Genomic DNA, 115,343 nt, shown 5'->3' with positions numbered 1-115,343 from the left:
GCGGAAGTTCCCCTTGACCGTAGGCGTGCCCGGAGCACCAACCGAGCAGGGATGGTCATAGAGCGGCTGCCACGCTCCCCCACGCCAATAGAAAGCCATGCAGTGAGGTGCAGCAGTGTCCACCGTCAGCAGGTAGTTGCTGGAGCTGTGCTGTGTGGCGGCGCGGTCCCAATCGCGTTGGGAACTGGCCCGAGAGGTCACCCAGAATCCGTCCCAGGGATCAAAGTAGCTGCGCTGCCCCTCCACGTTTCTCCAAGCCGTGACCATGGAGCCGCCTGCCGCCGGGTCTTAGGTAGTACCACCTGCCACTGGCCTCTTGGCGCCAACCAGTGGTCATAGCACCGGAGGCAGCCAGGTGGTACCACTTGCCCTTGTCAGCGATCCAGCCGCTGCGCATGGCCCCCGTGGCTGTGTCTAGGTAGTACCAATTGCCGCGGTCAAGCGCCCAACCGGTGGCCATCGCGCCAGTCGGGCCAAGCAGATACCACCTTCCGCCGGAAGCGATCCAACCGGTGCGCATGACACCGTCAGTATCCAGGTAGTACCAGCACCCTGCCACGGCCTGCCAGCCTTTGCGCACACCATTGTCAGTGGACTGGTACCAGCGCCCTGAGGCGTCCTGATACCAGCCGCGGGCCACATGCCCCGTGCGATCAAAGGCGTAGAGCACCCCTTTAACCATCCCGACGACGTCGGCGGCGAATGAGCCGTCTGCGCCGATCCAACGCCAACCCTGCCCATCGTGCAGCCAAGTGCCATTGGGAGAAACCGCCTGGGTGGCTTTGCTGCTTGGGGTCTGGCTAGGACGTGGAGTTGTCGGCGTCGGTGTTGGGGTGGGGTCAGTTGGGATAACCGCCCGATCGTGCATGCCACCACCCAAGTCCGAGACTGTGGAAAGCGAGCCCGGTGGTGGCGGCGTCGCACTGCGGACTGCAGTTGGCCTAGGCGAGGCCGGTTCAGAAGCTAGTGCGGGGCTCGGCTGTGGCCTGCCAGCTGTGGCGGTCGTTTGGGGCGACGGCGTAGCAGTAGCTGCGGCTGAGGGGGTGGAAGTCGCTGAAGGTACTTCAGCCGCCACAGCGGGCACCGTGGCGCCAGCTAGCAGAGCCAGCACCAGGAGCTTGCCGGAGAGCAGGCGAGCAAGGGAAGCGGAACTAGCACAGGACATGGGAAACCTCCAGTGCGATCCACCTTGGGGATAGTCCAGACTCTACCCGCTGGCAACGGCCTTCGCTCCCGCAAGCCCCTTAAGACCAGCCCCTTTATGGCATGATAAAGCGGCTTGTACACCCAGTCAGCAGATTCGGAGCGCTTAATGCACGTCCTCATCACGGGTGGCGCCGGCTTCATCGGCGCCAACTTTGTCCACCAGACCCTCAACCGCTACCCGGACGCCAAAGTGACGGTTCTGGACAAGCTCACCTACGCGGGCAACCAGGGCTCCCTGGCCGACGTCGCCGACCGCGTGAACCTGGTAGTAGGCGACATCGCGGACACGGACACGGTGGACCCGCTGGTGGCCGCCGCCGACGTCGTGGTCCACTTCGCGGCGGAGTCCCACAATGACAACTCTCTGCGCGACCCTTCGCCTTTCATCCGCACCAACCTGGTGGGCACCTTCACCCTGCTGGAGGCAGTGCGCCGTCACCAGGTCCGCTTCCACCACATCTCCACCGATGAGGTCTACGGCGACCTGGAGCTGGACGACCCCGCCAAGTTCATGCCCACCACCCCCTACAACCCCTCCTCCCCCTACTCCGCTTCCAAGGCGGGCAGCGACCTGCTGGTGCGCGCCTGGGTGCGCTCCTTCGGCGTGGAGGCCACCATCTCTAACTGTTCCAACAACTACGGCCCCTACCAGCACATCGAGAAGTTCATCCCTCGCCAGATCACCAATCTGATCGACGGCGTGAAGCCCAAGCTCTACGGCGCTGGGGAGAACGTGCGCGACTGGATCCACGTGCTGGACCACAACGACGCCGTCTGGGACATCATCGAGAAGGGTGCCATTGGCGAGACCTATTTGATCGGTGCCGACGGCGAGAAGAACAACAAGGAGGTCGTCGAGCTCATCCTGGAGCTGATGGGCTTCGACAAGGACGACTACGAGCACGTCAACGACCGCCCGGGCCACGACATGCGCTACGCCATCGACAACACCAAGCTAGTGCAGGAACTCGGCTGGGCCCCCAAGTTCACCGACTTCCGCTCCGGACTACAGGCCACCATCGACTGGTACCGCGAAAACGAGACCTGGTGGCGCCCCCTAAAGGCCGAGGTTGAGGCCAAATACGCCGCCCAGGGGCAGTGACCTACAGGCACTTGCCGCAACGGGCACACCGCCCGTCCAGCTGTAACTGAGGGGTGACCGGTTCATACCGGTAACCCCTCAGCGCTATCTGAGCTTTGTACCTCAGCCGCAGGCAGTGATGCGCCACAGCGCGGCAGTGCCCCCACCAGAATCTGCCGAATCGAGCAATTCGAGGTGCTCTCGGGGCACTTCCTCCAAATGCGGCCCCCACAAGGCTTGACGGCCGCCGCCAGTGGCGCCGTCGGCAGGGGCGTCGTCGGAGTAGTAGTAGGTCACGCCGCGCTGGCGCAGCACCTCACAGACCTTGGGGTTGCTGCCCAATTCGTGGAGGTGATCGCCTAACCAGGCCAGGTCCGCGGGCCAAGGCACCAGGCGCGTGGCATAAACCACCCGCACCCCGGCCACACTCCACAGGTAGGCGCTGCCATTAGAAGGATTTCCCACCACGACGGCGTCGGCAGGCAGTTTGGAGGGCGCCCGGCGGATCATCGCCAATTCCTCATCCGAGAGCATGGTGCCAAAGGAGATCTGCTGCGGGTCATGGACGGCAGCCATGATCTCCGTGCGCAGGCCCCAGCGCCAGGCCGGAGCTACCACCAGTGAGACTGCCAGCAGGGCCGCAGGCAGGCGCCAGGCCGGGCTGGTCAGGGTGCTGCGCCATCCAGGCGCGCCTTGCCAACGCCGGGCCAGTTCACGACCTCCTAGCGGAGCGAGTACCAGCAGCCCAATGGTCACCAGCACCATAATCCGGGCCCGTTGGGTATACCAAGGTCCTGCCAGCGCCCGCAGAGGCCAACGGGGGCCAGCGGAGAGCAGCAGCAGGGTGAGCCCCAGCGCGGTACTGATTGCCCAGGTCCGCACGGTGTGACTGCGTTTCCAGGCCCCTAGCGCAGCCGCTAGGGCTAGCAAGAAGACCAGGGCATTGCCGGGAATATAAGGCGTAAAGGTCGCCAGCAGGGGGTGGTCGGCCACCACTGCATAGAGGGTCTCCGGGATATTGCCGCGGGGCCGCTCGTAGCCAATAACTGAGGCCAGGGTGTCACGCATTGCCCAAGCTCCCGCAGCCACAAGGCCTAGGCCCAGCACACCGGCAGCACTGAGCAGCAGCCTGCCTAGCCCGCCAGCATGCCACCATGAGCGTATGGGGCCCACCAAGGCAGTCAGGACTAGCGGGCCACCCAGCACTGCCAAGTTGAAAACGGAAGCGCCATGTGCCCCCACCACACCGATGCAGGCGATCCCAGCCACCAGCACGGCCCGCGAGCGCCCCCGTAGCCCCAGTGCCCCTGGTAGGCAGGCACGTACCAATAGCGCCAAGCAACCCGGCAGCATGCAAATAGACAGCGAGTATGGCCAAACGCTGGTCAGCAGCAGCAGCACGGAAACCACCGAGCCCGACAGCCCCACTCCCAGCGCCAGCCAGTAACCGTCATCCGCTGCCTGGCTCTGGCCACTCGCCTCACGCCGGGCCAGCACTTCCCGCAGCAGGGCGGCCATACTCAGGGGCCAAATCACTGCAGCTAGCACCAGCACCAACACATTCCCACCAGCCACCACACTGCCTGGCAGCAAGGATGCGATAGCGTGCCAGAGGCTTGGATAGTAGAAGTGCGCGCCGTCGTACAGCGGGGCTGAGGCCCCAAAGGGGCTGGCATCTCCCGTGACTCGCACAAAAGCGGTCACAGATAGGTGGTAGACCGCGTCGGAAGCTTGCATCGGTGACTCCGGCGCAGGCGTGGCCAACAGCACCGGTATTGCGGTTAATACTCCGGCTAGCGCGAGCGCGCCGCCAAGCAGCCATCTGCCCAGCGAAGTCAAGCTAACCGTTTGGGCTATTTCCCTATCCCCCCGCCCCGGCAGCAACTGCGAGGCGATCCCCAGCAGGACCAGCAGGCCCCAGCACCATCCGAAGGGCCCCGGCAACAGCTGCGCCCGGTTCCAGGACCAGCCCCATGACGGCGCCACCAGGCTCCCTACGGCCACCAAGGCGCCAGTCAGCGCCGGAGCCGCCCCAACTGCGGTAATTCCTCGCAGGCCCCAAGCCTGGGCAACGGACCAGCCCGGAACCAGTAGCCCCAGCACCGCGGCCATAAAGATTGGCGTAGCTGTGAACCATGAGCCCTCCGCAGCAGCTCCTTTGCCCAGGACTGCCGCCAGCAGCATGACCCCGGCCAGTGGAGCCAGGATTGCCCGGGAGAACAGTGGCCCCAAGGCACTGATCGCCTCAGTGGGCCAGAGGCGATTAGCGCTCATAGATTTCAAGCTCCTTACAGAGTTCTCAGGGGTGCCTCGGGCTTCCAGCGGTGTATGAGCAGGTGGCGCTATCAGCGCTTGGAGACCCGTTTGACTTCAGCCCGTTCCCGCACATGCAAACCCGCGCCTACCAGCCAGCGGGCAGGTGCCTGCCAGGCCGCCGGGTGGGAGCGGTAGAAGTAGCGGCGGGCGGAGGCATGGTGCGCCCGGATCATCCGTTCCGGCCGCGCCTTCCAGCTGGCGCCCTGCTCATGGATGACGACGGCCTCGGGCACCTGCAGGTTTAGACGCCCGGAGGCGGTTATGCGCGCCCCCAGATCGGTGTCTTCAAAGAACATGAAGTAGCCCTCGTCAAAGCCCCCGAGTTCGCGCCAGACCTCAGCTGGCAGCAGCAGGCAGGCGCCAGAGAGCCAGCCGACGGCGTGAGTCTGCTCGGCATTGCCGCCGTGGTAGGCCTTGGAGAAAGGATTTGCGGGCCAGACCCGCCCCAGAACCGCGTGTCCCGCCCCTTTGAACAGGGAGGGCAACTCGCGGCCCGATGGGTAGATCGACCCATCGGTGCTGAGGATGCGGGGCCCGAAGCAGCCCCCCTCCGGATGGGCGATAGCGGCGTCGATGAGCAGGTCCAGGCTGCCTGGCCGCCACACCAAGTCCGGGTTCGCGATGACCACCCAGTCCTCCTGCAACCCGGCTGCACCACGGTTAGCCCCACCGCCATAGCCGTGGTTGCCGCCGTCCCGGATCACCTCAGCGCCGTGCAATTCCGCGAGTTTGTCCACCAGCGCGTGTTCTTGGCCGTTGTCTGCGATCACGATCCGCAGGGTCCGGCTGGTAGCGTTGTCTAAAGAGCTGAGGAAGTCAGCCAGCTCCCGGCCGGGGTTATAGGCAACCGTGACCACGCGGACCGAACCGGTTGTGCCATTCGTCCCATCGGCTGGCGTGTCGTCCTGCCCTCGCACTGCTTGACTCACGCGCACGAGCCTAGCCGAGGCGGAGCACACACGCGGCATTCAACAAGTCCTGGCTATCATCGGGCACGTGCCAGCAAGCAGGAACCGGATCTACCGGCACGCAGACCGTGACCCCCGCACTTCCCTTCCCCGGCGGGTCGGCTTAGTTGCGCTCGCTATCGCCCTGTTCCTGACCTCGGGCGCAGCCTTTGCACTGCGTGACCTGCAGTCCAAGGTGCACTCGGTTGACCTAGCCGCACTGTTGGGCTCTGACCGTCCGCAGAACGACGCCTCTGACTCCTACAAGGGCCGCGCCGTAAACATCCTGGTGTTGGGCTCTGACACGCGCTCCGGTAAGAACAACGTCGATAACTCGCAGGGCTCTGACGAAGTTGCTGTCGCCCGCTCCGACACTGCGATGGTGATGCACCTGTCCGCAGATCGCAGCCGCGTCGACGTCGTCTCTATTCCCCGTGACACCCTGGTGTCCATCCCCAGCTGCGTGCTGCCTGATGGCACCTCCTCAGCCCCGCTGGACGACACCATGTTCAACCAGGCCTTCGCCATCGGCGCGGGCACCGGATCGGACACGGCGGCGATCGCCCGTGGCGCTGCTTGCTCCATCAAGACTGTGGAAGCCATGACCGGCCTGTTCATCAATGAGTTCGTGGTGGTGGACTTCTCCGGCCTGGAGCGCATGGTTGATGCTCTCGGCGGCGTCGGCGTGTACGTGACTGAGGCGATCGACGACCCCGAATACACGGGCACCAAGCTTGAAGTCGGCTGCCATCACCTCTCTGGGGCTGAAGCCCTGCAGTACGCCCGAGTGCGCCACGGCGTCGGCAATGGCTCTGACACCGGCCGCATTGGCCGTCAACAAAACCTCATGAGCGCAATGATCCGCACGGCTCTATCCAAGAACCTGCTGACCAACCTCGATGACCTCTACTCCTTTGCCTCCGCAGGCCTGAGCACCCTGACAGTCTCCAAGGGCATCGGCACCCTCAGCACGCTGGGGGGCCTGGCCAAGAGTGTCTCGGACGTGGGCATGGACAAAATCAACTTCGTGGCTATGCCCACTACGGAGGCTGCTTGGGATCGGAACCGGCTAGTCCCCACCTCTGAGGCCACCCGCGTGTGGAAAGCCCTCAAGAAGGACGAGGCGGTGCCTGCCTCCACAGTGGCGGTTTCGGGCGACGGCACGGTCAACACCCCGACCACGCCAGACCCACAGGGCACTGGCACTCCGGAGGCAACCGCGAGCCCCACGCCAGAGGCACCAGCCCAGCCGCCCGCTGCCGAAGCCCCTGCCGCTCCCACCGCCGAAGCAAGCAAGTCGGCCAGTAACCCGGCCGCCCAATGCAAGTGAGTGCACCGCGTATATGAGCGGATTTAACGACGCCGAGTCCCAGCCGCCCCGCAGGCAGCCCCGGACACCGACGCCGGGCCCAGTCGGCCCTACTGCCCCTAGGCCAGTGCGCCGCCCCTTGCGGGCCCAGCAACCGGCAACACCAACAGCAGGCAGCCGTGAGCCAGTAAACCCACCGCTCCCCCCGGCTCAGCGCCCAACCAGCGGCGCCCCACGCCGCCCGGCGCCGTCAGCGCGCACCCCCCAGGAACCTGGTACGCGGGTGCTGCCAGCTAGCGCCGCTACTGGACCGGAACTACGCCAAGGATCCGGTATCAAAGCATTGGGCAGCGTCGACTGGGAGGCGGAGCTGTCTGGCGCCGATCCGCAACGCACCTCCGTGCTGCCAGCCTCCCCAGCTCAGCCGGGACAGCCTCGCCCGCTGCCAACCACCCGGATGTCGGCTGCGGGCAAGCAACCCGGCCCCGCTCCTGTGGGCGTCTTTCCTACCCGCACTCCGGTGAGGCCGCAGGCTCGCAGTGTCCCGCCACCGCCGCGTCCCGCCCCACCGCAGCCGCGTGCCCCTCAGCCAGCCTGGTCAGGTCCCCAGGGCCCGGCTCAGCCCCCCGCTGCTCCACGTGGCACTGCCGCGCGGGGACGACGCCGTCGCAAGCGCCGCCCGCTGCGTCTGCTAGCGCTGCTGCTCACCCTGCTGCTGGTGCTGCTTGGGGTGCGGGTGGCCGCCTTGTGGAATAAGGTCAATAGCTCGCTGCACCGGGTAGATGTGCTCTCTGGTGCCCCTAATACCCCTGGGGATACCTGGCTGATCGTCGGCTCAGATTCGCGGGCTGACGGTTCCCTGAACGACGGCACAGAAGGTGCCCGCGCTGACTCCATCATGGTGTTGCACAAGGCTGAAAACGGCACCGCAGCGCTGGTAACCCTGCCACGTGACACCTATGTGAACATTCCCGAAGGCGTCGGCGGCAACAAGATCAATGCCTCTTATGCCTTCGGTGGCGGCAAGCTGCTGGTAAAGACCGTGGAGAAGCTGACGGGGCTGACCATCGACCACTACACGGAGGTCGGCATGGGCGGCGTGAAGAATCTGGTAGATGCCGTCGGCGGGGTTGAGGTCTGCCTGGACTATGACGTCAACGACGCTGATTCCGGACTGGTGTGGGACACCGCTAAGGGCGAGTGCCAGCAAGTGGATGGCACCAAGGCGCTGGCCTACTCCCGCATGCGCAAATCAGACCCCACCGGGGATATTGGCCGAGGGACCCGGCAGCGCAACGTCATCTCCAAGCTGGTGAGCAAAGCTGCCTCCCCCTCCGCCCTGGCCTCTTTCAAACGGCAGGACGCCCTAGTTGAGGCCGGCACGGGTGCGCTGACGGTGGATGAGGACGCCGGTGTCATCTCCTTGACCCAGATGCTGTTGGCTTTCCGCTCCTCCTCCAGCAAGAGCCTCTCTGGCGCGCCTCCAATTGTGGACGTGGCCTATGAACCCGGCGGCATCGGCCAGGCGGTGCTGCTGCAGGACACCACAGCACCGGATTTCTTCGCCAAGCTGCGGGCCGGCACCCTCACCAAGAGCGACTTCCAACAGCAGCCCTAGGGACTTCGCACACGATGACGGCGTCCGCACCCCCGAGAAGGTGCGGACGCCGTCATCGTCGCTATGGCTTAGGCGAAGTGTTGGCGTTGGGGGTCAGCCTGCCAGGCGGAGAAGGAAGAGGCGACGATGTCATCCAAGTTGTACTCGGCCCGCCACCCCAGCACCTTGCCGATGCGCGTGGCGTCACCAATCAGCTGCGGCGGGTCTCCGGCGCGCCGCTCCAGTTCCTCCGGCTGCACCTCCAAACCGGTGGCAGCAATGACCTTGGAAACCACCTCACGCACAGAGGAGCCCTTGCCGGTCCCCACATTGAACACATGCTCAGCCATCTCCTGACCACCAGCCAGGTAGTCCAAGGCCGCAATATGGGCGGTAGCCAGGTCACGCACGTGGATGTAGTCACGGATACAGGTGCCATCCGGCGTGGGGTAATCCGTGCCGAAAATCTTGGGAGTATCCCCCTTGGCCAGGCGCTCCATAACCATCGGAATCAGGTTGAGGGTGGCCATATCTCCCAGGTCATCCCAGCCAGCACCAGCCACGTTGAAGTAGCGCAGACCGGCCCAGCGCAGACCCCAAGCCCGCTCACAGTCGGCCATCATCCACTCGCCGATCAGCTTGGTCTCACCATAAGGGTTGATGGGGTGACACTCGATATCCTCTTGGACCACCTCCACCGGCGGCATCCCATAGACAGCAGCCGAGGAGGAGAAGATCATCTGCTTGACCTCGGCGGCCTTCATGGCCAGCAACATATTCGCTAGGCCGCCCACATTCTGCTGGTAGTACCAGGCGGGGCGGGCCACCGACTCCCCCACCTGCTTGCGGGCAGCAAAGTGGATCACAGCCGTGACCTCACGGCGTTCCATCACATCGGTCAGAATCTGGATGGCATCCCCACTAGCCACATCCAGTTCCACCACGGTGGCGCCCTCTACGCGCTCCTCGGTGCCATAGGACAGGTCGTCAACAACGATGACGTCCTCGCCACGCTCAAGCAGCAGTCGGACCACATGCGCGCCAATATAACCGGCGCCTCCCGCAACAAGAATGCTCATGCCCGCAGTCTACGCAAAGTCCACCAGTTCCAATCAGGAACAAACTCCTGGTTTGTGGGCGTCCTGACTCTAGCACTGACCGCCTCTGCCCCAACCTGGGCTTTGCCCTGCAGGGCGAATAGTTCAGCCCTGAGCGCGCCGCTCCCGCAGAGCAGCCCCCTTAGCCTGCGCCACCCGGCCCAGCTCCATCTGGAAGGCGCGCATGGCCGCACGCAGCCGTTCAGCTTCTGCGCCTTCACCCGCCCCCAGGATGCGGGCCGCCAGCAGCCCAGCATTGCGGGCCCCACCAATAGATACCGTGGCCACGGGAACCCCTGCGGGCATCTGCACGATAGACAGCAGGGAGTCCATGCCGTCCAGGTGCTTGAGCGGCACGGGCACTCCGATCACTGGCAGCTCGGTTACGGCGGCAAGCATACCGGGCAGATGCGCTGCGCCACCGGCGCCAGCGATAATGACGCGCAGTCCACGCCCGGAGGCACTGCGCCCGTACTCGATCATCTCGGTGGGCATGCGGTGGGCGGAGACGACGTCGGCCTCATAGCTGATGCCCAGCTCCTCCAGCGCGGTGGCGGCGGCCTCCATGGTGGGCCAGTCCGAGTCGGAACCCATCACAATGCCGACGACGGGGTGCTTGCTCATTGCGGTTCCTCTCAACTTTTACCGGACTCAATGCTAAACGCGGCTGGCCTCGGGGCATTCTCGCCCAATTCTGGGGACTCCCCACGCAGGATAGCGACGACGGCGCAGGCACGCTCCAGCGTCTCCTGCACTGCCTGCGGCGTCGGCTCGCTGCCAGCAGGCCCCGGCACCCTCAGGTTCACATGACCGAGTTTGCGACCGGTGCGCCAGCCTTTGCCGTACAGGTGTACCTGTGCCTCAGGCTCCAGGGCGAGGGCCTGCCTCAATGCCTGCGGCCCGGGCTCCTGCACCCCGCCCAGCAGATTGACCATGACGGTGGCGGGGGCGACCGGCGCCGTCGACCCTAGGGGCAGATCGAGCACGGCGCGCAGGTGCTGGGCAAACTGACTGGTGACGGCTCCATCCTGGGTCCAGTGCCCGGAGTTGTGGGGCCGCATGGCTAGCTCATTGATATACAGCGCCACCGGCTCGCTCGCCCGCTCTACCGCGAAGATCTCCACGGCCAGCACTCCGGTAACCCCAAAGCTTTCCGCTACTTGGCGGCCCACTGCTTGTGCTCGCGCAACGGCTTGCGCGTCCAAGCCTGGGGCTGGGGCCACGACTTGCGCACATATGCCGTCCACCTGCCTCGTCTGGGCCACTGGCCAGGCGCGCAGTTCACCGCTCGGGCTGCGGGCCAGCAGCACCGCCAGCTCCCGAGTGAAGGGAATAGCTTCCTCCACCAACAGACTGCTAACGGCTCCCCCACCCAAGCTGCCACCGCCGCCGGCTGGCTGCTCAGCTCCCGCCCCACCGCTTGCCTGGCCGGCGCGGGCGGCCGCCGTCGCCTTTAGCCACTGGGCTGCCTCCCCTGCCTCTAGCTCGGCTGCCTCATGCACCAGCAGGACACCGTGGCCGTCGTAGCCGCCACGCGGGGTTTTGAGCACCACCGGCCAGCCGTGGTCTTGCGCAAAGGCCAGCACCGCGGCGCGCATCTGCTCAGCGCTGCCTGACAGTTCCGCCCAAGCAGGTTGAGGCAGTCCTGCCGCGCTCATGGCCCGACGCATAGCGAGCTTGTCCCGCGCCAGCTCCAGGGCCTGCGCGCTGGGCTGCACGGAGATGCCTTCGGCCTGTAGGCGCTCCAGCAGGGCGGCGTCCTGGTGCTCGTGTTCAAAGGTGAGAACCTGCGCTGCCCCCGCCCACAGGGGGTCAGCGCTGCCGGGGCGGCCAGCCAGAAGTGCGCGCACGGCGGCCTCGTCTCCCGCGGCTCCCACGGGGGCGTCCGGGATAACGGCGGCGGCAGAACCGTCAGGAGCCTCAACCAGGGCCCGCAGGTGCACCCCCAGGGCGCTGGCCTCCTCTTGCATCATGCGGGCCAGCTGCCCGCCTCCGACCACTGCCACCGTTGGTGCGCTCACGTGCTAAGGCTACCGGCCCTTAGGCTGAGCCCGTGACGAGCCCCGCGACCCTGCGCACCCCAGAGCACCAACCTGAGCGCTGGCGGCGCACACTGCAGGTGCTAGCCGTGTGGGTAGGTGCCACGGCCTTGAGCTTCCTGGTGCTGCGGCTAGGGGCCCAGGACACCCCCGCCACCCCCTGGGGGCAGGCTGCGCCCACCTGGCTGGAACATATGGCTTTCTGGGATGCGGGCTGGTACCAGCGGGTGTTGGAAGAGGGCTATCCCGCTACCTTGCCCACCGGGGCTGGCGGGGCGGTGGCCAACAACACCTGGGCTTTTATGCCGCTGCTGCCCTATCTGTGCCTGCCACTTATGGCCCTGGGCTTGAACTTCTATGCGGCGGGGGCGCTGCTGTCCCTGGCTGCCTCCGCCGGGGCCGCCGTGGTGCTGGACCGCTGGCTGGCGCCACGCACCGGGACCAGGACCTCCTTGTGGGCGGTGCTGCTCCTGTGGCTCTCCCCTTGTGCGCCGGTGTTGCAGGTGCCTTATGCCGAATCCTTGGCGCTGCTGCTGGTCTGCGCCGCCCTGCTGGCCGCGGAGCGGGGTCGCTTCCTGTGGGCCGCACCGCTGGCGCTACTGGCGGCCTTCTCTCGGCCAGTGGGGGTGCCGCTGTCCGCAGCCTTTGGCCTGTGGTGGGCTTGGAGCCTGCTTAGCAGCGACTCCGTCGCCTTGCCTGCCTGGCTGGCACGGTGGCGCGATCCTGCCGCCGCGTGGCTGCCCAGCACAAAGCAGCCTGAGGCCGAGCAGCCGGGCACGGCTGAGGCCTACGCCGTCGTGGTCCCTGCTGCCAAAGCCACCGCCACCCAGGTGACCGCTCCGGCAGCTAACCCCGGCCACCGCAAGCCTCACGGCCTGCTAGCCCTAAGTATCCTGACTGGCTGCGCGGCCCTGTCCTGGCCCGCAATAGCAGCCTTAGTAACGGGCCGACCGGATGCCTACACCGCCACAGAGACCGCCTGGCGTGGCACCCACCTAGTCCCCTTTATGCCGTGGTGGGACCGCTCCGGGTACTTCGTGGGGGCACACTTGGGGCCGCTGCTACTGCTAGCGCTGCTAGGGCTGGTGGCACTGGCGCTTAGCTGCCGGCCACTGCGTTGCCTAGGTCCAGCTGCCTGGTTCTGGTGCCTGGGATACACGCTGTACCTGCTGGCCTTTTTTGACCCGACGACCTCGCTGCTGCGCCTCTTGCTGCCGCTGGCCCCACTGGCCTGGGCGGCCATGTCCTGGCTGAGGAAGAAGCCAGCCCGGGTGGCCCTGCTGCTGGCAGCCTTTATAGGCCAGTTGTTCTGGGTCAGCTGGGTGTGGAACTTGGGCTCGGTCTCCATCCAGTGGGTGCCCTAGGTTGATCGCGCTGGGCTGAGCGCACACGGCCCATTGGTTTCGTCCCCATAGGATGCCGCCGTGACTACCACCGCCACCAAGCCCAAGTCCCAGGGCACCCTGATTGCGCGGCTGCGGGCCTGGGTCAAGGAGTTCCTCCAGTTCGGCATGGTTGGCGGGCTAGCCTTCATCATTGACGCCGGCCTGTTCAACCTGCTGCAGCACGGCCCGCTTGGGGTGCTGTCCGGGCACCCAAACACTGCAAATGTGGTCTCGGCTGCGATAGCCACGGCCTTCTCTTGGACCGCCAACCGCCTGTGGACCTACCGGGGCCGCACACAAGACAGTACGGTGCGTGAAGCCTGCCTTTTCGTGCTGGGAAACCTGGGTGGCCTGGTAATCACCCAGTTCTGTCTGCTGTTTACCCACCACGTCTTGGGGTTGAACGGAGCGCTGGCAGATAACGTGGCGGCCTACGTCGTCGGCTTTGCCCTGGGAACGGCTTTCCGTTTCCTCTTCTACCACTACGTCGTCTTCACCGGTAAAGCTGAGCAGCCCAAGCCCACCGTTTAGGTTCTCCCACCGGACCCGGGCAGTGCCCAAAGCCACAGGCTCACTGAGGGGCCACTCATGGCCCCACAGCCTTGCCTTGCCTAGCCTTGGGCCGTGACCCTAATGACCGCAGCCGTAACGGCAGGACTGACCACCGCCCTCCCCTATCCGAGCCAGATGCTCCCAGCCCTAGGCCCCAAGTGGCTCGACGCCGCCAATATCATCACCACCTTCGTGGGTTGGGTAGGCCCCTGGGCGATCTTGGGCGTCATGCTGGTGATCTTCGCCGAGACCGGCCTGCTGGTGGGATTCTTCCTGCCTGGCGACTCGCTGCTATTCACCCTGGGAATGTTCGTGGCCATTGGCGAGGCCGACCCGAGCCGGGGCGTGCCCGTACACATTTGGATCGCTGCGCCACTCATGTTCCTGGCAGCCGTAGTGGGTAACCAGTCCGGGTACCTGATTGGCCGCAAAGCCGGCCCCGCGATCTTCAACAAGCCGGACTCCCGCTTCTTCAAACAAGAGCATGTGGAGCGCACCGCTACCTTCTTTGAGAAGCACGGCGGCAAGGCCATCACCCTGGCACAGTTCGTGCCGATCGTGCGCACCTTCACCCCCGTTATGGCGGGGGTGGGGCGGATGCACTACCTGCACTTCCTGGCTTTCAACGCCTTGGGCGCCACCTTCTGGGCCTTCGGCATCACCTGGCTGGGCTACCTGCTGGGCAACTTCCAGTGGATCCAGAAGAACATTGACGTGATCATCCTGGCAATCGTGGCGATCTCTGTGCTGCCCATGATTATTTCTGGGCTGCGCTCCTGGCTGCTGGCCCGCAAGACTCCTGCGGCTGCCAAGGACGTCGCCGCCGCTGAGGTGGATGCCCAGTAAGGGCAGGGATCGCAGCACCCCTGGGCTGCTGCGCCCGGTTCAGAAGCGGCGCCAGCGACCCACGGAGACCAGCGCCCCCTGAGGCAGCACCTTGTGCGGGTCCAGGGACCGGGGCACAGCATTCAGGAAGATGGAGAAGACGGCGGGCCGGCGGCCACTGAGCTCAATGCGGCCCCCGTCGGCTTCCACTAAATCCCGGGCCAGGGCCAAGCCCACGCCGGTGGAGCCGTGCCCCGACACAGCCCGTTCAAAAATGTAGGGGGCCAGTTCATCGCTGACGCCTTCGCCTTCGTCAGTGATGTCAATAAAGACGCCGTGCCCGCCGTTGGCACTGCGCACGCTCACGCTGGTGTGCCCGGCCCCGTAGCGCAGGGAGTTCTCGATAACGGTGGCTAGCACTTGGGCGAGCGAACCGGGGCTGGCCAGAACCGGCATGCCCACCTCATCACTGAAGCTCAGGCTGCGGCCCGCCTGCCGGAAGGCGTTCTCCCACTCCTCGCCTTGTTGCTCGAAGACATCCTCTAGACGCAGGGCCTCAGTGCTGCCGCCACCGGCGCGGCGGGAGGCCTTCAACAGGTCCTCCACCACCCCGGTCAGGCGCTCTACCTGCTCCACACAGGCGTGCGCTTCCGCCCGGGTGGCTTCATCCGGAGCCGTTAGCTCAATTTCCTCCAGGCGCAGACTGAGGCTAGTCAGGGGTGTGCGCAGCTGGTGGGAGGCGTCTGAGGCGAATTGCCGCTCGGCGGCGATCCTCCCGGCCACACGTTCGGCGGAACGCACCAGTTCTGCCTGTACCAGGTCGATCTCCTCGATGCCGGAGGTACGCAGGCGGGGGCGGACCTGCCCGGAGCCGAGTTGTTCAGCTTCAGCGGCCAGATAGATCAGGGGTGCGGAGATGCGTCTGGAGCCGTGGGCGGCCACAAAGTAGGCGGCTGCAAAAGCCACCAGGGCCAAGCCCAGAATTGTCAGAATGACGCGGACGAGCACCTGCAAGCGGTAGTCGGAGTTCTCCACGGCCCGCCAGGCGAGCACCAGCCAGACGCTCCCCAGGGGCACACCGAGGACTGCCACGGCCACGGCCACGGAGGTCATCGCCATGACCATGCTGCGACGCCGCATGCGCCCTCCTTAGGGTCATGGCCCGGCAGTTAACAGGCGGGCAACTGCCGGGCGGAGCAGACGGCTCAGGCCGCTACCAGGCGGTAGCCACCTTCTTCAGTCAGGAGGATGGTGGGGGCATCGGCGTCGTCACCGAGCTTGCGGCGCAGCCAGGTCACATGCATCTCCAAGGCCTGCTCATTGCCGGTCGGGTCTTCACCCCAGACTTCTTTGAGCACGTCCTCAGTAGCCAGGACCTGGCCGGCGCCCCGCACCAGCACCCGCAACAGTTCAAACTCGCGGGTGGTCAGCTGCAGTTCGCGGCTACCCACGAAGGCGCGGCGGGCGGCAACATCCACCTTGATCTCACCGGCAGTGAGGGTCTCCTCAATGGTCTCTCCGGAGGCGCGGCGCACCTGGGCGCGGACGCGGGCTAGCAGCTCGGCCAGGCGGAAGGGCTTGGTGACGTAGTCATCCGCGCCAGCATCCAGACCGACGATCTGGTCGGTCTCCTCGCTGCGGGCGGTGAGCATCAAGATGGGGGTGGTCAGCCCCTGGGAGCGCACCTGCCGGGCCACATCTAGGCCGTCAATATCCGGCAGACCGAGGTCCAGCACAATGATGTCGGCCCGGGCAACCTCCGCCAGAGCGCCGTTGCCGGTTCCATGGGTGAGCACCTCGTAGCCCTCACGGCCAAAAGCCCGAGCAAGGGGCTCCGAGATAGCGGGATCGTCCTCAACGAGAAGCACAGTAGTCACGCTTTTGATACTAGGCGACGTTCCTAGGACCGTCATCCTTTCCGAGGAGGAGATCAGTAATCTCCCAGGGTTTCCAAAGGTATACCCCAGTGCCAGCCGGGGAATTGAGCAGCTCGCTTAGGCCCGTTCCAACTCCCACGGGACGATCTGCCCCAGCCCGCGCACCACCACCTCGTGGCAGGGCCGCACCCGGTAGCGAGCGCCCGCCGGGCCGTTCACCAGCGCCAACGCCGTCGCCTCATCCATGCGGATGCCACCGGGGGCCGCAGTATCCACCAGGCGGGAAGCCAAGTTAACCGTGGGCCCAAAGACGTCCCCGGAGCGGGAGACCACGCGCCCATTGACCAGGCTGGCGCGCACTAACAGCATGTCCGGGCCGGCCTGCAGTTCATCGACCAGCGCGGTTACGACGTCGGCGGCGGTAGGCAGGTCGTCGGCAATGTACATGACGGCGTCCCCAATGGTCTTAACCACCCGGGCGCCGCGAGAAGTGACCACATCCCGCGCCGTCGACTCAAAGTCATTGAGCATATTGGTCAGGTCAGAGACGTTCATGGACTGGGCCCGTTTGGTAAAGGAAACGATATCCACGAAGCCCAGGGAGCGGGTCAGTGGGTAAAGGTTCCGCCCGACCTCCTCCTGACTGCGGCGGGCCACCTCATCTGCCGTGCGACACAGCAGCGCCGCCAGGTGGCGTTTCCAGGCGTAGGTGACTTGTTGCAGCAGCGGCTCGATCGCTTCCTCAGCGTGCTCCAGGCACAGCAGGCGCGCAGTTGAGTCATCCAGTTGGAGCCGCCGGGAGACCTCGGAGACGAAGGCCTCCAACTGCCACAGCACCAGGCGGTCCATGGTGTAGGACTGGGCGCGCAGCAACTCGTTGAGAGTGGCGCTGGAGACCCGCCTGTCGTTAATCATCTGGGTTACGCCCTTGAGGGCCTGCACGTCCTGGTCAGTGAAGAGCACTTCACCGGGGTTGGTGTCCGCAAAGCCCATGGCCCGCCAGAAGCGTTCGGCACTGCTGAGTTCCACGCCAGCCTGCTGGGCAAAGGCCTCCAGGTCATAGATGGGTTTCCCACCGAGCAGGGCTTCCTGACTACAAGCAGTTGAGTTCTGCGCGGGGGCGGCGTGAGCGCCTCTGGGGGCGGCTTGCTCAGCGGCTCCGGCACTGTGTTTACCACCGGTGGATTCGGGCTCAGGGGCGACGTGAGCAGCGGCAGGGCTGAAGGCAGCGTCAGGGGTGACTGGGCCCGCTCCTATCCCCCCGAGCTCTTCGCTCGGTTCCTTACGCTCCATGCTCACCGCGCTAGGGTATCCCAGATCACATCCTGGTGTGGCACACTCAGGACGTCACCAGCCGCAATGACTTGCCTATTCCCGGAGGAATCGGTCAGCACCAGCCCAGGTTCCAAGTCAGTCACACGGCCGACAACCGCTTGACGCAGGCCGGGAATTGTTACGCGCACCTGCTGTCCCAAGGTGATGCAGGCCTCGCGTAACTGCGCCCCCAGGCTGGCGCCGCCGCGGCCTGGGTCTCCCCCAGCCGCCTCCCACTGGTCCAGGCGCGCAGTCAGCGCCTGCCCGATGCGGTCCAGGACGGCGTCGGCATCCCAAGTGCCCGCGGGCGGCTGGACGCCTAGGGTCCTTAGGGAGGCTGCCCAGGGCACCGGCAATTCGGCGGCGTTTTGGCCCAAGTTGACCCCAATTCCGACGACGACGGCGCCCGCCAACTCCCGGCGGGCAGGTGCCTCGCTGCTTAGCCCGCCGGCTGGGGCCACTAGTTCGGTGAGCACTCCCGCAACTTTGCGGGCGCTCCCCCAGCCCTCCACCTGGGCTACTTCTTGCCCGTCCGTAGGCAGGGCCACCAGGTCATTGGGCCATTTGGTGTGCAGGGTCCAAGCGGTGGTGCTCACCAGCGGCGCTAGGGCATCGCGCAGAGCCAGTCCGGTCAGCAAGGACAGCCAGGCCAGCTGCGCTGCGGGCACTAAAGGTCGCAGCACTATGGAGGCCAGCAGGGCACCGTGTGGGGGTGTCACCCACTGGTGGTCGGCGCGTCCCCGCCCGGCAGTCTGCGCTTGGGCGCGCAGAACGGATAGGTGCGGCCATAGGGCCAGGCTGGCCGGGTTGAGGGTGCCGTCTGGGCTGCTGAGTGCGACGCGCAGGTCGTCGTTGGTGGAGCCGGTGCGCTCCACCACGCTGCGACGCGACCATGGGGATGCTATATGAGCAGGGACGGAAGTCATGGGTTAAGCCTATCGCCGCCCCGGCTACTGCCCCGCAGTGAGCCTCGCTGCCACTGGCCAGCAGCGGGCGGGAGGGATAGCACCCGGACGCGGGCACCGACGCCGCCGCCTAGGTGGCTAGGCTCAGAGCGTGCTTGTGCTTGCCTCCCAGTCCCCTGGTCGTCTGTCCACCCTGCGCGCGGCGGGGGTGGAGCCGCTGGTACGGGTCTCACAGGTGGATGAGCCGACGGTCCTGGCGGAGCTGGCAGCGCAGCACCAACAGTCCGCCCGGCCCGCCCCCACCCCGGCCGAGCAGGTGCAAGCGCTTGCGGCGGCAAAGGCCCTAGATGTAGCTGCTCATTTGACGCCGCAGGAGGTGGCAGAGGCCGCTGGGGCGGGTGGCTGCGTCGTCGTCGGCTGTGACTCCATGTTGGAGCTAGACGGGCAGGTGCTGGGCAAGCCGGGCAGCCCGGAGAAGGTCCGCGAGCGCTGGTTGGCCATGCGGGGGCGCACCGCGGTGTTGCACTCCGGGCATTTTCTGGTGCGTGTGGCCGATGGGGCGACGGCGGCGGGCGTGAGCTCCGGGGTGGTGCACTTTGGGGAGCCGACGCTGGCGGAGATTGAGGCCTACGCGGCCTCCGGGGAACCGCAGTGGTGTGCGGGAGCCTTCACGATTGATGGCCTGGGCGGGGCCTTTATTGAGTCGATTGAAGGCGACCCGCATGGGGTGGTGGGCTTGTCCTTGCCTTTGTTGCGGCGTCTGCTGGCGCAGTTGGGCGTGACTTGGACGGAGCTGTGGACGCGCTCAGGTGGGGCGGCGTGAGGCGCCTGCTGATTGCTGGCCGGGGCCTGACGGCGGTGCGGGTCGCAGCTTCCGCGCGGCGCTGCGGCTGGGAGCCGGTGGGAGTGTTTACGGCAGCTGAGCGGGATGCGGGCTGGACTCGGGCCTTGGGCGATGCGGCGCTGGTGCCGGCTTATGAGGATGTTTCGGCGCTCCTGGCTGCGGCGCGGGAGTTCGGTGCCGCCGGGGTGCACCCGGGGGTGGGTTTTGCGGCGGAGAACGCGGAGTTGGCCCAGGGCTGTATGGAGGCCGGGTTGGTCTGGGCGGGGCCTGCCCCGGAGGTGCTGACGGCACTGACAGATAAGACTTTGCTGGCGGAGCTGGCGCTGCGCCTAGGCCTGCCAGTCCCGCGAGTGTGGGCGCCGCTGCCTGATCTGGCGGCGCTGCAGGCCGCGCTGGCGGAGCTCGGTGGCCCGGGAGTGCTCAAACCGGTGCACGGTGGAGGCGGGCGCGGGGTGGTGCCTGTATCCGGCGTGGTGCAGGCGCAGGAAGCTTGGGAGCGGGCCGCCGGGCTGGGGTCCTTGCTGTTGCAGGAAGCGGTGGTGCCAGCGCGGCATATTGAGGTGCAGGCGCTAGCTGACGGCCAGGGGCGCGTGGTGACTCTGGGTACGCGGGAGTGTTCGGTGCAGCGCCGCTCCCAGAAGCTGTTGGAGGAGGCACCGGCGCCAGGATTGTCGGCTGAGGTGGAGGCGGTCATGCTGCAGGCCACGCGCCGCCTGCTGGCCGCTGCAGCGCTGCGGGGCGTCGCCACCTGCGAGTTCCTGTTGCCTGCGTGCGGCGAACCATTGCTGCTGGAGGTGAATGCTCGCCTGCAGGTGGAGCATGCGGTCACTGAGGAGGTCACTGGGGTGGACCTAGTGGCGGCGCAGTTGGCATTGGCGGAGGGCGCCACCTTGGAGGAGGCCGTCTTGGGTGCTCAGCGCGCTATGGCACAGGCTGGTTGGCAGGCACCGGTTGGTGGGCAGATGGCGACGGCGATGCAGGCCGATGCGGAGCAGGCGGGCAAGTCCGGCAGGCTTGTTGCCGATTCTGCGTCGCTTGGTAACGCCTGGCTGGCTGCAGCGGGGTCCACTGATGGGGGGCTAGCGCCGCAGAAGCCGGTGGTGCCGGTGCGCGGACATGCCGTCGAGTTGCGCTTATATGCGGAAGACCCGGAGCGCCTGCTGCCACAGGCCGGGGTGCTGCGGCACGCCAACCTGCCCTTGTCTACCGCCTCACTGCGGGCCCAAGTGGCTGCGGGGAAGGTACCCGGTGCGCATTTGCGCGTGCAGCGGGGCACCTTCCCGGGGGACGCCTTGCAGCCGGCTTTTTCTGAGCCACTGGCCTTGCTGGCAGCTGCCGCGCCGACCCGTCAGGCGGCCCTGGAGCTGGCCCAGGAGGCGCTCGCGGAGGTTGAGGTTCGTGGCACGCAGACCTTGGCACCCCTGCTGCAGAAGGTACTGGCGGCGCCCGCTGTGCAGGCGGCTCAGCTCAGCACGCGCTGGCTGGAGGAGGAACTGCTGGGAGACTGCGTAGCTGCGGCCTCGGCCAGCGAAACAGCGGCCAATAGCGCACTGGCGCCGGCCCCGGCGTCGGTCAGCAAAGCAGCGTCGGCCCTGGCGTCGGTCAGCACACCCACACCGGCCAATGCACCGACGGCCAGCGCAGCACCGGCGACTAGCCAGCCAGCGCCCCCAGAAGCGGAGCAGCTGCTGGAGCTGCGCGCCCCACTGGCAGGCACCTGCGTGGCTGTGCGCCCGGTGACGAGTCAGGTGACTGCTGGGGAGCAGGTGGTGGTGCTGGAAGCCATGAAGATGCGCCTGCCGGTTCCCGCGAGCGCCGCCGCAATGGTCACGGAGGTCTTCGTGCAGGTGGGGCAGGCGGTGCCCGCTGGCAGCCTGTTGGCGGTGCTGCGCCCGCAGGCGCCTGTCCCGCAGAGCCCGGCGGCACCGGAGCCGTCTCCGGCGGGAAAGGCACGCAGTGCGCTGGCCCGCGCGCAGGCCCTGGCGGACCCGGGCTCGCTGGAAGTCTTGGCTGAGGCCGACGCCGTGCTGACGGCGCGGGCCCGGCTGGCTGGCCGAGCCGTGGCCTTGTGGGTGCAGGATCCGACTCTGTGTGGCGGCACTATTGGTCTGCTTGGGGCGCGGCGGGTGGCGGCGTTAATTGACCAGGCGGTGGCTGACGGTTTGCCGGTGGTCTCGGTGTTGGATGGGGGCGGAGCCCGCGTGCAGGAGGGCGTGGACGCTCTGGCGGGCGTCGGTCTGCTGCTTGCGGCGCAGCAGCGTGCGCACGGCCAGGTGTTACAGCTCGGCTTGGTGCTGGGGGCGGCTGCCGGGGGCGCCGCCTACTCCCCGGCCCTGTCCGATCTGCTGGTGATGGTTGCAGGCACTGCTCGCCTGTTCCTGACCGGCCCGGCAGTATTGGCGGCCTCCACAGGAGAGCGGATCGACGCCGAAGCCCTGGGCGGAGCCGAGTTGCACGCCACCCGGTCTGGCAGCGCGCATTTGCGGGTGCCTGATGAAGCGGCGGCTTTCCAGGCGGCTCGGCGGCTCGTGTCTTTCGCATCCTTGCGGCGTCAAGGCCAACGGGCTTTGCCGCTGCGGCGCGGCGGTGCTGGTCTGGCACCCACCCCGGGTGACCGTTACATCTGTCAGCTAGTGCCTGCTGACCAGGCCGAACCTTATGACGTGCTGGGACTGCTGGCAGCGCTGGTGGACCGCGGTGAGTTGGAGGTGTTGCGCCCGGATTGGGCGCCCAGTGTGGTAACTGCCCTGGCCCGGGTGGAGGGCGTGCCGGTGGGGCTGGTGGCCACTCAGCCTCAGGTGTTGGCGGGGGCGCTGACCCCTGAGGCGGCGCAGAAGGTCACGGAGCACTTGGGGTTGTGTGCGGATCTGGGGCTGCCGGTGCTCACTGTGGTGGACACTCCTGGTTTTCTGCCGGGTCCCGCCCAGGAGGCTGCCGGGGTGGTGCGGCACGGGGCGGCGCTGGTGCGCGCCTATGCGGGCTTGCGTGCCCGGGGTTGCCGCCTGGTAACTCTGGTGACGCGGCGCGCCTACGGTGGGGCCTATGTGGCTTTGGGTTCTAAGCCTTTGAGCGGTGCCCTGACCCTGGCCTGGCCCCAGGGGCGTATAGGCGTGATGGATGCGGGCAGTGCCGTAGCGCTGGTGCATCGCCGTCAGCTGGCCGCTGCCGCCCAGGTTGGGCCTGAGGCGGAGGCCAGGCTGCGGGCGCAGCTCTTGGCTGAGCAGGAGGACAGTGAGGCGGCGGCGCGGGCAGTGGAGCTTGGCTGGGTCGATGAGGTAATTGCGCCCGTGGAGACGCGAGCACGGATCGCGCAGGCACTGGTAGGTGCCGATCAGGCTGGCAGGAGTTGGTCGGGCAGGCAGTCGGAAGGTGTTGAGCCAGCAGACAGCTGCCAGACGGCCAAGGGCCGGGCAGGCAGCAACCCGGCAGGTAGCTCCCAGCTTGGGCAGAGTGTTCCCGTGGAGAAGCTGGGCTTGGCGCAAGTCGACGGCCTCGGTCACCCCGGTGACGGCTGGGTGGATTGTGCCTGCGGGGGCCGCCATTGGGGGCTAAACGGGGCTGCTGGAGTGCTGCTGTGGCGGCGCTCCTCGGCAGGTCTGGAGGTGCTGTTGCAGCGCCGTGCTGCCTGGACCCACCACGGCGGTACTTGGGGGCTGCCGGGTGGGGCCATTGCCGACGGCGAGGATGCGGCGCAGGCGGCGCTGCGGGAGCTGGAGGAGGAGGCTGGGGTGCCTGCCACCTGGCTGCGCTTGGGCAACTGCCAGGTGCAGCAGCACACTGACTGGAGTTACACGACTTTCGCGGCGCAGGCACCCCCTGATCCGGCCCTGGACCGGCTGTTGCCCGGTGATGGTGAGTCTTCTGAGCTGCGTTGGGTGCGGCTGCACCCCGGCGTCGGTGTGAGCTGGGAGGTGCCTGCCCCCGGAGGCGCCAGCACCCCGGAGTCACTGCTGCCGACCTTCGCGGCGGTATGGCCGCAACTGGCGGCACTGCTGCCAAGTATCTGAGCGACGGCGTCGCCAACCCTTGCGCAGCCGCGCTCCCAGTGCGCTTGGGACAGCGCAGCTCTTAGTCGGCCAGGGGTGCGAGCAGTTCGGCCAGCGCCATTAGCTTCCTGGCGGGGAGCTTGTCGATTACGTGGCGGCGCACGCCGTCGAGATGCAGCGGGGCGGTTTCAGTCAGGAACCGCGTCCCCGCCTCGGTGAGGTGGCAGTAGACGCCACGCCGGTCTGAGGAGCACAGGCTGCGCTCAACGTACCCCGTCTTCTCCAGGCGCACGACGGTGTGGGTCAGGCGGGAGCGGGACTGGGCGGTGTCTTGCGCTAGGGCGCTCATGCGCAGAGTGTGCTCCGGGGCCTCGGATAGGCGCACCAGGATTTCGTATTCGAGCAGGGAGATGCCGGCCCGGTCCACGAGTTCATGGTTCAAGGCGGCAGTGACGGTGGTGGAGGCCATGAGGAAGGCCCGCCAGGCGGCCATCTCCTGCGCGTTCAGGGGTTGGTGCCCAGATTTCTTGAGTCCGCAGGTGGATGCGGTGTCAGGGGCGGCGGCCTGCCCACAGCCCGTTGGCTCGGCGACCTGCCCGCAGCTCTGTGGCTCCGGTTCCTGGCCGCAGGCCTTGGAGCGCTGAGGGGTCTTCTGGCCGCATTCAGAGGCAAGCTCTGCGCTTTGCCCGCAGCCCGCTGCTTGCTGGGCCATGTGGCACCCCCAGATTCCCCGTTAACTGAACAATCAAGTATAAGCATGGGGGCATCGCCATATTTACCCACAGGTCCTAGTGGAGCGCCCCCGGCGAGGTTCAGAGTTCGCGGCGCTTTAACAGCATCAGGCCGCCACTGTGGAGTTCACCGCCAGGCCCCAGCTCCACGGGCGTACCCCCCTGGTCCACCGCCAGCGCATGGGTGAAGCGCAGCTGCAAGCTCGGCGAATGGGCTGGGGCGAAGGCCAGGGAGATGGCCGCTAGCAAGAGGCCATGGGCCACCACCTGCCCCTCCCCTGCCGCAAGCCCGAGTGCTTGAGCCCGGCCCGCTTGCAGATGGATGGCGTTGGAGTCTGCGGTGGCCTGAGCCCAGGCGGCGACGTCGGCGGCGGTGACTCGCAGCATATTGGCCGCATTGGCCGCCAAGGCAGCGCTGGCAGTCGCACTGCTCACTGCCCTGCCAGCTCGCCCAGCGCCCCCGGTCGCATGCGGCGAGAAGGCTGCGCCGTCCGCAGCAGCACCGGCTGCCCTGCCGACGGCGGGGCGGGTCTCCTGTGTGCGCTGGTCTGTGAGTGGGCGGGCCAGCTCATGCTCGACGAGCAACGGCGCGCCGCTCGGCGTCCTGTGCTGAGAGGTAGCGCGCAGTAGCTCCCATGCCCCACGCCGAGCCAGCACCTCCAAAGTGGCCTGCGCCGATTCCCCAGCACCTTCAGCTGGGTTTGCAGCGCTGCCCGCAGGCTGCGCAGCCGCGTCGACGGCAACCTCACGCAGTTGGCAGCGGCGGTGTACCAGGCCGTCCCAGAGGCCTGCGGGGAGTTGCTCGCGGTGCTGCCGCAGGCTCAGGGCAGCTGGCGTGAGAGTCTGCACGGCAACCTGAATCTGGGCGGGCGGCACCACCAGTCCGCTGCGGTCCAGCAGCCCCTCCAGCACCTGAGCCATGGCCTGGACCATGTCCTGCGGCGTGGCCGGCGCTATTGCTTGCGCCCTGGCCGGAGCCGGGGCTACGGCGTCGTCCCCCACTTTGGTAGCAGTGGTGCAGGCACCAGAAGACCCCGCCGACCTGGGGTCAACGGGGTCTTGCTTGCTCACACCCGGATGGTACCGGGCGTGCCGTCAGCGGGTCTCGCGGTGCTCGGTGTGCTTACCGCAGCGTGCGCAGAACTTGCTGACCGCTAGGCGGTCAGGGGTGTTGCGACGGTTCTTCTTGGTGATGTAGTTGCGCTCCTTGCACTCCGCGCAGGCCAGAGTGATCTTGGGGCGAACATCAGCGCTCTTGCTGGCCACGTTGTGCTCCTCATGGTTGGTCCCTGGGCGGTTAGGCCGTGCCCAAGATTGCGTAGCGGGGGAGGGACTCGAACCCTCGACCTCACGATTATGAGTCGTGCGCTCTAACCAGCTGAGCTACCTCGCCTTATCAACACAACGGGGGCCTAATTGGCCCCCTTAGTGTCAGAGCCCCGAAAGGGAATCGAACCCTTGACCTTCTCCTTACCATGGAGACGCTCTGCCGACTGAGCTATCGGGGCAACGAGCGGAACTCTAAGGGGCCCGTTTTTGCTCTCGCAACTCCGGCCCCCGTGAGAACCCTCACTGCGGGGTTGCCCTCCGAAAAGGGCCTGATCACCGAGGCGATCATGGTGGCGGGTGAGGGATTCGAACCCCCGTAGCTTGCGCGGCTGATTTACAGTCAGCTCCCATTGGCCGCTCGGGCAACCCGCCTTGCTCCACACTCGACCATATCGGCCGCGTCCGGTGCCGTGGAAGAATAACAAGTGGACGGAGGCGGGCGCCAATCGCGTCCGTGGGACGCTGCTCACACGGCCCGCCGCGCACTCACACCAGGTCGCCTCTAAAGGGGGTGGCTAACACAGAAAGGCAGATCATGGCTGCAGATTCCTCCTTCGACGTCGTCTCCAAGTTGGACCGCCAGGAGGTGGACAACGCCGTCAACCAGACCGCCAAGGAGATCTCTCAGCGCTACGACTTCCGGGGCGTGGATGCCGCCATTTCTCTGGCCGGAGACACCATCACCATGGAAGCCAACTCTGCGGAGCGCGTCTTGGCGATTCTGGATGTGCTGCAGTCCAAGCTTTTCCGCCGGGGTGTGTCTCTGAAGGCGCTGGACCTGGGTGACAAGGAGCCCAAGCTCTCCGGCAAGATCTACAAGCTGGCTTGCCCACTCAAGGAGGGGCTGACGCAGGAGGTCGCCAAGAAGATCACCAAGGCGATCCGCGATGAGGGACCTAAGGGCGTCAAGGCGCTGATTCAGGGCGATGAGGTGCGCGTTTCTTCTAAGTCCCGCGATGACCTGCAGGCTGTTATTGCCTTACTTAAGGGGCTTGACGTCGACGCCGCGCTGCAGTTCGTGAACTACCGGTAGAACTGGGGCTGGCCAGCCGGGCTGGCTGGTGCCCGCCGGAAGGTATGACTTGGGTAGACCCAGTCGCTAAGGTTCATCTGATTAGGAGTTTGACGGTCCCCCTGCCGGTGGAGGCGTGATCGTCTTGGCCGGCAAGGAAGAAGTTCAGATGGCAGCACGCGGCACTAAGACCACGGCCCTTGGCCTGGAGGATGCTCTCTGGGAAGCCGCGAATAGGCTGCGGTCCTCCATGGACGCTGCCGAGTACAAGCATGTGGTGCTCGGCCTGCTGTTCTTGAAGTACGTCTCGGACAAGTTTGAGGCCCGGCACGCTCACCTGTCCGAGCTGGTCAGGGATGAGCGCAGTGACTACTTCATGCCCACCGAGGAGGCGCGGCAGGCGGTGCTGGAGGACCGCGACGAGTACACCTCTGAGGGCGTGTTCTGGGTCCCGGCGGGCCACCGTTGGACGGACCTGCGCAAGGCGGCTAAACAGGCCGATATTGGCCAGCGCATCGATGCGGCAATGGAGGCTATCGAGCGTGAGAATCCCTCGCTGAAGGGGGTGTTGCCAAAGAATTACGCCCGCCGGGAGCTGACTCCGGCGACGCTTGGCGGGCTGATCGACACCTTCTCGCGCGATGATCTTGCCGCAGCCGAACACGAGGGCATGGATGTGCTGGGGCGGGTTTATGAGTACTTCCTCGCGCAGTTCGCCTCCAATGAGGGTAAGAACGGTGGCGAGTTTTACACCCCACGCTCCGTGGTCTCGCTGCTGGTGGAGATGCTGCGGCCCTACAACGGTCGAGTCTTTGACCCCTGTTGTGGTTCCGGTGGAATGTTTGTGCAGGCTGAGCATTTTGTGGAGGCGAGCGGCGGTTCTCGCAATGACCTGTCTGTTTTCGGGCAGGAGCGGAACCCCACCACCTGGCGGCTAGCCAAGATGAACCTTGCTATTCGGGGTATTGAGGCGCAGCTCGGGCCGGAGTGGGGCGATTCCTTCCACAATGATCTGCACCCGGATTTGCGGGCGGACTTCATTATGGCCAATCCGCCCTTCAATATTTCGGATTGGGGCGGGGAGCGTCTGGCTGATGATCCGCGTTGGAAATTTGGGACGCCGCCACCGGGCAACGCGAATTACGCTTGGCTGCAGCACATGCTTCACCACCTGTCCCCCACCGGGACGATGGGGGTGGTGTTGGCCAATGGGTCGCTGACGGTGAACTCGTCGGGCCAGGGTGATATCCGCCAGCGGATGGTTGACGACGACGTGGTGGAGTGCGTTGTGGCCTTGCCGTCTCAGTTGTTCTATTCGGTGCAGATTCCGGTGTCACTGTGGTTCTGCACCAAGGACAAGACGGCGCGCAGGGTTAGGTCGGAGCGGCCTCAGCGTGAGCGCCGGGGCGAGGTGTTGTTTATTGACGCCCGCGAGAGCGGCTATATGGAGAACCGCACGCACCGCAATCTCTCCCCTGAGGACGTGGCCCGGATCGCGGACACCTACAATGCCTGGCGCGGAGACCCCGATCTGCCGGGCTATGCGGATGTGCCCGGCTTCTGCGCCTCGGTGACCACGCAGCAGGTAGCTGAGGCGGGTTATGCGCTGAGCCCCGGCCGCTACGTCGGCACCCAGGAGGCGGAGGACGACGGCGAACCCGTTGAGCAGAAGATCGCCAGGCTCGCGAACGAGATTCGGAAGGGGTTTGCTGCACGCGCACGCCTTCAGGGACAGATAGACGATGCATTGTGTGCCTTGGTGTCAGATCATGAGTAAGCGGAGGGTTGTTCGTCTGAAAGACCTCGCTGATCTGAAATCGGGCGGAACTCCACCGAAATCACGGCGAGATTACTGGAACGGCTCGATTCCTTGGATCAGCGCTAAGACTCTACATAGTCTCAACCTAACTGACTCCAACCTGTGCATAACCGAGACAGGTCTAACCGCAGGCAGCAATCTCGCTCCAGTCGGCGCATCGCTGATTCTGGTTCGCGGCATGAGCCTCTTGCAAGAGATTCGTATAGGGTTTGCTGCTCGGCCTGTGGCTTTCAACCAGGATGTGAAAGCAATAGTCGCTCGTTCCGACATACTCCCTAGGTACCTCAACCTTGCCTTGCGCGCGGCTCGCCCCACGCTACTGGCACAAGTCCATCAGGCTGGCCACGGGACCGGAGTACTGGCGACAGATCGGTTAACTAATCTGCCAATCTGGCTCCCACCGCTGGAGGAGCAGGAGCGGATCGCGGGTGTGCTCGGCGCCTTCGATGACCTTATCGAGACGAGTCGCCGTTTGGCCCTGCGGATGGAAGATGCCGCGCGAACCATGACGAAACGAATCACGACCACCGTGCCACTGCATGTGATTGCGGCGACACCCCACCTCCGGCAGCGTAAACCGGAAGGAACGGTTGACCATTTTTCGATCCCAGCTTTCGACAGCAGTCTCCTTCCATCATTGGAGTCTGGCGCGACTATCTTGTCAGGGAAGCAGATACTTGAAGTTGACTCGGTGTTGGTATCCCGGTTAAACCCGAAAACTGAGCGAACGTGGATGGCGTACACGCGCTCATCCGCTCCTGCTGTTTGCTCACCTGAGTTCGTCGTACTTCAAGGATCTGAAGGCATCCCTTCCGAAATGATCTGGACACTGGCCAGCACTAGATCTTTCTGGGAGCAAATGCGAGGAGCCGTGAGCGGCACAACAAACAGTCGGCAGCGGGTCGACAAGGCTGCTATCCCCAACTTTGAGGTGCCCGACCCACGGGAGCTCGATGCCACGGTACGACATGCTGTCGCATCCCTGGTTCGAGGAGCGGTGGAGTTGAGGATCGAGGCGGCCCACCTAACCCGCCAGCGCGATGAGCTTCTCCCCCTGCTGATGTCTGGCAAGGTGCGGGTGCGTGATGTAGAGGCGGTGTCGTAATGCTGGACGTGGCGGAAGCACAGTTCGAGGAGTGGGTGTTGGAGCTGCTGGCCGAGCAGGGCTGGCAGACGGTCCACGGGCCAGAGATTGCCCCCGGCATGCCTGTGGCGGAGCGTGCGGACTACCGCGAGGTCGTGCTCGTCGGCCGCCTCCGCGAGGCGATCAGTCGGCTCAACCCAACACTCCCTCCAGCGGCCATAGACGAGGCCGTCAAAACTGCGCTGCGGCCCGAATCCGCCGTCGTGCAGTCCGAGAATTGGCGGGCCTACCAGCTGCTAACCCAGGGCGTGCCGGTGGAGTATCGCGAGGCTGCGGGCAGGCTGCGCAACGTCCGGGCGCGGTTAATCGACTGGGACAACCCACACGCCAACGACCTCCTGGCCGTCAACCAGTTCACCATCCAGGGCGCCAAGAAGGAACGCCGCCCGGACGTGGTTCTGTTCGTCAACGGGCTGCCCTTAGGGCTGCTGGAGTTGAAGAAGCCCGGGGCAGAGAAAGCCACCATTGCCAGCGCCTACGCGCAAATCCAAACCTACAAGGCGCAGATACCTGAGCTGTTCACCTGGAACCAGGGCGTCGTACTCTCCGATGGCTTCCTGGCGCGAATGGGCACCCTGACCGCGCAGGCGAACCACTTCCAAGCTTGGAAAACCGTCGACGGTCGAAACCTGGAGACGAAGTATCGCCCCGAGATCGAGGTCATGGTGGCAGGCTTCCTGCGGCCCGAGGTGTTCTTGGACTGGTCGCGTAACTTCCTCGCCTTCACCGGGGACGGCCAGAAGACCGCCAAAATCGGCGCCAAGTACCACCAATACTGGGCGGTAAGCAAAGCCGTCACCAAGACCATTGAGGCGGTGGAAAACGATGGCCGCGCCGGGATCGTCTGGCACACCCAAGGCTCAGGCAAGTCCTTCGAGATGGCCTGGTGCGCCGGGGTACTGATGCGACACCAGGCAATGGACAATCCCACGCTCCTAGTGCTCACCGACCGCAACGACCTAGACAACCAACTATTTGAGGACACCTTCGCCGCCACCAAGATCGGGGCCCCACTGCCCGAAGCGCCCATGCAGGCGGAATCACGGGCAGAGTTGAAGCAACTGCTCACCGGGCGGCAATCCGGCGGCATCATCTTCACCACTATCCAAAAGTTCGGGCTCTCCAAAGACGAACGCGAAGCGGGAATCAGCTTCCCCACCCTGTCAGAACGGCTCAACATCGTGGTGATGGTGGACGAGGCCCACCGCTCCAACTACGACTTCATCGACGGCTTCGCCCGCCACCTGCGCGACGGACTCCCCAACGCCACCTTCATCGGCTTCACCGGCACCCCCATCGAAGCGAAAGACCGCTCCACCACCGCGGTCTTCGGCGAGGTGATCGACACCTACGACCTCACGCAGGCCGTCGAGGACGGCGCCACCGTCAAGGTGCTCTACGAAGCCCGCCTAGCGAAGGTGCGACTACCCGACGACGCCCTCAAAGACATTGACGACGCCTTCGCAGACGCCGTATCCGGGAGCGAGGAGGACGCCCAAGAACGGCTGAAGACCCGCTGGTCGCGGGTGGAGGCCGTCGTCGGGGCAAACGAGCGCCTAGACGAGTTAGCGCGCGACATCGTGGCGCACTGGGAAAAACGCAAAGAGGTCATGCCCGACGCCAAGTGCATGATCGTTGCCATGTCGCGGCGGATCGCCGTCGATCTATACGACAAGATCAAGGCCCTGCGCCCCGACTGGCACGCCGATGACGACGAGCGCGGACGAATGAAAGTCGTCATGACCGGCTCCGCCACCGACCCCGAGCCTTGGCAGGAGCACATCCGCAACAAAGCACAAATGCGCGCGCTCAAGGCCCGCGCCTCAGACCCTGACGATCCGCTGGACCTGGTGATCGTCCGCGACATGTGGCTAACCGGCTTCGACTCCCCAGCCATGACCACCATGTACGTGGACAAACCCATGCGCGGGGTCTCACTCATGCAGGCGATCACCCGTGTCAACCGCACTTTCCGGGACAAGCCCGCCGGGCTGATCGTGGACTACATCGGCATCGCCGAAGACCTCAAGACCGCACTCGGTGACTACACCCAGCGCGACCGCGACAACGCGCAGGTCGGGGCCGATATTGAGGCAACTGCGATCCCCGAGATGCGCAATGAGCACGACATCGTCTGCTCGATCCTCGCCCCATTCCCCTGGCGGCCACTCGTCGCTGAGAAGACCCCCAGGGCATATATCAACGCCGTCATGGCCACCGTCGAATGGCTGCTCGAACAAGACCACACAGCGGACGCCTTCGATGGCGTCGAAGACCGCGCCGAGGCCGAAAAACCCAAGGAACTCACCGTCAAGCAGCGCTTCGTCGCGCACGTTCAGCGGCTCCGCTCCTTCTTCTCGCTCGTCCCAGCCAGCGACGCTGCCAGCGCCATCAGAGACGACGTCGCCTTCTTCGACGCGGTGCGCACCGCCATCGCCAAAACCGAGAACGCCGGACGTGGCGCAACCGATGCCGGAGTCGAACTGGACACCGCGATCCGCCAGATCGTCTCAGAAAACATGACCGGCACCGGCGTGATCGACATCTACGCCGAAGCCGGAATCGCCAACCCTGACATCTCACTCATCGACGAGGCCTTCGTCAGGCAGGTCACCGAATCCGACCGGCCCAATATCCAGATGGAAGCCCTGAAACGCCTGCTGAGCTCGGAGATCAAGGCCATCGCCAAGCGCAACCTCGTTAAGGGCAAAGAGTTCTCCGAGATGCTCAACGCCTCCCTACTGCGCTACCAAAACCGCAGCCTCGACACCGCCGCCGTGGTAGCTGAACTGGTCCAACTGGCCCAGGCCCTCCGGGCCGAACATGAGCGTGGCAAAGCGACCGGCCTCACCGACAACGAACTCGCCTTCTACGACGCGCTGCGCACCAATGAGTCGGCCCGCGAAGCCATGCAGGACGACGTGATGAAGCAGATCGCCCACGAACTCACCGATATTGTGCGCCGTGACGCCAAAACCGACTGGAATATCAAGGAGCAAGTCCGCGCCAAACTGCGGACCACCATCAAGCGCCTGCTGCTCAAGCACGGCTACCCGCCAGACAAGGCACCCGAGGCCACCGAACTGATCCTGAAGCAAGCCGAAACTATCGGGGAGATGAACAATTCCGAATCCGCACTGAGGTAGTTGGGCGTCGGCTGCCAGGAAACCCACGCAGGGACACAGCTAGCCCCGGCGTCGGCTCATAATCCAGCGGAGCTGTGCGACATCCCATAACTAACACGGATGAGAATCACTTAAACTTTAGTCCATGCTGACTAAATTACGTAGTTTTATCCGTGCCCACCGCAAGGCCACCGCCGCTGTTGCTACCGTCACCCTGGTGGTGTTGGTAGCTGCCATGGCTGTGTTCAAACCCTGGCTGCTGTTTGTGGACACCACGGTCAACGATGCTCTGCCCGTTCCGGTTGCCCCGGCGCCGAGCACGCCACAAAGCCAGGCGAGTGCCTCAGCTGAGCCTGCCCCCAACAGCACGGAATCAGCCACCACCGCCCCAACCACTCCTGCCGGGCCGCAGCTGGTGTCCAGCGGTACCTTCACCTCCCACGAGCACACCACCACCGGCACCGCCAGCATCTACCGGCAGCCGGACGGGACCCTCCAGCTGGCCCTAGCCAACCTGTCCACTTCCAACGGCCCCGATGTGCGCGTATGGCTCAGCGCCGGGCCGGTGATCGAGGGCACCGCAGGCTGGTTCACCGCCAAAGACCACGCGCACCTGGACGTAGCTCCAATCAAAGGCAACCTAGGCAACCAGCTCTACAACCTGCCGGCGGGCACCGATTTGAGCCAGTGGCAATCCGTGGTCCTGTGGTGTGAGGACTTCAGTGTGTCCTTCGGTGCCGCGGCCCTGAGCACACCCGCCTGAGCGTCGGCCTCTCAGTACCCGGCCATCTCCTCCAGGCGAGCGATGCGTTGATCCATAGGCGGGTGCGTGGCAAAAAGGTTGCGCACCCGCCCGAAGGGATTGGCAATCATCATGGCGGACAACGGTTCCACTCGTGGGTCTTGAGCCAAGGGCGCCCGCGCCACTCCCCCATCTAGCTTGCGCAGAGCGGAAGCCAAGGCCAGGGGGTCGTTGGTGAGCACGGCGCCGTCGTGGTCGGCGTCGAACTCACGGGTGCGAGACACTGCCATCTGGGTGATCATGGCTGCCAAGGGCGCCAGCATGGCCACCAACACCAGCACGATTGTGTTGCCAGCCTCCCGGCGGTCCCGCCCGCCCCCGAACCACAGCACCATGGAACATACGGAGGAGATCACCCCGGCAATCCCAGCGGCGATGGAGCCGGTGAGGATGTCTCGGTTGTAGACGTGGGAGAGTTCATGACCCAGCACTCCGCGCAGCTCACGGTCGTTGAGGAGCTGCAGGATGCCCTGGGTACAGCACACGGCAGCATGCTGCGGGTCACGGCCAGTAGCAAAAGCATTAGGGCTAATGGTGGGGGCCACATACAGGCGCGGCATGGGCTGTCCGGCAGTCTGGGAAAGCTCACGCACCACCGCATACATGACTGGCTCTTCCTCCTCAGTGACCTCCACCGCTCCCATGGAGCGCACGGCCAGCTTGTCGGAGTTCCAGTAAGAGTAGGCGGTCTGGGCCAGGCCGATAATTGGCGCAATAAACAGCCAGATCGACGATCCAGTGCCTTGAGCCAGCAGGTACCCCAGGAGCACGAGCAGGCCCCACATGCCGCCCAGCAGGGCTGCTGTCTTCAATCCGTTGTGGTGCTTTGTCACGCCACCAGGGTAAGCCTTCGGGCTGTGCGAGAGCTGAGAGAGCGTCGCCTGGTGACCGCACCCGCAGGGCAGCACTGCGGGCGGGCAGCAGACGGAGGTGGGCCCACCCCAGCGTTGCGAAGGGCGCGGCGGCGGGTCCACCTAAAGCCAGTTAACTTGCGGGCTCAGGCCAACAGGGCGGCAGGGTCCGCGACCGACAAATCGAGGGCCTGCCCCACACCGGCAGTAAAAAGCTCACCGGCATGGGTGGACAGTCCCCGGGCCAGGTCGGCGCGCAGCTGACAGGCCCTGCGCCAACCACGCTCCGCAATCTCGACGGCGTAGGGCAAGGTGGCGTTAGTCAGGGCATAAGTGGAGGTATAGGGCACCGCCCCTGGCATATTGCCGACGCAGTAGAAGAGCTTGCCGTCGACGTCGTAGGTCGGTTGGGAATGCGTGGTCACATGCGAGTCTTCAAAGCAGCCACCCTGGTCGATAGCAATATCCACCAGGACGCTGCCTGGCCGCATGGATTCAAGCATTTCGTGGGTGACCAATTTGGGGGTGCGGGCCCCGGGCACCAGGACTGCGCCGACCACCAAATCCGCCTGCGCGCAGGCCTCAGCTACGTCTAAACCAGTGGAGAAGCGGGTGCGGATGCTCCCGCCGCTGAGCTCGTCAATTTGGCGCATCCGCACGGGATTGATGTCCATGACGGTGACTTCCGCACCCATCCCAGCGGCGACGCGGGCGGCACTAAAGCCTGCGGTCCCACCTCCGAGCACAATCACGTTCCCACGCCGCACCCCGGCAGCCCCGCCCAGCAGCACACCGGCACCACCGTGCGGACGCAGCAGGCAGTCGGCGCCGATCTGGGTGGCCAAGCGGCCCGCAATCTCCGACATGGGGGCCAGCAGCGGCAGCACACCGGCGTCGGTGGACACAGTCTCGTAGGCGATGGAGGTTACTTGCGCCTCTAGGAGCCGCTCCGTGAGGGCACGGTCCGCAGCCAGGTGCAGATAAGTGAAGAGGACCAGGCCGGGCCGCAGCAGCGGAAACTCGCTAGGAACGGGTTCTTTAACCTTGAGGATCAGCTCGGCCTGGGCCCATAGCGCGGCGACGTCGTCGGTGGTGGTGGCGCCGGCGGACTGATACTCGGCGTCTGAAATCCCTGCGCCCAGACCTGCACCCTTTTGGATGGTGACCTCGTGGCCGCGTTGACTGAGGGCGTAGGCCCCTGCGGGGGTCAGCGCCACTCGGGCCTCATTGTCTTTTACCTCTGTGGGTACACCAATACGCATGGTTCTGCTTTCCTCGAAGTCTCCGTCCTCAGGGGAGGACGCTGGCATCCTTCGAACATAGGCCCCTGGAGCTCGCGGCGCATCCGCCCGAAGGCCCATCCGCGGGCAAGAAGATGCAGGTTGAGTACGGGAAGCGCCGCCCGCATCAAGCGATACGCGCCTGAAAACCTTGGTCTAGGGTCCAGATTTTCACGTCCTCCGCCGCAAGAGCGGTGCGCTCGCAGTACTGGTCTCTTTCCACCACTATAGTGAGATCGCCTCCGCCTAGGCCGCTCTTTCCGGCAGTGGCCAACTCCACCCAGGTGGTCCCAGTGCTTCCGCCTTCGAGGAACTGTCTGAGGAAGCGTTCATCCCACTGCGCCTCGTCCAGCACCCAAGGAGATTCTTGCTGAATAACCATATTCAGCAGTTCAGCAAAACGCTCAGCAGCTTGCCGTCTCAACCGACCATCACTTAGCTGACAGATATGGTTACCGGTCTCGACGACAGCGGTGATCGGCAGAATCATCTCATTGCCGTTCTCAACACGCTCTTTTAGCCCGAGCTTCACGCTTTTCTGCGCTGCAGAATCGGTTTTAGACTTCCCTGGAACCGGGAGTACATGGTCCAGTACTGAGGTATCAATGAACCAGACCCGCGTCATGCACCCACTCCTAGAAGCGCATAAAACTTCGAGAAATCGCGATCCTGTTCGCCCTCATCGGAGAGCAGCCGACCTTGTGTGACAACCCGCCCCAGCGTGCCTTGGGCCATAGCAGCCGCATAGTCAGGCATCTCGACCAATGGGGTGATGGTGCTGTCATGGCACACATATACGCTTCGCAAACCTTCTCCGCGCAGTGCGTCGAGGAGTGCGGGACTATGGGTGGTGATAAGTACCGAGACATCAGGTTGCTTAGCCGCCTGCCTAATCAGCCCAAGGAGCCTGTCCGCGTGTGAAGGATGTAGACCATTTTCAATTTCCTCAATCGTGACGAGCCGACAATAGACGGTCCCCTCGTCAAGTCCTGGGCGCTGCCCCGCCGCTCCAGCTGCCGTCTTGAGGGCCGTCGCCACGGTCATGAAACGCAACAAGCCGTCGCTCATCAGCGAAGCCGTAGTCCGCCCTCTCTTACCGCCTTCCAAGGCAATCATGACCTCGTCGTTATCCGTCATCGAGAAGCCCAACGAGTCCACCGGGCAACCAGCGATCTCCTTGACCAGGTTCTCCAGTTCCTTGAACCCCTGGGGATCCTCCTGCCGATACCCGAAAAGCACGGCAGACAGATTGTCCCCATTGCGCCTCAGCGGCTCCGCCCGCTTCGGAACGTAGTGGCGCATCTGCTGGGGCACGGGGTCCACGTAGAATGACGCCGAGAGGACGCCTATAACCGCCTCTGTGTGCAGGATAAGCTCTTGCAGCGTCTCGTTGCTGGTAATGAGCCTACTCTTCAGCTGTCCTAGCACAGTCCGGTCATCACGAACCTTAATGTGGGGTTTCTTTTCCTGAGCACCATTTCTGTACTCAACATCGAGGCTCCCGCCCTCGCCACCGCAAACTTTGAACCAGACCTTATCGTTGCCTTTGCTACCAGACCCAGGAGCTTCATGAAGCGACTCTGATTTAATGCGAAGCACCGGATTAACCGCCACCTCAACCTCATAGATCAGATAAAAACCCTTCGCCTCATCCTCAATTACGCAACCGAGACTAAAGGAGTCCTCGCCAGAGGGGGCGCAGCCCTTAGCTCCTCCACGAACCGGAGCCAGACGGCCAACAGTCCCCTCGAGAGCATCACTCAAAGAACCCGAAGTAACCAGGCAGGACAGAACAGCTATAGCATCTATAGCATTGGACTTGCCGCTGGAGTTTCTCCCGGTCAGGATCGTTAACGGACCAAGCGGAAGAATCGCGTCACGGAAGGACTTGAAACTATTCAACTGAATCTGTGCCAGTCTCATTCCTGCCATCTGCACAGCACCTCCCAGTATCGTTGACCTAGTCCGTATGCCTAAACGCACCCCGAATTTATCCCTGAACAGCCGCCTGAATAACTTTACCACGGCGCTTTCAGCACTGATCGGAAGAAAAATAGGACTGGAACCCGCATAGGCCCCGGCCCGGAGACATCCTCAGTCAGCTAGGCGGTGGGCGACGCGCGCGGGGACCCGATCGGCGTCGGGCTGGCCAATCAAATCTGCAGGCGCACCCAGCCCCCGAGAGATGGAAGTCATGGCACTGCGGGAAACCACCTTGACGCGCTCGCGCGGCTTCATGGCCCCACCGGTCACCTCAACCTCCCCGTACTCCTCCCCGAGCTCGCGCTCGTAGGCGTCCAGCAGCTCCCAGCCCTCCCAAGTGGTGAAGGGGACCTTCCGCTGGGTCAGCAGCGCCAGCATGGCGTCGTGACCCACCTGGGCAGCATCGTCGGTGCTGGCGTGCAGCAGGCCAGCTTGGGCATCAGCCACCAGGTTGCCGATGGTCTCCTGGGCATCAGACTTGGTGGAGCCGATCAGGCCCACGGGGCCACGACGCACCCAACCGGTGGCGTAGACGCCGGTGATAGGGGTGCCGTCCTCCCCCAGCACCCGGCCCCCCTCATTGGGCAGCACGTGGCGCTCCGCGTCAAAGGGCAGTCCTTCAATGGGGCTGGAGGCATAGCCGACCGCACGGTAGACAGCCTGGCAGGGCCAGTCGGTGAAGACGCCGGTGCCATGCACGCTGCCGTCACCGCTCAGGGAGGTGCGTTCGGTGCGCAGGCCGGTGACGTGCCCCGCCGCGTCAGTGAGGACCTCTACCGGCGCCTGGAACAGGTGAATGTGGATGGTGTGGGAGGCGGTGAGGTCCTCCGGATCCTGCATGGCGTAGCCCTCCAGGGCCTTAACCACTTGGCGCTGCTGGTTGGAGGCGGCCAGGGCGGCCTGGGAGCCCTCGTCGTATTCGAAGTCCTCCTCGTCCACCGTCACGTCCACGTCAGGCTGCTTGCCGAGCTCACGCAGCTCCAAAGGGGTGAACTTGACCTGGGCGGGGCCACGGCGACCGAAGACGTGCACGTCAGTGACCGGGGAGGCGGCCAACTGCTCCGCCACGTTCTGCGGCACCTCGGTGACCAGGAGATCTTTGGCGTGCTTAGCCAGCACACGGGCAATGTCTAGGCCCACATTGCCCACACCGATCACCGCCACCTCTTTGGCCTCCAGGGGCCAGGTGCGCGGATGGTCGGGGTGACCGTCGTACCAGGAGACAAAGTCAGCACCGCCGTAGCATTCGGGAGCCTCCACACCGGGGATATCCAGGGGGGCGTCCGTGTCCGCACCGGTGGACAGCACGATGGCGTCGTAGTGCTCACGCAGCTCAGCGATGCTCACGTCACGGCCCACCTCAACGTTGCCGATCAGGCGGATGTCACCGCGCTGCAGGATTTTGTAGAGGGCCACAATAATCTGCTTAATGCGCGGGTGATCGGGGGCGACGCCGTAGCGCACCAACCCATAGGGGGCAGGCAGCTGCTCGAACAAGTCAATACTCACGTCGAGCCCAGACTTAGACAGGATGTCGGAGGCGTAGATACCGGCGGGCCCGGCTCCGATGACGGCGACGGAAAGCGGACGCGTGCTCACTGTTCTCAAAGTTCCTGACTCGAAGTGCGGTTGGGTAAGGCTAGGCAGCCTGGCGCCAGTCTACGGAGGAAAAGCGCCCGGCTGTTGACCGGCTGCCCCCTGGCGCCGCTGAGCTTTTAGGCGGTGCGGTCCACCAACAGGCAGGCCAGTTTCTCCAGCCCCTCCCTCACGACGGCGGTGCGGGCTGCGGCGTCCTCCAGCGCCGACTGCCGCGAAGCCTCGTCCAGCACCCCGGTAGCGTCCAAACGCTCTGTGGTCCCGGCGGCCACCGCCTCCTCCAGCCCTTCCAGCGCATCCACGGCCTCCCGCGCCCAAGCGAAGGCCATCTCTCGGGTGCGCTCCAGCACCGGGTGCTCACGGAGCCGCGAGACCACCGTGGCCAGCACGGCGTCGTCACTAAGATCCTCAGTAGAAATCGTTGAGAGAATCGACTGGCCTGCCGAGTCCAGGGTGCCAGCGGCCAGAGCTCGCCGCAGCAGCAGCACCGGCATGGTGTCCACGCCCTCGCGCAGGTCCGTGCCCGGGGTCTTGCCGGTGGTGGCTGAATCCGAGGTGAGGTCGATTACGTCGTCGGCCAGTTGGAAGGCCACGCCGATCCGCTCCCCGAACTCCTCCACAATCGCTTCGGTCTGCGCGCCCGCATTGGTCAGCATGGCGCCGTAGCGGGCCGCTACCGCGATCAGGGAACCGGTCTTGTCAGCCAGCACCTGGAGGTAATGCTCCACCGGGTCGGTGCCCGCGGGTCGCGGCAGGGTCTCGTGGAGCTGGCCCGTGCACAGGCGTTCAAAGGTGCGGGCGTGGGCCAGCACGGCCTGCTGCCCCAGGGCGGCCACCATCTGGGAGGCGCGGGACAGCAGCAGGTCCCCGGTGAGAATCGCTGCGGAGTTCCCCCACACGGTCTGCGCGCTGGGCGCCCCGCGCCGCAGTGGGGCATCGTCCATCACGTCGTCGTGGTAGAGGGTGGCGATATGCGTCAGCTCCACCGTGACGCCCGCGTCACGCACCGCCGCACCGGTTGCCAGCTCGGGGTCGCCCAGCTGGGCTGTGAGCAGCGCCAAGGCGGGACGCAGACGCTTACCTCCGGCTGCGGCCAGGTGGGAGGTGGGGGCGTTGATCACCTCGTCCGCACGGGAGACGACCTCCATCAACCGGGCCTCAACGGCCTCGAGGGCCGGAGCGATCCGACCCTCGAGATCAGGGACTTCAAGCGGTAATGATCCGATCACGGGATGAGCATAGCGGCCCTGGTGAGGACCTCTAGCAGCGGCCCCGGCAGCACACCAAGCACCAGGGTGACGCACACGGCAATCAGGATTGCTGCCGCAGCCGTGCCATCAGAAGTGACGACGACGCCGGACTCCTCCTGCGGCTCGCGGAAGAACATCAGCACCATCAGGCGGATGTAGAAGAAGGCCGTGGCGGCGGAGGAGAGCACGGCGGCAACCACCAGGAGGATCGCACCGCCCTGAGCGCCAGCCACAAAGACCTGGAACTTGGCGACGAAACCGGCAGTCAGCGGGATACCAGCAAAGGACAGCAGGAACACACCCATCGCGGCGGCCAGCAGCGGGCTGCGGCGGCCCAGGCCCTGCCAGGCGGCCAGCTCGGTCGCTTCTGCTCCGGGGGTGCCCGCGTGACTTACACGCACCAGGGAGACAATGCCAAAAGCCCCGACCGTAGCTACGCCGTAGACCAGTGAGTAAAACAGAATGGAAAGCACACCCAGCCGGTTGAAGCCAATCAGGCCAATCAGCATGAAGCCAGCGTGGGCGATGGCGGAGTAGGCCAGCATGCGCTTGATGTCCATCTGCACGATGCCGACCACCGTGCCCACAACCATCGTCAACAGGATTACGGTCCACAGGAAGGGTGCCAGATCCCAGCCGAAACTACCGGCCACCAGGTAGTAGAAGCGCACCAGGGCCAAGAAGGCCGCAGCTTTAACTCCTGCCGCCATGAAACCGGTGATGGGCGTGGGAGCGCCCTGGTAGACGTCTGGGCTCCAAGCGTGGAAGGGGGCAGCCGCCACCTTGAACAGCAGGCCGACGGTCACCAAAACCACCCCCGCCAGCACCAGCCAGTCGCCGCCAGCAGACTGGGAGGAGTTGATGGCGGTGGCCACACCGGCATAGGTGATCCGTCCGGAGAAGCCGTACAGAAGTGCGGCACCCATGAGCAGGAAGGCGGAGGCGAAGGACCCCAGCACGAAGTACTTGAGTGCAGCCTCCTGGGACAGGAGCCGCCGGTGGCGGGCGGTAGCGGCCAGCACATACAGCGGCAAAGACACCAGTTCCAGGGTGACGAACAGGGAGATGAAGTCGTTCGCCATGGGGAACAGCATCATGCCGGCCAGGGAGAACAGGGTCAGCGGGTAGACCTCGGAGGTGGTCCAGCCTGCGTGCAGAGACTCGGTCTCCTCGGCAGAACCTGGGCGGTCTGCAGCCTGGGCGGCGAAAGCGCCGTCGTTGGCGCTGGTGCGATCCCCCATCACCAGCAGGGACAGGAAGCCGATGACCAGGATGATTGCCTGCGCGCCCACCGCAAAGGTGTCCTCAGACAGCCCACCGGTAATGGTGCCGACTGAGCCGGAGTTGACCTGGACCCAGCGACTGCCGAGGGCGACGGCGGCCCCCAGCACAGCCAGCACGGAGAGCACCAGCTGAGTGACAGGCCGGATTGAGCGCGGGGCCAGGGCCTCGACGAGCACGCCGAGCAGCGCGGCGCCAGCCACGATCAGGACTGGAATCAGCGCGGACCAGGCGATTGACGGAGCGGTGAAGGTGCTCACTTGTTGCTCCCTTCAGAGGCGGTGAGCGGGCTGGCGGGAACGGCTGCGGCCTGGGTCGGCACGGTGGTAGCAACCGTCACCTGCTCAGAGACCTGCTCAGAGACGGGGGTTAAGCCATCGGTCAACAGGAAGGGGGCCAGGCCAAGGACGAACATGGCGGCGATCACCGGGGTAAGCACCACTTTCTCGCGCAAATCCAGATCAGACAGGCCTGCGTGTACGGCTGCCGGGGCACCGGTGAAGACCCGTTGATAGGGCAGGAGGATGTAGACGGCGGCGAGCACCACACCAGCCAGTCCAGCCACCCCCAGGGCGATGGAGCGGGAGAAGGTGCCGGTTAAGACCATCCACTCGGGCACAAAGCCGGACAGGCCCGGCAGGGCGATAGAGGCCAAACCAGAGATCAAGAAAGTGCCAGCAAGCACAGGCGCCACCCGCGCCAGGCCACCAAGCTCGCTGATCCGAATGGTGCCAGTGCGGCGGCCCAGGAAGCCGACCGCCAGGTATAGGCCCGCGATAGATAGGCCGTGGGCCACCATGTAGAGCATGGCGCCGGTGGCAGCCACCTGGGAACCAATGAAGATCCCCATGACGATGAAGCCAAAGTGGCTGATCGAGGTGAAAGAGATCATCCGATACAGGTCGTCCTGGCCGATAGCCAGCAGCGCACCCCAAACAATCGAGATTGCCGCCAGCAGCAGCACCACCGGAGCCGCCCAGCGCGCAGCCTCCGGGAACAGGGGCAGGCACAGGGTAATCATGCCGTAGGTGCCGATCTTATCCAGCACCCCAATCAGCAGCACGGAGGTGCCGGGGGTGGCCTGCTCAGCAGTGTCAGGCAGCCAGGTATGCACCGGGAACATAGGAGCTTTGATGGCGAAGGCCACCATGAAGCTGATGAACATCCAGCGCGCCGCCCCCGTGGAGGCGGTCACATTGCCAGCCAGGGCATCCACCACGTAGGTGAAGGAACCGTTGGTGCCGAACACCGGCAGCGCCACCACACCCACCAGCATGACCAGACCGCCAGCCAGGGAGTACAGCAGGAACTTCAAGGCGGCACGTTGGCGCAACGGCCCCCCGAAGTGCCCGATGAGGAAGTACACCGGGATCAGCATCGCCTCAAAGCAGATGTAGAACAGGAAGATATCCCGGGCGGTGAAGATGACGACCATAAAGGCCTCAAGTGAGAGCACGAGCGCCGTGAAACTGCCCTGGCGCTCAGCCGGAATCTCCCCCCAGGAAGCCAGCAGGACTAGAGGCACCAAGAACACGGCCAGCAGCAGCATGGCCAAGCCCAGCGCATTGACGCCCAAGGTCCAGGTGACGCCCAAGCGCGGGATCCACTGGTAGGACTCCAGCAGCTGAACCTTGCCTCCCTGGCTCATATCAAAGGCGACCAGCGCCCAGATGCCCAGGGACAGGATCACCAGAGAGAAGGCCAGGCCGGTTTCCCGCGCAAAGCTGCGCAACCACGGGACCACTGCGGCCCCGATCAGAGGGATAACCGCCATGATGGTCAGAATGTGTGCATTCATCGACTGCATACCTCTCAGAGCCTGGTGGCCAGGACGGCGACAAGGGCCAGGACAGTGCCACCGAGCATGTAGCCAGCGTAGGAGCGGACGTATCCGGACTCAGTGCGCCGCACGAGCTGCCCCAGGGCGGCGGTCCCGGACCCCAATCCCTCGACGGTGGTATCAATGCCCAGCTCGTCAGCGGCCGTGGTGGCCCAAACAATCCCGGCACCCGGGTGCATGACCAGGCCCTCGTTGATGGTGTCCTGGTAGAGGTCCTTACGGGCCGCCTTGACCAGGGCATTGGCGGGCTGAAGAACGGTGGGAACTGGGCGGCGCACGTACATGACGTAGGCCGCCAGCACGCCGACGACGACCAGCCCCAAAGTGGCGGCCATCAGCACCGGCACCGGCAGAACCGGCTCGCCGTGCTCGGCGTGCCCGGTGACCGGTTCAAGCCAGTGGGCAAAGCCATTGCCGATGGACAGCAGGCCACCCAGGGCCACGGAGAAAACGGACAGGACCACTAGCGGCGCCGTCATCATCCAACCGGATTCGTGGGGGTGGACCTCGCCTTCGACGTCGTCCTTAGTGGTCCAGCGGGACTCACCATGGAAGATCATGAAGAACAGGCGAGACATGTAGAAAGCAGTCAGACCCGCACCAAACAGGGCAATCGAACCCAAGATCCAAGGCTTAGCGCCCTCACCAACGAAGGCCGCCTCAATGATCTTGTCTTTGGACCAGAAGCCGGAGAAGGGCGGGATGCCCAGGATCGCCAGCCAGCCAATGCCCATGGTGATCCAGGTGGTTTTCATAACCTTGGACAGGCCACCGAAGCGGCGCATATCCACCTGGTCGCTCATGGCGTGCATGACGGAGCCCGCACCCAGGAACAGTTGGGCTTTGAAGAAACCGTGGGTCAGCAGGTGGAAGATCGCGAAGGCGTAGCCGATGGGGCCTAGGCCGGCGCCTAGCATCATGTAGCCGATCTGGCTCATGGTGGAGGCCGCCAGGACCTTCTTCATATCGTCTTTGGCGGCACCAATGATGGCCCCGAACAGCAGGGTGATGGCACCAATGATGGCGACGGCGAGCTGGGCGGAAGGCGCAGCTTGGAAAATCGCGCCGGAGCGGACCATCAGGTAGACGCCGGCGGTGACCATGGTGGCTGCGTGAATCAGGGCGGACACGGGGGTTGGACCGGCCATGGCGTCACCCAGCCAGGCCTGCAGCGGGAACTGGGCGGATTTACCGCAGGCAGCCAGCAGCAGGCAGAAGCCGATGGCGGTAGCCCAGGCGGGACTGAGCACACCGGTGGTGGCGGAGGGCAGCACGCTGGTGAAGGCCACCGAGTGTACCTGGGAGACCATGGCCATCATGGCGGCTAGCAGGCCCAGGTCTCCCACGCGGTTCATTAGGAAGGCCTTCTTGGCGGCGGCCGCATTCTCCCGACTGGTTACCTGCTCGCGTTGTGGGGCGTCGGCGTCGGCGGTGTTCCAGAAGCCAATGAGCAGGTAGGAGGCCAGACCCACGCCCTCCCAGCCAACAAAAACTGCAATGTAGGAGGAGCCCAGCACCAAGGTGAGCATCGCGGCTACGAAGAGGTTTAGGTAGGCGAAGAAGCGACGGCGGTCCCGGTCGTGGGACATGTAGGCCACGGAGTAGAGGTGGATCAAGGAGCCCACGAAGGTCACCAGGCCCACGAAGGTCAGTGACAGCGGGTCTAGGCGTAGGCCGAGGTCAACCTTCAGGTCACCGGCGGAGAACCAGCGCCATAGGCCGAGTTCCATTACCCGCTGGTCTGCGGGCAGGCTCAGGGCTTGGCCGATGATGACCAGGCCAAGCCCGGCGGAGAAGACGGCGGCGGCCAGACCAAGCCAGTGTCCCCAGGCGTCGCTGCGGCGTCCGGCCAGGAGCAGGATGGCGGCGGAGAGTGCCGGGACAGCGATCAGCAGCCAGGCCAAAGCGGCAGGCCCGTGGGCAGCGGTTACGCCTGCACCGCCCACGGCGGTGTGCGTGAGAGCTGCGAGGGTGGATGGGAGCATCACGTGGCCTCTCAGTTCTTGAGCAGGTTCTCGTCGTCAACCGACGTGGACCTGCGGGTACGGAAGATGGACACGATGATCGACAAGCCGACGACGACCTCCGCCGCAGCCACCACCATCACGAAGAAGGCAAAAACCTGACCGGTCAGGTTGCCGTGGATGCGGGAGAAAGTCACCAAGACCAGGTTCACGGCGTTGAGCATCATCTCCACGCCCATCAGCTCAATGACCGCGTTGCGCCGCAGGAGCACGGTGAGGGCGCCCAGGGCAAAGAGCACCCCGGCCAGGACGATGTACGCGCTTACTGGGACGCTCACTTCGGGTCCTCCTTGTTGGTGTCAGCCGGGGTGGCCTGCACGCGAGCGCGGCGCGGTGCCACGGGCTGAATGACTCCGGGGGCGGCGGCACCTGGCATGGAGGCCATACCGGACTGCTTGACCGGAGCTTCCAGCGCCGCCTGCCCGGCGCGCTGCGCAGCGGCCAGTTCTGGGGCGACGTCGCCCAGTTCCAGCTCCTGCCCCCGGGCCACCAGGGGCCGGGGCACAGAGTCGACCAGAGCTTCACCGCTGGCGGCCAGGGCGGGCGCGGCGGCGGTGTTGGTGGAGGCGTAGACGCCAGGCATGGGCTTCTGACCGGGGTGAATGCCGTCCTGCGCGTAAGCCCGCATCCGCTCTTCCATTAGCTCACGCTGCGTGGTCTTGGGGCGGATGCGGTCACGGTGAGTGAGAGTGAGGGCGCCGACAGCGGCTACCACCAGCAGCAGGCCGGTGATCTCCATGATGACGACGTGATCCCCGAAGAGCGCCAGGCCCAGGTTCTTGGGGGTGGCGAGTTCGCCGCGCTGGAGGCCCCGGAACTCACCCAGGTCGGTGGCTAGCACGGCCGCCCCCAGTGAGGCGGCCAGTCCCAAGCCGCCGAGCAGGGCTAGGGGCGTCTGCAGTGGTGAGGAAGTTCCCGCAGTGGGCTCGTCACCGCCCAGGCCCACGAGCATGATGACGAACATAACCAGGGTCATCACGGCACCGGTGTAGACCACCACCTGGGTGATGCCCATGAAGGGCGCCTCGTTGGCCAAATAGAGGATGGCCAGGCAGACCATGATGGCGATCATGTTGATGGCAGCGTGCACGGCGCGCTTGGCGGTGAGCACGCCGATGCCGCAGGCCACGGTGGCTAGGGCGATAGCTGCAAAGAGAACGGTCTCACCGAGGGTCAGGTTCCCGGTGGAGCCGACAGCGGCGGGCAGCAGAGCGGAGGAAAGCTGGGCGTTCACAGGTGGGCCTCCTTCTCAGCCTGCGGAGCGGGAAGGGGCTTGACCCCGTCAAGGCTGGGGTCGTCCGGGCGGTTAGCGCGGACCCAGTCGACCTGAGCCTGAGTGGGGCCGTTAACGACGCCCCGGTAGTAGTCGCCGTCTTCAGTGCCTTCCACCATGGGGTGGGGGGCAGCTAGCGCCCCCTCAGGCACGGAAGCAAGGAGATTCTGCTTCTCGTAGATCAGGCCAGTGCGGTTGGGACCGACCAACTCCTCAATCTCGTGAGTCATGGTGAGTGCACGGGTGGGGCAGGCTTCAATGCACAGGCCGCAGAAGATGCAGCGCAGGTAGTTGATCTGGTAGACGCGGCCATAACGCTCTCCCGGGGAGTACTGCTCCTCGGGGGTGTTGGCGGCAGCTTCCACATAGATGGCGTCGGCGGGGCAGGCCCAAGCACATAGCTCGCAGCCAATGCACTTCTCCAAGCCGTCGTCGTAGCGGTTGAGCTGGTGGCGCCCGTGGTAGCGCGGCATTAGCTGGGCCGGCTCAAAGGGGTACTGCTCAGTGACGGTGGGCCGGAAGATTGAGGAGATGGTGACCCCGTAGCCAGCTACCGGCGCAAAGACGCGCCCCAGCAGTCCCGGCTCGTCTCGCAGCCACTGGTCATGGTCCGTGTGGCCCTGCTGTTTGGGCTTGGGCTCAGTCATCGGTTCCCTCCTGGACGTCGACGTCGGGGGTGATCTGGCGGTGGCTAACCAGCTGCTCCTCGCGACGCATCTGGCGCGGTGAGGTGGGCAGGGTCTGGCCGGGAAGCGGCGGCACGGGGAAGCCACCTGCGAAGGCGTCAATCTCCTCACCGGGAACAATCAGCGTGCCATCGCCGGAGAGCATGTGTTCGCGTGCATCCTCCGGCTCCCCGCCGGGGATCACGAACATCAGAATCAGCGCCACGATCAGGATCCCGGCGATGACCGCCATAATTCCGGTGAAACTAATGCCGGTGAAGAAGCGGCTGCCCTGCACCACGGACACCATCGCGAACCACACCAGGCCCACGGGGATGAGGAATTTCCAGCCGAAAGCCATGAAGTGGTCGTAGCGGAAGCGCACCAGGGTGCCGCGAGTGACGATCATGAACAGCATCAGGCACCAGACCTTGCCGATGAACCACAGCATCGGCCACCAGCCCTCATTGGCACCCGGCCAGAAAGAAGCCAGGATGAAGGAGCGCCAACCGCCCAGGAACAGGGTGGTGCATACGGCAGAGACGTTGAACATATTGATGTACTCACCCAGGAAGTACCAGGCGAATTTCATGGAGGAGTACTCCACCATGTGTCCGGCCACCAACTCGCCCTCCGCCTCAGGCAGGTCGAAGGGCAGGCGGTTGACCTCAGCGACCATGGAGATCACGTAAATGATGAAGCTGGGGGCAATGCCGATAATCCACCACAGGGTCTGTTGAGAGTCCACGATGCCGGAGGTGGACATGGTGCCGGAAACCACGAAGACCGAGAGGATCGCCAGGCTCATGGAGAGCTCGTAGGAGATCACCTGGGCGGCGGAACGGACCGCACCCAGCAGTGGGTAGGTGGAGTGCGTTGACCAACCACCGAGGATGATGCCGTAGATCCCGAAGGAGCTGACGGCCAGCACGTAGAGCACAGCCACCGGGAAGTCGGTCAGCTGCAAGGGGGTGCTGTGACCGAAGATCGACACCTGCGGGCCGAAGGGGATAATCGCGAAGACCATGAAGGCGCTGAAAGCGGCGATCATCGGGGCCAGCATGTAGGAGAACTTCTCCGCACCAGCCAGCCAGAAGTCCTCTTTGAGGAGCAGCTTGGTGGCGTCAGCGATCAGCTGGGGCAGGCCCAGGGGGCCGTTCACATTCGGGCCGGGCCGGGTCTGAACGCGTGCCAGGACACGCCTTTCCGCCCAGATCGCCACGATGACGCTGACGATCAGGAACAGCAGGATGAACACGGCTTTGAGGACTGAAAGCCACCAGGTCTCTTGGCTGAAGTCAGCCACCACGCCGTCCAGCCGTGAGTTGGGGACGGCAGTCAGCAGGCCGGGGATGAGAGTCGCGGGGCTCACCGGACCACCTCCTGGGGGGTCGAGATCGACACTGTGTCGCCGTAGCGAACGCCGAGGGTTTGGCGCACGGTGGATCCGGCGGAGCATTCGGGCAGCCAGACGGAACCTGCCGCCACCGTCCCCACGCGGGCAGGCAGCGTAATGGAACCGGTGGCGGTGGAAACGGCGACGGCGTCGCCATTGCGCACCCCGAGTTTGCCTGCCAGCTCAGCGCCCAAGCGGACGGTGGGGACCAGGGCGGTGGCGGCCAGGAAGGGCTCGCCGTCCTGGAGTCGCCCAGAGTCCAACTGTGGCTTGTGCATAGCTAGGACGGCGGGGCGTCCGGCGGGTAGCTGCTCGCCTTCCCCGGAGGCAGGCTTGACGAAGACCACCTCCGGTCGCTCGCCGTCCCAAAGGCCCAGGGCGGAGAGTTCGGCGTGGAGGGTCTCCAGGGAGTCGACGCCCAGATTGGTGCCCAGCTCTGCGGCCAGCATGCCCAGGACTTGGCGGTCGGTGCGGCTGTGAGAGACGTGGGCCTGACCGAAGGGGCGCACGCGGCCCTCCCAGTTCACAAAGGTGCCGTTCTTTTCCACGGGTGGAGCCACGGGCAGGACGACGTCGGCGTGCTCACTAACCTCGCTGCGGCGGACCTCCAACTGCACCAAGAATCCGGCGGCGGACATTGCGGCTCGGGCCAAGCCCGGGTCCGGGAAGTCACGCAGGTCAATGCCGCCCACCAGGGCGCCCCCAAGTTCACCGTCCAGCAGGGCGTTGAGGATGCCGGTGGTGTCGCGGCCGATGGAGGCAGGCAGGCGAGCGCCGTCGGCTTTCCCGTCAACAGCCAGGCCCCAGGCCTGCTCCACCTCGGCGCGGGCGCGCGCGGCGGAGACGGGCCGTCCACCAGGCAGCAGATGCGGCAGCAGACCAGCTTCAATGCCACCGCGCTCACCGGCGCGGCGGGGTATCCAGGCAAGCTCGGCGCCAGTGACAGCCGCCAGGGAGTCCACGACCTTCAGCAGACCGGGGATGGCGGCAGCGCGCTCACCCACCAAAATGGTGGCGCCTTCCTGGCGCAGTTCCTCCACCAGCTCGGGATGGGTTTGGCGCAGGGTAGCGATGGCACGGGCTTCCTGGCCCGGAGCAGCCAGGACTACCTGGGCGTTTAGCTTGGTGGTGCCGCGGGTGGCGGTGGGAGCGATGGTCGCTACCTTCACTCCCCCGGCGCGCACACCCTTGCGCAGACGCAGGAACAGGGAGCCGCACTCGTCCTCAGGCTCCAAGGCAACCAGCAGGACCTGACCGGCCCGCTCCAGGGAGGAGTAGGTGACAGCGCCCAGGCCGGTGCCGGCCACGCGGGCCGCCAGGAAGGAGTCCTCCTCAGTGGAGTGGTCGCGCACGCGCTGGTCAATGTCGTTAGTGGCCAGGACGGTGCGGGCAAAGCGGGACCAGGCCCAGCCGTCCTCCAGGGTGAGGCGGGCACCTGGCAGCAGGCCGACGCCACTTTCCGCCTTGACTTTGGCCAGGCCCTGGGCGGCGACGTCGAGGGCGTCTGACCAGGAGGTGGGGACCAGTTCGCCCTGCTCGTCGCGCACCAGAGGAGTGGTCAGACGGTCCGGGCAGGTAGCCCAAGTGAAGGCGAAGCGGTCCTTGTCAGTGATCCACTCTTCGTTGACCTCTGGGTCGTTCCCGGCCAGGCGGCGCAGCACGGTGCCGTGGCGGGTATCCACGCGGATGGCGGAGCCGGAGGCATCGTGCTCGGTGACCGAGTCAGTGGAGACCAGGTCCATGGGGCGGGAGCGGAAGCGGTAGCGGGCGCTGGTGAGGGCACCCACGGGGCAGATCTGGATGATATTGCCGGAGAAGTAGGAGGCGAAGGGGCGTCCGGAAAGGTCCAGCTCCTCCCCTGCTGGGCCGGAGTTGGTGCCGGCGGCCACGCCTGCTTCACCGCTGGGGCCAGACAGGTCTGTGGCGGGCGTAAGGCCCTCCTGGCCGCGCGTAGCGATTGAGTCGGCGGCAGGCTGGGTGGTGTAGTCCAGGACGGCGGCGTCAAAGCGGCCGATCTGCTCGGAGTACAGGCCACCGGTGAGGTGTCCGCCGGGGTGCCCGGCGCCGCGGCCCTGCAGGGTGATGAAGCGGTCGCCGGGGATCTGGTCGGCAAAGCGCACGCAGCGCTGGCACAGGATGCAGCGGTCGCGGTCCAGCAGCACATTGCTGGTTAGGCGCAGTGGCTTGGGGAAGACCCGTTTGACGTCAGTGAAGCGGGTGGCGGACTGGGCGCCAGAGGCCATGAGTTCCATGGCGGTGTTCTGCAGGGGGCATTCTCCGCCTTTGTCGCAGACGGGGCAGTCCAGGGGGTGATTGATGAGGAGGAACTCCATGGTTCCGGCCTGCGCCTGGGCGGCTACGGGGCTGGTGGCCTGGGTGGAGATCTCCATGCCTTCCATGGCGGTCATGGCGCAGGAAGGCTGGGGTTTGGGCATGGGCCGGACGACGCCTTCGCGGTCCGGCATAGCTACCTCCACCAGGCACTGGCGGCAGTTGGCAGAGGGGGAAAGCAGCGGGTGGTCACAGAAGCGAGGAATCCGCACGCCAGCCTTCTCGGCGGCGCGGATCAGGAGGGTCCCCTTCTCGACCTCGACGGGAATCCCGTCAACCGTCATCTTGACCATGTCAGCCATGTGTCACCGTGCGCTTTCAAGGATAGAGGAGGCCGCGTAGGGGAAGAGTTCGCGGGCGGAGGTGGTGTAACCGGCCTCGAACTCGGAGCGGAACCGCTTGATGGCGGACAGGATCGGGGTGGCGGCGGCGTCGCCCAAGGCACAGAAGGAACGTCCAGAGATATTGGAGGCGATGGATTCCAGCTTCTCGACGTCGCCGGGCTGGCCCTTTCCGGCCTCCAGCCGGGTCATGATCTGGCGCATCCAGTAGGTGCCCTCGCGGCAGGGGGTGCATTTGCCACAGGATTCGTGCTGGTAGAACTCGGTCCAGCGGGCGATCACGCGCACCACGGAGACGGTCTCATCAAAAACTTGGAGGGCGCGGGTGCCCAGCATGGAGCCAGCTGTACCCACTGCCTCGTAGTCCAAGGGGACATCCAGTTCTTCGGGGCCGAAGATCGGGGTGGAGGAGCCTCCGGGGACCCAGAACTTGAGCCGGTGTCCCTTGCGGATGCCGCCAGCTAGGTCGATCAGATCCCGCATGGTGATGCCAAAAGGTGCCTCAAACTGGCCCGGGTTGGTCACGTGCCCGGACACGGAGAAGATGCCGTGTCCTTTGGACTTCTCCGTGCCCATGGCGCAGTACCAGTCGGCGCCACGGCGCAGGATGCCGGGCAGGGAGGCGATGGTCTCCACATTGTTGATGACTGTGGGCCGGGCGTAGAGGCCGGAGACCGCCGGGAAGGGCGGCTTGAGGCGGGGGTGTCCACGGCGGCCCTCTAGGGAGTCCAGCAGCGCCGTCTCCTCACCGCAGATATAGGCTCCAGCACCTGCATGCGCGGTGATGGTCAGGTTGCTGGTGCCGTCTAGGCCGAAGCCGCCGTCTAGGACACCGACCGCCTTGGCCTCACGGATGGCGCCGAGGAGGCGGCGGTAGGCGTGGGCCACCTCGCCGCGCAGGTAGATGAAGGCGTGGTCGCAGCCGATGGCGCGTGAGCAGATGGCCACGCCCTCAATCAGGGAATGGGGGTTGGCCAGGATGGTGGGGATGTCTTTGCAGGTGCCTGGCTCAGACTCGTCGGCGTTGACCACCAGGTAGCGGGGGCCGCCGTCGGGTGCGGGCAAGAAGGACCATTTGAGGCCGGTGGGGAATCCGGCGCCGCCGCGGCCACGCAGGTTGGAGGCTTTGACGAGTTCCAGGACGTCAGCGGGGGCCATGGCGCGGGCCTTGCGCAGGCCGTCGTAGCCACCGTGGACGCGGTAGGTCTTGAGCTTCCAGGACTGCTCCTGGTCCCACAGCTCCGTGATGGCGGGAGTGAGCACCCCGGGGGCACTGAAGGTCTTGTGGATCTCGCTCACTTCTGCTCCTCCTGGGGGACGGTCCAGCCGTGTTCACGGGCTAGGCGCAGGCCCAGCAGGCTGGGGTCACCGACGGTGGTGCCCTCGTCCACATGCCCGTCCTCAAAACCGGCGAGCAGGCGCTCGTTCTCACGGAAAGTAGGGACGGCGTCGGGGCCACGGGTGGGTTTGACCGGCTCGCCGCGGCGCAGAGCGTCGATCATGGCGGTGGCGGACTCGGGAGTCTGGTTGTCGAAGAACTCCCAGTTGACCATCACCACGGGGGCGTAGTCGCAGGCGGCATTGCACTCGACGCGCTCCAAGCTGATCACGCCGTCCTCGCTGGTCTCTTCAGCGCCCAGGCCGGTGTGCGCGCTGATGGCCTCCCAGACGGCGTCGCCGCCCATCACAGAGCACAGCGCATTGGTGCATACGCCCACGTGGTAGCGACCCACGGGGTGGCGGCGGAACTGGCTGTAGAAGGTGGCGACGGCGCTGACCTCGGAGCGGGTGAGGCCCAGCTGCTCAGCGCAGATGGCGATGCCAGCCGGAGAGACGTAGCCGTCCACGGACTGCACCAGGTGCAGCATGGGCAGCAGGGCGCTGCGCTCGTAGCCCGCCGGGTAGCGGCTCTTGATCTCGTCGATGTCGGCGAGGAGACGCTCGCGCGTCTCGGGGCTGTAGTCGGGGGTGCTCATCAGCGGTCCACGCCTCCCAGGACGGGGTCGATCGAGGCCACCACTGGCACCAGGTCGGCAATCATGCCGCCGATGCCCATGATGGCCACGGACTGCAGGTTGGAGTAGGAGGGGTCACGGAAGTGGACCCGGTAGGGGCGGGTACCTCCGTCAGAAACGGCGTGAACCATGCCGATGCCCTTGGCGTGCTCGACGGTCTGGGAGACCTGCCCGGCAGGTACCTTGAAGCCCTGGGTGACCAGCTTGAAGTGGTTGATGAGGGATTCCATGGAGCTGCCCATGATCTCGCGCACGTGCTCTGCGGACTGGCCTTGGCCGTCGGTGGCAATTGCCATCTGGGCAGGCCAGGCGATGGTTGGGTCGGCCACCATATGCCGGTTGGAGGGGTGGTCCCCGCGGGCCTCGATCTCCTCTAGGCGCTCCAGGCACTGGGAGACGATCTTGAGGGATTGGTAGCACTCGTCAAAGCGGACCTGCAGGCGGGTGTAGCAGTCGGAGTGGTCGTAGACCGGGACGTCAAAGTCGTAGGTCTCGTAGCCGCAGTAGGGGCGCATCTTGCGCATATCCAGTGGGTATCCAGCAGCGCGCACGCAGGGTCCGCTCAAGCCCAGGGACATGGCGGCCGCCAGGGAGATCTCACCGGTGCCCATAAAACGGGCTTTGAGGATGGGGTTCTCCATGAGGAGGGCCTCAAGTTCGCGGATATCGCGTTTGATCTTGGGCAGCACCGAGCGGGTGTACTCGATCGCGCCTTCGGGGAGGTCTTGGGCCAGGCCTCCGGGGCGGATGTAGGCGTGGTTCATGCGCAGGCCGGAGAGCATTTCGAAGACCCGCAGGCAGTTCTCGCGCCCGCGCAGGGCGATGGTCAGCAGGGTGGTGCCGCCGAGCTCGTTACCACCGGAGCCAATGGCCACCAGGTGGGAGGAGATGCGGTTGAGTTCCATGAGCAGTACGCGCACCACGGAGGCTTTCTCCGGGATGTCCTCGGTGATGCCCAGGAGCTTCTCGACGGCTAGGGCGTAGCCGACCTCCTGGAAGAAGGGGGCCACGTAGTCCATGCGGGTGATGAAGGTTTCGCCCTGCACCCAGGTGCGGTACTCCATGTTCTTTTCAATGCCCGTGTGGAGGAAGCCGGTGCCGACGCGCACGTCGGTGATGCGTTCGCCGTCGATTTCTAGGACTAGGCGCAGCACGCCGTGGGTGGAGGGGTGGACCGGGCCCATGTTGACGACGATGCGGTCGTGTAGGAGGCGGTCGGCCTCATCACGGGCGGCGATAGAGGCGACGACGTCGTCCCAGTCCCCACCGTGGGTGGTGAACTCAGGGGCGCCCTCAGCGAAGTCGTCGGTGGCGGGGCCAGCGGCCGTGAAGGATGTGGCGTTGGCGCTCATCAGCGGTACGACCTCCGGGTGTCGGCGGGCGGGGTGGTGACGCCCTTGTAGTCCACGGGCACGCCTCCCAGCGGATAGTCCTTGCGCTGAGGGTGACCGATCCAGTCGTCGGGCATGGCGGAGCGGGTGAGATTGGGGTGGCCGTCAAAGACGATGCCCATCAGGTCCCAGGTTTCACGCTCGTGCCAGTCGTCTCCGGGGTAAATGGAGACGACGGAGGGTATATGCGGGTCAGACTCGGGGCAGGTGACCTCCACCCGCAGGAAGCGAGCCTCGTGGGTCAGGCTCAGCAGGGCGAAGCAGGCGTGTAGTTCACGGCCGGTCATCTGCGGGTAGTGCACGCCGTTGACGCCCAGGCACATTTCGAAGCGCAGGTCTTGGTCGTCACGCAGGTGCTGCATCACCGACAGCAGATGCTCGCGGGTCACGAAAATCGTGAGTTCGTCATGCTCGATGACGACCTTCTCGATGACCTCGGCAGGGTTAAGCCCTTCCTCCTGCAGGTCCTCGATGAGAGCGTCGATGGCCTCGTCGAACCAGGAGCCGTAGGGGCGGGAGGCGGCGGGCGCCAGGGTGACCACCGAAGTTTGGCCACCGTAACCGCTGGTGTCCCCGGCGTCGGAGGAACCGAATTGGCCGCGGTGGCGGGAGACGACTTCAAGGCGCAGCTCGGGCCGCACGGGGGTGCCCGCAATCTCGGGCACAGCTGAAGCGGCGGGCGGCTGGAGCTCGTTTGGCTCGGAGTCGGGGGTGTTCTGGCTCATGCGAGCAGGCCCTTCATCTCGGAGGTGGGGGTGGCGGCCAGGGCTGCGGCCTCGACGGCGCGGGCGATCTCCTCGCGGTGCCCAAAGACTGACTTGTGGGCTTCGATCTGGCGGGTGAGTTCCAGCAGCGCGTTGATGAGCATCTCCGGGCGGGGCGGGCAGCCGGGCAGGTAGATGTCCACAGGGACGATGTGGTCGCAGCCCTGCACCACGGCGTAGTTGTTAAACATGCCGCCGGAGGAGGCGCAGGCGCCCATGGAGATAACCCACTTGGGTTCGGGCATGGAGTCGTAGACATTGCGCACTACGGGCGCCATCTTGTGGGATAGGCGGCCGGAGACGAGCATGACGTCGGCGTGGCGGGGCGAGGCGCGGAAGACTTCCCAGCCGAAGCGGGACAGGTCGAAGCGGGGCGCGGCGGTGGCCATCATCTCGATGGCGCAGCAGGCCAGGCCCATGGTTACGGGCCACATGGAGCGGGCTTGGGCTAGGCCGACCAGCTTCTCGGTGGTGGCCAGGAGGAAGCCGGGGCCCTCTACCTGGGCGACGGCCTGCGCCCAGGGGTCGTCCTGCTTGGACGGGATGGAGCGCATCTTCTCGTCGTACTCGCGGTTACGCATATCTGCCTCGCTTCAGTGTCAGTCTTGGTGAGCCTCAGTCCCAGTCCAGCCCGCCGCGGCGCCATTCCAGGATGTAGGGCACCGTGATGATGGCGACGAAGACTAGGGCGGCCACCAGTCCGAAGAGCCCCAGGGTGTGGAAGGCGGTGGCCCAGGGGTAGAGGAAGACGACCTCGACGTCGAAGATGATGAAGGTCATGCCCACCAGGTAGAAGGAGACGGGGAAACGCCCGTGCTCCACATTGGTGGGGGTGGGGTCGATGCCACACTCATAGTTGGAGACCATGACCTTGTTGGCCTGTTTGGGGCGGCGCGGTGTGAGGACGGCGGACAGGACTAGGCCGCCTGCGGCAACAACGAAGGCTGCCACCGCCATGATTAGCAGGGAGAAATACGGATTCATGCTGCCGTCACCGTCCTGGTAGGGAGATGGAGCTGGGTGCTGCGGGGGCCCGGCATGTGGGTGACCAGCATGCTGCCCCTTTCACTCGGCTCAGTCCGGTCCGCACGCTATTGCGCATGGCCGAAAGTCCCTCTGCACAGAGGGCCACCGGCGACTCTATCCAGTCCTCAACAAAGCCCTGACCATAGTGGCTACGGACTAGGATTTTGGCGCTGTAACAACAGCTTTATGGCGGACACAGAGTGACGCAGCCCTCGCCCACACATATATTTACGAACATCTAGCGTAACTTAATTACTTGCTGAAGGCGGTTTCTGGGGTCCGCGCCAGGGACTTCAGTCCCAAACATCCCTTGAACTGCCCGACGGTTCAGGCAAGCTCAACAGACCTGCGATGATGAGGCCATGAGCCGTGCCACCCTTGCCAAAGACCCGCGCGAGGTTGCGGGAATGTTCGACGCCGTCGCCCGCCGCTACGACGTCACCAATGACGTCATGAGCCTGTTCCAAGTGCATATGTGGCGCGCCATCACCCGTCGGACCGTGGCAGCCAAACCCGGCATGACCGTGCTGGACCTTGCCGCTGGCACCGGCACAGCCAGCGCGGAATACGCTGCCGACGGCGCCGAGGTAGTCGCCTGCGACTTCTCCACCGGCATGGTCGCTGAAGGCAAGCGCCGCCACCCAGAAATCGGCTTTGTGGCTGGGGACGCCACCGCTCTGCCCTTCGCAGACGAGAGCTTTGACGTGGTGACTATCTCCTACGGACTGCGCAATGTGCAGGGCACCGTCACGGCCCTAAGCGAGATGCTGCGCGTAACCAAACCCGGTGGCCGCCTAGTGATCGCTGAGTTTTCCACGCCCGTCAATCGCCTCTTCCGCCGCCTGTATTCCTTCTATCTGGGCACTGCCCTGCCTGCGGCGGGCCGCCTGGTTTCCTCCAATACGGAGGCCTACGACTACCTAGGCGAATCCATCCTGGCTTGGCCAGACCAGGAGGGGCTGGCGGCGCTGCTGCAGGAGGCCGGCTGGCGCTCGGTGGGCTATAAGAACCTATCTGGCGGCATTGTGGCGGTGCACCGGGCCGCCAAGCCTTTCCCCCGCAACTGAAACGCCGTGCTGCGCGTACTTGAGGCTAGCGCGGCGCAGGCCGCCCCGCCGCGTCTGCTCTGGCGCACCCAGGCACTAGACCCAGCCCTGCTGCCCGGTGGGCCAACAGCCCCAGATTTGCTGGCCCTGCTAGCGGGCCGCAACGACGTCGTCTCCTGGGTGCGCGAAGGGCGCGGCCTGGTGGGCATAGGGCGAGTGCTGGAACTGCGGGCGCATGGGCCCCAGCGAATCGAGGCCCTGCGCACCGCCTGGCGGGCCACCGTCTATCACTCATGGTGGTCTGACCCGCTGGTGCGGCCAGGCACCGGGCCGGTCGCCTTGGGGGCGGTGGCTTTCTCCCCCAGCTCAGCGGCCAACTCTGTGCTGGTGGTGCCGGAGCTGCTGCTGGGCTTGGACGAACAGGGCGCCTGGATCACCCAAGCGATGCTGGCTGCGGGTGACAGCGAGACCCTCCCGGAGGGTTCCGCGCCGGAAGTTTCCGCGCCGGAGCTGTTGCGGCGCTTTGTGGCTGACGCCGAATGGGCGCCGCTAGCAGCGGCAGATCCGGTTGTGGGCGGAGCTTTAGGGTCGATGTCGCCCGGTGCCAGCGCTACGCCCGGGCCGACGGCGGGCGCTACCGCACCTGCGGCGGCCTGCCTGCCAGCCCCGGTGGGGGCCGGGCTCCAACCCGGCGCTCAGGGAGACGCGGACTGGATGGCCGCCGTGGAACAGGCCCGCAGGGCTTTGCAGCGGGGAGACCTGGAGAAGGTCGTGCTGGCGCGAGACCTCACCGTCGTACCCACCCAGGCGGGCCACACCGGAGACCTACTGCGGCGTCTGGGCGCGGACTATCCCTCCTGTTGGACCTTCGCCGTCGATGGTATGGTGGGGGCCTCCCCCGAGCTGCTGGTGCGGTTGCGGCAGCGGCGTCTGAGCAGCAGAGTCCTGGCGGGAACGGCCCGCCGTCACGCCTCCACCCCCGGGCAGCGGGAGGCGGAGGCGCAGCGCCTGGCCCGTTGGCTGGAGGAGTCCGCGAAGAACAACCGGGAGCACGCCCTGGCGCGAGCCTCGGCCTTGGCTGCCCTCAGGCCTCTGTGCTCGGTGGTGGAGTGCCCGGAGCGCTTCGTGCTGACCTTGCCCAATGTGCTGCACCTGGCCAGCGACGTGACCGGCGTGGTGGCGGGGGACACGGGCGCACTGTCCTTGGTGGGGGCACTGCACCCCACCGCCGCTGTCTGCGGCACACCCCGTCGAACCGCGGCGGCCCTCATCGAGGAGCTTGAGCATATGGACCGGGGCCGTTACGCGGGGCCGGTGGGCTGGGTGGATTGGCACGGCGAAGGCGAGTGGTGCATCGCCCTGCGCAGTGCCCAGCTGGCCGGGGACGGCAGTGGGGGCCTGAGCCCCGACCTGCCACTGCGAGCCTTCGGGGGCGGCGGGATCATGCCGGACTCGGATCCGGCTGACGAGCTGGCCGAGACCAAGGCCAAGATGCGCCCGGTGCTGGACGCCCTCGGCGCCCAGGAGTCACCCTAAGCCCTGATCCGCGCGCCCGCCCCGCCGTCGTTCCGCAGCGGGTGCGAGCGCCTTGATCACCGAGGCCGGTCCAGCACCGCGATATCCGAGCAGTAGCGTCAGCCAACCAGCCGCCCACCAGCATCCGTCAGGAATCGGCGCGCTCCGCGAGGGCGACCTTGACCTCCTGCTGCTGACCGCCACGAATAATGGTCAGCGTGACCTCAGCACCGGAGGAGTACTGCCGCACAAAACCGGTCAAAGCCGCCGACTGGTTGGTGGACTTGCCATCAATCGCCGTGATCACGTCTTCAGGCTTAAGTCCCGCATTAGCGGCCGGAGACCCACTCTCCACCGACTCAACCTTGGCTCCCGCCCGGGTCACTTCACCCACAGAAGCCGCCCCGTCCCGCAGAGTCACTCCCAGATATGCATGCGTGGCCTTACCGGAGGCAATGATCTGATCGGCAATCTTCTTGGCCAACTTGGAGGGAATCGCGAAGCCGATACCAATTGAACCATTGGACCCCTGCGATGCCGTGGCAATGGAGGAATTGATGCCAACCACCTGACCGTGCTCATCGAAAAGCGGCCCACCAGAATTGCCCGGGTTAATCGCGGCATCCACCTGCACAGCATTGGTGACCACTTGGCTACTGGCCTTCGGCTTGCCACCCAGCAAGCCGCCCAGCAGACCGCCCACGCCCCCGGGATCCTGCTGCTCCTCATCCTCTTGGGATTCCTGCTCCTGCTTGGTGACAACCGGACGGTTCAAGGCGGAAACGATGCCGGTGGTGACGGTGGAGGACAAGCCCAGCGGGTTACCGATAGCCATCACGCCCTGGCCGATCTTCAGCGCATCAGAGTCACCGACATTTGCGGTTACGAGGTCCTTGGGAGGATTGACGAGCTGAATGACCGCCAGATCTGTGGCCGGGTCAGTGCCGGTGAGCTTGGCCTCATAGATTCTCCCGTCAGCGAGCGTAGCCTGAATTTGCTTAGCACCCTGAACCACGTGATTGTTAGTGATGATATGCCCGGCGGAGTCGTAAATGACGCCGGAGCCCTGCGAAGTGCCGTTGTTACCCGCCACCGTAATCGCCACGACGGTGTTGGAAACAGTCGCAGCCACGCCCTGCCAGTCGGGGACGCCATTGGTGGCGTTCACAGTCTTGGTGGTACCGGCTTGGACCGGGCTGGGTCCGGCGCTCACCGAGGAGCTAGCGGCCTTGGGCTCGTTCAGGAAGTGGGTGGCGGTGACAGTGCCACCGGAGGCGACCAGCGCCGCCGCCACGGTCGCGCCCACGAGCGCGCCCCAGCCGGGTCCACGACGTCGCTCACGGACCCGGGTGGCGGGCGCCGCCGGGGGCGCATAATTCGCGCCGCTGTATCCCAGCGGGTCGGCGGCGTCGAAACCTGCGGCTGCGGAGTCGGAGGCGCCGACGGCGGAGGCGCCGAAGCCGGCCGCAGTGGAAGCGGCAGGGCGGTCAAAGCTGTAGCCCGCGGGGGTCTGCGGCGCGGCGGTGTAGCGGCTACCGGAGTAGGCGGGGGCGTTGAAGGCGCTTGACTCCGCATATGGTGCGGGTGCCTGGGCGGGCTCGCCGCCAACCGACTGGCTGGAGTCGGTGAGACTGTCTGCTGCGGGGAGCTGGCGAGTGGCCGACCGGAGCTCGGGGTCGTCACTGGCGGAGCGCGGGTCGGTGCCGTTGCGGTCCGGGGTGCCGGGGAACTCGTCGTAAGTGCTCATTCTTCCTTCTTCCGGGTGGTTTCCCGTGGTTCAAGACGCTGCCAGCCAACATGCTCGATCTGAGTCACTACCAAAGCCTGTCTGAATCTTTCCTGAGAACTGCATAGAAGTATTTGTGTGGTCACACACACCGGCTCGATTCTAAGGGCGGACGTGAACCAGACTCAGGCCATACACCGGCGCAGCCAGCAGGGTCCGCAGTTGGGCGTCAGTGCCGGGCCGGTGGACGGTCGCACCAAGCGCGCACCCCAGGGCGGCGATGTCGGTGGCCTGCGGGGTGGCGAAGCAGCGGGAGAAATCCGCCTCCGGGGTGACGTCCGGGTACTCCAGGCTGGAGAAGATCGCCCCCCCGGCGTCGTCAACCACCACCACCTGCAGGTCCACCGGGTGCTCCAGGCGGCCGCGGCTCAGGCTCATGGCGTCGTGCAGGAAGGCGAGGTCGCCCAGGACCACGCGCACAGGTTCACGCCGGGCCAGGGCGACGCCGGTGGCGGTGGCCAGGGTGCCGTCGATGCCCGCCAAGCCACGGTTGGCGAGCGGATGCGGAGCATTCCCGACGGGGGGGACGGCTAAACGGTCCAAGCGCCTGATGGTCATGGAGGAGCCGATGACCAGGCGTGGGGGCAGGTTCCCAGCGCGTTCAAGGTCGCCGGGGTCGCAGTCGGCCCAGCCGGCACTGGGCCTGTCGGCGGCATTGGAGTTGGCGTCGGCACTGGGCCTGGGGTCGCCGCCAGCCGCGTCGTGACAGGCGGCATCCCACACAGCGGTGGCCACGGCGTCGGCAGTCAGACGCGCAGCACTCGGCCCCACGGAGCCCCGCCCCTCCTGCTCGGTCGGCGGCGGGAGCGCGGCCACGGCGTCACGCCAACACGCCTGCCACCGCCCGGGCGCACCGCTGAGCCCCAGGGCGGCGGCGAGCCGTACTCCCCCACCGGGCCGCAGGGGCTCAGCTCCCAGCCGGGTGGAGGTGATGCAGGTGGCGGTCCCGGCAACGTCGACCCAGCGGGCCGTGCTGGTGACCACGTCGATTGGAATATCCGTGCGAGCCAGCAGGGCACTGACGGAGCGGGTGAGGCTGGGGTGACCGAACACCACAATATGCTCGACCTGCCGGGCCAGTGCGGCCCCGGCCTGCGTCCCCAACAGCTCGGCGTAGCGGATGAGCGCATTGGGGCCGCCGCGAGCCCCGGAGGTGGGTTCGGCCAGCAGTGGCCAACCCAGGTGCTCGGCCAGCTCGCGGGCGCGCCGCCCAGTGGAGTCCACACTGTCCCCGGCAACCACCAGGCCACGTACCGGCCCATCGTGGCGTGGGATGCGGGAGGCGTAATCGTGTCCCGCAGCAGGGGCGGCGGTATCGAGCCGAGGCACCGGACCCGCCTCCGGCCCGGTGACGGAGAGTTCGGCGGCGCGCACTGCGCCGTCGACCCCAGCGATGGGGGCCAGGGGCGGCCGGAAACGGATGTTGACCTGGGCGGGACCGGGATCGTTGCTGAGCCAACCGCGGGCAGCCTCCACGGCACGGCGCAGCTGCCCAGCGATGGCGCGCTCCCCCGCCTTGGGGCCGAGCTCCGTGATGAGGTCGGCAGGCAAGTCGACGACGGCGCGGGGAGCGTCCCCGAAGAGGCGGGTCTGCTCGGTGGTCTGGTTGGCGCCGGTGCCCACCAGCTCATGAGGGCGGTCGGCACTGATGATCAGCAGGGGGATGCCTGCGGCATCGGCCTCGGCGACGGCGGGGTGCAGATTGGCGACGGCCGTACCGGAGGTGGTGACGACGGCGGCGGGACAGCGCCGATCCACCTGCAGGTCGGCGCGGGCCAGACCCAGGGCCACGAAGCCGGCACTGCGCTCGTCCAGGACCACGCGCAAACTCAGATGCCCGGCGGACTCAGCGGCCAAGAGCACCGGCACCAGCGGGGCGCAGCGGGATCCGGGCGCCAGGACCACATGCTGCACGCCCAGGCGCACCAGGGCTTGGACCAGGGCGCGAGCCGCCTGAATGGATGGGGGCTGTATGGAGGCGGCCTGGAGGGGGGTGACGGCGGTGGGAGCACCGGGGGCTACGACGTCGTTGTTCATGCGGCACCGGCCAGGCGGGTGCGCAGGGCATCGAGCATGTGCCCCAGGCGGGTCTGCCAGCGAGCGGTGAGCTCCACATCGGCCATGACCGCAGGCAGCAGGTTGCGTGAGACGCGCAGGCGGCGCAACGCCAGGATGCCGTCCTTGGGCGTCATGCCGGGCACGGCCACATCCTGACGCAGAAGGCTGATGGTACCCAGACCACAGGCGTGCTCCAGCCGGGGCAAAGCGGTGGCGAGCCGCAGCCCGGCGTACAGGCCCACGCTCGTATCGAGCGCAGAGGAGACGACGACGGGCAGACCCAGCTGCTCGGCCAGGCGCAGGGCGGCGCGCACCCCGCCCAGGGGCGCGACCTTGAGAATGGCGATATCCGCCGCCTCTTGGCGGATCACCTCCATGGGGTCGGCGGCCAGGCGGATGGACTCGTCGGCGGCGATGGGCACATTGGTCTCACGGCGCAGGCGGGCCAGGTCCGCGGTGGCGCGGCAGGGCTGCTCCACGTACTCCAGCCCCCCGGCAGCGTCATTCATCAGGGGCAGGCTGGTGCGGGCAGACTCCAGGTCCCAAGCGCCGTTGACGTCAATGCGCACTGCGCCGCCAGGGCCGAGTGCGGCGCGAACGGCTTCCAGGCGAGCCAGGTCCGCTTTCAGGTTTTCAGGGGTACCCGCGATCTTTACTTTCACGGTGGTGCAGCCGCTTTTCTGGACCAGGGTGTGGGCGGCGGCGGCGCTGACTTCGGGCACGGTGAGGTTGACCAGTATCGCGTGGCGCAGTGCTTCGGGCAGGGGGCTGGCGTCCTGGCAGGAGCGGCCGGTGGCCTGCTCTAGGGCGGAGGCGAGCCAGGGAGCGGAGGCGGTGGCGCCGTAGTCCCAGAAGGGGGCTACTTCACCCCAGCCTGCGGGGCCGTGCAGGAGTACGCCATCGCGGCGCGTCAGGCCGCGGAAGTGGGTGCGCAGGGGGATGTCGTAGACGAGGGCACGGTCGATGCCTTCCAGCAGGCCGCTGCGGTCCTGGGCGCGCAGCAAATCCAGGTCCAGCTCCCCGGGGGCTCCGGCGCCTGAGGGCACGTAGGCGTGCTTGCCGGTCTTCCCCTGAGTCATGGTTACCAGGATAGGGGGTGGCTGAGACTCCTTAAACTGGCACGGTTTGCAGTACTTTGAGCGGGCACTGGTGGTGGCGGGCGTTTTGCGGCATCGCAGAATGGCTTGATTGCAATGTTTCTGCCGGTCGGGCTGAGGGAAGCTGAGGCCCGTCGGCTTCAAAGTGCTGCATTTTGTGACACTTGCGCCGGTTGCAGTTGCCCCGCTCCCCTACTCTGGGGCCATGACCTACCCCTTGCCTGCCCGCGTCTCGGCGATTTTTGACCCCAAGCATTGGCGGGAAGTGGAGGGTTTCCCTAATCGTTGCTCGCAGCCGGGCGCGCTGACGGATGTGACTTATCACCGTGGCTGCGAGCGGGATGCTGCTGGTAATTGGCTGCGGGACTTGCCGGTGGTGCGGGTGGCGCTGGACCGCCCAGAGTTGCGTAATGCCTTCCGCCCGCACACGGTGGATGAGCTGTATCGGGTGTTGGACCATGCACGCATGAGTGGTGATGTGGGCGCGGTGATTCTTACCGGCAATGGCCCTTCCCCTAAGGATGGTGGCTGGGGCTTCTGCTCTGGTGGGGACCAGCGTATTCGTGGTCGCGACGGCTATCACTATGAGGGTGCTCCGGGTCAGGCAGTGGATGATTTGCCGCAGGCGGAGGACCATGACGCGGAGGTGGCGGCTCGTCAGGCGCGGATTGACGCTGCCCGGGCTGGTCGCTTGCACATTTTGGAGGTGCAGCGGCTGATCCGCACCATGCCCAAGGTGGTGATCGCTGCGGTATCCGGTTGGGCGGCCGGCGGTGGGCATTCGCTGAACGTGGTTTGTGACCTGTCACTAGCGAGCATTGAGCACGCACGTTTTAAGCAGACGGACGCGAATGTGGGGAGCTTTGACGCTGGCTATGGCTCAGCCTTGTTGGCTCGTCAGGTGGGCGATAAGCGGGCGCGGGAGATTTTCTTCCTGGCGCGGACTTACGACGCCGTGACTGCTGAGCGTTGGGGCGTGGTGAATGAGGCGGTGCCGCATGAGCAGTTGGAGGAGCGAGCGTTGGAGTGGGCGGCAGTGGTGGCTTCCAAGTCCCCGCAGGCGATCCGCATGCTCAAATTGGCTTTCAACTTGGCTGATGACGGTTTAGCGGGGCAGCAGGTCTTTGCTGGGGAGGCCACTCGCCTGGCTTATATGACGGATGAGGCGGTGGAAGGGCGGGATGCCTTCTTGCAGCGTCGCGAGCCGGATTGGTCGCCGTTTCCTTATTACTTCTAACCCTGGCTCCTGGTACATACCCAGGCGGCTCCCCCGGTGGCTGCGACGCCGTAGCGGTTCACGCTGGCTGCACAGGCCGAGTGCTGCGCACAACTACCGCTCCGACGGCGACGCGGCGGCGTCGTCCTTACTCCAGCCAGATACAGGGCTGCCACCAACAGCAGTAACCCCGGTGCTATGGCTGCCGTGGTGAACAGGGTGCGCGCCCGGGCCTGCTGGTCGCCGTCGTCACTGCCATTCAGGAGCGCCCTAGGCCGGAGCTATGCCGCCCGGAAGAACACCGCAAAAACCCCAGGCCTATCAGGGATCTCCGGAGGAATACCGGCAAACCGAGCTGTCCTTGATTTCAGGCTTCAGTGGGCGCGGAAGTCTGGACCTGAGACTGCCCCGGAGTGGTGCCCTCAGACTTCGCGGAGACGTCAAAAACCACCAGCGGCTCGCCACTGGGCCTGCTGGAGCCACCTTTGGGTTCAAGCGTAATGAACACCCGCTCACCGGGCTCCAACATCGGATCTAGGAAGGTAAAGCCCGCCCCTTTGGCGGGGTCGTACAGCCCCAGGGATCGCACCTGTCCCTCCTTAAGCAGCCAAACCTGCAGGCTGGCTCCGGCTGCATCGCTCATCATCTGGTCGGGCAGAGCGAGGGCAGTCATGCTCATGTCCTTAGACCAGGTGAGGGTGGCGATATGCCCATCAGGCATAGTGTCCGTGACCCGCTGGACGTCCTGCGCCTGGTTGAGCTGCGCAAAATGCTGCGTCGGGGCCATGGAATCCATGGCACTCCAACGGCCAATCCCAACGCCCACCGCCAACACAGCGACACTCGCAGCCACCTGCAGCGCGCCCGTCAGCCAACGGCGTCGAGACGGCAAGCTAAGCACCTGCGCCCCACCAACCGACGACGTCGCCGCAGTGCTGGATTCCGGCTGGTCTGCCGGTTGCGGGAGGGCAGTCACTTCAGCGCGCCCGTCCTGCTTGGCTGTGGGCAGCAAGTGACTGGCCGTCTTCAGGTGAAGCACCTCTGCTTGGGCTCCCTCCGCCTTACTCGCCGCCTCAGCCTCAACCTCGCGGGCGATTGCCCCAAGCACTGCGGCGCGCAGACCCGGTGAAGGCTCCACCGGCGGCAGCGAGGTAGCCAACACCGCGAGCGCCTCATCGGCCTCTAGTGCCGCGAGCAGTTCGGCGTCGTCGCCCTTAGACGGCACGCTTAAGTCTCCCATGGGCATTCCGGTGCTCTGGTCCTGGCTCATAGCTCCACCCCCATATGTGTGCGCAGCTTTGCTATTCCATCTCTGATACGGGTCTTAACTGTGCCCAAGGGCACGCCGGTGCGGGTAGCGATCTCCGTGTGGGTCAGGCCGCTGAAGTAGGCGAGTAGCAGGGTGGAGCGGTGCGGCTCCCCCACGGCGTCCAAGGCCTGGCGCACTTCTTCGCCCTCTAGGCGGTCTTCCACTTGCTGCACGGTGACGTCAGCGTCGGGCATGGTGCCGTGCCAGCGGTTTTCACGGTCGCGAGCTGACTGGCTGGCGCGCACCCGGTCGATGGCACGGCGGCAAGTAAGGGTGACCAGCCAGGCGCGCACACTGCCGAGAGTCGGATCGTAGGTGTCTGCGCGACGCCAGGCCTCCAGGAAAACCTCCTGCAGCACCTCTTCACTCTGCGCCCGGTCCACCAGCACCTGCACGGTCAGGGCCAGCAGGCGCGCGGACCAGCGGTCGTACAGCTGTGCAAAAGCCTGCTGGTCGCGTTGCACCACGCGAGCCATGAGGGCGGCGTCGTCATTCAGCTGTTCGGGGGACTGCACTCCCCCATCGTAGAGGGAAGGCTCATGCCCCTGGAGCATGGGCCTTCTCTCAGCCGCCAGCTGTCCCGAACCGGGCTCCTGGCGAATGGACCGTGTGGGGCGCGCCGTCAGGCAACCGGGGCGGCGCACCCCACACGGGGTCTGTGGTGCCGGGCGGACCGCCCTGTCCCGCCGCCCCACCGGGTGGGACGGGGCAGCAGTCAGGGGGGTGGTCCACACTGCGCCTTCAGCAGGCGCTACTCGGCAGGTTTGCATGGCTCAGCCAAAGGTGAAGGAGTAGAGCTGAACACCCTGGGGAACCTCGATCTCCAGCACTCCGGAGACCATCTCCTGTCCCTCAATCAGGGCCAAACCGTTAGGCACAGGCGGTACCTGCATGGAGCCGGACTGGCCGTTGAAGGTCCATTTGAGCTCCCCCTGCCCAGAGGCCACCAGGTTGACCTGCTTGCCGTGCCAGTTCAGGCGCAGCTTGGCGGGTCCGCCCTCCGGGCTGATGTGCTGCCCCTCCACATGCCACTTGCCATCTAGAGCAACCGTGTCCGTGGGCATGGACTCAGGGAAGCTGTAGTCCTGGGTGCCCGGGATGATCGGGGCACCAGCCACGCGGGTTACTCGGTCTGAGCCCAGGTAGGTTTCAGCGGTGCGGTCTCCCTGGACGGTGGGGGCGTCGTCGGAGAACACTGCTGCGGGCAGGGCGACGCCGGGGTTGGCTTCCTGCAGGAGGGTGCGCACGTGCTTCTCCAGCGTGGCTTCACCGCCTTCGCCGAAGCCGAGCTGGCGGAGCTTGCCTGTGTGGTCAGCCAGGTAGTGGGCGGGCCAGTAGTGGTTGTTGAAGCTCTCCCAGGTGGTCAGGTTTGAGTCCACCGCCACCGGGTAGGTGATGCCGAGCTTTTCCGAGCCAGCCCGCACATTCTCCACCTCTTTTTCGAAGGCGTACTCAGGGGCGTGGATGCCGATGATCTGTAGGCCAGCGTCCTTGTAGGTCTCGTGGAGCTTCTGGATACCGGGGACGGAACGCTGGCAGTTGATGCAGGAGTAGGCGTAGAAGTCCACTAGCGTGACTTTTCCGGGCTGGTTGGCCGTTGCTAGGGCGCCGCCGTTGGGGGTGTTGAGCCAGGCCACGGGGTCAACGATCTTGGGTAGTTCGCCGCAGTCACCGAGGTTCTCTGCGCCGGGCTTGCAGGTGGAGGTGCCGTGCAGGAGGCGGTCCGTGGAGGCCTGAGCGGACTTGGTGTAGTCAGGCAGGGCGCGCTGCAGGACGGCAGGCAGGTCGGCGACCAGAGCGCCGGAAAGGGCGATCATGAGAACGCCTGCGGTGACGCGGATGGCGCGCTGGCGGGTGCGGAATGCGTTGACTCGCGCAGCCACCTCGCGGCCAGCCAGCGCGAAGCCCAGCAGTGGGATGGCGGTGCCTAGCCCGAATGACACTGCGAGTATCACGGTGTCTAGGCCGATCTTGCCGGTGGAGCCTGCAACGGAGACGGCGGCCAGCACCGGGCCGGCGCAGGGCACATAGGCAGCGCCGAGCACTAGGCCCAGCAGGAAACCGTTGGAGGGGCCGCCTCCGCCCACACGGCCGAAGCGTTCGAAGGGCCGCTCCAAGAAGTGCATGAGCTTGGGGAAAATCATGGCGACGCCGATAACCGCCAGCAGCACGATGCCAGCCCAGCGGATGAAGTCCTGGGGCAGGTTGAGCAGGCTCAGGATCGTGGAGCCCAGGAGTGTGAAGAAGGTGAAGGAGATAACCAGTCCAGCCACCACCTGGTAGGGGCGGGAATTGCGTTTCTTGCCGGACTTAGCGGCGCTCGCGGCAGTGGGGGCAGCTGTGCTTGCTGCGCTGCCAGCGGCTTTGCCGGAGCCTGACAGGTTGATAAGCCCGGTGGCGTCAGTGAAGCCGAGGTTGTTGACGACGGCGGGTTGCGCCGTGGCGCTCTTGGCTGCGACAGCCTGTTTGCGGTCCTTGCCTTCGCCGTCGGCCACCCCGCCGGACACGAGTATGACCGGCAGGACCGGCAGGATGCATGGTGATATGGCGGTGATTAGGCCGCCTAACAGGCCAATTAGCACCAGGCTGGTCATGAGGCAGTCCTCCTTGATCGGTGATGGATTCACTCGAGGTTCGGAGCAGGCGGGGGATTGGATTGGACCTAAACCCCCACTAAAGAGTGACCATGGTCACAGCAGCTTTACCAATCCGGGCGGCATCTGGCTCCGAATCACTTCCCGAGAGCACGGAACAACCGTTGCTCAACAGCTCAATCTGAGAGGAACACTCAATGCGCCGCCTGACCACCACCATCGCCATTTCTGCCCTCGCTGCCGCCTCCGCCTTCGGCCTGGCCGCCTGCGGCTCTGAGAAGAAGCCCGCCGAGAAGCCATCTGTCAGCCAGACCAACAAGATGAGCGACGGCAAGGACAAGAAGTCTGATGGGAAAGACAAGATGAGCGACGGCAAGGACAAGAAGTCTGATGGGAAAGACAAGATGAGCGACGGCAAGGACAAGAAGTGAGATAAGCCCGGGCCAGGTATTCAGGGAGCTTGGTCTGCCCTACGCGGGGCGCCTCGGACTAGAAGTCTGGAGGCGCCCCGCACTGTTTCTGCCGAACTGTGCTCGCCGCCCTAGTCCACTCCTACCCTGGGCGGCTCTGCTCGCCTTTGCTCAGAGCTAGTCCCGCCTCCGTTCGTGCCTTGCAAAGCTCCGCTCGCCCCGGTCGTGCCCAAGCAGCTGGCAGGCAAGGCTGCATAGAGACGCCACAACTCCACCAAGCAGGCTCTGCTCTACTTCAAGCAGCGGTAACAGTGATGAAAGCTAGACCGACCACCACGCCGTAGACCAGCTCGAACAAGCCCGCATCCCGCAATGCTGGAATTAGCGCGCGACCGCTGGCCCCCGCGCGCACCGTGCGGGTGGTGCGCAGAGCCAGCCAGCCCAAAACCGCTGTCATCACAAGCAGCTGAATGCTGCCGCCCAAAGCATTGCCATCGCCGCGATCTGCCCAGCGCGCCCAGCTCAAGGCCGCGAGCGCCAAGGGCACCGGTGCCCCAATCATGGCGGTAAAGGCCTGACGGGCCCGGGTCTCACCCAGACGCACAGCCAGGGTGCGTTTGCCGTGGGCAGGGTCGGTGTGGATATCACGCAGGTTGTTGACCATAAGCAGGGAGCAGGCGATCAGGCCAATGCCGCAGGCAGCCAGCCAAACCCAGCCCGGGGCGGTGCCGGTTTGCAGATAGGTGGTGCCGACGGTGGCCATCAGCCCAAAGAACAGGAAGACGAAGACCTCCCCCAGACCTGCATATCCGTATGGATGAGGACCACCCGTGTAGAACCAGGCGGCAGCCACCGCCGCTACCCCCAGCAGCAGCATCCACCACTGACCAGACAGTGCCAGCAGCGCCAAGCCAAATAACCCGGCCAAACCGAAGCAGCCAAAAGCCGCATATTTGACGGTTTTAGGCGCCACCTGGCCGGAGGCGGTCAGACGGGGCGGGCCGGTGCGGTCATCGTCGGTGCCGCGAATGCCGTCGGAGTAGTCATTGGCCAGGTTGGAGCCGATTTGCAAGGACAGAGCCACCGCTGCGGCTAGGAGGCTGCGCGGGAGCGAGAAGCCACCCAGGGCGGCGGCTGCGCCGGTTCCCAGGATCACGGGGGCAACGGCGGCGGGGAGCGTGCGCAGGCGGACCACCTCGGCCCAGCTGGTGGCCGCAGGCTGGGGGGTGGCGGCCTGAGTGCTGGGCTGGGAATGGCTGGTCATGGTTTCCTCTCTGCCCGGGGCGGGGCGCTGGGAGCCTACCGCAGACGAAAGTGGCACGAATTGCAGCACTTTGAGAGTTTGGCTGTCTGGGGCACGCTGAAGAACGTTGCAATTCTGCGGATTCTCCGCAGGCTTCTGAGAGCGCACTGTTCAAAGTGCTGCATTTTCGGACACTCTCACGGTTTTTCACTGCCTTGTGCAGCCCAGTTGGACACGCCAAGCCGGTCAACTTTGCCCGGGCCGCGCGTAGGCAGCCCCACAGTCGCCAACACCCGCTTAGGAGCGCCCGGACCGGGCAGCAGGCGGCGGGCAGACTGCCGCAGCGCCTCGCACCACTCCTGACTGGGCGTTATTTCCGGCTGGGGCACGACCACCGCGGTTACCGCACTCCCCCAACGCTCATGAGGTACGCCCACTACGCAGGCCTGCGCCACCCCCGGCAGGGTGAGCAGCACTGCCTCCACCTCCTGGGGGCGTACCTTGACCCCGCCGGTGACGATCAGGTCGTCCACCCGTCCCAGCACCTCCAGGCACGGCTCCCCGTCTGGACCGGGGACCAAGCGTCCGAGGTCGCTGGTGAGCACCTCCAAGCGCCCATCCGGTCCCGTTTGGAAGACGGTGCTGCCGCCGGTAGCGGCGTAGCCCTCGGCTAGGACCGGGCCTGCCAACGCAACCCGGCCTACACCTTCCGCATCTGGGGAGTCGATCCGCAGGCGCACTCCTTCCAATGGCAGGCCGTCATAGACGCAGCCGCCACCGGTCTCTGACATGCCATAGCTCCGCACCACGGGCACCCCGGCTGCCCGCGCTCGAATCTGCAGGCTGGGACTTATAGCAGCGCCGCCCACCAGCACTGCGCTCAGCCGGGAGAGGAGGGCGGTGCACCTGGCCTCAGTTAAAGCATCGTGCAGCTGAGTAGGCACTAAGGAGGTGTAAACAGCCTGGCCTGCAGCCCGAGACAGTGCCTGCTCCAGCCCCTGAGCCAGCGCTGACACGCTAAAGCCACCGCTGGTATCAACAATCACCGGTTCCCGCCCTGCCACCACGGAGCGCACCAGTATCTGCAGGCCAGCCACATGATGCGCAGGCAGGGTCAACACCCAGGTGCCCGGGCCACCCAGCCGCCTATGTGTCGCGCGAGCAGAGGCCACCAAGGCAGCAGCGCTCATGGCCACCAGGGAACCGCTGCCCGTGGTGGACCCAGAGGTGCGCAGTAGCAGGTCAGCTTGGGGGAAGGCGGGGGCGTCGGTTAGGCGCGCCACCAACTCTTCGCGCCCCACCTCAGTCGCTTCATTTGGGGCCACCGGAACCAGCCAGGGCAGCGCCGACGCCGCCACGCCAACTCCCCCATTGGCTCCACCCAGTAAGTTCCGGGCCGCAAGGCGCTGCACTAGCAGTGCGCGGAGGCGGGATACCGCCTCAGGTCGGGTACCGCCGGTGACTAGTGCGCAGGGGCGGGGTGCGGGTTTGGTCACCTGGACAGGTTGGCACATCGAGAAGCCGCTAGGGTATTGACATGCGTGTGGTCCTTATTGTCCTGGTGATAGCCCTGACGCTCTATGCGGTTTTGGACTGTGCGCGCACGCCTAGCGAGTCCCTGCCCCAGCCCCTGCCTAAGCCTGTGTGGCTGCTGGTCATCATCCTGTTCACAGTGGTCGGGCCGGTGGCTTGGATCATTACTTCCCGGGTGAAGGCGGCCGAGGAGCGGGGCGGCATGGTGGAGCGAACCGTGTGGTCCTCGCAGGAGGGCATTAGTTTCCAGCGGCGTGGGCGGCAGGCGCAGCGGCGCACTCTGGGGCCCGACGACGACCCCGATTTTCTCCGCAACCTGGAGCAGGACATTCGCCGTCGCAAGTACCACCCGGAAGAGGGTAAGGGGTCGCAACGCCGAGACCCAGAGGGGCCGCACGGACCAGCCGACCCCCAGGAACCTACTGAGGGCTAAACCGGCCAGCCCCTAACCCCTCAGCGCGGCCAGCTGCGGGTATCAATGTCGTAGCCGTGGGCCGCCGCGTGCACCAGCCAGTCCCCCGGAATCCAGGAGCGGGCGGTGAGTTGGGGGTGCTCGGGCAAGTAGCGCAAAGCCCACAAGATCAGTACTAGCTCGGCCCACTGGGCGCGCAGTTTCCAGCGGGCGGTGCCCTGGGAGTTAGCAGCCGCCATGATGATCTCGCCGGTGTCAGTTAATGAGCATTCGCGCACGTCGGCGTAAGAGATGGACATGACGCCCTCGGCGGTGCCCAGGTAAATGCCGTGGGTGGAGACGGTTAGGCGGGCGTCGGCTAGGTGGCGCCAGCGGGCGACGGCGTCGGCTTTGGCAGCCCGCTTGCGCTTGGAGTTCATATAGGCCTGGCCCCCGAAGAAGGCGGCGGTCAGGGCAATGCCCACGGGGCCTCCGGCCAGGAAGAAGCCGCGTGAGGGGTTGTAGGTGGCGTCACCGCGCCGGAACATGAGTAGTTCTGCATCGCAGGAGGCGAGCATGACCTCGTCGGCGGCGAAGGCGCGGCGCATTGGGTCCACCACCGGGGAGACGGGGTTGGGGCGGACGCCCAAGGTCACGGCGGTGAGCACCCCGGCGGTGTTCCACCAGATGAAGTCTTGGGCGGTCCAGGGCCTTTGCGGGGTGGGCCTTTGCAGGGGGCGTTGGCTGGGGGCGCGCAGCTCCCGGTTGGTGGCCGGAATGATCTCCCCGCCTGACTCGGAGCTGGGGGTCACTGAAGCTGCCCGATTTTGGCGGCTGCGGCGGAGGTGCCAGGCACCATGTCCTCGGCGCGACGCAGTAGGTCACCGGCGGGCTCCCAGTAGGCCAGGCCCACTAGGGTGCGGTCTTCAAAGGTCAGCGAAGTCAAGGAAGCTAGGGAGCACTGGCGACGGCGGGGGTCGTGGGCTAGGGGGCGGCCTTCCAGGAAGAGGCGCAGCGCCCAGATTGGCAGCTGGTGGGAGACGACAAGGGCTTCATGTCCTTCCGCCACCGGGATCGCGGCGGCGACGGCGTCGCGCATGCGGGCCACCATCTGGGTGTAGGGCTCACCCCAGCTGGGGCTAAAAGGGTTGCGGTATAGCGGCCAGTACTCGGGGCGGGCCAGGACCCAGCGGTTGCGGTTGACGGCTACGCCTTCAAAGCGGTTGCCAGCCTCAATTAGGCGGGGGTCGGTAGTGGGCTGCAGGCCGAAGGCAGCAGCGGTGGGGGCGCCGGACTCCTGGGCGCGTTCCAGGGGGGAGGTGACGACGGCGGTGATGTCATGCCCGGAGCCGGAGAGGGTTTCCGCCACCTGCTCGGCCATCTGGCGTCCCAGGTCCGAGAGGTGGTAGCCGGGTATGCGGCCGTAGAGGATGCCTTCAGGGTTGTGGACCTCGCCGTGGCGCATGAGGTGGATGGTGGTGCGCGTCATGGGGTGATTGTGGCATGGGTGGGTGGCGGCACCGGACGCAGAAGCTAGTGCCGAGATCATAAGAAAGCCCACCCACCGGGCCCTTCGTCCCGTATCGTGGGGCTATGACTCGCAGCGCTTGGGGCCTAGGCCTAGCCACCGTGACCGATGACGGCAACACCCTGGATGTTTGGTACCCCCGCCCGGTCCTGGGCGACGAGCCCGAGGATGGACAGGCTGACCTGCGCGCCACCCTCTCCGCCATGGAACGACGCGATGAGGCCCGCGGCGTACACACCACGGTGGTGCGCACCTGGTCGGATCTAGACGACGCCCCGCAAACCGTGGCCGGCGCCTACCTGCGCTTGCATGTGCTCTCCCACCGCTTAGCTCAACCCAACACGGTGAACCTGGACGGCGTGTTCTCCCGCCTACCTAGTGTGGTGTGGACTGCCGCGGGTCCCTGCGCCACCGACGACTTTGAGACCACGCGCATGCGCCTGCGCGCCTCCCTGGGGCGTCCCGTGCAAGTGCTCTACGTGGATAAGTTCCCCCGCATGACCGACTACGTAACCCCGTCCGGGGTGCGCATCGGCAATGCGGCAAGCGTGCGCCTGGGCGCTTATCTGGCTGAAGGCACCACCGTCATGCACACGGGCTTTGTTAACTACAACGCCGGAACGCTGGGCCGCTCCATGGTGGAAGGGCGCATCTCTCAGGGCGTGGTGATTGGCGACGGCTCTGATGTGGGCGGCGGGGCTTCAACCATGGGCATGCTCTCCGGCGGTGGACGCCAGCGTGTGGCACTGGGTGAGCGCTGCCTGCTGGGCGCCAACTCTGGCTTGGGAATCCCGCTGGGGGATGACTGCGTGGTGGAGGCCGGCCTGTACCTGACGGCAGGCACCAAGGTCTCTCTGATCCCCGAGGGCGGGGTGGTACCGGGCAGCCACGGGCTCTTCCGGGAGCCGCGCGTAGTTCCAGCCCGGGACCTGGCGGGCGCCTCCAATGTGCTCTTCCGCCGCAACTCGCAGTCTGGTGCTGTGGAGGCTATGGCGCGCGGCGGCAAGCCGATTGAGCTGAAAGAGCCGCTGCGCAGCAGCTGAGTGTGGGGTGCGGCTACGGCCGCCCGCAGGTTTCCGCAGCTGACAGGCCAGCGGATTTTCACGCAGCTGGGCGAGACATTCGCGCCCGTTGCTTGAGACGCTTAGGCAAAGCCACCCCCACCCAAGTGACGCCGGTTACTGTCAAACACAGGCAGCACGAGGTCTAGCGCAGGGAGGTGCAAGCGTGCCCTCCAATACCGCCCCCGGAAGCAGTCGAATCCCCAAACGCAGCCCAGCCGCCAAACGCGCTCCGTCACCCCACCCAACAGCCCGCTCCACCACCACACACGCCACAAAACCCGCCCCCAGCGCCGTCGCCATAGAACCAATCGGGGACGCGCCTGCCGCACCGCCCCGCCGTCGCCACCGCTTCTCTTTCACGGTCCTCAAGACGACGATGGCCGTCACTGGCACCGCCCTGGCGCTGTTCGTAGCCGTGCATATGTTCGGCAATCTCAAGGCCTTCGCCGGACCGCAGGCCTATAACGCCTACGCCGTCTGGCTACGCGAGGCCCTGCACCCACTGCTGCCCGTGGAAGGCCTGCTGTGGCTCATGCGCTTGGTGTTGGGCACTTGCCTGCTGCTACACGTTGCGGCTGGCGTCACCCTGTGGCTGCGGGGCCGCGCGGCCCGCGGCACCCACCGCCGCCAAGGCATGCGCCTGCACGCCGTAGCCACCGGAAGCATGCTGCTCACGGGGGCACTAATCGGCTTCTTTGTGCTGGTGCACCTGCTGGATTTGACCATCGGTGCGCTGGTAGCACCGTCCGCTTACACGCCCCCGGCACACACGGGCGGAACCCTGCAAATCTCTGCCTACCAGAACCTGGTGGCCAGCCTGTCGCGCCCCGGCATGGCCATGTTCTACACCGCCGTCATGCTGGGCCTATCCCTGCACCTCTCCCAAGGCCTGTGGAATGTGGTGATTGACCTGGGCGGCACGGGCCTTCGGCTGCGACAGGTCTTCTTGGTGGTGGCGCATGTGGCCGCGCTGCTGGTGGTGCTGATCAATGGGGCCCTGCCCCTGCTGGTATTGACCGGGGTGATTGCATGAGCCCGCAAACCCATGACCACAGCCAGTCCCCCGCGAGCGCACCCGGCCCGGTGGACGAGCTCTACGACGTCGGCCCGGCCCTAGACCCGCACCTGCCGGATTGCCCACCCGAGCAGGCCTGGCAGCGTCGCCGCGACGAGTACCGCCTGGTTAATCCCGCCAACCGTCGCAAGCTCACGGTGATTGTGGTGGGCACCGGCCTTGCGGGTTCCGGGGCTGCCGCCGCGCTGGGGCGCCTGGGTTACCGGGTGGAGTGCTTCACTATTCACGACGCCGCCCGCCGCGCGCATTCGGTGGCCGCTCAGGGTGGGATCAACGCGGCTCGCGCCCGCAAGGTAGACGGCGATTCTCTGGCCCGCTTTGTTAAGGACACTGTTAAGGGCGGGGATTATCGGGGGCGGGAGGCCGACGTCGTGCGCCTGGGCGAGGAGTCCGGGCGGGTCATCGACCATATGTTCGCTATCGGGGCGCCTTTTGCCCGCGAGTACGGGGGCCAGTTGGCCACGCGGTCCTTCGGTGGGGTGCAGGTTTCCCGCACCTACTACACGCGCGGGCAGACCGGCCAACAGTTGGAGATTGCCGGAGCCCAAGCCCTGCAGGAGCAGGTAGCGGCAGGCAATGTCCACCTACACACGCGCACGGAGATGTTGGACCTGATCGTGGCCGAGGGGCGGGCTCAGGGCATCGTCACCCGCGACCTGCTCACTGGGCAGTTGCGTGCCTGGACCGCCCACGCCGTCGTCCTGGCGACCGGCGGCTACGGCAGCGTCTACCACTACTCCACTCTGGCGATGGCCTCCAATGCCACCGCCACTTGGCGGGCGCACCGGCGCGGTGCGGCCTTTGCCAGCGCCTGCATGGTGCAGTTCCACCCTACGGCCCTGCCGGTGAGTTCCCGTTGGCAGTCTAAAACCACGCTTATGAGCGAGTCGCTGCGCAATGACGGGCGCATTTGGGTGCCCGTGCAGCCGGGTGACCCGCGCCCCGCCAATGACATCCCGGAGGCGGAGCGGGACTACTACCTGGAGCGCAAGTATCCGGCTTTCGGCAACCTCACCCCGCGCGACGTCGCCTCCCGCAATGCGCGCGAGCAAATCGAGTCGGGGCACGGCGTCGGCCCGCTGCACAACTCCGTGTACTTGGATTTCCGGGATGCGATCGCCCGCCTGGGCAAGGAGGTGATTGCCGCCCGTTACGGGAACTTGTTCTCCATGTACCTGGACGCCACGGGTGAGGATCCCTATGAGGTGCCTATGCGCATCGCCCCGGGCGCTCATTTCACCATGGGTGGGCTGTGGGTGGACTTTGACCAGATGAGCACCATTCCGGGGCTTTTTGTGGGTGGGGAGGCTTCCAACAACTACCACGGCGCCAACCGGCTGGGGGCAAACTCCTTGCTGAGTGCCAGCGTGGATGGCTGGTTTGTGCTGCCGCTGGCAGTGCCCAACTATCTGGCTTCCCTGGTTGGTAAGCCAGTGCTGGACCCGCAGGCGCCGGAGGCGACGACGGCGCTGGCGCAAACTCACGCTCGTATTCAGCAGCTTTTGGCGGTGGAGGGCTCACACCGGCCGGTCTGGTTCCACCGTCGCCTGGGGGAGATTCTCTACGCCGGTTGTGGGGTAAGCCGCTCGCAGGCGGGCTTGCGCCAGGCCCTGGAGCAGTTGCGGGAGTTGCGGGAGCAGTTCTGGCGGAATGTGCTGGTGGTTGGTGGCGGTGAGCGCCTCAACCAGGAGTTGGAGAAGGCGCTGCGGGTGGTTGATTTCTTGGAGCTGGCCGAGGTGATGGTGCTGGATGCCTTGGATCGGCGTGAGTCTGCTGGGGCGCATTTCCGCGCGGAGTATGCCACGCAGGCTGGGGAAGCGCAGCGCAATGACGAGGCCTGGTGTTCTGTATCCGCCTGGTTGACTGACGCCGCTGGCCGGCATACGCGCCGCAGTGAGCCGCTGAGCTTCTCAATGGTGCCGATGCAGGTTAGGGACTATCGATGATAGTTGAGTTGGAGATTTGGCGGCAGCCGGGCCCTCGGGCGCGGGGACGTTTTGTGTCCTACACGGTGGCAGATGCTGAGCCGGAGATGAGCCTGCTGGAGTTGCTGGACCGTTTGAATGATCAGCTCATCTCTGGTGGTGGGGAGCCGGTGGTCTTTGAGTCTGACTGCCGTGAGGGCGTGTGCGGCATGTGTGGTTTCCTGGTCAATGGCAAGCCGCACGGCCCGGTGGACAACACCCCGGCGTGCCGCCAACACCTGCGGGCTTTCCCCGGGGTGACTCGTTTCCGTTTGGAGCCTTGGCGGGCGGCAGCTTTCCCGGTGATCCGAGACCTGGTGGTGGACCGCAGTGCCCTGGACGAGCTGATCCGAGCCGGGGGCACGGTGGATGTGGCGGCTGGGACTGCTCCGGATGCCGACGTCGTCGCCCAGCCTTACCGGCAGGCGGAGACGGCGTTGGACTTTGCGGCCTGTATTGGCTGTGGGGCTTGTGTGGCGGCTTGTCCTAATGGCGCGGCGATGCTTTTTGCGGGGGCCAAGTTAGCGCATTTGTCTTTGATGCCGCAGGGGCGTCAGGAGCGCTCGCGGCGCGCGCGGGGCGTGGCGAGGGTGTTGGATGAGGCTTTTGGGCCTTGTTCGGTGTACGGCGAGTGTGTGCCCGCCTGCCCGGCAGGTATCCCCCTGACGGCAGTGGCTGCCGTGAACCGGGAGGTGCTGCGGGCAGGCTGGTTGGGCCGCCACCGAGACAACTGAGCCGCGGGCGCTTTAGACTCGGGTGACGCGGTCGATGCTGGAGCCGGGGCGTACGCCGGGGTAATCGGCGGCGTGCTTGCGGCGGTGCATCGCAATGTAGTGCCGCTCACTCTCGCCGGTGTAGACCTGGCGGGGACGACCGATTCGCTTGGCCGGGTCGGCGATCATTTCGCGGTACTGAGCGATCCATCCAGGCAGGCGCCCCAGCGCAAACAGCGGAGTGAACATCTTGGTGGGGAAACCCATGGCCTGGTAGATCAAACCCGTATAGAAGTCCACATTGGGGTACAGCTTGCGGGAGACGAAGTAGTCGTCCGAAAGAGCAACCTCCTCCAGCTCCATGGCGATGTCCAGCTTGCGGTCGCCGTCGGAGGAACCCAAGCGCATTAGGACGTCGTGAGCGGCATCCTTAACCAGGGCGGCGCGCGGGTCATAGTTCTTGTAGACGCGATGACCGAAGCCCATCAGGCGTACGCCGTCTTCCCGGTCCTTGACCTTGCGGACGAACTCAGCGGTGCTCATGCCCTCGGATTCGATGCGGTCCAACATGCGCAGCACGGCCTCATTCGCTCCGCCGTGCAGTGGACCAGATAGCGCCCCCACCCCGGCGGACACGGAGGAGTACATATTGGCGTCTGCCGAACCTACCAGGCGGACGGTGGAGGTGGAGCAGTTCTGTTCGTGGTCGGCGTGCAGGATTAGCAGCATGTCTAGGGCGCGCACGACGACGGGGTCAATCTCCGGGGCCTGGTAGGGCATCCCGAAGGTCATATTGAGGAAGTCCTCCACGTAGCCGCGCTTGGGGTCTGGGTAAAGCAGGGGCAAACCAATGGCACGCCGGGCGATGTAGGAGATCATCGTCGGCATTTTGGCGAGCAGCAGGACCGTGGCGAGCTCACACTCGTAGGGGTCGTAGGGGTTGAGAGTGTCCTCGTAATAGGTGGCTAGGCCTGCGATTCCAGCCTGAAGGATGGCCATGGGGTGCCCGGAGGAGGGAAAGGAGGTGAAGAAGCTGCGGAAGTCCTCATGCAGGAGGCGGTGGCGGGCGATGCGCCGGTCGAACTGCTCGAAGGTCTCCTGATCGGGCAGCTCCCCGCGAATCAGTAGGTAGGCGACCTCCAGGAAAGTGGAGGACTTAGCCAGTTCAGCGATCGGGTAGCCGCGGTAACGCAGAATGCCTGCGGCGCCGTCGATATAGGTGATTTCAGAGGTGCAGGAGGCGGTGTTGGTGAAGCCAGGGTCCAGGGTGACCAGGCCGGTTGAACCCAGAAGTTTGCCTACTCCCAGCCCGTCGGAGCCGTCGGTGGCTAGGATGCGCGGCAACTCCAAGCTGGTATCCGCGACGGTGAGGGTGCCGGGGCAATCGAGCTTGCTCAGGTCGGGGTTCTGTTCAGTCATTGCGCCTCCTTTGATACGGCGAGCTCGCCGGGTGGGCCTTAGGTCCCTTAGGGTCTTACTGTACGGTGCGTCACCCTTTCCCGTCCCGGGTTGGGGCGGACTTCTTACGCTCAGTTCTCCTGGGAGCCTAGGGCACGCTGGCGGGAAAACAACTTCAAAAGAACTTCAAAACAACTTGCAAGAACTAGGTAAACCCTGCAATTGCAACGTTTTCTGGCCGTGGCGCCGCCGCTGAAGCCGCCCAGAACCAAAAAAGTTGTTTAAACAACTCAGGGGCACCCAGGCAGCCACCCCACCCAACCAACCGCCCATAACCGCCGCTATTTCAACGAAAACCACCTCTCCCCCACCCGCCTTCTACTCCCGTTAACCTTGAAAAGTTGTTTAAACAACTCAATACTTGGGTCATGCACGACATCGTTCGGGAAGCGCTCGAGGCAATCATCGCCGGAGCCACCCCCGACAGCCGAGAGCACCAACACCTCGACTTCAAAGAAGACCCCGCGCGCACTTTGAAGCCCAACGCCAATCCAGAAGCCGCACGTACCCAAATGTTGCTAGACGCAGCGATCTGCTTCGCCAACGCCGACGGCGAATCCTTTATCGTGCTCGGAGTCCGTGACAAGCAGAGCGGGGCCGCAGCCTTGACTGGCACAGATGCTCAACCAGACAAGATCATGACCTCCATCTTTAACAAGACAACCCCAAACCTCACAGTAGAGGCCGCGGCGGAGCAGTTCCATGGACAACGCCTTGTGGTTGTACGCGTACCACCTGGCTTAAGCGTGTACAGCCGCAAGGATGGTGCTGCCACAAAACGGCAAGGCACCAGCTGCAAACCACTTTCAGAGGATGAACGCAGATACATACGGCACAGCCGCCTGAACCCTGACCCCACCGCCAAGCCATCGGGCCTACACCTAGGCGACCTAGACGCCTTAGCGCTTAGCACCGGCATCCACAACTTCAACAGCAAGCACCCGGACGACCCACTTCACACACCCGAGGAACTACTGCGACGCCTACGGCTAATTTCTCCTGGCGGGGACGTGATTGTTGCCGCCAAGCTGCTGTTTGGAAAACCCACCCAAAGCTTGCCCGCATCTCAGCATCTGTGGAGGCCAGCACCTGGATCCGAACCCGAGCGCAACGATGTGGACCTCCCTTTGGTCTTAGCCATTCCTCAGATGCTGGAGCGAATTCACCGGCACTCCAACAGCGAGATGGAACGCGTCGAACTCCCAACCGGGCAGGAACGCCAGATCCAGGACTTTCCCGACCGAGCAGTGGACGAGGTAGTGCTGAACGCCTTCGCACACCGAGACTGGGATCTCTCTCAGTCAATCATCGTGGACCACTCACCTCAGATCCTCAAGGTCCACTCCCCTGGCAGCCTTCCAATTGGAGTCTCTCCCAACCGTCTGCTCACTACCCAGTCCAGCCCTCGCAACCCAGCCCTTATGGCAGCCTTACATCATCTTGGGCTGGTAGAACAGACCGCTCGCGGCTTCGGGCGCATGTGGGTGTCAATGTTGTCCTCGGGGAGGTCCGCCCCACTGGTGGAAACCGATGAGTTTCATGTCGAGGTCACCTTTGCTGCCTCAGTTGTAGACAAAGCCTTCATCCGCACCCTCTCTCTGCTTCCAAGCGCAATCAATACCGAACACATAGCCAATGTTGACGTACTGCTGTGCCTACGCGAACTAACTCATGCCAATGTCCTAACAGAAGGATCAGCGTCGGAGTTGTTGCAGCGGAGCAAGAAGGAATGTCGTGAGGTCCTGCGGTGGCTGCAGGAGATCGGACTGCTGGCAGTCCACGAGGGAGGCAACCTGTGGTCGCTGGCCCCTAAAGTGCTTGACCTCCTTCGACAGCAAGGCGTCGTCACACCCCCTGCAGGGGATGTTCAAGGTTGGGTCATCGACGCGGTCAAGAGCGGCACAGTTACCAACCGGCAGGTGGTAGCCGCTACGGGCGCCAAGTCACAGGTCGTAACCGAGATACTGCGTCATCTAGCAAATACCGGAGCGATCAAGAAGGATCCCCAAGGGCCTGAGCGAGGACCTGCGGTGCGTTGGGTGGCAACCTAAACACCCCGGAGCCCCTACCCAAACCCCTAATTGGCGGGAAAACAACTTCAAAGAACTTCAAAACAACTTGCAAGAACTAAGCAAACCCTGCAATTGCAACGTTTTCTTACCATGGCGCCGCCGCTGAGATCACCCAGAACCAAGAAAGTTGTTTAAACAACTCAGGGGCGGAACAGCGCCGTCCCCTGCAGACGGCGACAGGCAGCCGCGACGCGCTCATCAGAATCAGTCAGCGAGACGCGCACCCGCCCAGCTCCCGCCTCCCCGTAGAAGTCCCCAGGAGCAACCACAATCCCCAACTCCGCAAAGGCCCCCACCAGGTCAAAGGCACTCATAGACGCCGGCCCCCGCAACCACAGGTACAGGCCAGCCACGGATGCAGGGTCATTGACCAGCCCGGCAGACGCCGTAGCCGCCAACAAGGCCTCGCGGCGAGCTCGATAAACCTCCACCTGCGCCGCCACATGCGCCGGATCAGCCAACACAGCAGTCATGGCGGCCTGCACGGGAGCAGGCACCAGCAACCCAGAGTGCTTGCGGACCTCCGTCACGGCCCCCACCAGCGCAGCGTCGCCCGCCAGGAAAGCGGCCCGGTAGCCAGCCAGATTGGACTGCTTAGATAGGGAGTACAGGGCGATCAGGCCACGCCGATCCGCACTGCCGTCAGGGCGCGTGCCCGTGACGCGCGGGTCCAGCAGACTAGGCACCCCCTGACTGGCCCAAGGCTCAGCCCAAGCCAACTCGGCATAGCACTCGTCAGAGATAACAATGGCGCCACGCTGCCGTGCCCAGGCAACAATCCGGGCCAACTGCTCCACGCCGAGCACATGCCCGTCGGGGTTGCCGGGGCTGTTTAACCAAACGATCACGGGGCGGCCCGCCGCGCCGTCGGGACCGGAGGGCAATTGCCAACTGTCCGGGTCAGCGTCCGTGTCCACGGGCACAGGAGTAGCCCCAGCTAAGCGAGCACCGACGTCGTAGGTGGGGTAGGCAGCGCGCGGGTGAAGCACCAGGTCCCCGGGGCGGGCACCCAACTGGAGAGCTAGGAGAGCCACGGACTCCTTGGAACCGATGGTGGGGATGACCTCAGCCTCGCTAAGGCCCGTAACGCCGCGGCGCCGGGCCCACCAGTCGTTGATGGCGGCACGCAGTTCAGCGCTGCCCAGGGCCGTGGGGTATCCGGGGGCGTTAGCGGCGGCCCGCAGGGCGGTCTGGGCGACGGCGGGGCTGGGGTCCACGGGGGTGCCCACCGCCAGGTCGACGACGCCGTCGGGATGCTGGGCGGCGCGAGCCCGGTAGGGGCGCAGGGAGTCCCAGGGGAAGTCTGGGAGGGTCAGTGCCCGGGGCAGAGTCTGCGCAGGCAGCTGCTGCGCCGCCCCCAGCTCAGCCATTGGCGTCCAGGTAGTCCTGGTTCTGTGGCGGCAGGGCCGCGATCATCGGGTCGTCGTAGTCCACCGCCCCGACCTGTTGGGCACCGCCGGGCGACCCCAGGCCCTTGAGCTCAAAGAAGTCGATATTGGCGCGGGTGTAGTCCGCCCACTCAGCGGGCACGTCGTCTTCATAGAAGATCGCCTCGGTGGGGCAGACGGGCTCGCAGGCGCCGCAGTCCACACATTCGTCGGCGTTGATGTAGAGGCTGCGCTCCCCCTCGTAGATGCAGTCGACGGGGCACTCATCCACGCAGGCCCGATCTTTGACGTCCACGCAGGGCTGGGCGATGACGTAAGTCATGGAGGCGTTTCCTCTCCGCTTCAGAAACCGGGCGGGGCCCCGGTGCTTGCCGTAATAAGTATTATCCCGCCACCTCCCAGCACCCAATCCGCGCCGGAGTACTCCTGAGCACCTTGGAGTGCCGCAGCGCACGCAGCAGGCGTCAGCACCCGCCACAAACCCCACTGCTAAGGCGCCAAGTCAGCCAGGGCACTTAGCCCATTTAGGCAGCTAGCCGCAGCTCACCGAGTTATTCGGCTCGTAGTGCACGGTGCGGACCTCAGTTGGCAAGGCGGAACCGTTGAGGGAGCGCTTGCGGGTGACGGTGATGTCGAAGCCCGGCTGGCCTTCAGGGTTAGGCACGCAGTCAGGCCCGCTGGAATGGGTTGAGCCCTGCCGGACCACATTGAATTTGTCGCTGGTAGAGACCTCGACGTCGTAGTAGCGCGTGGACCAGGCCCGCACATGCACCTGCCCCTGCCCCACCCAGGCCTGCAACAGCACACCATAGGGGGTGGAGTTAGTGAAACGCATGTCGATCTGCCCGGTCCACAAGGTGGCCTCCAGGCCGGCAGGGTAGCGAGACATGTACTGGCTGTGAGGAGTGTGCTCGTCATCCTCCATGCCGGCAGCAAAGGCGGCATTGAACACTGTGGTGGTGACCTGTGACAGGCCGCCGCCAATGTCGTTCACATGCTTGGCACCAATAATGACGCCGGCGTCGGTGTATCCCTTTGCGGTGGTGACCTCGCCAATGGTCTGACTCATGGAGTAGCTCTGCCCCGGCAGGATCAGCGTGCCGTTGACGGCGGCTGCACCGACGCGCAGGTTCTGGTCGCGTTGCGGGTCGGATTCAAATGGCGTGTCTGAGGAGCCGACGATTTCTTTGATCCCCAGGGCGGCCCCGGTGCTGGCGTCGCCAGTGGCTGAGGCGGCGTCATCTTTCAACTGCAGGGTGATGGTGCGGGTGGCGGCGCTGGCGCCACTCTTGGAGACGCCGTCGACGATTGCCTTGGAGACTTCTGCACCGTCCACCACCTTGCCTGGGGCGGCGGATACCAGTTCAGGCTTGGCGGTGGGGGCACCGGCTTCTGAACCGTCGATCTGCCACTTGGTGCCGGCGGCCTGCGTCTCAATGGCAGAGCCGAAGGCCTGCAAGATTTCCTCGCGGAGCTTGGTGGGCTCTAGTTCCACGCACAGGGCGCCAGCTTTTTCCTTGACGGTGGCCAGGTTGGTGATCTCCGCGGCGCTCAGCTCGTGGTTTCGGGTGGAGGCCCGCCCCTCTGCCTCAGTTCCGGCGACGGTCAGGGTGACTGGCCCAGCCAGAAGTGGTTCCAGGACGTTGCTGGTGAAGGCTTGGGCTTCAGCGTCGGTGACGGCAGGCTCGGTTACGCCTTCAGGGAGGGTGACGGCGCTGGTGGCGTCCACCGGCCAAAAAGCCGCCAGCTTGGTGGTGGCAGCCTCGACGTCGACGCCGATGCCTGCGACGGCGGGGGTCTGCTGTACTTTGCCATCTACCAGGCTTACCTGAGCGGAAACAGCCCCGTGCGAGAGCTCTTCCAGATGGTTGGACAGTTCCGCGCGCACCGCCTCCGGATCAGCGGTTATAACCACCGTGCTTTGTTGCCCACCTATGAGTCGTTTAGCGATGGTCAAGGGGCTGAGAGTGAAGCCCGTGAGGCCTCTGGTGCTGCGTTCACCGTCAACCTTGGCTTTGACGGCGGCACCGCTGAGCTGGGCGGTGGCGCCGTCGGCACTGACGGTGAGGGGAGCGGCGAGTTTCTCTGCGTACGCCTGCTCTAGGGCAGCGATGGCTTCCGTCCGGCTCATGCCACCAATTTCTACGCCGGAGCAGCGCGTCTGGGCGGAGACGGTGGAGGAGGTCATTACCGCCAGCAGTAACCAAACCACTGCCAAGATCAACAGGACCAGGCTGGCCCAGAGTTTGGCGCGGCGCCCCAGGCGTGGCAGCGCCAGCGCCCCCTGAGGTGTTTTGACGGCAGTGCGCTGCGCCGACCTGCTTCTGCGCCGCTGTGACGCTTCGGCCTGCTTGGCTGCAAGCTCATCTTGTTCCAGGGATTCTTGCAGGCCGGGCACTTTAACTAGCGGCAGGGTTTCAGAGATGACGGGCTGATCCGCAGTCTCGAAAGCGGGCCTCGGCTTAGCCTCCGCCGCAAAGGGATTCCGGGTGGTGGTGGGCTCTGAGCCGGAGCTGGGCTCTGTTGCCGCGCTGGGCTCTGGGGCGGCGGCTTTGGCTACGACGGCGCTGGCGTGCAACCCCATTGGCTCTGTTGCTGGCGCCAACTCGGAGACCACCGCTGCGGCTCTGGCTGCCTCAGCTTCGCGCTCAAACCTCGCCGCGCGAGCAGCCTCCGCCTCCCGCGCGGCCTGGGCCGCCTTGGTGGCGCGGGCTTTTCTGGCAGCCTCAGCGGCGCGAGCTGCAGCTGCCGCAGCCTCCTTGGCGGCAGCTTCTTTGGCGGCCTTCGCTGCGCGCCGTTGCTCGGCAAGATCAGCCTGACGGGCCAGTTCAGCCAGTCTGGCGCGTTCCGCGGCGCGGCGTTCCTCCGCCTCCTGCGCTGCTAGAGCCCGCTCAGCCTGCCTAGCGAGTTCTGCCTGCTTGGCCCGCTCGGCAGCACGACGTCGCTCCGCTTGTTTGGCGGCCCGCGCCCGTTCGGCGGCGCGGGCCTCTTGTAGTGCCCGGGTGTCTTGGGCTGCTCGTTGCTGCTCAGCTTTGGCAGCTGCCTCTCGTCTAGCGGCTCGGGCTGCTTCCGCCGCCCGTGCGGCCCGCCGGCGCTCCATGCGGGACATGGGGCGGTCGACGGTCTCCTCGCTGTCTTGTGACTTGGGCGGAGTCTGCGCTGGCGTCGCGGCTGGGCCTCGGGGGGCTGCAGGTGTTGCTCCTGCGCTCGCGGCTGAGCCAGTTGCCAGACGCCCCGGCCGGGGCCGCAGGGGCCGACGCGGCGGGCGCACAGCGCCTCCAACGGACCCTAGCTCGGGTCCTTGGGGCGCGTCCGCGTCGTCGAGCATCTAGTTCTCCAAGGCTCGGAGCAGGGAAATTTGGCCTCAGGACTCGGAGCGGCGGCGCCTGGCGGCGTCCTTGAACCGCTCCTGAGAGTCAAGAATAACCTTACGAATGCGCACAGCCTCTGGGGTTACCTCCACGCATTCGTCTTCGGCGGCAAACTCCAGCGCCTCCTCCAGGGTGAGCTTGCGGGGCGGCACCAGGGCCTCAAAGGAGTCAGCGGTGGAGGAGCGCATATTGGTCTGCTGCTTCTCACGGACCACGTTGACGTCCATGTCCTCATTGCGCGGATTCTCGCCCACGACCTGTCCCTCGTAGGTTTCCTCGGAGGGCGAGACGAAGAAGGTGCCGCGGTCTTGCAGGCGTACCAGGGCATAGGCGGTGACGGCACCGGAGCGGTCTGAGACCAGGGATCCGGTGGTGCGGGCGACGATCTGCCCAGCCCAAGGCTCGTAGCCCTCGGCAATGGAGGAGGCGATGCCGGTGCCGCGGGTCTCTGTGAGGAACTGGGTGCGGAAGCCGATCAAGCCGCGGGCAGGCACCAGGAACTCCATGCGCACCCAGCCGGTGCCATGGTTGGTCATAGTCTCCATGCGGCCCTTGCGGGCGGCCATGAGCTGGGTGACGGCGCCCAGGTACTCCTCGGGCACGTCCACGGTCATGCGCTCCATGGGCTCGTGGCGCTTGCCGTCAATGGTCTTGGTGACCACCTGGGGCTTGCCGACGGTCAGCTCAAAGCCCTCACGGCGCATCTGCTCCACCAGGATCGCCAGGGCCAACTCTCCGCGCCCCTGTACCTCCCAGGCGTCGGGGCGGCCAGTGGGCAGGACTCGCAGAGACACATTGCCGATCAGCTCACGGTCTAGGCGGTCCTTAACCTGGCGGGCGGTGACCTTGGCCCCCTTGGTGCGGCCAGCCATGGGAGAGGTGTTAATGCCGATGGTCATGGAGATGGCGGGATCGTCCACGGTGATTAGCGGCAGGGGGCGCGGGTCCTCGGGGTCCACCAGGGACTCACCAATGGTGATCTCTTCGATTCCGGCGATCGCCACAATGTCACCGGCGTAGGCCTCCTCTGCAGGCTTGCGCTCTAGGCCGTCAGTGACCAGCAGTTCGGAGACGCTGGCGGAGGTGGTGGTGCCGTCGTGGCGGACCCAGGCCACTGGCTGCCCTTTGCGCAGGGTGCCGTTGTGGATGCGCAGCAGAGCTAGGCGCCCTAGGAAGGGCGAGGCATCCAGGTTGGTGACATGCGCCTGCAGGGGGGCGCCCTCCTCATAGCTGGGACCGGGGATCCGCTCAATGATGGTGCGGAAGAGAGGTTCCAGGTCTGGGTTGGCGGGCAGGGCACCGTCCTCGGGCTGCTGGGTGTCCGCGCGGCGGGCCTTGGCGGAGGCGTAGACGACGGGCACGTCTAGCACGGCGTCAAGGTCGATGTCTGGGTGCTCTTCGGCCAGGTCTGAGGCGAGGGAAAGCAGCAGGTCGGTGGTCTCTTCCACTACCTCGCCGATGCGGGAGTCGGGGCGGTCCACCTTGTTGACCACGATGATTACCGGCAGGTTGGCGGCCAGGGCCTTGCGCAATACGAAGCGGGTTTGCGGCAGGGGCCCCTCAGAGGCGTCAACGAGCAGAACGACGCCGTCGACCATAGATAGGCCGCGCTCCACTTCGCCACCAAAGTCTGCGTGGCCGGGAGTGTCGATCACGTTGATGGTGATGCCTGCGGACACTCCAGTCGCCTCGGCTGCCGGGCCGCTGTAGTGCACCGCAGTGTTCTTGGCGAGGATAGTGATGCCTTTTTCCCGCTCAAGTTCGCCGGAGTCCATAACTCGCTCGGCGGTGTTCTCCTGCGTGGCGCGGGCGCCGAAGGCTCCGGCTTCCCAGAGCATGGCGTCCACCAGGGTGGTCTTGCCGTGGTCCACGTGGGCGACGATGGCAACGTTACGCAGGTCCTGGCGCACGGTCATAGGCAGGTTCTTCCTCTTTAAGACGGGGCGCCTGACAGGATGGTTCCAGTGGGCGCACAACCCCGCAATGCTAGCGGCAGCGCTTATGGGACAGCCGTGAGAGGCGCGACACCAGGGCTATGCGCCCGGTCACGCCGACGGCGGCGCAGCTCAAGTCAACTCTCCAACAAGGATGAGCAGCGCCCCCACAAGCACCGCCAGCAGCGGGCCCAGATTCCACTTGCGCAAGTACTCAGCTTGGGGGCCGTCTACGGCTGCGGCCTCCAACTGTCTGCGCAGCAAGCGGCGCTCGGAGTAGGCGGTTACCAAGGCGGCCGCACTGGCCGCGTCCAAGCTGGCGCGACGATCGCGTGGCCCTGGAACTAGCAAATCCTGTCGCACGGCCTCCTGATGCCTCACCGAATCACTGTCCGCCTCACCTCTATGCAGCTCCTGGTGCCTGCGCCAGGAGGCAGCCAAGCCACCTGGGCGCTGGGCGGCATTGACGGTGACCACGGTGCTGTCACGCAGGATGAGCTGGAGGGTCCAGCTGGCGGCGCAGCGCTCAAAGGCGTCCCAGCTGATCGTGTGGTGCCGCCAGGCGTTGCGAACCTCCAGCGCGGATTCGCGCAGCACCAGCACTGGCGCCCACCACAGGCACCATACGGCTACCAGCAGGAGCAGCCCGCAGCCAGCGGCCACCAAGGCGGCTTGTGGGCCACGGGACACCCAGATGCCACCAACTAGCCAGACGGTGGGCGCGAGGGCCAACCAGGCTCCAATACGAGCTAGTCCGGAACGGATGATGACGGTGGGCACCGCGTCATTGTCCCTCACCACCCATAAAAATGACCTTTTCGCACCAGGGCGGCGCTAGGAGCGTCACCATGGTGCGAAAAGGTCATTCTCGAGGCAGCTGCCCCTGGGCTCAGGACTGCTAGCCCGGCGTCACTTCACGAAGCCGATGTTTTCCGGACGGAAGGAGGCCAGTCCCACAGCCCCGTAGTTCGCCAGCTTCTTAGGCACCGCGGTGAGCTGCTGGCGCTCGTAGATCGGGAAGTTGAAGACGTTCTCCCAGATGATCTTGTCGCACTCATTGGTCAGCTTGCGGCGCTCGTCGTCGTCAGCGGTGGAAGCAACCTTCTGGATGTATTCATCCACCTGCGGCACGTCGATCTTGGAGTAGTTGGACTGGGAGCCCTTGCCGTAAATCTGGCCGATATTGGCCATCGGGTACTGGGTCCCCTGCCAGGTAAAGGCGGTCATCGCGTAGTTGCCAGGGTGGATGTACTCCTTGAAGTAGGCGTTGGCGTCCACCGTGTCCAGAGTCATCTCGATGCCCACCTCCTTGAGCTGGGACTGCAGGAGATTAGCCTCGTTCTGGGTGGCCTGGGCCCCGGTCGGCAGGGTGAAGGCAAAGGCGAGCCGCTGCCCATCCTTTTCGCGGATCCCGTCCGCGCCGGCCTTCCAGCCTGCGTCCTCAAGCAGCTTCTTGGCAGCCTCGACGTCGTGGCTCCAGTCCTTGGAGTTGTCCTGGTAGCCCTTCTGGCTGGGCATGAAGAAGCGGTTGCCCAGCAGGAGCTTGTCCACCTCCACGGGCAGCCCGGCCAGGTCTGACTCAGCAATGGACTTGCGGTCGCAGGCCCGCATCACGGCCTGGCGCACGGTCTTGTCCGCCAGCACGCCGCTGGAGCCGTTGAGGGTGAAATGGCGCCACTGGCGACCGAAGTTCTGGCGCACTTCGGCGTCGTCGCGGCCCTTGGCCTGGTTGTAGACGTCGGAGGAGACAATGTAGTCCAGCACGTCAATCGCCTTGTTGGCGAAGGAGGTGGCCTGGGCGGCGTCGTCCAGTACACGGAAGGTCACTGACTCCAGCAGCGGTTTGTCCCCCCACCACTTGTCGTTGCGCGCCAGCTTGACCACCTGCTGGGACTCGTCATAGGAGTCCACCTTGAAGGGACCGGCATAGTAGTCATTGTTGAAGCTGCCATTGCCAGCCATGGCTTCGTTAAAGGCCTCGGCGGTGCTCATAAGCTCCTTGGGCTGGAGGCCTGAGACTAGGTTGGTCCAGTCCGGGAAAACCGCCTTCATAGTGATCTTGGCGGAACGCTCATCGATCTTTTCAACGTTTTCCACCTGGTCGTAGCCGTCGGTGGAAGCCCACTTGTAGGCCTCGTCAGTGCCGTGGATCAGCGACTCGCGGATGTCCTCAAAGTCCATAGCCCGGCCATTGCCCCAGACGGCCTTCTCATTGAGGGCCATGGTGATAACCGTCTTGCCGTCAACCACCTCGGCCTCGCACTTGGTCAGGAAGTTCGGGTTGGGGGTGGGGCTGCCATCGTCCGCCCAATCCAGGAGGTGCGGGGAGACGAAGTCCATGATGAGACGCAGGTCTACGCCGTTGCCGTCCACATGGCTATAGTTCCAGTTGGGAACGGTGGCGGAAAGCGGGAACTTGAGGGTGCCCCCTCCTGCAATTCGGAGCGGTTCTTGGTGTTCAAGGCGCTGGCACTGCCTCCACCGCCGGAGGAGCCCTTGCCGTCACTCGTCTTTGCGCAAGCGGCTAGGGCGGTAAGCACGGCAACTGAGGCGGTGCCACCAAGGAACATGCGGCGATTCATCATCATAGGGAAGCTCCATTCTGTGGTTGTGAGCTAGTGGCGCCGGGGCAGCACCTATGCCCCAACGGAAGCACGTTCTTATGGACTTATGCAAGGTAGCTGTCCCGCCAATTGGTCAGCCAAGGCTGTTCCAAAGCTATTCCATGGCTTGTGAGCGTGGCTCCGAGCGGCGGCAAGGCCACTCGTACAGCCAGCATCCACCCCGGATCCCTTAGAAGACGGCCGTGCGCTCGGGGTAGTAGCAGGCGACGTCGTGGTCCTCACCTTGGCTAGTGAAACCAGGCATCTCCCCCAAGCACCGCTGGCGCTGCGCCTCATCCAAGGGACCGCTGAACAATGGACAGCGGGTGCGGAAGCGGCAGCCGCTGGGCGGGTTAGCCGGTGAGGGCAGGTCCCCTTGCAGCAGGATGCGGGAGCGGGAGCGTTCCTTAACCGGGTCCGGGATTGGGATCGCCGAAAGTAGGGCCTGCGTGTAGGGGTGCGCGGGGGCCTCGAAGATCGCGTCAACGTCCCCGATCTCCACAATCTTGCCCAGGTACATGACGGCCACGCGATCAGCGATATGCCGCACCACGGATAGGTCGTGGGCCACAAAGAGGTAGCTAAGTGACAGGGTGGCGCGCAGTTCATCGAGCAGGTTGATAACCCCCGCCTGGATGGAGACATCCAGGGCTGACACGGGCTCGTCAAGCACCAGCACTTTGGGCTCGAGAGCCAGGGCCCGGGCGATGCCAATGCGCTGGCGCTGCCCGCCGGAGAAGTTACGGGGGTAACGGTTGGCATGGCTGGGCTCCAGCCCGACGAGCCTCATCAACTCTTCCACGCGCGGCCCCGTCTTATCCTTGTCCCAACCGTTGGCGCGCAGCGGCTCCGCAATGATGTCGAAGATCGGCAGCCGGGGGTCCAGGGAGGCCATGGGGTCCTGGAAGACGATCTGCAGGTCACGGCGGACCTCCTTGCGACCAGACCGCCCCAGCTCACCCGTGTCCTTGCCCAAGATGACGATCTTGCCGGACTGGGGGGCACGTAGGCCCAGGACTTCCATCAAGGTGGTGGTTTTGCCGCAGCCGGACTCACCAACGATGGCCAGGGTCTCACCTTGGCGTAGATCGAAGGTCACTTGGTCTACGGCGTGCACGGTGCCAACGCGCCGCTTAAAGACGGAGCCCTTCATCAGCGGGAACTCCTTGACCATATCGGTCACGCGCAGGACCTCAGGGCGTTCTGCGTGTGGCAGGGCCATGGTCTCGGGGGTTTTGAGGGTGGGGACCGGGAAGATGTCCTTGTAGCTCAGTCCCTGGCCTTCAAGTTCGCGGTGGCGTCGGCAAGCGGATTGCTGTTCTCCGGCAGCTGGCAGACCGGCAGCGTCTGGCACCCCGCAGGCCCGCACTGCCTCCAGCGTCGGTTCCGCCTGACGGCAGGCGTCTTCCGCCAGGGGGCAGCGCGGCGCAAAGGGACAGCCGGGAGGAAGGTCAAGCAGTGAGGGCGGGTTTCCTTCCAGGGTGGCCAGGGCGGAGTCCTTGCGGGCGTCCAGGCGCGGCAGCGCCCCCAGCAGGCCGATGGTGTAAGGCATGCGGGAGCGGTAGAAGATGTCGTCGACGTCGCCGGTCTCCACGATGCGCCCGGCGTACATAACCGCCACCCGATCCGCCAGACCTGCCACAACACCCAGGTCGTGGGTGATCATGATGACGCCTGCGCCGGTTTCTTTCTGGGCGGTGCGCAGCACCTCCAGGATCTGCGCCTGGATGGTGACGTCCAGGGCGGTGGTGGGCTCGTCGGCAATGATCAGGTCAGGATCATTGGCAATCGCAATGGCGATGACGACGCGCTGGCGCATGCCGCCGGAGAACTCATGTGGGTAGGCCTTCACCCGGACTTCGGCATTGGGAATGCCCACCAGGTCCAACAACTCGACGGCGCGTTTGTGGCAGTCCGCGTCAGACAGGCCGGGCTGGTGGACCCGCAGTGCCTCAATGATCTGGTCACCCACGGTGTAAACGGGGGTGAGGGCGGACAGCGGGTCCTGGAACACCATGGACACCTGGACGCCGCGGATTTGGGACATATAGGCGTCGTCGCGTCCCAGCAGTTCTGTGCCGTGCAGCTTCACCGAGCCGGTGACCTCAGCGGAGTCGTCCAGCAGCCCCATGACAGCGGTGGAGGTGACGGACTTTCCAGAGCCGGACTCCCCCACCAGGGCCAGCACCTCACCGCGAGCCACGGAGAGATTCACTCCGCGCACAGCGTTGACCTTGCCATCCTCTGAGGGGAAGGAGACCTTCAGATCCTTTACCTCCAGGAGGGGGGCGTCCGCTTTAGGGTCGGGTAGGGCCGCAGAGGTGTGTGCGGAACGGGTTTTCTGCCTCAGGCTCATGCTTTGCCTCCGGACTTGGAAGAGGGGTCGATCGCGTCACGCAGGCCGTCACCTATGAAGTTCACGCAGACGAGCATGAGGACCAGCACTGCTGAGGGCGCCAGGAAAATCCACGGGGAGGTGGTGGCGGCGCGCTGCCCCTCGGCGATCAAGGTGCCCAGGGAGGTATTCGGTGGCTGCACTCCGAAGCCAAAGTAGGACAGGGTCGTCTCGCTGAGCACGGCGTAGGCCACGTTGACGGTGGCGTCCACGATCAGCAGGGAGGCGATATTGGGGATGATGTGCCGCGCGATGATTACAGGACTGGGCACATTCATGAAGCGGGCGGCATTTACGTAGTCCAGATCCTTGACACTCAAGGTTAGGGACCTGACCACACGGGCGGTGAGCATCCAGCCGAATCCTGCCAGCAGCACGATGAACAGGAGTGTGGAGCCTTTGGCGGCTCCTGCCTTCTGGGACAGGATCGCGATGATGAGGAAGGAGGGGACTACCAGCAGCAGGTCAGTTATCCACAGGGCGATCCGTTCCCACCAGCCCCCAAAGTAGGCGGCGGAGGAGCCGAGGGCGGCAGCAATGCCGGTCTGCAGCAGCGCCACGCAGACGCCAATCAGCATGGATTTGCGGGTGCCCTCCACCACTAGGGCAAAGACGTCGCGTCCGCCCTGGGTGGTGCCAAACCAGTGGCTCGCTGAGGGAGGCTTGAGGAAAGCGGTTTTATCCACGTCCGTGTAGGACCACTGCCCCAGGTGGTTGCCCAGCAGGGCCATGAGCGCGATGAGCAGCAGGCCGATGGTGCCCACCACCGCGGTGCGGTTGCGCAGGAAGCGACGGCGGATGATCTGTGCGCGGGTGAGGCGCTTTGACTCAGCCGGAGCAGGCTTGAGGGGGTCGCCTGCCTCTGCTTCAGTGATGGGGATATCGGCGGGCTGCTCGACGGTGGATTGGCCACCGATGGAGGCAGGCTTGCCGATCGAGTCCATGCCGTTGGGGTTGATGTTCTTAGCCATTTGCTCAACTCACCCTGACCCTGGGGTCTACGACCGCCACAAAGAAGTCTGACAGCAGCGCACCGGTCAGGGTGCACAGGCCGGTAAAGGCCACCACGGCGGTAACCCCATTGATGTCGTACTGCGCAATCGAGTTCACGGAGTACTCGCCCATGCCGTGCCAACCGTAGACGCGCTCAGTGATGGCGGCGCCCGTGAACAAGGCTGCCAGGGCAAAAGCGAAGTAGGTAGCCATGGGGATTAGAGCGGTGCGCAGGGCGTGCCGGGTGACGGCCTTGCGCTTGACCAAGCCCTTGGCGCGGGCGGTGCGCACGTAGTCAGCGCCCAGCGTGTCCAGCATGAGGTTGCGCTGGTAGCGGGAGTAGGAGGCGATGCCGCCCAGGGACATGGAAATCGTGGGCAGCAGCAGGTGCTGGAGGCGGCCTACTATGCCTTCTCCTTCACCGGTGAACTCGAAGAGCTGGTAGCCGGTTTGCCGGTTTAGCTGTACGGCAAGCACTTGTAGCAGGATGGCGAGCACCATTGCCGGGGTGGAGATCACGACCATGGAGATCAGGGAGATGACCCGGTCTGACAGGCGGTACTGGCGGGTGGCGGTCCAGGCGCCCAGGGCCACGCCCCCAGTCATGCCGATGGCTGCGCCCAGGAAGACTAGGCGCAAGGAGGCCCAAATCTTGATGGAGACCAAAGTGTTGACGGACTCCCCTTTGGGGGTGGAGCCCCAATCCCAGTGCAGGAGCACGGACTGCAGCCAGTTCCAGTACCGCTCCCCCACCGGGATCTCCGAGCTGATGTTGTAGGCGATCAAGCTGGACCGGATAGCGTCCCAGTTGAGCTTAGGGTCCTCACGGTTCCAGTTATTCGCTGGGTCCAGCGAGAACGAGGCCAACAGATACGCAAAGGATGTCGCGATGAACAGCAGGAGCGCATAGTTGGCGATCCGCCTCGCGAGATACGGGAACATGTCCTTCTCCTCTTAGGCCAGGTGGGACTGGCCTATGCCAGGCACCGCTGGGTGCTGCCACCTAGCGGCCTCCTTCGATCGGGACTCGAGGGTCGGCTGTCGGCGGCTTCCGGACAAGATACCTGCTCTTGGCGGTCACACCATCAACGGAAGGTCCTGTAGGAGATGGGAGTCACAAAGGTGCTGCCGCTGTGGCTCCGCTCAGGAGATAGCGCCAAACAGTGGGATCGAGCCGCCGGGCACCGCATTGATGAGCTCCTGGGTATAGGCCTGCTGCGGCGCCGCAAAAAGCTCATCCGCAGGACCTGACTCCACCACCTTGCCGTGCTCCATCACCACTACGTCGTCGGCGATCTGCCGCACGACGGCTAGGTCGTGGGTGATGAACAGGTAGGTCAGGCCCATGCTGGTCTGCAAATCCGCTAGCAGGCGCAAGATCTGGGCTTGTACCAGCACGTCTAGAGCGGATATGGCCTCATCCAGCACCACGATCTCTGGCTGCAGAGCTAGCGCCCGAGCCACCGCCACACGTTGACGTTGCCCACCGGAGAGCTCGTTGGGGTAGCGGCGCATAACGGAGCGAGGCAGGGCCACCATGTCCAGCAACTCAGCTACTTTGGCTTCACGCTCTTTACGGGTGCCGATCTTATGCACCCGCAGTGGCTCTTCAATGACCCGGAAGATGGAGTACATGGGGTCCAGGGAGCCGTAGGGGTTCTGGAAGACGGGCTGCATAATGCGGCGCAGCGCGAACAGTTCCTTGGGGCCCAGGGTGGACAGGTCAACCCCTTTGTGGAAGACCTTGCCTTCCGTGGGGTCCAGGAGGTTGAGGATGATATTGGCAACCGTGGACTTCCCGGAGCCGGACTCGCCTACCAGGGCGGTGGTGGTGCCGTGGCGCACGGTGAAGGAGACGTCGTCAACGGCCTTGAAATGCTTGGCCTCTCCCTTAGCCCCGCGCACGTCAAAGACCTTGGTCAGGTTGGCTACGCGCAGGATCTCCTTGGCTTCCTTAGCTCCCTCGTGCACACCGAGCTCATCCTCGGTCACCTGCACGCCAGCGGCGTGGGCCGATTCGATGCGGTGGCTCGCCAGGGAGGGGGCAGCCTTTACTAGGCGCTTGGTGTAGGGGTGGCGGGGGTCCTGCAGCACCTCCAGGCTGGGACCGGATTCGACGACGCGGCCACGGTGCATCACCACGATGTGCTCGGCGCGCTCAGCTGCCAGGCCTAGGTCGTGGGTGATGAAGAGCATGGCGGTGCGCAAGCCTTCGATCTGCTCAGCCAGGTGGTCCAGGATGCGCCGCTGCACCGTAACGTCCAGGGCGCTGGTGGGCTCGTCTGCGATCAGCAGGCGGGGGCGGGCAGCTAGGCCGATGGCGATCAGTGCGCGTTGGCGCATGCCGCCAGAGAACTCGTGCGGGTACTGCCGGGAGCGGCGTGCAGCATCGGGCAGGCCCGCGTCCTCCAGCAGCAGGGCCACCTGTTCATCGACGTCGATCCGCCCGCTGGCGGCGACCTCCTGGTTTGCTTCAACGGCCGCGATCTTGGCGAGGCGATCATCGGCCACCCCCGCTAGGCCGTTGGCTTTAAGAGCCTCCTTGACCTGGTAGCCGATGGACCACACGGGGTTGAGGTTGCTCATCGGGTCTTGGGGTACTAGCCCGATCTTGCTGCCGCGCAGCGCCTGGTACTCCTTGGCACTGGAGTTGGTGATGTCCTTGCCATCAAAGTAGATCTGGCCACCGGTGACGCGGCCAGTGCCGGGTAGCAAGCCAATCACGGCGGCCGCCAGGGTGGATTTACCGGAACCGGACTCGCCGACGATTGCCAGGGACTGCCCCGGATAGAGGGTCAGGTTAGCCTTGCGGACAGCCGGCACCATGCCGGTGGAGGAGCGGAAGGCTACCTCCAGGTCCTTGACCTCCAGCAGGGGGCCTCGTTGAAGCTGGTGCTGAACTGGTTAGCAGTCATATTGCTGGGCTGCTCAGTGGGCTTGGTCTCTGCTGTCACTTGCGGGCCTTCGGGTCTAGGGCGTCACGCACGGCGTCGCCCATCATGATGAATCCGAGCACGGTCAGAGCTAGGGCGCCGGCCGGGTAGAGGAGCACGGAGACGTGGTCACGTAGCGCCACCTGGGCGGTGGCGATATCCGCGCCCCAGGAGACCATCGTGGGTGGCAGGCCGAGTCCCGGGAAGCTCAAGGTGGCTTCGGAGACGATGAAAGTGCCCAGCTGCACGGTGGCCGTGACAATGATTGGGGCGGCGGCGTTGGGCATCACGTGGCGCAAAAGTATCGCCAGGCGCCCGGAGCCTAGGGAGCGGGCTGCGGTTACGTAGTCCTCGTTCTTGACGCTCATGACGGCGCCGCGGGTGATGCGGGCGATCTGGGGCCAGCCGAACAGGGCGAGCACCATCACCACCGTGGTAATCGAGGAGCGGCCCTTGAACATCTGCATGACCACAATTGCTGCCAGCACAAAGGGCACGGCAAAGAACACGTCCGTGAAGCGCGCCAGCAGCGCGTCGACCCAGCCTCCAAAGAAACCAGCCAGGGCGCCGATCGTCGACCCCAGCAAGACCACTATGGCGGTGGTCAAAACACCTACGGTTACTGAGGCGCGGGCGCCGTAGACCGTGCGGGCGAAGATGTCATGGCCCTGCTGGTCAAAGCCGAAGGGGTGCCCCGGGCTGGGGGCGGCGTAGGAGCGTTTAAGGGCACCGAAGGTGGGGTCTTCCTGGGTGATTAGCCCCGGGAATAGGGCCAGGATGAGGGCTCCCAGGATCAGGATCGCGGAGATCCAGAAGATGGGGCGACGGCGTAGCTGCTTCCAGGCCTCGCCCCACATGGAGGCGGGAGCGGTCTCGTCGGCGACGGCGTCGACCGCGCCTAGACCCTGCTCATCGGTCTCCGCGACGAAGCGTTTTTGGCCAGGGCGGGCTTTGGCACTGAGGAACTGGTTGTCAGGCATAGCGAATCCTCGGGTCGAGCGCGGCGTAGAGCAGGTCCACCAGCAGGTTGGAGAGGATGAACACGATGATCAGCACCGTGGTGAAGGAGACGACCGTGGGTCCTTCTCCCTGCAAGATCGCCTTATAGAGGGTCCCGCCGACGCCGTTGATATTGAAGATGCCCTCGGTGACGATGGCGCCTCCCATGAGGGCACCCAGGTCTGCCCCTAGGAAAGTGACCACCGGCACCAGGGAGTTGCGTAGGACGTGCACCAGCATGACGCGGGTATTTGACAGGCCTTTGGCGCGGGCAGTGCGCCCGTGGTCGGCAGAGATATTCTCCCCCCACCTCGGTGCGGGTCAGCCGCAGCACGTAGGCGAAGGACACTGCCCCCAGCACTATGGCTGGCATGAGCAGTTCTTTAAAGCCGGGGCTAGCTCCGGCGGTGACGGGCAGCCATTGAAGCTTGACTCCAACAATGAACTGGAAGAGGAAGCCGATCACGAAGGTGGGCACGGCGATTACCACCAGGGACAGGACCAGCACGGTGGCGTCGAATATTCCACCCTTGCGGATTCCTGCCACCAGGCCGATGGCGATGCCAGCGATGGATTCGAAGGCTAGGGCCATCAGGGATAGTTTGATGGTCACTGGGTAGGCGGTGGCTAGTAGCTCCACAATGGGGCGGTGACCGCGGATCGTATGCCCTAGGTCAAAGGTGAAAACGCCCTTTAGGTAGAGCAGGTACTGGACTATGAAGGGCTGGTCCAGGTTGTACTCGGAGCGGATCTGGGCCGCGAGCGCCGGGGACAGGCCGCGGTCGCCTCCGAGTGCCGCCACGGGGAGGGTACCCCGTGGCGCGCCGCCTGGGTTCTCAGAACTTGGAGATGGCCTCAGCCTTGTCCCAAAGGGCCTTGGCCTCGGTGGCGTCAAAGCTTAGAACTTCGTTGCCCGGGACGTCCTTGGACCAGCCAGCGATCACCGGAGAGGTGAAGTCGGAGGCGGGAGTGCGGGTCTCGTAGTAGAGGGTGTCGCAGATTTCTTTGCGGTTGATGGCGCGGGACAGGGCGGCGCGGCGCAGGCGGCCTTCCTCGTCCATCTTGAAGTGCTCAGCGTTGACGTCAATGCCGAAGCACTGGATCACGGCGCCGGGCTGGTTGATGGCGCGCTCGCCGAGCTCGTCCTTGAACTTGGACAGGGCGGAGTCCGGGATGGCATCAATGACGTCGACGGCGTCAGCCAGCAGGTCGTTGTAGGCGGCGTCGAAGGAGGTGTAGATGGTCAAGGTGATGCCTTCGTTGGCGGGCTTGCGCACACCGTTGTAGGTGGGGTTCTTGGCCAGGACGATCTGCGAGTCGTGCTCCCACTTGGTCAGGGTGTAGGGGCCGTTGCCGATGGGAGCTTTCCCGAAGGCCTCCATGTCCGCGAAGGCAGATTCGGGAAGTGGGTTGAAGGCGGAGTAGCCCAGGCGCAGCGCAAAGTCGGAGGCGGGGGCGGTCAGCTTGATGGTGAAGGTCAAGTCGTCAACCTTGACCAGGCCGGTTAGCGGGGAGTCTTTCTCAGCGGAGAAGCCCTCAATGACCTCGTAGAAGTAGCTGGAGAGCTGCTTATTGAACAGCAGAGCGCCGTAGTTCCAGGCCTTGATGAAGGAGTCGGCAGTCACCGGGGAGCCGTCGGAGAAAGTCCAACCGGGCTTGATCTTGACAGTGAAGTTCTGGTTGTCGGTGGTCTCGATGGACTCGGCGACCTCGTTGGTGACGGAACCGTCGGCGTTGTAGGAGACCAGGCCTGCGAAGAGCAGGTCAACTACCCTGCCGCCCCCGACCTCGTTGGTGTTGGAGGGGATGAGGGGGTTCTGGGGCTCAGTGTTGTTAGCCTTGACGACGCCGTCGGCGGCGGTGGTCTTGATGGCGTAGTAGACGGGGACGGAGTGCCAGTCGAACTTCACGTCGGAGACGTTCTTGGAGTGGCCACCAAAGCCGTTCTGGTACCACAGCGGGATTGCGGGCAGGTCGGCGAAGAGGGTGCTCTGAGCCTTGAGGTAGGTGGCCAGGGCAGCAGCCGAGTCCTTCTGGGCAGCGGCTTCGTCCAGGAGGGCGTCGAAGTCCTTGTTGGCGTACTGGACGTCGTTAGCGCCTGCGCCAGTGCGGTAGATCGGGCCTAGGAAGTTGTCCATGGACGGGTAGTCGGCCTGCCAGCCGGAGCGGAAGGCGCCTTTGAGGGTGTGCTCCGTGAGCTGCTTGCGTAGCTCGGAGAACTGCGCGAAGGGCATGGGCTCCATAGTGTGATGCCCAGGGTGTTGGTCACGGAGTTGCAGACTGCCTCGACCCAGGCCTTGTGCGGGCCGTCGGCGTTGTAGGCGAGGGTGAGCTTGCCGTTGCCGGAGGCGGCTTGGCCATTGCCTGCGCCCGCAGTAGAGCCAAGTACCTCGCTGCGCTGCAGCTCAGTTCACCATTGCTCGGCCAGCAGTGCGTAGGAGTCGCGGCGGGCTTGCGCGTCGTGAATATTGCTCAGCAACACCAGTTCGTTCAGATCCCAGGACTGTGCCAGCGCACGCAAGCCATCGGCTACTTCAGCAGCTTCCCCCACCAAAGCACCTGCCAGACTGGCCTGCACCAAGGCTTCCTTGCCGGGAACTAGGGACTTCCAGGCATACAGCTCAGCACTCGGTGGATCTAAGGGACCTGGGTTACCTGCCACCAGGCGAGCCGCTGCCATCTGCGCCGTCGTAAATAAGCGGCGGGCTTCAGCCCGGGTGGGCGCGACGGCAACCTGCACCGCAACGGCGGCGCTGGGCTGCCTGACCTGTGCGGAGGTAGCCGTGGCGTCAAAAACCGAGCGGTAGGCCATGATGGCTGCCTCAGCTTGTTGCGGCGCAAAATGCGCGGAAGCCACGAAGGGCAGGCCCAGCCGCCCTGCCACCCGAGCGCCGTTTACAGAGGAACCCAAGATCCAAACGGGTGGCTTGATACCTTCACCCGCCAGGGCGCGCACCACCGGACGGGTCGGGTCCGACAGTCGCGGGTTGACCGCGGTATCCCGGCCTGCTCGGGACAGCAGTCCCATCTGCGTGGACAGGGAACCGGGGACATGGGTGACGGTTGCGGGGGCGTCAAGGTAACCGAGAGTCTCCAGCACCTCGTCGCTGAAGCTGGCGGGGTCGGCGGCGCGCCGGCGCAGAGCCTTAGCAGTGAGGCGGTCGGTGCCGGGAGCGCGCCCCATCCCCAGTCCCACGCGGCCAGGATGCATGGTGGCTAGGGTGCCGATCTGCTCAGCGACCACCAGCGGTGGATGATTGGGAAGCATGACGCCGCCGGCGACCACCTGGATGCGTTTGGTGGAGTCCAGGACGCGCCCCATAAGCACAGTGGTGGCGGCGGCCAAGAAGGTGGATGAGCCGTGGTGCTCAGCTATCCAGTAGCGCTCATAGCCGGCATCCTCCACGGTGCGGGCTAGCTCGACCATCTCCGTCAAAGCCTGCGCGCGACTCCGGCCCGCGCTGACAGGCACCAGGTCCAGCACCGAGAGCACCGGGCCTTTGTGTCCGTTACCTAAGGCAGGCGTGGCGCTGGCGTCAGGGCTCGTGACGTCGATGTCAGTGCTCATAACTGCACCCTACGCGCCCTAGCCTCCCCGAGGACGGAAAATACAGCTGGCAAGATCAGCCTCCCGCAAGCCTCTGCAAGCACAGCGCCGCGCGGGACCGACGGCGTCGCCATCAATCCCGCGCGGCGGGGCAGTAAAAACCTGTGGAGCCTCAGACGTCCAGGCGCGGCAGAAGCGCCGCCACCACCGACTTGAGTAGGTCACCGATTAAGAAGGGCAGCACCCCAACCGCGAGCACCGCCGCCAGAGGCTTGCCGGTGGACACCATCAGCCAGGCCACGCCCGGCACATAAACGGCAGCAGAAGCAGCCACCATGAAGGGCAGACGCAACCAGGGTTGGTGCTTGCGCGCAGCCCATCCAGCCACCACGCCAGCCAGGCAGTAGCCGAGCACGTAACCGAAGGTGACGGTCACGCCTCCCTGCCAGCCTGCGAGCACCGGCGCACCCAGGGCTGCCAGAGAGGCAAAGAGCAGTGTGGCGGGCAGCGCGCGACGCCAACCGAGCAAGGCACCCACACCAAGCACCGCGAAGGTGCCTAGCGTGACCGGCACGGGAATGAAAGGCAAGGGGACGCGCAGCTGGCCGATCAGGGTGATGGCGGCAGTGCCGGCCAGGACCAGCGCGACCTCACGGGCGGCACGCAGCGGCAGGCTGCGGGGCTCGGCGCTGGCCTGCGCTTGCGTGAGGCTTGGGGACGCATTCTGCGGGCTTGTGGTCATGCCACATAGCGTAGGCACTAGGAGCAACACAAGGTCAGCGTGTTCCAGACTGTGCCCAGCCAAGCCATTTGTGCATTTCTCACAAACAGTTGAAATCTACCCCAGGCCAGTTCCAGCCCCAGCCCGCACCGGAAGGGCTCAGCGCCAGCCCGCTATGGCTCAGGACGGCTGAGCTGCAGGCAGATGCGCGTTTACCCAGCCGAGGAGATCTGCGGTGACCTCATCGCGATTGATCTCATTGAGAATCTCGTGTCGCGCCTGCGGATAGAGCGTCATGGTCACGTCTTTGACCCCGGCCTTGCGGTATGCGGCAGCAACCTCGCGCACGCCACGCCCCTGCCCACCCACGGGGTCCAACTCGCCCGAGGCGATCAAGATCGGCAGGTCCACTGGGGTGCGGCCTATGACCTTGGGTGAGCCCACCGCGATCGTGCCTTTAAGGACGTCGTCGTAAAGCGAGGCCGTGCAGATGAAACCGCACATGGGATCCATCAGGTAGGCATCCACCTCAGCCTCGTCACGGCTGAGCCAGTCAAAGCTGGTGCGCGAGGGCACAAAGTAGGAGTTGTAGCCGCCGAACATCAGTTGGTCCAGCGTGCCTGACAGGTGGCGGGGCCCCTTCAAGAGCTCCTGGCCACGCACAAAAGCCATGGCGGCATATCCAGCGGCCCCCGGACCAGTGCCAGTGCCGGTCAGGATCAGGCCCGCAAGCTCGTCACCGTGTTTAGCGGCCAAATCGCGCCCCAGGAAGGAACCCAGGGAGTGTCCCAACAGGAAGACGGGCACATCCGGGTAGGCGGCGCGCTCCAGGCGCAGCATGGCGTCCAGGTCGTCAACCACTGCTTCCCAGCCGTTCTTGGCAGCGAAGAAGCCCTTGTCCTCTGGACGCACCACGCTCTTGCCGTGCCCGCGGTGATCGTTGGCGTGAACGGCAAAGCCTGCCTCCACGGCGGCGGTAGCAAAGCGCTCGTAGCGCGCACTATGTTCAGCCAGGCCATGAGCAATCTGAATGACGGCGCGCGGCAGTGGGTCTCCTGGGCGGGCAGGGTCACCGAGTGCCCGCACTCCGTCTGGGAGCCAGGACCGTACGTGGATGCAGACGCCGTCGTCAGCGGCCATTGAGGCGCTAAGTGCCTTCATGTGCTCCGCTCCAAACGTGTTCCCAGTGGTTTCCCTGCCACAGCATAGACAATTGATTAAAGCATCATGTCAGACCGATGACCTGAGATCGTGCTAGGGCTTGGATAAAACTCCCCCACTCCTCCAGACTAAAACGGTGAACCTGGTCAAATATGGCGGTTGCCAACAGCGAGCTTGGCGGCTCTTCTACGCGCAGATGTGCTGATTGCCATAGCGTGTGCCCATGACCAGTCCCCGCTTCAGCCTTGTGCCCGCCGCCTATCTGCTGCTTTTACGCGAGCATGGCAACCGTACAGAAGTGCTACTGCAGCTGCGGCAAAACACCGGCTACATGGACGGCTACTGGGCCTGCGGGGTGGCCGGGCATGTGGAACCGGGAGAATCAGTGCTGGTCACTGCCTCGCGCGAGGCGGAGGAAGAACTCGGCCTACATGTGGCCCCTGAAGCCTTGGTTCCCCTGACCGCTATGCACCGCTCTAACGACGTCGGCGGCGCAGCTTTGGAGCAGCGCGTGGACTTCTTTTTCAGCGCCCGGCACTGGGAGGGTGAACCGCGCGTGCAGGAGAAAACCAAGAATGCGGACCTGCAGTGGTTTGCGCTGGATTCGTTGCCAATGCGGGTGCCGCCGCATGAGCGAGCGGTGCTGGGGTGGCTGCGTACGCAGCTGGCTGGAGGCGCGCCCGTGCCGCCGGTGGTGGTTTTCGGCTTCGACGGCGAGGTTGGCTGCGGTGACGGCTAGAGCCCCAGGAACTCCAAAATGGCTGGCAGCTCGCGACGGGCTTGCACCAGGCCAGCCTCATAAGCCGTAACCACGCGGTCGTAGCGCAGCTCGCCGTTGGCAATCGGCATGCGGTCGGGCCGGTAGAGGTATACGCGGCCTGCGCGCTGTGCCTCCTCCAAGTCCTCCAGGGTGCGGTTGTAGTTGCCGGGCCGAGCCAGAATTGCCTCCGCCACAGCCGGATAGCGGCGGAAGACGGTCCGGTAAGCCTGGGGTAGGCGGGCCTTGGGCTTGCGGTAGCCCGGCTCGCGGGTCATAACCACCAGCAGCTTGTGGTGGCCGTCGGCAGTTGCAGCGTCAGTGGCGAAGCCCCCGGTAGGCCCCAGCGCACCATCTAGGTAGGGCACGCCGTCGATTTCCACCACCGGCATGAGCCCCGGCATGGAGGAAGAGGCTTGGCAACGAGACAGCAGATCGGCAAGCTCCCGCATGTCCTCTTGGCCCCAGTAGACCTCCTCACCGGTGTCGCAGCGGAAGGCGCCCAGGCGGACGGTGGCTTCCGAAGCTTTGAAACTCGGCCAGTCGAAGGGGAAGAGTTGCCCGGGTGCAGCGGTGTGCAGGTAGATGTGCTCGGAGTTGAAGTAGCCCTGGCGGCGGGCGAAGCTGCCCCAGCCGCCAGCTTCCGGGTCGGTGGGCAGTCCTACGAAGGCTTCACGCACCCGCCACAGGTCGCGGGAAACCAGGTTGACGGTGTTGGTGGTGCCTGCGCTGATGCCACCAACCCAGGGGAAGAAGAGTCCGGCCTCAAGCAGGACTTGGACAAGTGCGGCGGTGTAGGTGCCGCGCATGCCGCCCCCTTCAAAGACCAGGGCGGTGTCTGCCACGCGACGAGTGATGGGGGCCGGGGCGTGGCCGGGCTCGCCGTATGGCACAGGTTTGACAGTGGCATTCACGGCCACCCAGGCTACACAGGCATCCCTGACCGCACAGCTACCCCAGGCGTTCCAGCCCCACCCCCAGCCTGCCGAATTGCACGCAGGCGGCGGTGGGGCCGCCACCTCGACGCAATTTGCAGGTATCGCTGAAAAACGCTCAGGCCCCCAGCCAGAAGGCTCGCATGGCCTGCGCCATCCACGCCCCGTCCTGCACTCCGCACAACTCCCGCTGGGAGTGCATGGACAGCAGTGGCTGACCCACGTCCACGGTGGTGACCCCTAGCTGCCCGGCAGTGATCGGCCCGATGGTGGTCCCGCAGGGCACGGCGTTATTGGATACAAAGTCCTGGCTAGGCACCCCCGCCACCTTGCAGGCACGCTTCCAAACGGCAGCCCCGACGGCGTCGGTGGCGTAGCGCTGCTGAGCGTTGATCTTCAACAGCGGGCCCCCGTTCAAGTGCGGGCGGACGGCCGGGTCGTGCAGGCCCCCGTAGTTGGGGTGGGCGGCATGCCCGGCGTCAGCGGAAACGCAGATGGAGCGGGCCAGCATGGCCGCGTAGGCGTCCCCCTCCTGGCCCAGCACCCGGGCTAAACGCCGCAGCACCGTGGCCAGCAGTGGCCCGCCAGCGCCGGAGCGAGTCAGGGAACCAACCTCCTCATGATCGTTGGCCACCATAATGATCGGCTCGCGTATCTGCTCCCCGGACGCGGCGATCGCCTCTAGCGCCACCAGGGAAGCATGCACCGAGGAGAGGTTGTCCAGGCGGGAGGCAGCCAGCATCTCCTGGTGGCGTCCAAAGCGGGCAGGCGGTTCGGTGGGATAGGTGACGACGTCGTGGAAGGCCAGATCCTCCAGGGCCACTCCAGCCAGTTCACACAGGTAGCGCTCGGGATCGTCAGGCTGGGGTGTGGCGCCGTCTTCCACCAGGGTCCACAGGGGCAACAGGTTGGCCTGTTTGTCCAAGTGCAAGGAGTCATTGACGGAGCGGTCCAAGTGCGGGGCCACCTGGGCCACGCGCGCCACTGGCCCCGTGCGCACTAGATGGACCGTGCCGTCCAGAGTCACTAACCGACCGGCCAGGCCCAACTCGCGGTCCAGGAAGGAATTGAGCAGTGGCCCGCCGTAGACCTCCATATTGAGCAGCTGGACGCCGTCGCGCACTAGGGCGGCTGTCGGCTTGAGCTTTAGGGCTGGGGAATCCGTGTGGCTGCCAATAATGCGGAAGCCTGCCTCTGGCGGAAACTCGTGACCGGCCACCGCCCCGGCCTGGTCGGCTGCCGCTGCAGTCCCGGTCTCACCGACCGCCGCCGCGTCCAGCACCTCTGGCAGCATCCAGGCCAGGACGGCGCCGTCGCGCAGCACGTAGCCGCGCCGAGCCAACTCCGGCCCCCAGGTGCGCTTCTCATCCACCTCCTGGAATCCCTGCCCTTCTAGGCGCCGGGCCAGTTCGGCGGCAGCGTGGTAGCTAGAGGGGCTGGCGGTCACGAATTCGCTCAGGGACTGGCAGTACTGGTCCACATCCGTTAGGGCCTTGGTGATTGCGCTCGGTTCTAAGGTCATGAGCCCAGTTTGGCACTGCAGCGCTCTTGGCCTGACAGGATGGGCTCGTGAGTAGCCCAACGCCGTCGCCCTCCCCCACTCCTGCAAACCCTGGTGCCTCTGACGCCCCCGCAACCGATGGGGCGCTCACGCCCCTGCCGCCCGCCCATACCTCCCCCATTCGGGCGGTGCTGCTAGACGCCGACGGCGTGCTGCAATTAATCGGCACTCCGTGGATCGTGGCCTTGGACCAGGGGGGTGGTCCGGGCTTCGCTAAAGAACTCCTGGCCGGGGAACAAGCCGCACTTAGCGGGCAGGAGTCCCTGAGCAGTGTGCTGACCAGGTTGCGCCACAAGCTGCGCATTCCCCACAGCACCGAAGAACTCATGGCCATATGGTGGCGGGCCACCCCGGATCCGGTCGCCTGGGCGCTAGTGCGCGAGCTGCGTTCCCTTGGCTATCTGACGGTGCTGGCCACCAACCAGCAGTGGGAGCGGCGCGCTTGGATGAGCGAGCGCCTAGGCTACAAGGGCCTATGTGATGTGGACGCATACTCCTGCGACCTGCGTGCAGCCAAGCCGGATCCGGAGTACTTCCTGCGGGTCCTGCGACGCATCGGCATTCCCGTTGAGGAGGCGGCCACCGCCCTGTTTGTGGATGACAATGCGGAAAATATCGCGGCTGCGCAGGCACTGGGTATCAGCACGATTCACCATCCGGTTGACGCCGGCGGCGCGGTGCTGCGCACCGAGCTGCTTGAAGCTCTAGCCCCCAAAGACTGACAGCCACGCCGGGGCAGGCAAATGCGCAGGACGGCGATGCTGTGGGCGCCGTCTGCCCGCCATGCGACGGTTCCCACCAAGCTGCCCCTCCCGCCAGGAGCCCGCCTCGCATATGCTCCTACCGCAGGAGGAGATTGGTGCAAGCCGAATCATCCTGGCTGCCCTAGTGCCTCGCCTGGCAGCCCGTAAGACTCCTCTCAGGAAACGGGCAAGGGCCCCGTGCAGAAGGAATCCGAAGGAATCCCATGACCACTCAGGAGCAGGCCACGACGCCGTCGCCCATGCAGTTGCTGGCTCAGGCCGAGGCTATTGACAGCCCTAGCGGCGCGGTGCCTGCCAGCACCGCCCGGGGCCGCCGCGCCCCGCAGGTTTTCCTGAGCCTTATCACCGCAATCCACCGCCTCCTGCCGGGTCCACTGCGCAGTCGCGTGCCGGTCACCTTTATCGGCTATGCGATCATCAATGGCTCGGCCTTTTTGCTGGATATCTTCTGCCTGAGCATCTTCCACAACCAGTTGCACTGGTGGTTCCCGATGGCGGTGACGGTGGGTTATGCCATCGCGGGCCTCTACTCCCTGGTGCTGAACCGGTGGCTGAACTTCCAGTCACATGAGAACTTTGCGGCGCAGGGTGGCCGCTACTTCGTGGGGCTGGTCTCGCAGTACGTCATCTTCATTTTGGGGCTGTCTTCCCTGCTGCACTGGCTGGGCATGAACGCCCAGTTGGCGCGTTTTATCTCGGCTTGCTGTGAGGGTCTGTACCTGTATGTGCTGATGCGCCTATGGGTGTTTCGGGGCACGCCCGAGCCCAGTAAGCAGGCTTGAGCGAAAGGGCGCCTTCCGACTGCACAGTCCAGCGTCCCAGTGCCTTTGGGCAGCCGGGCGGTGCCTTCACCAGTAGGCACGAGTGGTCTGTGTGGGCCCGCCCAGTTCGGTGTAGCCAGCGTCGGTGATTGACACGGGCCGTCGCGCCGCGGCCCATTCTTCCTGACTGGGAAAGACCACCCGCACGCGGTAATGGTCCTGCGCCCAGGTGGCACGCAGGTTCTGGGGCATCTGGGGGCTTTCCCAGGCACGCTGGGCGGCGTGGGCGCATTGGGCAGCCAGTTTTCCGCTGCTCATCTCGTGCAGCGGGGTGACTTCAATAGTGACGACGGCGCCGTCGCTCACGGATTCGGCCCCAAGCATCACCTGCTCGGCAGCCTGCGGGTCTTTGGCGGCGGCTGCGGTGATTGCGGCTGGTGCTGGCGGCAGCTCGTCCCCCAGGGGGAAGCGCGTGCCTTCCACCTGGGTCTTAGCCAGAGCTGGTGGCAAGGGCCGCACCGGGCCGGGAACAAAGGCGCGAACTTCGGCTGGCGCCCATCCCTCAGGCCCGGCCTGACTGAGACTCAGGCCTGGCAGTGCTTGGATTTCTTGCCAGCGGGCCCCGCGGGCGCGGCGCACGAGTTTGCGGATGCGTCCGTCTTGCCAGTAGGCGACAGCGTCGGCCCATTCTCCGCCGGGCGCAGCCTGTGGGGAGGCTAGCAGCATGACAACTGCGCGGGCGGTAGCCTCTGCGACGTCGACCTGCCGAGGCGGGTGGACTTTGTTGTAGTGCACGGCTATCTGCATGCCCCAGGGCACTTCGGGATCATTCACAGTCAGAGCTTAGGCCTGCGCTGGCGGCGTGCTTTGGCGGACCAGCAGCAGGGCTGTGTCTTCACCGAAGTCCAGTTCGTCAAAGCTGTGGCTGCGGGACTGCTCGGTGAAGCCGAGGCTGCGGTGCAGGGCGATGGTGGCATGGGCGTCGGCTGGGACTACGGCGTGCAATTCGCTTCCGGGGTCCAGGGCTGCGACGGCCTCCACGACGGCGCCCAGCAGTTCACGGCCAATGCCGCCTCGCGGGCAGTCGGGATCTACGATCGGGCCGGTGACCATCCACTGTTCGGCGTGGTCTTCGGCGGCAGGGAGCACGAAGGCTCCAGCCAAGGCAACGGGTGGGGCCTGGGAGTCCTCGTCTTCAAGCACCGCAGCAGGTTCTACCAGGCGAGCTAGGAGCAGGACCGGGAAGGCCTCGATCATTGCGGGGGCTTCCACAATGGTTTGGTCCAGTTCGCGACCGCGCAGGGTTAGCAGCAGGGCGACGCGGTGTACGTCGTCTGCCCGAGCTGGGCGGACGATCAGCTGCTGATCTGGCTTGACCGGGCTGGGCTTGGCCGCGGCCGAGTTGGCTGTGGCTGCCTGCTGGGTGGCGTTACTGTCGATGCCGGTCATGCGCCAATGATGCCGCAGGGCCGGTGGCGGGAGGGTGCTAGGCGCGTCGGCGTCGCAGGAGGTGCAGAGTCAGGCCCGCCCCCAGCAGGCCGGCACCGACCAGCAGGTAGCTGAGGCTGACGCCGGTTTGGGACATGGCAGCGATGACGCCACCCTTCTTAGCAGGGGGCTTGGAGTCATTTGCCGGGGCGACTACCTGGGGCTCTGGAGCGGCCGAGGCTGTGGCTGTTGGCGTGCTGTGGCCAGCCTGAGGCTGGTCCCCCGATTGCTTGTGCGGTGCGTCGGTCGCGCGCGGCTTCAGCGGAGTAGGCGCAGCAGAAGGCTCCAGCCCCGGGGCTGGTACGTCGACTTGCGGCTCATCAGGCATACCAGGTGCCTGACCGTTGGACGAGCCTCCAGGCTTCTGGGGAGTTGGCTGCTCCTGGGGTGCGGGCGCAGGCGCAGCGGTGGGCTCCGCAGTGGGCGCAGCAGAAGGAGTCGCGGAGGGCACCGCCGGTGCGGGCGTCGTCGGAGCCGTGGTCGGCTCGACACTCGGAACTGCTGTCGGCGTGGCGCTCGGAGCGGCAGAAGCAGACGGGACAGCGGTCGGCTCGACACTAGGAGCTGTAGACGGCGTGGCAGAAGGCACCGCCGGTGCGGGCGTCGTCGGAGCCGTGGTCGGCTCGACACTCGGAACTGCTGTCGGCGTGGCGCTCGGAGCGGCAGAAGCAGACGGAGCAGCAGTCGGCTCAGCGGAAGCCGAAGGCAGCGAGCTTGGCTCGACACTCGGAGTTGCAGACGGCGTGGCCGAAGGTGGGTCGGTTGGAGCGGGCTCGGGTGTCGGAATGACCACCACGTCGTGACGCGGTGCAACTGGCACCGGTTCACCCTTGCGAGCCAAGGCCAGGTCAACCTTTTCAATATTTCCAACGGTCAGCTCAAGGGGCTTCGCCTCGGTCCACTTACAACCGTAGGAGCAGCCGTAATAGTAGGGCTGCTTGGTCTCCAACTGACCGGTGGGCTCGCCGCTGGCATAGGCGGTCACCAGGTAGGTGCCTGCGGGCAGGCGCCTGATTGTGTAGGTGCCGTTCTGCGGGTCAACCTCTACTGAGGGCTGGATCTCACCACCGGCTATTAGGTCCGCATTGACCTGCACGTACTGCCACCAGTCGGCGCTGGCCCCCACAGGCAGAATGACCGTCCCAGAGATCGCGTGCCCCAGTTCAAGCGGCATATCTAGGTCCTGCAGACTGGTGCGCCACAGGTCAAACACCAGGGCACCAGAGGACGCATATCCACTGCCGTAGTAGTAGGTCCAGCCAACCAAATCCTGTTTAATCCACGTGCCATCGGGCGCCTGCCTAGAGGCGCGGGCACTCAGGGTGTACTCGGTCCGCTTCAACCCATCAATGGTGAAGGCTCCGGTAGTCGGGTCAACCGCGACGCTCACATGCTCAGCATCGCCAGCAGTCGGGTTAGCGGTCACGGTTACACCGCGGAGGGACTCGGGGGAAGCGCCTGTGGGCAGGATGATCTTGCCGGAGATGGACCGGCTGGAATCGTCAAGTGGCCCATCAGCAGCCATGACCTTGCTAGGAACAACGATCATCAGAACTGCGAGCAGCAGCGCCAAACCTACGTAAAGCGTAGAACGCGACCGACTTTCTGCTGACACAGGCATTGATGCTCCATATGGCTTGGTGCAGCGCCAATGAGCTGCAGGCAACACGCTCAGGAACGCGCGCTACCTGGACGGCGCCATGACGCACAGGGACTTGTGGTTGATTACAAAACCATCACATATGGTAACCAGGGTCGATTAAGAATCCAAGCCATGCGCCTTAAACGACCAATGCACCTAGGGTGCCAGCGGCATCAAAGCAGCTCAGAGGAGCCGTGCTTAAGGCCTCAGGCCCGACGGCGTACGCGCACCGTAAAAGCGACGACGCCAGCGCCCGTCAGACCCAAGGCAACCATGGCTACACCCAAAGACACACCAGTCATCGGGAGCGAATCTGCACTAGGCGCGGACTTAGAGCGCTCAGGAGCTGCCACCACCACTTCGGGGGTCTGAGACGCCGTTGCGCCGCCCGTAGAACCACGAGTCGGCAGCGCAATCACCTGACGATCAGGAGTAGCCACAGGCACGGGCACCTGCTTTGCGCCGCCAGCGCCAGCCTTGGCCTTAGGCGTCGGCGTGGCACTCGGCTTCGCCGATGGGGCAGCACTTGCGTGCGGGGCAGGCTCTGCACTCGCCTCAGAACTGGGCTGAGGTGCGGGCGTCACGCCGGGAGTTCCCTCCGGCTTGGGGGCAGCCGTCGGCTCAGTCGTGGACTTGGGGTCAGGCTTTGGTGCAGCACTCGGCGCTGGGGACGGCTTGTCTGGCGCTGGCACGGAAGGCGAGCCGGTGGGGGTGAGGCCCGCTCCAGCCGGGTCAGCGTAATAAGCAAAGTTCTGTGTGCCATACCACTGGCCATTGCTGGCCTGGTATGCCACACCAATCCCGATCGAGTTGACCTCGGGGTCCACCATGTTCTGGTAGTGGCCTGGGGAGTGGCGCCACTGCTCGAAGAGCTCAGCACCCACATCTTCACCAGGTGCACCGGAACGGTAGGCAATGTTCTCAGAGAGCTTGCGGTAGCCCTTCGGGAAGCCGCCGCCGCTGAGGTTGCGATGCGCAAACTGTCCAGTGTTAGCCATGTGCTCAGACCATTGCTGGGAGATGGCGTCCAGTTGAACGTAGCGAGTCACCGGCGCCAGCCCAAGGGAGCTGCGCAGCTCGTTGACCTTCGCAAGAATCACGCTTGCGTAGTCGGAGGCCTGGTTTGAGGCCGCTGCTGGGCTGACAGCTGCAACTTCCTGAGCGGAGGCAGTCGCGCATACCGCAGATGGCGCGGCCATAGCCAGCGCCACACCGGCGCACAGCGCCAGCGGGATACGTGCGATGCTCTTCATCAGGAATCCTCTCGGACCAGTAGGTGCAGTCGGTAAGACAGGGAGCCTTTGGGGTGGTGGTCCGACATAGATAATAACGGATCTGTCACGACATGCCACCCCAACCCCTCCCTGGCGTGTCAGTTTCTAGGATTCGTACTGCCTTAGCCGTTGCCTCTGGAGTGGTCCACGCAAGCCGCCAATTCCTCCGGCAGCAAGGCTGGATACCGACCTCCAAGCAACTGAGATCAGTTAAGCCCCACTGCCACCGGGCGGGAGGGATCGGTAATCCACTCGCTCCAGGAACCCGCATAGACCGCCACATCGTCCACTCCCCCGCAGGCTGCGGCGGCCAAGGCCGCGTGGCAGGCCTGGATTCCCGAGCCGCAGTAAAGGCCGACGGCAACGCCCCGCCGCGCCCCGACGGCGTCGAAGCGGCGCTGGAGTTCCACTGCTGGCAGGAAACAGCCGCCTTCATCCACCAGACTCAGGGCAGGCAGAGACTTCGCGCCAGGGATATGACCAGCCACCGGGTCGATAGTCTCGTCCTCACCCCGGAAGCGGTTAGCCGGGCGGGCGTCCAACAGCACGCCCTCCTGGGCGAGGTGCGCGGCTCCTACGGCGTCGACCACCTTGCAGCTTCCACCGTGAACCGTGAATTCCCCTGGCTGGGGTCGGGTCTCCCCCGTTTCCTGCGGGCCGCCGGAAGCCAGCCAGGCCTGCCAGCCGCCGTCGAGCACCCGCACATCGCGGTGGCCGGCCCAACGCAGCAGCCACCAGGCGCGCGCCGCCGCGATTGACTTCCAGTCGTCATAGACGACGACGGGCCGTCCGGCGCTCACTCCCGCAGCGCGAAGTCCCGCCTGCAACACCGCTTGCGCTGGCAGGGGGTGGCGTCCGGTGACGCCAGGAATATGCGGGGCAGCGAGCACATCGTCCATGGAGAGGTAGGCCGCCCCGGGGATGTGCCCCGCCAGGTATTGGGCCTGGCCGTCTATGGGTGAGCCAGGGCCGGGGTAGCGCACGTCCAGCACGGCTGGGCAACTGGCTGATTCCTGGGCCAGCTCTGCTTGGAGCGCGGCGGCGGATACCAGCGGGGTGGCGGCATTGCTCATAGCGTCACCCTAGGGCAGCGCGCAGCAAGCGTCAGCCTTGAGCAGGAGGCTTAACGGTCGGGCCAGCGTCTGTCAACGGGGAGAGGTCATCCGAGCGATCAGCTGACGCACTCGTTAGCATCATGCTGAGTCCCTGATGATCTGAATGGAAGCGAAGCTGAACCATGACCCGCAAGAATTTCAAGACTGCCGTCGCACTTCCCCTGATCGCCCTGCTGGCTGTTGGCGTGGGTGCCTGCGGTAACAGCAAAAAGGCGGATACGCCTTCGGCTCCCATATAATCAGACGACCGTACAAGCTGATGGCAGCTTGAAGGACAGCGGGGTGAAGGACAATAAGGCCCCATCCGATTCAGCCTCGGATATCTCGAACCTCAAGGACACCAAAGTGGGCGGTTCCTTCAGCGGGAAGGCCGACGGCAA

At 65.3% G+C, this 115,343-nt stretch carries 95 protein-coding genes, 3 tRNA genes and 1 pseudogene (2 of these 99 cut by a window edge); 27 read left to right on the top strand and 72 right to left on the bottom strand.

Features of this window, described 5'->3' with window-relative positions:
- Both DR039_RS04685 and DR039_RS04680 read right to left on the bottom strand, forming a co-directional pair.
- Window positions 1-201, bottom strand: partial view of a L,D-transpeptidase gene (locus DR039_RS04685; RefSeq protein ID WP_170166849.1) — the 5' portion only. Its footprint begins 228 nt before the window's first position; 201 of the gene's 429 nt are visible here — the first part of the coding sequence; the start codon lies at window positions 199-201; the stop codon falls past the left edge of the window.
- Between the two features lie 19 nt (window positions 202-220).
- A complete protein-coding gene (locus DR039_RS04680; protein ID WP_111836240.1) occupies window positions 221-1,165 on the bottom strand; it encodes an N-acetylmuramoyl-L-alanine amidase family protein in 945 nt (314 codons plus the stop codon).
- A gap of 147 nt (window positions 1,166-1,312) precedes the next feature.
- Here DR039_RS04680 and rfbB point away from each other — a divergent pair, with 147 nt between their 5' ends.
- A complete protein-coding gene (gene rfbB, locus DR039_RS04675) occupies window positions 1,313-2,308 on the top strand; it encodes a dTDP-glucose 4,6-dehydratase (protein ID WP_111836239.1) in 996 nt (331 codons plus the stop codon).
- A gap of 102 nt (window positions 2,309-2,410) precedes the next feature.
- Here the strand turns inward: rfbB and DR039_RS04670 are convergent, their stop codons facing one another.
- Together DR039_RS04670 and DR039_RS04665 are read right to left on the bottom strand one after the other, a co-directional pair.
- Window positions 2,411-4,561, bottom strand: a complete 2,151-nt coding sequence (locus tag DR039_RS04670; RefSeq protein ID WP_111836238.1) for a DUF6541 family protein — start codon at window positions 4,559-4,561, stop codon at window positions 2,411-2,413.
- 71 nt (window positions 4,562-4,632) lie between these two features.
- Complete coding sequence (locus tag DR039_RS04665; RefSeq protein ID WP_407641276.1) at window positions 4,633-5,520, bottom strand: glycosyltransferase; 888 nt, start codon at window positions 5,518-5,520, stop codon at window positions 4,633-4,635.
- 79 nt (window positions 5,521-5,599) lie between these two features.
- Between DR039_RS04665 and DR039_RS04660 the strand changes: the two genes are divergently transcribed.
- Window positions 5,600-6,880 carry an LCP family protein gene (locus tag DR039_RS04660; protein WP_229116803.1) on the top strand — a complete coding sequence of 427 codons (1,281 nt, stop codon included), beginning with the start codon at window positions 5,600-5,602 and terminating at the stop codon, window positions 6,878-6,880.
- 262 nt (window positions 6,881-7,142) lie between these two features.
- Entirely contained in the window at window positions 7,143-8,477 is a 1,335-nt protein-coding gene (locus DR039_RS04655; protein ID WP_229116802.1) for an LCP family protein, read from the top strand.
- A gap of 68 nt (window positions 8,478-8,545) precedes the next feature.
- Here DR039_RS04655 and galE read toward each other — a convergent pair whose 3' ends face one another.
- From galE to DR039_RS04640, 3 genes are all read right to left on the bottom strand, one after another.
- A complete protein-coding gene (gene galE, locus DR039_RS04650) occupies window positions 8,546-9,535 on the bottom strand; it encodes a UDP-glucose 4-epimerase GalE (RefSeq protein WP_111836236.1) in 990 nt (329 codons plus the stop codon).
- A 123-nt stretch (window positions 9,536-9,658) separates the two neighbouring features.
- The gene (gene purE, locus DR039_RS04645; RefSeq protein WP_111836235.1) at window positions 9,659-10,177 is read right to left on the bottom strand and encodes a 5-(carboxyamino)imidazole ribonucleotide mutase; all 519 of its coding nucleotides are present in this window, start codon (window positions 10,175-10,177) and stop codon (window positions 9,659-9,661) included.
- 11 nt (window positions 10,178-10,188) lie between these two features.
- A complete protein-coding gene (locus DR039_RS04640) occupies window positions 10,189-11,574 on the bottom strand; it encodes a 5-(carboxyamino)imidazole ribonucleotide synthase (protein WP_111836234.1) in 1,386 nt (461 codons plus the stop codon).
- A gap of 32 nt (window positions 11,575-11,606) precedes the next feature.
- On the opposite strand from DR039_RS04640, the gene DR039_RS04635 reads away from it, so the two are divergent.
- The 3 genes from DR039_RS04635 to DR039_RS04625 all read left to right on the top strand — a co-directional run bounded on the left by DR039_RS04635 (window position 11,607) and on the right by DR039_RS04625 (window position 14,375).
- Window positions 11,607-12,956 (top strand): hypothetical protein, encoded by a 1,350-nt coding sequence (locus tag DR039_RS04635; RefSeq protein WP_229116801.1) that lies wholly within the window; start codon window positions 11,607-11,609, stop codon window positions 12,954-12,956.
- Window positions 12,957-13,016: 60 nt separating this feature from the next.
- Window positions 13,017-13,508: a GtrA family protein gene (locus DR039_RS04630; protein WP_229116800.1), complete on the top strand. Its 492-nt coding sequence runs from the start codon at window positions 13,017-13,019 to the stop codon at window positions 13,506-13,508.
- A gap of 102 nt (window positions 13,509-13,610) precedes the next feature.
- Window positions 13,611-14,375 carry a VTT domain-containing protein gene (locus DR039_RS04625; RefSeq protein ID WP_111836401.1) on the top strand — a complete coding sequence of 255 codons (765 nt, stop codon included), beginning with the start codon at window positions 13,611-13,613 and terminating at the stop codon, window positions 14,373-14,375.
- A 39-nt stretch (window positions 14,376-14,414) separates the two neighbouring features.
- Here the strand turns inward: DR039_RS04625 and DR039_RS04620 are convergent, their stop codons facing one another.
- From DR039_RS04620 to DR039_RS04605, 4 genes are all read right to left on the bottom strand, one after another.
- On the bottom strand, window positions 14,415-15,494 hold the full coding sequence (locus DR039_RS04620) for a sensor histidine kinase (protein WP_111836233.1): 1,080 nt from the start codon (window positions 15,492-15,494) through the stop codon (window positions 14,415-14,417).
- 65 nt (window positions 15,495-15,559) lie between these two features.
- Entirely contained in the window at window positions 15,560-16,231 is a 672-nt protein-coding gene (locus DR039_RS04615) for a response regulator transcription factor (RefSeq protein WP_111836232.1), read from the bottom strand.
- 117 nt (window positions 16,232-16,348) lie between these two features.
- Window positions 16,349-17,524 carry an adenylate/guanylate cyclase domain-containing protein gene (locus tag DR039_RS04610; RefSeq protein ID WP_111836231.1) on the bottom strand — a complete coding sequence of 392 codons (1,176 nt, stop codon included), beginning with the start codon at window positions 17,522-17,524 and terminating at the stop codon, window positions 16,349-16,351.
- 2 nt (window positions 17,525-17,526) lie between these two features.
- Window positions 17,527-18,471 carry a biotin--[acetyl-CoA-carboxylase] ligase gene (locus DR039_RS04605; protein ID WP_111836230.1) on the bottom strand — a complete coding sequence of 315 codons (945 nt, stop codon included), beginning with the start codon at window positions 18,469-18,471 and terminating at the stop codon, window positions 17,527-17,529.
- A 130-nt stretch (window positions 18,472-18,601) separates the two neighbouring features.
- Here DR039_RS04605 and DR039_RS04600 point away from each other — a divergent pair, with 130 nt between their 5' ends.
- Together DR039_RS04600 and DR039_RS04595 are read left to right on the top strand one after the other, a co-directional pair.
- Window positions 18,602-19,273 carry a Maf family protein gene (locus DR039_RS04600; protein WP_111836229.1) on the top strand — a complete coding sequence of 224 codons (672 nt, stop codon included), beginning with the start codon at window positions 18,602-18,604 and terminating at the stop codon, window positions 19,271-19,273.
- Window positions 19,270-23,301 carry a carboxyl transferase domain-containing protein gene (locus DR039_RS04595; protein ID WP_170166848.1) on the top strand — a complete coding sequence of 1,344 codons (4,032 nt, stop codon included), beginning with the start codon at window positions 19,270-19,272 and terminating at the stop codon, window positions 23,299-23,301. Before DR039_RS04600 ends, DR039_RS04595 begins: the two co-directional genes overlap by 4 nt.
- 61 nt (window positions 23,302-23,362) lie before the next feature.
- Here the strand turns inward: DR039_RS04595 and DR039_RS04590 are convergent, their stop codons facing one another.
- The 6 genes from DR039_RS04590 to DR039_RS04565 all read right to left on the bottom strand — a co-directional run bounded on the left by DR039_RS04590 (window position 23,363) and on the right by DR039_RS04565 (window position 25,712).
- Window positions 23,363-23,992, bottom strand: coding sequence for a MarR family winged helix-turn-helix transcriptional regulator (locus tag DR039_RS04590; RefSeq protein ID WP_111836227.1), 630 nt, complete (start codon window positions 23,990-23,992; stop codon window positions 23,363-23,365).
- A gap of 100 nt (window positions 23,993-24,092) precedes the next feature.
- Window positions 24,093-25,082, bottom strand: coding sequence for a MaoC/PaaZ C-terminal domain-containing protein (locus DR039_RS04585; protein ID WP_126622187.1), 990 nt, complete (start codon window positions 25,080-25,082; stop codon window positions 24,093-24,095).
- 24 nt (window positions 25,083-25,106) lie between these two features.
- Window positions 25,107-25,277 (bottom strand): 50S ribosomal protein L33, encoded by a 171-nt coding sequence (gene rpmG / locus DR039_RS04580; RefSeq protein WP_111836225.1) that lies wholly within the window; start codon window positions 25,275-25,277, stop codon window positions 25,107-25,109.
- Between the two features lie 53 nt (window positions 25,278-25,330).
- Window positions 25,331-25,404: transfer RNA gene (locus DR039_RS04575), tRNA-Met, on the bottom strand.
- Between the two features lie 42 nt (window positions 25,405-25,446).
- Window positions 25,447-25,519 (bottom strand) — tRNA-Thr (locus DR039_RS04570).
- A gap of 109 nt (window positions 25,520-25,628) precedes the next feature.
- Window positions 25,629-25,712, bottom strand: a tRNA-Tyr gene (locus tag DR039_RS04565).
- Between the two features lie 163 nt (window positions 25,713-25,875).
- Here DR039_RS04565 and DR039_RS04560 point away from each other — a divergent pair.
- From DR039_RS04560 to DR039_RS04540, 5 genes are all read left to right on the top strand, one after another.
- Window positions 25,876-26,373, top strand: coding sequence for a YajQ family cyclic di-GMP-binding protein (locus tag DR039_RS04560; RefSeq protein ID WP_111836224.1), 498 nt, complete (start codon window positions 25,876-25,878; stop codon window positions 26,371-26,373).
- A gap of 148 nt (window positions 26,374-26,521) precedes the next feature.
- Window positions 26,522-28,129, top strand: coding sequence for a type I restriction-modification system subunit M (locus tag DR039_RS04555; protein WP_111836400.1), 1,608 nt, complete (start codon window positions 26,522-26,524; stop codon window positions 28,127-28,129).
- A complete protein-coding gene (locus tag DR039_RS04550; protein ID WP_170166847.1) occupies window positions 28,122-29,276 on the top strand; it encodes a restriction endonuclease subunit S in 1,155 nt (384 codons plus the stop codon). The genes DR039_RS04555 and DR039_RS04550 overlap by 8 nt, the downstream gene beginning before the upstream one ends.
- Window positions 29,276-32,461, top strand: coding sequence for a type I restriction endonuclease subunit R (locus DR039_RS04545; RefSeq protein WP_111836222.1), 3,186 nt, complete (start codon window positions 29,276-29,278; stop codon window positions 32,459-32,461). The genes DR039_RS04550 and DR039_RS04545 overlap by 1 nt, the downstream gene beginning before the upstream one ends.
- Before the next feature lie 124 nt (window positions 32,462-32,585).
- Window positions 32,586-33,203, top strand: coding sequence for a DM13 domain-containing protein (locus tag DR039_RS04540; protein WP_111836221.1), 618 nt, complete (start codon window positions 32,586-32,588; stop codon window positions 33,201-33,203).
- An 11-nt stretch (window positions 33,204-33,214) separates the two neighbouring features.
- On the opposite strand, the gene htpX is transcribed toward DR039_RS04540, so the two are convergent.
- The 20 genes from htpX to ndhC all read right to left on the bottom strand — a co-directional run bounded on the left by htpX (window position 33,215) and on the right by ndhC (window position 56,507).
- Complete coding sequence (gene htpX, locus DR039_RS04535) at window positions 33,215-34,075, bottom strand: zinc metalloprotease HtpX (RefSeq protein WP_111836220.1); 861 nt, start codon at window positions 34,073-34,075, stop codon at window positions 33,215-33,217.
- Window positions 34,076-34,239: 164 nt separating this feature from the next.
- The gene (gene ald, locus DR039_RS04530) at window positions 34,240-35,403 is read right to left on the bottom strand and encodes an alanine dehydrogenase (RefSeq protein ID WP_229116798.1); all 1,164 of its coding nucleotides are present in this window, start codon (window positions 35,401-35,403) and stop codon (window positions 34,240-34,242) included.
- Between the two features lie 97 nt (window positions 35,404-35,500).
- Window positions 35,501-35,998, bottom strand: coding sequence for a hypothetical protein (locus DR039_RS04525; RefSeq protein ID WP_111836218.1), 498 nt, complete (start codon window positions 35,996-35,998; stop codon window positions 35,501-35,503).
- Complete coding sequence (locus DR039_RS04520; RefSeq protein WP_170166846.1) at window positions 35,995-37,296, bottom strand: AAA family ATPase; 1,302 nt, start codon at window positions 37,294-37,296, stop codon at window positions 35,995-35,997. The genes DR039_RS04525 and DR039_RS04520 overlap by 4 nt, the downstream gene beginning before the upstream one ends.
- Before the next feature lie 171 nt (window positions 37,297-37,467).
- Window positions 37,468-38,955, bottom strand: a complete 1,488-nt coding sequence (locus DR039_RS04515) for an FAD-dependent oxidoreductase (RefSeq protein ID WP_111836216.1) — start codon at window positions 38,953-38,955, stop codon at window positions 37,468-37,470.
- A gap of 116 nt (window positions 38,956-39,071) precedes the next feature.
- Complete coding sequence (locus DR039_RS04510) at window positions 39,072-40,181, bottom strand: polyprenyl synthetase family protein (RefSeq protein WP_111836215.1); 1,110 nt, start codon at window positions 40,179-40,181, stop codon at window positions 39,072-39,074.
- Window positions 40,178-41,743, bottom strand: a complete 1,566-nt coding sequence (nuoN, locus tag DR039_RS04505; protein ID WP_111836214.1) for an NADH-quinone oxidoreductase subunit NuoN — start codon at window positions 41,741-41,743, stop codon at window positions 40,178-40,180. Before nuoN ends, DR039_RS04510 begins: the two co-directional genes overlap by 4 nt.
- Window positions 41,740-43,290: an NADH-quinone oxidoreductase subunit M gene (locus DR039_RS04500; protein WP_111836213.1), complete on the bottom strand. Its 1,551-nt coding sequence runs from the start codon at window positions 43,288-43,290 to the stop codon at window positions 41,740-41,742. The genes nuoN and DR039_RS04500 overlap by 4 nt, the downstream gene beginning before the upstream one ends.
- A gap of 5 nt (window positions 43,291-43,295) precedes the next feature.
- Window positions 43,296-45,308 (bottom strand): NADH-quinone oxidoreductase subunit L, encoded by a 2,013-nt coding sequence (nuoL, locus tag DR039_RS04495; RefSeq protein ID WP_111836212.1) that lies wholly within the window; start codon window positions 45,306-45,308, stop codon window positions 43,296-43,298.
- An 11-nt stretch (window positions 45,309-45,319) separates the two neighbouring features.
- Window positions 45,320-45,625 carry an NADH-quinone oxidoreductase subunit NuoK gene (gene nuoK, locus DR039_RS04490; protein WP_111836211.1) on the bottom strand — a complete coding sequence of 102 codons (306 nt, stop codon included), beginning with the start codon at window positions 45,623-45,625 and terminating at the stop codon, window positions 45,320-45,322.
- Window positions 45,622-46,581, bottom strand: a complete 960-nt coding sequence (locus DR039_RS04485) for an NADH-quinone oxidoreductase subunit J (protein ID WP_111836210.1) — start codon at window positions 46,579-46,581, stop codon at window positions 45,622-45,624. The genes nuoK and DR039_RS04485 overlap by 4 nt, the downstream gene beginning before the upstream one ends.
- Window positions 46,578-47,267, bottom strand: coding sequence for an NADH-quinone oxidoreductase subunit NuoI (gene nuoI / locus DR039_RS04480; protein ID WP_111836209.1), 690 nt, complete (start codon window positions 47,265-47,267; stop codon window positions 46,578-46,580). Before nuoI ends, DR039_RS04485 begins: the two co-directional genes overlap by 4 nt.
- Window positions 47,260-48,657: an NADH-quinone oxidoreductase subunit NuoH gene (nuoH, locus tag DR039_RS04475; RefSeq protein WP_111836208.1), complete on the bottom strand. Its 1,398-nt coding sequence runs from the start codon at window positions 48,655-48,657 to the stop codon at window positions 47,260-47,262. The genes nuoI and nuoH overlap by 8 nt, the downstream gene beginning before the upstream one ends.
- Entirely contained in the window at window positions 48,654-51,314 is a 2,661-nt protein-coding gene (locus tag DR039_RS04470) for an NADH-quinone oxidoreductase subunit G (RefSeq protein ID WP_111836207.1), read from the bottom strand. The genes nuoH and DR039_RS04470 overlap by 4 nt, the downstream gene beginning before the upstream one ends.
- Before the next feature lie 3 nt (window positions 51,315-51,317).
- Window positions 51,318-52,652 (bottom strand): NADH-quinone oxidoreductase subunit NuoF, encoded by a 1,335-nt coding sequence (gene nuoF / locus DR039_RS04465; protein WP_111836206.1) that lies wholly within the window; start codon window positions 52,650-52,652, stop codon window positions 51,318-51,320.
- The gene (gene nuoE / locus DR039_RS04460) at window positions 52,649-53,329 is read right to left on the bottom strand and encodes an NADH-quinone oxidoreductase subunit NuoE (RefSeq protein ID WP_111836205.1); all 681 of its coding nucleotides are present in this window, start codon (window positions 53,327-53,329) and stop codon (window positions 52,649-52,651) included. The genes nuoF and nuoE overlap by 4 nt, the downstream gene beginning before the upstream one ends.
- Complete coding sequence (locus DR039_RS04455; RefSeq protein ID WP_111836204.1) at window positions 53,329-54,720, bottom strand: NADH-quinone oxidoreductase subunit D; 1,392 nt, start codon at window positions 54,718-54,720, stop codon at window positions 53,329-53,331. Before DR039_RS04455 ends, nuoE begins: the two co-directional genes overlap by 1 nt.
- Window positions 54,720-55,484 carry an NADH-quinone oxidoreductase subunit C gene (locus tag DR039_RS04450; RefSeq protein ID WP_111836203.1) on the bottom strand — a complete coding sequence of 255 codons (765 nt, stop codon included), beginning with the start codon at window positions 55,482-55,484 and terminating at the stop codon, window positions 54,720-54,722. The genes DR039_RS04455 and DR039_RS04450 overlap by 1 nt, the downstream gene beginning before the upstream one ends.
- A complete protein-coding gene (locus DR039_RS04445) occupies window positions 55,481-56,104 on the bottom strand; it encodes an NADH-quinone oxidoreductase subunit B (RefSeq protein WP_111836202.1) in 624 nt (207 codons plus the stop codon). Before DR039_RS04445 ends, DR039_RS04450 begins: the two co-directional genes overlap by 4 nt.
- Before the next feature lie 34 nt (window positions 56,105-56,138).
- Complete coding sequence (gene ndhC / locus DR039_RS04440) at window positions 56,139-56,507, bottom strand: NADH-quinone oxidoreductase subunit A (RefSeq protein WP_111836201.1); 369 nt, start codon at window positions 56,505-56,507, stop codon at window positions 56,139-56,141.
- Window positions 56,508-56,911: 404 nt separating this feature from the next.
- On the opposite strand from ndhC, the gene DR039_RS04435 reads away from it, so the two are divergent.
- The gene (locus DR039_RS04435; RefSeq protein ID WP_111836200.1) at window positions 56,912-57,616 is read left to right on the top strand and encodes a demethylmenaquinone methyltransferase; all 705 of its coding nucleotides are present in this window, start codon (window positions 56,912-56,914) and stop codon (window positions 57,614-57,616) included.
- Window positions 57,617-57,622: 6 nt separating this feature from the next.
- Entirely contained in the window at window positions 57,623-59,131 is a 1,509-nt protein-coding gene (locus tag DR039_RS04430) for an isochorismate synthase (protein WP_229116797.1), read from the top strand.
- 127 nt (window positions 59,132-59,258) lie between these two features.
- On the opposite strand, the gene DR039_RS04425 is transcribed toward DR039_RS04430, so the two are convergent.
- The 3 genes from DR039_RS04425 to DR039_RS04415 all read right to left on the bottom strand — a co-directional run bounded on the left by DR039_RS04425 (window position 59,259) and on the right by DR039_RS04415 (window position 64,033).
- On the bottom strand, window positions 59,259-60,857 hold the full coding sequence (locus DR039_RS04425; protein WP_111836199.1) for a S1C family serine protease: 1,599 nt from the start codon (window positions 60,855-60,857) through the stop codon (window positions 59,259-59,261).
- A 141-nt stretch (window positions 60,858-60,998) separates the two neighbouring features.
- On the bottom strand, window positions 60,999-62,933 hold the full coding sequence (menD, locus tag DR039_RS04420; protein ID WP_111836198.1) for a 2-succinyl-5-enolpyruvyl-6-hydroxy-3-cyclohexene-1-carboxylic-acid synthase: 1,935 nt from the start codon (window positions 62,931-62,933) through the stop codon (window positions 60,999-61,001).
- The gene (locus DR039_RS04415; RefSeq protein ID WP_111836197.1) at window positions 62,930-64,033 is read right to left on the bottom strand and encodes an o-succinylbenzoate synthase; all 1,104 of its coding nucleotides are present in this window, start codon (window positions 64,031-64,033) and stop codon (window positions 62,930-62,932) included. The genes menD and DR039_RS04415 overlap by 4 nt, the downstream gene beginning before the upstream one ends.
- A 223-nt stretch (window positions 64,034-64,256) precedes the next feature.
- On the opposite strand from DR039_RS04415, the gene DR039_RS04410 reads away from it, so the two are divergent.
- Window positions 64,257-65,288: a 1,4-dihydroxy-2-naphthoyl-CoA synthase gene (locus DR039_RS04410; RefSeq protein WP_111836196.1), complete on the top strand. Its 1,032-nt coding sequence runs from the start codon at window positions 64,257-64,259 to the stop codon at window positions 65,286-65,288.
- Between the two features lie 346 nt (window positions 65,289-65,634).
- Here the strand turns inward: DR039_RS04410 and DR039_RS04405 are convergent, their stop codons facing one another.
- The 3 genes from DR039_RS04405 to DR039_RS04395 all read right to left on the bottom strand — a co-directional run bounded on the left by DR039_RS04405 (window position 65,635) and on the right by DR039_RS04395 (window position 69,170).
- A complete protein-coding gene (locus DR039_RS04405) occupies window positions 65,635-66,537 on the bottom strand; it encodes an anti-sigma factor (RefSeq protein WP_229116796.1) in 903 nt (300 codons plus the stop codon).
- Window positions 66,534-67,052 carry a sigma-70 family RNA polymerase sigma factor gene (locus DR039_RS04400; RefSeq protein WP_229116831.1) on the bottom strand — a complete coding sequence of 173 codons (519 nt, stop codon included), beginning with the start codon at window positions 67,050-67,052 and terminating at the stop codon, window positions 66,534-66,536. The genes DR039_RS04405 and DR039_RS04400 overlap by 4 nt, the downstream gene beginning before the upstream one ends.
- Before the next feature lie 297 nt (window positions 67,053-67,349).
- Window positions 67,350-69,170, bottom strand: a complete 1,821-nt coding sequence (locus DR039_RS04395; RefSeq protein ID WP_111836194.1) for a cytochrome c biogenesis protein CcdA — start codon at window positions 69,168-69,170, stop codon at window positions 67,350-67,352.
- 197 nt (window positions 69,171-69,367) lie between these two features.
- On the opposite strand from DR039_RS04395, the gene DR039_RS04390 reads away from it, so the two are divergent.
- Window positions 69,368-69,601, top strand: a complete 234-nt coding sequence (locus tag DR039_RS04390) for a hypothetical protein (protein ID WP_111836193.1) — start codon at window positions 69,368-69,370, stop codon at window positions 69,599-69,601.
- Window positions 69,602-69,875: 274 nt separating this feature from the next.
- Here the strand turns inward: DR039_RS04390 and DR039_RS04385 are convergent, their stop codons facing one another.
- Together DR039_RS04385 and DR039_RS04380 are read right to left on the bottom strand one after the other, a co-directional pair.
- Window positions 69,876-70,844, bottom strand: a complete 969-nt coding sequence (locus tag DR039_RS04385; protein WP_111836192.1) for a 1,4-dihydroxy-2-naphthoate polyprenyltransferase — start codon at window positions 70,842-70,844, stop codon at window positions 69,876-69,878.
- Window positions 70,845-71,020: 176 nt separating this feature from the next.
- Window positions 71,021-72,319 (bottom strand): AMP-binding enzyme, encoded by a 1,299-nt coding sequence (locus tag DR039_RS04380; RefSeq protein WP_229116795.1) that lies wholly within the window; start codon window positions 72,317-72,319, stop codon window positions 71,021-71,023.
- 41 nt (window positions 72,320-72,360) lie between these two features.
- Here DR039_RS04380 and DR039_RS04375 point away from each other — a divergent pair, with 41 nt between their 5' ends.
- Window positions 72,361-72,789: a PLD nuclease N-terminal domain-containing protein gene (locus tag DR039_RS04375; RefSeq protein ID WP_111836190.1), complete on the top strand. Its 429-nt coding sequence runs from the start codon at window positions 72,361-72,363 to the stop codon at window positions 72,787-72,789.
- Between the two features lie 20 nt (window positions 72,790-72,809).
- Here DR039_RS04375 and DR039_RS04370 read toward each other — a convergent pair whose 3' ends face one another.
- Together DR039_RS04370 and DR039_RS04365 are read right to left on the bottom strand one after the other, a co-directional pair.
- Entirely contained in the window at window positions 72,810-73,559 is a 750-nt protein-coding gene (locus tag DR039_RS04370) for a hypothetical protein (protein WP_229116794.1), read from the bottom strand.
- The gene (locus DR039_RS04365; protein WP_111836189.1) at window positions 73,556-74,236 is read right to left on the bottom strand and encodes a histidine phosphatase family protein; all 681 of its coding nucleotides are present in this window, start codon (window positions 74,234-74,236) and stop codon (window positions 73,556-73,558) included. Before DR039_RS04365 ends, DR039_RS04370 begins: the two co-directional genes overlap by 4 nt.
- Before the next feature lie 104 nt (window positions 74,237-74,340).
- On the opposite strand from DR039_RS04365, the gene dapD reads away from it, so the two are divergent.
- From dapD to DR039_RS04345, 4 genes are all read left to right on the top strand, one after another.
- Window positions 74,341-75,318: a 2,3,4,5-tetrahydropyridine-2,6-dicarboxylate N-succinyltransferase gene (gene dapD, locus DR039_RS04360; RefSeq protein ID WP_111836188.1), complete on the top strand. Its 978-nt coding sequence runs from the start codon at window positions 74,341-74,343 to the stop codon at window positions 75,316-75,318.
- Window positions 75,319-75,502: 184 nt separating this feature from the next.
- Window positions 75,503-76,372 (top strand): succinate dehydrogenase cytochrome b subunit, encoded by an 870-nt coding sequence (locus DR039_RS04355; protein ID WP_229116793.1) that lies wholly within the window; start codon window positions 75,503-75,505, stop codon window positions 76,370-76,372.
- On the top strand, window positions 76,369-78,360 hold the full coding sequence (locus DR039_RS04350; protein WP_111836186.1) for a fumarate reductase/succinate dehydrogenase flavoprotein subunit: 1,992 nt from the start codon (window positions 76,369-76,371) through the stop codon (window positions 78,358-78,360). Before DR039_RS04355 ends, DR039_RS04350 begins: the two co-directional genes overlap by 4 nt.
- A complete protein-coding gene (locus DR039_RS04345) occupies window positions 78,357-79,112 on the top strand; it encodes a succinate dehydrogenase/fumarate reductase iron-sulfur subunit (RefSeq protein ID WP_111836185.1) in 756 nt (251 codons plus the stop codon). The genes DR039_RS04350 and DR039_RS04345 overlap by 4 nt, the downstream gene beginning before the upstream one ends.
- 12 nt (window positions 79,113-79,124) lie before the next feature.
- On the opposite strand, the gene DR039_RS04340 is transcribed toward DR039_RS04345, so the two are convergent.
- On the bottom strand, window positions 79,125-80,510 hold the full coding sequence (locus tag DR039_RS04340; protein ID WP_111836184.1) for a citrate synthase: 1,386 nt from the start codon (window positions 80,508-80,510) through the stop codon (window positions 79,125-79,127).
- Window positions 80,511-80,917: 407 nt separating this feature from the next.
- On the opposite strand from DR039_RS04340, the gene DR039_RS04335 reads away from it, so the two are divergent.
- Entirely contained in the window at window positions 80,918-82,600 is a 1,683-nt protein-coding gene (locus DR039_RS04335; protein WP_111836183.1) for an RNA-binding domain-containing protein, read from the top strand.
- Window positions 82,601-82,761: 161 nt separating this feature from the next.
- On the opposite strand, the gene dapC is transcribed toward DR039_RS04335, so the two are convergent.
- The 17 genes and pseudogenes from dapC to DR039_RS04255 all read right to left on the bottom strand — a co-directional run bounded on the left by dapC (window position 82,762) and on the right by DR039_RS04255 (window position 104,666).
- The gene (dapC, locus tag DR039_RS04330; protein WP_111836182.1) at window positions 82,762-83,991 is read right to left on the bottom strand and encodes a succinyldiaminopimelate transaminase; all 1,230 of its coding nucleotides are present in this window, start codon (window positions 83,989-83,991) and stop codon (window positions 82,762-82,764) included.
- Window positions 83,984-84,331: a ferredoxin gene (fdxA, locus tag DR039_RS04325; protein ID WP_111836181.1), complete on the bottom strand. Its 348-nt coding sequence runs from the start codon at window positions 84,329-84,331 to the stop codon at window positions 83,984-83,986. Before fdxA ends, dapC begins: the two co-directional genes overlap by 8 nt.
- A 210-nt stretch (window positions 84,332-84,541) precedes the next feature.
- A complete protein-coding gene (locus DR039_RS04320; RefSeq protein ID WP_111836180.1) occupies window positions 84,542-87,337 on the bottom strand; it encodes a VanW family protein in 2,796 nt (931 codons plus the stop codon).
- Window positions 87,338-87,373: 36 nt separating this feature from the next.
- A complete protein-coding gene (gene typA, locus DR039_RS04315) occupies window positions 87,374-89,296 on the bottom strand; it encodes a translational GTPase TypA (RefSeq protein WP_111836179.1) in 1,923 nt (640 codons plus the stop codon).
- A gap of 150 nt (window positions 89,297-89,446) precedes the next feature.
- On the bottom strand, window positions 89,447-90,094 hold the full coding sequence (locus DR039_RS04310) for a hypothetical protein (protein ID WP_126622183.1): 648 nt from the start codon (window positions 90,092-90,094) through the stop codon (window positions 89,447-89,449).
- A gap of 129 nt (window positions 90,095-90,223) precedes the next feature.
- Entirely contained in the window at window positions 90,224-91,687 is a 1,464-nt protein-coding gene (locus DR039_RS04305) for an ABC transporter family substrate-binding protein (RefSeq protein WP_229116792.1), read from the bottom strand.
- Window positions 91,669-91,902 carry a hypothetical protein gene (locus tag DR039_RS11500; protein WP_229116791.1) on the bottom strand — a complete coding sequence of 78 codons (234 nt, stop codon included), beginning with the start codon at window positions 91,900-91,902 and terminating at the stop codon, window positions 91,669-91,671. The genes DR039_RS04305 and DR039_RS11500 overlap by 19 nt, the downstream gene beginning before the upstream one ends.
- A gap of 205 nt (window positions 91,903-92,107) precedes the next feature.
- Window positions 92,108-94,273, bottom strand: coding sequence for an ABC transporter ATP-binding protein (locus DR039_RS04300; protein ID WP_111836177.1), 2,166 nt, complete (start codon window positions 94,271-94,273; stop codon window positions 92,108-92,110).
- Window positions 94,270-95,256: an ABC transporter permease gene (locus DR039_RS04295; RefSeq protein ID WP_111836396.1), complete on the bottom strand. Its 987-nt coding sequence runs from the start codon at window positions 95,254-95,256 to the stop codon at window positions 94,270-94,272. Before DR039_RS04295 ends, DR039_RS04300 begins: the two co-directional genes overlap by 4 nt.
- Before the next feature lie 31 nt (window positions 95,257-95,287).
- Window positions 95,288-96,247 (bottom strand): ABC transporter permease, encoded by a 960-nt coding sequence (locus DR039_RS04290; protein ID WP_111836176.1) that lies wholly within the window; start codon window positions 96,245-96,247, stop codon window positions 95,288-95,290.
- A 201-nt stretch (window positions 96,248-96,448) separates the two neighbouring features.
- Entirely contained in the window at window positions 96,449-98,131 is a 1,683-nt protein-coding gene (locus DR039_RS04285; protein ID WP_229116790.1) for a dipeptide ABC transporter ATP-binding protein, read from the bottom strand.
- 124 nt (window positions 98,132-98,255) lie between these two features.
- Complete coding sequence (locus DR039_RS04280) at window positions 98,256-99,218, bottom strand: ABC transporter permease (RefSeq protein WP_111836175.1); 963 nt, start codon at window positions 99,216-99,218, stop codon at window positions 98,256-98,258.
- Window positions 99,211-100,042: pseudogene (locus tag DR039_RS04275) on the bottom strand (ABC transporter permease); the annotation flags it as partial. The gene DR039_RS04280 and the pseudogene DR039_RS04275, both read right to left, overlap by 8 nt.
- A gap of 31 nt (window positions 100,043-100,073) precedes the next feature.
- Window positions 100,074-101,471, bottom strand: a complete 1,398-nt coding sequence (locus DR039_RS04270; protein ID WP_229116789.1) for an ABC transporter substrate-binding protein — start codon at window positions 101,469-101,471, stop codon at window positions 100,074-100,076.
- Between the two features lie 176 nt (window positions 101,472-101,647).
- Window positions 101,648-102,805 (bottom strand): MsnO8 family LLM class oxidoreductase, encoded by a 1,158-nt coding sequence (locus tag DR039_RS04265; protein ID WP_111836174.1) that lies wholly within the window; start codon window positions 102,803-102,805, stop codon window positions 101,648-101,650.
- 151 nt (window positions 102,806-102,956) lie between these two features.
- Window positions 102,957-103,526: a biotin transporter BioY gene (locus DR039_RS04260; RefSeq protein ID WP_111836173.1), complete on the bottom strand. Its 570-nt coding sequence runs from the start codon at window positions 103,524-103,526 to the stop codon at window positions 102,957-102,959.
- 159 nt (window positions 103,527-103,685) lie between these two features.
- Window positions 103,686-104,666, bottom strand: coding sequence for an alpha/beta fold hydrolase (locus DR039_RS04255; protein ID WP_229116788.1), 981 nt, complete (start codon window positions 104,664-104,666; stop codon window positions 103,686-103,688).
- Window positions 104,667-104,889: 223 nt separating this feature from the next.
- Between DR039_RS04255 and DR039_RS04250 the strand changes: the two genes are divergently transcribed.
- On the top strand, window positions 104,890-105,405 hold the full coding sequence (locus DR039_RS04250; protein ID WP_111836172.1) for an NUDIX hydrolase: 516 nt from the start codon (window positions 104,890-104,892) through the stop codon (window positions 105,403-105,405).
- On the opposite strand, the gene DR039_RS04245 is transcribed toward DR039_RS04250, so the two are convergent.
- Window positions 105,402-106,337 carry a patatin-like phospholipase family protein gene (locus DR039_RS04245; protein WP_407641272.1) on the bottom strand — a complete coding sequence of 312 codons (936 nt, stop codon included), beginning with the start codon at window positions 106,335-106,337 and terminating at the stop codon, window positions 105,402-105,404. The genes DR039_RS04250 and DR039_RS04245 overlap by 4 nt on opposite strands.
- Before the next feature lie 139 nt (window positions 106,338-106,476).
- Window positions 106,477-107,880, bottom strand: a complete 1,404-nt coding sequence (locus tag DR039_RS04240; RefSeq protein ID WP_111836171.1) for a M18 family aminopeptidase — start codon at window positions 107,878-107,880, stop codon at window positions 106,477-106,479.
- 158 nt (window positions 107,881-108,038) lie between these two features.
- On the opposite strand from DR039_RS04240, the gene DR039_RS04235 reads away from it, so the two are divergent.
- Both DR039_RS04235 and DR039_RS04230 read left to right on the top strand, forming a co-directional pair.
- Entirely contained in the window at window positions 108,039-108,641 is a 603-nt protein-coding gene (locus DR039_RS04235; protein WP_111836393.1) for an HAD-IA family hydrolase, read from the top strand.
- Between the two features lie 245 nt (window positions 108,642-108,886).
- Window positions 108,887-109,465, top strand: a complete 579-nt coding sequence (locus DR039_RS04230) for a GtrA family protein (RefSeq protein ID WP_111836170.1) — start codon at window positions 108,887-108,889, stop codon at window positions 109,463-109,465.
- 66 nt (window positions 109,466-109,531) lie between these two features.
- Here DR039_RS04230 and DR039_RS04225 read toward each other — a convergent pair whose 3' ends face one another.
- The 5 genes from DR039_RS04225 to DR039_RS04205 form a co-directional block, all read right to left on the bottom strand.
- Complete coding sequence (locus DR039_RS04225; protein ID WP_111836169.1) at window positions 109,532-110,278, bottom strand: peptidyl-tRNA hydrolase; 747 nt, start codon at window positions 110,276-110,278, stop codon at window positions 109,532-109,534.
- 9 nt (window positions 110,279-110,287) lie between these two features.
- The gene (locus DR039_RS04220) at window positions 110,288-110,893 is read right to left on the bottom strand and encodes a GNAT family N-acetyltransferase (RefSeq protein ID WP_111836168.1); all 606 of its coding nucleotides are present in this window, start codon (window positions 110,891-110,893) and stop codon (window positions 110,288-110,290) included.
- A gap of 37 nt (window positions 110,894-110,930) precedes the next feature.
- Window positions 110,931-112,553, bottom strand: a complete 1,623-nt coding sequence (locus DR039_RS04215; protein ID WP_126622179.1) for a peptidase associated/transthyretin-like domain-containing protein — start codon at window positions 112,551-112,553, stop codon at window positions 110,931-110,933.
- A gap of 227 nt (window positions 112,554-112,780) precedes the next feature.
- Window positions 112,781-113,827 (bottom strand): CAP domain-containing protein, encoded by a 1,047-nt coding sequence (locus DR039_RS04210; RefSeq protein WP_111836166.1) that lies wholly within the window; start codon window positions 113,825-113,827, stop codon window positions 112,781-112,783.
- Window positions 113,828-114,054: 227 nt separating this feature from the next.
- Complete coding sequence (locus DR039_RS04205; RefSeq protein WP_111836165.1) at window positions 114,055-114,921, bottom strand: sulfurtransferase; 867 nt, start codon at window positions 114,919-114,921, stop codon at window positions 114,055-114,057.
- 324 nt (window positions 114,922-115,245) lie between these two features.
- On the opposite strand from DR039_RS04205, the gene DR039_RS04200 reads away from it, so the two are divergent.
- Window positions 115,246-115,343 carry the 5' end (the start) of a lipoprotein LpqH gene (locus DR039_RS04200; RefSeq protein ID WP_170166845.1) on the top strand. The gene runs 316 nt beyond the window's last position, so the window shows 98 of its 414 coding nt (coding positions 1-98); it begins with the start codon at window positions 115,246-115,248; its stop codon lies beyond the right edge, outside the window.

The sequence above is a fragment of the Actinomyces bovis genome (assembly GCF_900444995.1).
GTDB lineage: Bacteria > Actinomycetota > Actinomycetes > Actinomycetales > Actinomycetaceae > Actinomyces > Actinomyces bovis.
Note: the sequence above shows the minus strand (reverse complement) of the source record. Positions and strands in the feature narration are given on the sequence as shown.

Coding starts and splice junctions, on each gene's coding strand:
- DR039_RS04670 (WP_111836238.1), bottom strand. CDS start 4,561: ATGAGCGCTAATCGCCTCTGGCCCACTGAGGCGATCAGTGCCTTGGGG.
- DR039_RS04610 (WP_111836231.1), bottom strand. CDS start 17,524: ATGGAGCGTAAGGAACCGAGCGAAGAGCTCGGGGGGATAGGAGCGGGC.
- DR039_RS04300 (WP_111836177.1), bottom strand. CDS start 94,273: ATGAGCCTGAGGCAGAAAACCCGTTCCGCACACACCTCTGCGGCCCTA.
- DR039_RS11500 (WP_229116791.1), bottom strand. CDS start 91,902: ATGATGATGAATCGCCGCATGTTCCTTGGTGGCACCGCCTCAGTTGCC.
- DR039_RS04250 (WP_111836172.1), top strand. CDS start 104,890: ATGACCAGTCCCCGCTTCAGCCTTGTGCCCGCCGCCTATCTGCTGCTT.
- DR039_RS04680 (WP_111836240.1), bottom strand. CDS start 1,165: ATGTCCTGTGCTAGTTCCGCTTCCCTTGCTCGCCTGCTCTCCGGCAAG.
- dapC (WP_111836182.1), bottom strand. CDS start 83,991: ATGGCTGAGCTGGGGGCGGCGCAGCAGCTGCCTGCGCAGACTCTGCCC.
- DR039_RS04555 (WP_111836400.1), top strand. CDS start 26,522: ATGGCAGCACGCGGCACTAAGACCACGGCCCTTGGCCTGGAGGATGCT.
- DR039_RS04435 (WP_111836200.1), top strand. CDS start 56,912: ATGAGCCGTGCCACCCTTGCCAAAGACCCGCGCGAGGTTGCGGGAATG.
- DR039_RS04260 (WP_111836173.1), bottom strand. CDS start 103,526: ATGACCACAAGCCCGCAGAATGCGTCCCCAAGCCTCACGCAAGCGCAG.
- DR039_RS04205 (WP_111836165.1), bottom strand. CDS start 114,921: ATGAGCAATGCCGCCACCCCGCTGGTATCCGCCGCCGCGCTCCAAGCA.
- DR039_RS04470 (WP_111836207.1), bottom strand. CDS start 51,314: ATGGCTGACATGGTCAAGATGACGGTTGACGGGATTCCCGTCGAGGTC.
- DR039_RS04605 (WP_111836230.1), bottom strand. CDS start 18,471: ATGACTTCCGTCCCTGCTCATATAGCATCCCCATGGTCGCGTCGCAGC.
- DR039_RS04345 (WP_111836185.1), top strand. CDS start 78,357: ATGATAGTTGAGTTGGAGATTTGGCGGCAGCCGGGCCCTCGGGCGCGG.
- menD (WP_111836198.1), bottom strand. CDS start 62,933: ATGAACAACGACGTCGTAGCCCCCGGTGCTCCCACCGCCGTCACCCCC.
- DR039_RS04415 (WP_111836197.1), bottom strand. CDS start 64,033: ATGACTCAGGGGAAGACCGGCAAGCACGCCTACGTGCCCTCAGGCGCC.
- ald (WP_229116798.1), bottom strand. CDS start 35,403: ATGCCAGCGTCCTCCCCTGAGGACGGAGACTTCGAGGAAAGCAGAACC.
- typA (WP_111836179.1), bottom strand. CDS start 89,296: ATGACCGTGCGCCAGGACCTGCGTAACGTTGCCATCGTCGCCCACGTG.
- DR039_RS04210 (WP_111836166.1), bottom strand. CDS start 113,827: ATGAAGAGCATCGCACGTATCCCGCTGGCGCTGTGCGCCGGTGTGGCG.
- DR039_RS04385 (WP_111836192.1), bottom strand. CDS start 70,844: ATGACCAGCCATTCCCAGCCCAGCACTCAGGCCGCCACCCCCCAGCCT.
- DR039_RS04620 (WP_111836233.1), bottom strand. CDS start 15,494: ATGCGGCGTCGCAGCATGGTCATGGCGATGACCTCCGTGGCCGTGGCC.
- DR039_RS04410 (WP_111836196.1), top strand. CDS start 64,257: ATGACCTACCCCTTGCCTGCCCGCGTCTCGGCGATTTTTGACCCCAAG.
- DR039_RS04240 (WP_111836171.1), bottom strand. CDS start 107,880: ATGACCTTAGAACCGAGCGCAATCACCAAGGCCCTAACGGATGTGGAC.
- DR039_RS04425 (WP_111836199.1), bottom strand. CDS start 60,857: ATGAGCACTTACGACGAGTTCCCCGGCACCCCGGACCGCAACGGCACC.
- DR039_RS04500 (WP_111836213.1), bottom strand. CDS start 43,290: ATGCAGTCGATGAATGCACACATTCTGACCATCATGGCGGTTATCCCT.
- nuoL (WP_111836212.1), bottom strand. CDS start 45,308: ATGCTCCCATCCACCCTCGCAGCTCTCACGCACACCGCCGTGGGCGGT.
- DR039_RS04545 (WP_111836222.1), top strand. CDS start 29,276: ATGCTGGACGTGGCGGAAGCACAGTTCGAGGAGTGGGTGTTGGAGCTG.
- DR039_RS04265 (WP_111836174.1), bottom strand. CDS start 102,805: ATGAGCACTGACATCGACGTCACGAGCCCTGACGCCAGCGCCACGCCT.
- DR039_RS04560 (WP_111836224.1), top strand. CDS start 25,876: ATGGCTGCAGATTCCTCCTTCGACGTCGTCTCCAAGTTGGACCGCCAG.
- DR039_RS04375 (WP_111836190.1), top strand. CDS start 72,361: ATGCGTGTGGTCCTTATTGTCCTGGTGATAGCCCTGACGCTCTATGCG.
- DR039_RS04230 (WP_111836170.1), top strand. CDS start 108,887: ATGACCACTCAGGAGCAGGCCACGACGCCGTCGCCCATGCAGTTGCTG.
- DR039_RS04335 (WP_111836183.1), top strand. CDS start 80,918: ATGCACGACATCGTTCGGGAAGCGCTCGAGGCAATCATCGCCGGAGCC.
- DR039_RS04280 (WP_111836175.1), bottom strand. CDS start 99,218: ATGCCTGACAACCAGTTCCTCAGTGCCAAAGCCCGCCCTGGCCAAAAA.
- dapD (WP_111836188.1), top strand. CDS start 74,341: ATGACTCGCAGCGCTTGGGGCCTAGGCCTAGCCACCGTGACCGATGAC.
- DR039_RS04220 (WP_111836168.1), bottom strand. CDS start 110,893: ATGACCGGCATCGACAGTAACGCCACCCAGCAGGCAGCCACAGCCAAC.
- nuoI (WP_111836209.1), bottom strand. CDS start 47,267: ATGACTGAGCCCAAGCCCAAACAGCAGGGCCACACGGACCATGACCAG.
- DR039_RS04270 (WP_229116789.1), bottom strand. CDS start 101,471: ATGCCCTTCGCGCAGTTCTCCGAGCTACGCAAGCAGCTCACGGAGCAC.
- DR039_RS04365 (WP_111836189.1), bottom strand. CDS start 74,236: ATGACGCGCACCACCATCCACCTCATGCGCCACGGCGAGGTCCACAAC.
- DR039_RS04445 (WP_111836202.1), bottom strand. CDS start 56,104: ATGCGTAACCGCGAGTACGACGAGAAGATGCGCTCCATCCCGTCCAAG.
- DR039_RS04350 (WP_111836186.1), top strand. CDS start 76,369: ATGAGCCCGCAAACCCATGACCACAGCCAGTCCCCCGCGAGCGCACCC.
- DR039_RS04400 (WP_229116831.1), bottom strand. CDS start 67,052: ATGGCTCGCGTGGTGCAACGCGACCAGCAGGCTTTTGCACAGCTGTAC.
- DR039_RS04390 (WP_111836193.1), top strand. CDS start 69,368: ATGCGCCGCCTGACCACCACCATCGCCATTTCTGCCCTCGCTGCCGCC.
- DR039_RS04215 (WP_126622179.1), bottom strand. CDS start 112,553: ATGCCTGTGTCAGCAGAAAGTCGGTCGCGTTCTACGCTTTACGTAGGT.
- DR039_RS04590 (WP_111836227.1), bottom strand. CDS start 23,992: ATGGCCCAGCAAGCAGCGGGCTGCGGGCAAAGCGCAGAGCTTGCCTCT.
- DR039_RS04525 (WP_111836218.1), bottom strand. CDS start 35,998: ATGACGCGGGTCTGGTTCATTGATACCTCAGTACTGGACCATGTACTC.
- DR039_RS04295 (WP_111836396.1), bottom strand. CDS start 95,256: ATGGACTCGATCGGCAAGCCTGCCTCCATCGGTGGCCAATCCACCGTC.
- DR039_RS04290 (WP_111836176.1), bottom strand. CDS start 96,247: ATGTTCCCGTATCTCGCGAGGCGGATCGCCAACTATGCGCTCCTGCTG.
- ndhC (WP_111836201.1), bottom strand. CDS start 56,507: ATGAATCCGTATTTCTCCCTGCTAATCATGGCGGTGGCAGCCTTCGTT.
- DR039_RS04450 (WP_111836203.1), bottom strand. CDS start 55,484: ATGAGCCAGAACACCCCCGACTCCGAGCCAAACGAGCTCCAGCCGCCC.
- DR039_RS04405 (WP_229116796.1), bottom strand. CDS start 66,537: ATGAGCCAGGACCAGAGCACCGGAATGCCCATGGGAGACTTAAGCGTG.
- DR039_RS04340 (WP_111836184.1), bottom strand. CDS start 80,510: ATGACTGAACAGAACCCCGACCTGAGCAAGCTCGATTGCCCCGGCACC.
- DR039_RS04320 (WP_111836180.1), bottom strand. CDS start 87,337: ATGCTCGACGACGCGGACGCGCCCCAAGGACCCGAGCTAGGGTCCGTT.
- purE (WP_111836235.1), bottom strand. CDS start 10,177: ATGAGCAAGCACCCCGTCGTCGGCATTGTGATGGGTTCCGACTCGGAC.
- galE (WP_111836236.1), bottom strand. CDS start 9,535: ATGAGCATTCTTGTTGCGGGAGGCGCCGGTTATATTGGCGCGCATGTG.
- rfbB (WP_111836239.1), top strand. CDS start 1,313: ATGCACGTCCTCATCACGGGTGGCGCCGGCTTCATCGGCGCCAACTTT.
- DR039_RS04285 (WP_229116790.1), bottom strand. CDS start 98,131: ATGGTGCCGGCTGTCCGCAAGGCTAACCTGACCCTCTATCCGGGGCAG.
- nuoE (WP_111836205.1), bottom strand. CDS start 53,329: ATGAGCACCCCCGACTACAGCCCCGAGACGCGCGAGCGTCTCCTCGCC.
- DR039_RS04255 (WP_229116788.1), bottom strand. CDS start 104,666: ATGAAGGCACTTAGCGCCTCAATGGCCGCTGACGACGGCGTCTGCATC.
- DR039_RS04540 (WP_111836221.1), top strand. CDS start 32,586: ATGCTGACTAAATTACGTAGTTTTATCCGTGCCCACCGCAAGGCCACC.
- DR039_RS04550 (WP_170166847.1), top strand. CDS start 28,122: ATGAGTAAGCGGAGGGTTGTTCGTCTGAAAGACCTCGCTGATCTGAAA.
- DR039_RS04625 (WP_111836401.1), top strand. CDS start 13,611: ATGACCGCAGCCGTAACGGCAGGACTGACCACCGCCCTCCCCTATCCG.
- DR039_RS04395 (WP_111836194.1), bottom strand. CDS start 69,170: ATGACCAGCCTGGTGCTAATTGGCCTGTTAGGCGGCCTAATCACCGCC.
- DR039_RS04520 (WP_170166846.1), bottom strand. CDS start 37,296: ATGAGACTGGCACAGATTCAGTTGAATAGTTTCAAGTCCTTCCGTGAC.
- DR039_RS04455 (WP_111836204.1), bottom strand. CDS start 54,720: ATGAGCGCCAACGCCACATCCTTCACGGCCGCTGGCCCCGCCACCGAC.
- fdxA (WP_111836181.1), bottom strand. CDS start 84,331: ATGACTTACGTCATCGCCCAGCCCTGCGTGGACGTCAAAGATCGGGCC.